At 59.3% G+C, this 115,343-nt stretch carries 93 protein-coding genes, 5 tRNA genes and 1 pseudogene (2 of these 99 cut by a window edge); 47 read left to right on the top strand and 52 right to left on the bottom strand.

The features are described 5' to 3' along the window. On the bottom strand, window positions 1–914 hold the 5' portion of the coding sequence (locus tag PQR62_RS16680) for an MFS transporter (protein WP_408159113.1). Its footprint begins 346 nt before the window's first position; the window shows 914 of its 1,260 coding nt (coding positions 1–914); the start codon lies at window positions 912–914; its stop codon lies beyond the left edge, outside the window. 422 nt (window positions 915–1,336) lie between these two features. Between PQR62_RS16680 and PQR62_RS16675 the strand changes: the two genes are divergently transcribed. Beyond that, the gene (locus PQR62_RS16675) at window positions 1,337–2,386 is read left to right on the top strand and encodes an NADP(H)-dependent aldo-keto reductase (protein WP_408159112.1); all 1,050 of its coding nucleotides are present in this window, start codon (window positions 1,337–1,339) and stop codon (window positions 2,384–2,386) included. 66 nt (window positions 2,387–2,452) lie between these two features. Here the strand turns inward: PQR62_RS16675 and PQR62_RS16670 are convergent, their stop codons facing one another. From PQR62_RS16670 to PQR62_RS16640, 7 genes are all read right to left on the bottom strand, one after another. Continuing rightward, window positions 2,453–3,454 carry a bile acid:sodium symporter family protein gene (locus tag PQR62_RS16670; protein WP_408159111.1) on the bottom strand — a complete coding sequence of 334 codons (1,002 nt, stop codon included), beginning with the start codon at window positions 3,452–3,454 and terminating at the stop codon, window positions 2,453–2,455. A gap of 411 nt (window positions 3,455–3,865) precedes the next feature. Next, window positions 3,866–5,203 (bottom strand): 4Fe-4S binding protein, encoded by a 1,338-nt coding sequence (locus tag PQR62_RS16665; protein WP_408159371.1) that lies wholly within the window; start codon window positions 5,201–5,203, stop codon window positions 3,866–3,868. A 68-nt stretch (window positions 5,204–5,271) separates the two neighbouring features. Next, window positions 5,272–6,129, bottom strand: coding sequence for an FTR1 family iron permease (locus tag PQR62_RS16660; protein ID WP_408159110.1), 858 nt, complete (start codon window positions 6,127–6,129; stop codon window positions 5,272–5,274). Window positions 6,130–6,180: 51 nt separating this feature from the next. Further along, window positions 6,181–6,522 (bottom strand): cupredoxin domain-containing protein, encoded by a 342-nt coding sequence (locus tag PQR62_RS16655; RefSeq protein ID WP_408159109.1) that lies wholly within the window; start codon window positions 6,520–6,522, stop codon window positions 6,181–6,183. A gap of 108 nt (window positions 6,523–6,630) precedes the next feature. Next, on the bottom strand, window positions 6,631–7,176 hold the full coding sequence (locus PQR62_RS16650; protein WP_408159108.1) for an iron transporter: 546 nt from the start codon (window positions 7,174–7,176) through the stop codon (window positions 6,631–6,633). A gap of 369 nt (window positions 7,177–7,545) precedes the next feature. Beyond that, window positions 7,546–9,222 carry a methyl-accepting chemotaxis protein gene (locus tag PQR62_RS16645; RefSeq protein WP_408159107.1) on the bottom strand — a complete coding sequence of 559 codons (1,677 nt, stop codon included), beginning with the start codon at window positions 9,220–9,222 and terminating at the stop codon, window positions 7,546–7,548. Window positions 9,223–9,452: 230 nt separating this feature from the next. Beyond that, complete coding sequence (locus PQR62_RS16640; RefSeq protein WP_408159105.1) at window positions 9,453–10,565, bottom strand: patatin-like phospholipase family protein; 1,113 nt, start codon at window positions 10,563–10,565, stop codon at window positions 9,453–9,455. Window positions 10,566–11,226: 661 nt separating this feature from the next. On the opposite strand from PQR62_RS16640, the gene PQR62_RS16635 reads away from it, so the two are divergent. Next, complete coding sequence (locus PQR62_RS16635) at window positions 11,227–12,963, top strand: methyl-accepting chemotaxis protein (protein WP_408159104.1); 1,737 nt, start codon at window positions 11,227–11,229, stop codon at window positions 12,961–12,963. Window positions 12,964–13,364: 401 nt separating this feature from the next. Here PQR62_RS16635 and PQR62_RS16630 read toward each other — a convergent pair. Then, window positions 13,365–13,441, bottom strand: a tRNA-Arg gene (locus tag PQR62_RS16630). Between the two features lie 193 nt (window positions 13,442–13,634). Here PQR62_RS16630 and PQR62_RS16625 point away from each other — a divergent pair. The 3 genes from PQR62_RS16625 (at window position 13,635) to PQR62_RS16615 (ending at window position 16,948) form a co-directional block, all read left to right on the top strand. After that, window positions 13,635–14,381 carry a sensor histidine kinase gene (locus PQR62_RS16625; RefSeq protein WP_408159103.1) on the top strand — a complete coding sequence of 249 codons (747 nt, stop codon included), beginning with the start codon at window positions 13,635–13,637 and terminating at the stop codon, window positions 14,379–14,381. A 33-nt stretch (window positions 14,382–14,414) separates the two neighbouring features. Then, window positions 14,415–15,068, top strand: coding sequence for a response regulator (locus PQR62_RS16620; RefSeq protein ID WP_408159101.1), 654 nt, complete (start codon window positions 14,415–14,417; stop codon window positions 15,066–15,068). Window positions 15,069–15,361: 293 nt separating this feature from the next. Further along, the gene (locus PQR62_RS16615; RefSeq protein WP_408159100.1) at window positions 15,362–16,948 is read left to right on the top strand and encodes a GGDEF domain-containing protein; all 1,587 of its coding nucleotides are present in this window, start codon (window positions 15,362–15,364) and stop codon (window positions 16,946–16,948) included. A gap of 95 nt (window positions 16,949–17,043) precedes the next feature. On the opposite strand, the gene pnuC is transcribed toward PQR62_RS16615, so the two are convergent. Further along, window positions 17,044–17,652: a nicotinamide riboside transporter PnuC gene (gene pnuC / locus PQR62_RS16610; protein ID WP_408159099.1), complete on the bottom strand. Its 609-nt coding sequence runs from the start codon at window positions 17,650–17,652 to the stop codon at window positions 17,044–17,046. On the opposite strand from pnuC, the gene PQR62_RS16605 reads away from it, so the two are divergent. Further along, on the top strand, window positions 17,651–17,797 hold the full coding sequence (locus PQR62_RS16605; RefSeq protein ID WP_408159098.1) for a hypothetical protein: 147 nt from the start codon (window positions 17,651–17,653) through the stop codon (window positions 17,795–17,797). The two genes, pnuC and PQR62_RS16605, sit on opposite strands and share 2 nt — an antisense overlap. Here the strand turns inward: PQR62_RS16605 and ftsB are convergent. From ftsB to PQR62_RS16550, 11 genes are all read right to left on the bottom strand, one after another. Continuing rightward, window positions 17,794–18,195, bottom strand: coding sequence for a cell division protein FtsB (ftsB, locus tag PQR62_RS16600; protein ID WP_408159097.1), 402 nt, complete (start codon window positions 18,193–18,195; stop codon window positions 17,794–17,796). The genes PQR62_RS16605 and ftsB overlap by 4 nt on opposite strands. A 56-nt stretch (window positions 18,196–18,251) precedes the next feature. Next, entirely contained in the window at window positions 18,252–19,535 is a 1,284-nt protein-coding gene (gene eno / locus PQR62_RS16595) for a phosphopyruvate hydratase (RefSeq protein ID WP_408159095.1), read from the bottom strand. A gap of 176 nt (window positions 19,536–19,711) precedes the next feature. Continuing rightward, window positions 19,712–20,566 (bottom strand): 3-deoxy-8-phosphooctulonate synthase, encoded by an 855-nt coding sequence (gene kdsA, locus PQR62_RS16590; protein WP_408159094.1) that lies wholly within the window; start codon window positions 20,564–20,566, stop codon window positions 19,712–19,714. Further along, complete coding sequence (pyrG, locus tag PQR62_RS16585) at window positions 20,563–22,218, bottom strand: CTP synthase (RefSeq protein ID WP_408159093.1); 1,656 nt, start codon at window positions 22,216–22,218, stop codon at window positions 20,563–20,565. The genes kdsA and pyrG overlap by 4 nt, the downstream gene beginning before the upstream one ends. A gap of 161 nt (window positions 22,219–22,379) precedes the next feature. Further along, complete coding sequence (locus tag PQR62_RS16580) at window positions 22,380–23,183, bottom strand: alpha/beta fold hydrolase (protein ID WP_408159092.1); 804 nt, start codon at window positions 23,181–23,183, stop codon at window positions 22,380–22,382. A gap of 206 nt (window positions 23,184–23,389) precedes the next feature. Then, on the bottom strand, window positions 23,390–25,879 hold the full coding sequence (locus PQR62_RS16575; protein WP_408159091.1) for a DNA internalization-related competence protein ComEC/Rec2: 2,490 nt from the start codon (window positions 25,877–25,879) through the stop codon (window positions 23,390–23,392). A 3-nt stretch (window positions 25,880–25,882) separates the two neighbouring features. Further along, window positions 25,883–26,689 (bottom strand): TatD family hydrolase, encoded by an 807-nt coding sequence (locus tag PQR62_RS16570; protein ID WP_408159090.1) that lies wholly within the window; start codon window positions 26,687–26,689, stop codon window positions 25,883–25,885. 359 nt (window positions 26,690–27,048) lie between these two features. Continuing rightward, entirely contained in the window at window positions 27,049–28,221 is a 1,173-nt protein-coding gene (gene argE / locus PQR62_RS16565; protein WP_408159370.1) for an acetylornithine deacetylase, read from the bottom strand. 90 nt (window positions 28,222–28,311) lie between these two features. Continuing rightward, complete coding sequence (locus tag PQR62_RS16560) at window positions 28,312–28,950, bottom strand: hypothetical protein (protein WP_408159089.1); 639 nt, start codon at window positions 28,948–28,950, stop codon at window positions 28,312–28,314. A gap of 10 nt (window positions 28,951–28,960) precedes the next feature. Continuing rightward, window positions 28,961–29,671, bottom strand: a complete 711-nt coding sequence (gene lolD, locus PQR62_RS16555; RefSeq protein WP_408159369.1) for a lipoprotein-releasing ABC transporter ATP-binding protein LolD — start codon at window positions 29,669–29,671, stop codon at window positions 28,961–28,963. A 25-nt stretch (window positions 29,672–29,696) separates the two neighbouring features. After that, window positions 29,697–30,962: a lipoprotein-releasing ABC transporter permease subunit gene (locus PQR62_RS16550; RefSeq protein ID WP_408159088.1), complete on the bottom strand. Its 1,266-nt coding sequence runs from the start codon at window positions 30,960–30,962 to the stop codon at window positions 29,697–29,699. Window positions 30,963–31,460: 498 nt separating this feature from the next. On the opposite strand from PQR62_RS16550, the gene PQR62_RS16545 reads away from it, so the two are divergent. The 5 genes from PQR62_RS16545 (at window position 31,461) to PQR62_RS16525 (ending at window position 39,493) form a co-directional block, all read left to right on the top strand. Continuing rightward, a complete protein-coding gene (locus tag PQR62_RS16545) occupies window positions 31,461–33,629 on the top strand; it encodes an ATP-dependent helicase (protein WP_408159087.1) in 2,169 nt (722 codons plus the stop codon). 178 nt (window positions 33,630–33,807) lie between these two features. After that, the gene (locus PQR62_RS16540) at window positions 33,808–34,878 is read left to right on the top strand and encodes a hypothetical protein (protein ID WP_408159086.1); all 1,071 of its coding nucleotides are present in this window, start codon (window positions 33,808–33,810) and stop codon (window positions 34,876–34,878) included. Then, window positions 34,875–36,569, top strand: coding sequence for a single-stranded-DNA-specific exonuclease RecJ (gene recJ / locus PQR62_RS16535; protein WP_408159085.1), 1,695 nt, complete (start codon window positions 34,875–34,877; stop codon window positions 36,567–36,569). Before PQR62_RS16540 ends, recJ begins: the two co-directional genes overlap by 4 nt. 167 nt (window positions 36,570–36,736) lie before the next feature. Continuing rightward, window positions 36,737–38,473 carry a bifunctional diguanylate cyclase/phosphodiesterase gene (locus tag PQR62_RS16530; protein ID WP_408159084.1) on the top strand — a complete coding sequence of 579 codons (1,737 nt, stop codon included), beginning with the start codon at window positions 36,737–36,739 and terminating at the stop codon, window positions 38,471–38,473. A gap of 372 nt (window positions 38,474–38,845) precedes the next feature. Next, the gene (locus PQR62_RS16525) at window positions 38,846–39,493 is read left to right on the top strand and encodes a DUF1120 domain-containing protein (RefSeq protein WP_408159083.1); all 648 of its coding nucleotides are present in this window, start codon (window positions 38,846–38,848) and stop codon (window positions 39,491–39,493) included. A gap of 161 nt (window positions 39,494–39,654) precedes the next feature. Here the strand turns inward: PQR62_RS16525 and PQR62_RS16520 are convergent, their stop codons facing one another. Then, window positions 39,655–40,308, bottom strand: a complete 654-nt coding sequence (locus PQR62_RS16520) for a hypothetical protein (protein ID WP_408159082.1) — start codon at window positions 40,306–40,308, stop codon at window positions 39,655–39,657. Between the two features lie 353 nt (window positions 40,309–40,661). Then, the gene (locus PQR62_RS16515; RefSeq protein WP_408159081.1) at window positions 40,662–42,623 is read right to left on the bottom strand and encodes a PhoX family protein; all 1,962 of its coding nucleotides are present in this window, start codon (window positions 42,621–42,623) and stop codon (window positions 40,662–40,664) included. A 189-nt stretch (window positions 42,624–42,812) separates the two neighbouring features. Between PQR62_RS16515 and prfB the strand changes: the two genes are divergently transcribed. Both prfB and lysS read left to right on the top strand, forming a co-directional pair. Continuing rightward, a protein-coding gene (gene prfB, locus PQR62_RS16510; protein ID WP_408159080.1) for a peptide chain release factor 2 occupies window positions 42,813–43,917 on the top strand; the annotation gives its coding sequence in 2 pieces (ribosomal slippage) (window positions 42,813–42,893 and window positions 42,895–43,917; 1,104 coding nt in all). Between the two features lie 188 nt (window positions 43,918–44,105). Further along, window positions 44,106–45,659, top strand: coding sequence for a lysine--tRNA ligase (gene lysS / locus PQR62_RS16505; protein ID WP_408159079.1), 1,554 nt, complete (start codon window positions 44,106–44,108; stop codon window positions 45,657–45,659). Between the two features lie 115 nt (window positions 45,660–45,774). Here lysS and PQR62_RS16500 read toward each other — a convergent pair. From PQR62_RS16500 to PQR62_RS16485, 4 genes and pseudogenes are all read right to left on the bottom strand, one after another. Further along, window positions 45,775–46,163 (bottom strand): annotated as a pseudogene (locus tag PQR62_RS16500) (NADPH-dependent FMN reductase family protein). 31 nt (window positions 46,164–46,194) lie between these two features. Beyond that, the gene (arsC, locus tag PQR62_RS16495) at window positions 46,195–46,626 is read right to left on the bottom strand and encodes an arsenate reductase (glutaredoxin) (RefSeq protein WP_408159078.1); all 432 of its coding nucleotides are present in this window, start codon (window positions 46,624–46,626) and stop codon (window positions 46,195–46,197) included. A 19-nt stretch (window positions 46,627–46,645) separates the two neighbouring features. Continuing rightward, window positions 46,646–47,740 carry an ACR3 family arsenite efflux transporter gene (gene arsB, locus PQR62_RS16490; protein ID WP_408159077.1) on the bottom strand — a complete coding sequence of 365 codons (1,095 nt, stop codon included), beginning with the start codon at window positions 47,738–47,740 and terminating at the stop codon, window positions 46,646–46,648. Window positions 47,741–47,742: 2 nt separating this feature from the next. Beyond that, window positions 47,743–48,099, bottom strand: a complete 357-nt coding sequence (locus PQR62_RS16485) for an ArsR/SmtB family transcription factor (protein WP_408159076.1) — start codon at window positions 48,097–48,099, stop codon at window positions 47,743–47,745. A gap of 387 nt (window positions 48,100–48,486) precedes the next feature. Here PQR62_RS16485 and PQR62_RS16480 point away from each other — a divergent pair, with 387 nt between their 5' ends. The 5 genes from PQR62_RS16480 (at window position 48,487) to PQR62_RS16460 (ending at window position 54,372) form a co-directional block, all read left to right on the top strand. Further along, a complete protein-coding gene (locus tag PQR62_RS16480) occupies window positions 48,487–49,194 on the top strand; it encodes a GntR family transcriptional regulator (protein ID WP_408159075.1) in 708 nt (235 codons plus the stop codon). Window positions 49,195–49,353: 159 nt separating this feature from the next. After that, window positions 49,354–50,151, top strand: coding sequence for a phytanoyl-CoA dioxygenase family protein (locus PQR62_RS16475; protein ID WP_408159074.1), 798 nt, complete (start codon window positions 49,354–49,356; stop codon window positions 50,149–50,151). Window positions 50,152–50,471: 320 nt separating this feature from the next. Then, window positions 50,472–51,503, top strand: coding sequence for a TRAP transporter substrate-binding protein (locus tag PQR62_RS16470; protein WP_408159073.1), 1,032 nt, complete (start codon window positions 50,472–50,474; stop codon window positions 51,501–51,503). 380 nt (window positions 51,504–51,883) lie between these two features. Next, window positions 51,884–52,486: a glycine zipper 2TM domain-containing protein gene (locus PQR62_RS16465; protein WP_408159072.1), complete on the top strand. Its 603-nt coding sequence runs from the start codon at window positions 51,884–51,886 to the stop codon at window positions 52,484–52,486. A 302-nt stretch (window positions 52,487–52,788) separates the two neighbouring features. Beyond that, a complete protein-coding gene (locus PQR62_RS16460) occupies window positions 52,789–54,372 on the top strand; it encodes a methyl-accepting chemotaxis protein (protein ID WP_408159071.1) in 1,584 nt (527 codons plus the stop codon). 138 nt (window positions 54,373–54,510) lie between these two features. Here the strand turns inward: PQR62_RS16460 and PQR62_RS16455 are convergent. Both PQR62_RS16455 and PQR62_RS16450 read right to left on the bottom strand, forming a co-directional pair. Continuing rightward, window positions 54,511–54,587, bottom strand: a tRNA-Pro gene (locus tag PQR62_RS16455). 291 nt (window positions 54,588–54,878) lie between these two features. After that, the gene (locus PQR62_RS16450) at window positions 54,879–56,135 is read right to left on the bottom strand and encodes an MFS transporter (RefSeq protein ID WP_408159070.1); all 1,257 of its coding nucleotides are present in this window, start codon (window positions 56,133–56,135) and stop codon (window positions 54,879–54,881) included. 586 nt (window positions 56,136–56,721) lie between these two features. Here PQR62_RS16450 and PQR62_RS16445 point away from each other — a divergent pair. Next, entirely contained in the window at window positions 56,722–57,873 is a 1,152-nt protein-coding gene (locus PQR62_RS16445) for an FAD-dependent oxidoreductase (protein WP_408159069.1), read from the top strand. A gap of 359 nt (window positions 57,874–58,232) precedes the next feature. Here PQR62_RS16445 and PQR62_RS16440 read toward each other — a convergent pair whose 3' ends face one another. Beyond that, a complete protein-coding gene (locus PQR62_RS16440) occupies window positions 58,233–58,970 on the bottom strand; it encodes a TetR/AcrR family transcriptional regulator (protein ID WP_408159068.1) in 738 nt (245 codons plus the stop codon). A 185-nt stretch (window positions 58,971–59,155) separates the two neighbouring features. On the opposite strand from PQR62_RS16440, the gene PQR62_RS16435 reads away from it, so the two are divergent. The 7 genes from PQR62_RS16435 to acuI all read left to right on the top strand — a co-directional run bounded on the left by PQR62_RS16435 (window position 59,156) and on the right by acuI (window position 66,572). Further along, on the top strand, window positions 59,156–60,223 hold the full coding sequence (locus tag PQR62_RS16435; RefSeq protein ID WP_408159067.1) for an ABC transporter ATP-binding protein: 1,068 nt from the start codon (window positions 59,156–59,158) through the stop codon (window positions 60,221–60,223). 119 nt (window positions 60,224–60,342) lie between these two features. Further along, the gene (locus PQR62_RS16430; protein WP_408159066.1) at window positions 60,343–61,347 is read left to right on the top strand and encodes an ABC transporter substrate-binding protein; all 1,005 of its coding nucleotides are present in this window, start codon (window positions 60,343–60,345) and stop codon (window positions 61,345–61,347) included. A 168-nt stretch (window positions 61,348–61,515) separates the two neighbouring features. After that, entirely contained in the window at window positions 61,516–62,262 is a 747-nt protein-coding gene (locus PQR62_RS16425) for an ABC transporter permease (protein WP_408159065.1), read from the top strand. A gap of 104 nt (window positions 62,263–62,366) precedes the next feature. After that, window positions 62,367–63,071: an ABC transporter permease gene (locus PQR62_RS16420; protein WP_408159064.1), complete on the top strand. Its 705-nt coding sequence runs from the start codon at window positions 62,367–62,369 to the stop codon at window positions 63,069–63,071. Between the two features lie 22 nt (window positions 63,072–63,093). Continuing rightward, the gene (locus tag PQR62_RS16415; protein ID WP_408159063.1) at window positions 63,094–64,722 is read left to right on the top strand and encodes a class I adenylate-forming enzyme family protein; all 1,629 of its coding nucleotides are present in this window, start codon (window positions 63,094–63,096) and stop codon (window positions 64,720–64,722) included. 55 nt (window positions 64,723–64,777) lie between these two features. Then, a complete protein-coding gene (locus PQR62_RS16410) occupies window positions 64,778–65,545 on the top strand; it encodes an enoyl-CoA hydratase/isomerase family protein (protein ID WP_408159062.1) in 768 nt (255 codons plus the stop codon). A 28-nt stretch (window positions 65,546–65,573) separates the two neighbouring features. Continuing rightward, window positions 65,574–66,572 carry an acrylyl-CoA reductase (NADPH) gene (gene acuI / locus PQR62_RS16405; RefSeq protein WP_408159061.1) on the top strand — a complete coding sequence of 333 codons (999 nt, stop codon included), beginning with the start codon at window positions 65,574–65,576 and terminating at the stop codon, window positions 66,570–66,572. Window positions 66,573–66,837: 265 nt separating this feature from the next. Here the strand turns inward: acuI and PQR62_RS16400 are convergent. Together PQR62_RS16400 and PQR62_RS16395 are read right to left on the bottom strand one after the other, a co-directional pair. Then, window positions 66,838–66,914: transfer RNA gene (locus PQR62_RS16400), tRNA-Arg, on the bottom strand. Window positions 66,915–66,999: 85 nt separating this feature from the next. Continuing rightward, window positions 67,000–67,076, bottom strand: a tRNA-Pro gene (locus PQR62_RS16395). 345 nt (window positions 67,077–67,421) lie between these two features. Here PQR62_RS16395 and PQR62_RS16390 point away from each other — a divergent pair. Together PQR62_RS16390 and PQR62_RS16385 are read left to right on the top strand one after the other, a co-directional pair. Next, window positions 67,422–68,978 (top strand): DUF3300 domain-containing protein, encoded by a 1,557-nt coding sequence (locus PQR62_RS16390; protein WP_408159060.1) that lies wholly within the window; start codon window positions 67,422–67,424, stop codon window positions 68,976–68,978. Window positions 68,979–69,214: 236 nt separating this feature from the next. Continuing rightward, complete coding sequence (locus tag PQR62_RS16385) at window positions 69,215–70,879, top strand: peptide chain release factor 3 (protein ID WP_408159059.1); 1,665 nt, start codon at window positions 69,215–69,217, stop codon at window positions 70,877–70,879. Window positions 70,880–71,016: 137 nt separating this feature from the next. On the opposite strand, the gene PQR62_RS16380 is transcribed toward PQR62_RS16385, so the two are convergent. Then, entirely contained in the window at window positions 71,017–72,474 is a 1,458-nt protein-coding gene (locus PQR62_RS16380; RefSeq protein ID WP_408159058.1) for a Ppx/GppA phosphatase family protein, read from the bottom strand. Window positions 72,475–72,871: 397 nt separating this feature from the next. On the opposite strand from PQR62_RS16380, the gene PQR62_RS16375 reads away from it, so the two are divergent. Next, window positions 72,872–73,642 carry an SAM-dependent methyltransferase gene (locus tag PQR62_RS16375; protein ID WP_408159057.1) on the top strand — a complete coding sequence of 257 codons (771 nt, stop codon included), beginning with the start codon at window positions 72,872–72,874 and terminating at the stop codon, window positions 73,640–73,642. 170 nt (window positions 73,643–73,812) lie between these two features. Here the strand turns inward: PQR62_RS16375 and PQR62_RS16370 are convergent, their stop codons facing one another. The 4 genes from PQR62_RS16370 to PQR62_RS16355 form a co-directional block, all read right to left on the bottom strand. Continuing rightward, window positions 73,813–74,862 carry a S49 family peptidase gene (locus PQR62_RS16370; RefSeq protein WP_408159056.1) on the bottom strand — a complete coding sequence of 350 codons (1,050 nt, stop codon included), beginning with the start codon at window positions 74,860–74,862 and terminating at the stop codon, window positions 73,813–73,815. Window positions 74,863–74,948: 86 nt separating this feature from the next. Continuing rightward, window positions 74,949–75,320, bottom strand: coding sequence for a Rieske (2Fe-2S) protein (locus tag PQR62_RS16365; protein ID WP_408159055.1), 372 nt, complete (start codon window positions 75,318–75,320; stop codon window positions 74,949–74,951). Between the two features lie 204 nt (window positions 75,321–75,524). Further along, window positions 75,525–76,184, bottom strand: coding sequence for an HAD-IA family hydrolase (locus tag PQR62_RS16360; protein ID WP_408159054.1), 660 nt, complete (start codon window positions 76,182–76,184; stop codon window positions 75,525–75,527). A gap of 138 nt (window positions 76,185–76,322) precedes the next feature. Beyond that, a complete protein-coding gene (locus PQR62_RS16355) occupies window positions 76,323–77,363 on the bottom strand; it encodes an RluA family pseudouridine synthase (RefSeq protein ID WP_408159053.1) in 1,041 nt (346 codons plus the stop codon). 699 nt (window positions 77,364–78,062) lie between these two features. Between PQR62_RS16355 and PQR62_RS16350 the strand changes: the two genes are divergently transcribed. The 4 genes from PQR62_RS16350 (at window position 78,063) to moeA (ending at window position 84,976) form a co-directional block, all read left to right on the top strand. Continuing rightward, on the top strand, window positions 78,063–81,209 hold the full coding sequence (locus tag PQR62_RS16350) for an Rne/Rng family ribonuclease (RefSeq protein WP_408159052.1): 3,147 nt from the start codon (window positions 78,063–78,065) through the stop codon (window positions 81,207–81,209). 539 nt (window positions 81,210–81,748) lie between these two features. After that, the gene (moaA, locus tag PQR62_RS16345; RefSeq protein ID WP_408159051.1) at window positions 81,749–82,867 is read left to right on the top strand and encodes a GTP 3',8-cyclase MoaA; all 1,119 of its coding nucleotides are present in this window, start codon (window positions 81,749–81,751) and stop codon (window positions 82,865–82,867) included. A gap of 153 nt (window positions 82,868–83,020) precedes the next feature. Beyond that, on the top strand, window positions 83,021–83,632 hold the full coding sequence (mobA, locus tag PQR62_RS16340; protein WP_408159050.1) for a molybdenum cofactor guanylyltransferase MobA: 612 nt from the start codon (window positions 83,021–83,023) through the stop codon (window positions 83,630–83,632). 57 nt (window positions 83,633–83,689) lie between these two features. Further along, complete coding sequence (gene moeA, locus PQR62_RS16335; protein ID WP_408159049.1) at window positions 83,690–84,976, top strand: molybdopterin molybdotransferase MoeA; 1,287 nt, start codon at window positions 83,690–83,692, stop codon at window positions 84,974–84,976. A gap of 76 nt (window positions 84,977–85,052) precedes the next feature. Here moeA and PQR62_RS16330 read toward each other — a convergent pair whose 3' ends face one another. The 6 genes from PQR62_RS16330 to PQR62_RS16305 form a co-directional block, all read right to left on the bottom strand. Further along, entirely contained in the window at window positions 85,053–85,688 is a 636-nt protein-coding gene (locus PQR62_RS16330; RefSeq protein WP_408159048.1) for a DUF1120 domain-containing protein, read from the bottom strand. Window positions 85,689–85,842: 154 nt separating this feature from the next. After that, window positions 85,843–87,330: a DNA recombination protein RmuC gene (locus tag PQR62_RS16325; RefSeq protein ID WP_408159047.1), complete on the bottom strand. Its 1,488-nt coding sequence runs from the start codon at window positions 87,328–87,330 to the stop codon at window positions 85,843–85,845. 124 nt (window positions 87,331–87,454) lie between these two features. Next, complete coding sequence (locus tag PQR62_RS16320; RefSeq protein WP_459251862.1) at window positions 87,455–87,817, bottom strand: group II truncated hemoglobin; 363 nt, start codon at window positions 87,815–87,817, stop codon at window positions 87,455–87,457. A 202-nt stretch (window positions 87,818–88,019) separates the two neighbouring features. Then, window positions 88,020–90,536, bottom strand: coding sequence for an ABC transporter permease (locus PQR62_RS16315; protein WP_408159045.1), 2,517 nt, complete (start codon window positions 90,534–90,536; stop codon window positions 88,020–88,022). A 144-nt stretch (window positions 90,537–90,680) separates the two neighbouring features. Further along, window positions 90,681–91,733 carry an NAD(P)-dependent alcohol dehydrogenase gene (locus PQR62_RS16310; protein WP_408159044.1) on the bottom strand — a complete coding sequence of 351 codons (1,053 nt, stop codon included), beginning with the start codon at window positions 91,731–91,733 and terminating at the stop codon, window positions 90,681–90,683. Window positions 91,734–92,036: 303 nt separating this feature from the next. Continuing rightward, window positions 92,037–92,387: a hypothetical protein gene (locus PQR62_RS16305; RefSeq protein WP_408159043.1), complete on the bottom strand. Its 351-nt coding sequence runs from the start codon at window positions 92,385–92,387 to the stop codon at window positions 92,037–92,039. A 292-nt stretch (window positions 92,388–92,679) separates the two neighbouring features. Here PQR62_RS16305 and PQR62_RS16300 point away from each other — a divergent pair, with 292 nt between their 5' ends. Together PQR62_RS16300 and PQR62_RS16295 are read left to right on the top strand one after the other, a co-directional pair. After that, entirely contained in the window at window positions 92,680–93,081 is a 402-nt protein-coding gene (locus tag PQR62_RS16300; protein WP_408159042.1) for a lysozyme inhibitor LprI family protein, read from the top strand. 158 nt (window positions 93,082–93,239) lie between these two features. Continuing rightward, window positions 93,240–93,533 (top strand): PsiF family protein, encoded by a 294-nt coding sequence (locus PQR62_RS16295; protein WP_408159041.1) that lies wholly within the window; start codon window positions 93,240–93,242, stop codon window positions 93,531–93,533. A 126-nt stretch (window positions 93,534–93,659) separates the two neighbouring features. Here PQR62_RS16295 and PQR62_RS16290 read toward each other — a convergent pair whose 3' ends face one another. Further along, window positions 93,660–94,319: a LysE family transporter gene (locus PQR62_RS16290; protein WP_408159040.1), complete on the bottom strand. Its 660-nt coding sequence runs from the start codon at window positions 94,317–94,319 to the stop codon at window positions 93,660–93,662. 268 nt (window positions 94,320–94,587) lie between these two features. Here PQR62_RS16290 and PQR62_RS16285 point away from each other — a divergent pair, with 268 nt between their 5' ends. From PQR62_RS16285 to PQR62_RS16275, 3 genes are all read left to right on the top strand, one after another. Continuing rightward, on the top strand, window positions 94,588–94,722 hold the full coding sequence (locus PQR62_RS16285) for a DUF3096 domain-containing protein (protein ID WP_408159039.1): 135 nt from the start codon (window positions 94,588–94,590) through the stop codon (window positions 94,720–94,722). A 110-nt stretch (window positions 94,723–94,832) separates the two neighbouring features. Beyond that, window positions 94,833–94,994, top strand: a complete 162-nt coding sequence (locus PQR62_RS16280; RefSeq protein WP_408159037.1) for a DUF3096 domain-containing protein — start codon at window positions 94,833–94,835, stop codon at window positions 94,992–94,994. Window positions 94,995–95,179: 185 nt separating this feature from the next. Continuing rightward, window positions 95,180–95,443, top strand: coding sequence for a hypothetical protein (locus tag PQR62_RS16275; protein WP_408159036.1), 264 nt, complete (start codon window positions 95,180–95,182; stop codon window positions 95,441–95,443). A gap of 222 nt (window positions 95,444–95,665) precedes the next feature. Here the strand turns inward: PQR62_RS16275 and tilS are convergent, their stop codons facing one another. From tilS to cysS, 4 genes are all read right to left on the bottom strand, one after another. Then, the gene (gene tilS / locus PQR62_RS16270; protein ID WP_408159035.1) at window positions 95,666–97,150 is read right to left on the bottom strand and encodes a tRNA lysidine(34) synthetase TilS; all 1,485 of its coding nucleotides are present in this window, start codon (window positions 97,148–97,150) and stop codon (window positions 95,666–95,668) included. Between the two features lie 90 nt (window positions 97,151–97,240). After that, window positions 97,241–98,221, bottom strand: a complete 981-nt coding sequence (locus tag PQR62_RS16265; RefSeq protein WP_408159034.1) for an acetyl-CoA carboxylase carboxyltransferase subunit alpha — start codon at window positions 98,219–98,221, stop codon at window positions 97,241–97,243. 141 nt (window positions 98,222–98,362) lie between these two features. Next, entirely contained in the window at window positions 98,363–99,013 is a 651-nt protein-coding gene (locus PQR62_RS16260; protein ID WP_408159033.1) for a DNA-3-methyladenine glycosylase family protein, read from the bottom strand. Window positions 99,014–99,018: 5 nt separating this feature from the next. Next, a complete protein-coding gene (gene cysS / locus PQR62_RS16255) occupies window positions 99,019–100,449 on the bottom strand; it encodes a cysteine--tRNA ligase (protein WP_408159032.1) in 1,431 nt (476 codons plus the stop codon). Window positions 100,450–100,696: 247 nt separating this feature from the next. Here cysS and PQR62_RS16250 point away from each other — a divergent pair, with 247 nt between their 5' ends. The 5 genes from PQR62_RS16250 (at window position 100,697) to PQR62_RS16230 (ending at window position 105,385) form a co-directional block, all read left to right on the top strand. Then, on the top strand, window positions 100,697–102,160 hold the full coding sequence (locus PQR62_RS16250; RefSeq protein ID WP_408159031.1) for a nuclear transport factor 2 family protein: 1,464 nt from the start codon (window positions 100,697–100,699) through the stop codon (window positions 102,158–102,160). Continuing rightward, window positions 102,160–103,404 carry a L,D-transpeptidase family protein gene (locus PQR62_RS16245; protein WP_408159030.1) on the top strand — a complete coding sequence of 415 codons (1,245 nt, stop codon included), beginning with the start codon at window positions 102,160–102,162 and terminating at the stop codon, window positions 103,402–103,404. Before PQR62_RS16250 ends, PQR62_RS16245 begins: the two co-directional genes overlap by 1 nt. After that, window positions 103,401–103,979, top strand: a complete 579-nt coding sequence (locus PQR62_RS16240; protein ID WP_408159368.1) for a peptidylprolyl isomerase — start codon at window positions 103,401–103,403, stop codon at window positions 103,977–103,979. The genes PQR62_RS16245 and PQR62_RS16240 overlap by 4 nt, the downstream gene beginning before the upstream one ends. 78 nt (window positions 103,980–104,057) lie before the next feature. Continuing rightward, on the top strand, window positions 104,058–104,546 hold the full coding sequence (locus tag PQR62_RS16235) for a peptidylprolyl isomerase (protein WP_408159029.1): 489 nt from the start codon (window positions 104,058–104,060) through the stop codon (window positions 104,544–104,546). Between the two features lie 41 nt (window positions 104,547–104,587). Continuing rightward, window positions 104,588–105,385, top strand: a complete 798-nt coding sequence (locus tag PQR62_RS16230; RefSeq protein WP_408159028.1) for a UDP-2,3-diacylglucosamine diphosphatase — start codon at window positions 104,588–104,590, stop codon at window positions 105,383–105,385. Window positions 105,386–105,548: 163 nt separating this feature from the next. Here PQR62_RS16230 and cysE read toward each other — a convergent pair whose 3' ends face one another. The 3 genes from cysE to rnr form a co-directional block, all read right to left on the bottom strand. Then, entirely contained in the window at window positions 105,549–106,301 is a 753-nt protein-coding gene (cysE, locus tag PQR62_RS16225; RefSeq protein ID WP_408159027.1) for a serine O-acetyltransferase, read from the bottom strand. A gap of 214 nt (window positions 106,302–106,515) precedes the next feature. Beyond that, the gene (rlmB, locus tag PQR62_RS16220; protein ID WP_408159026.1) at window positions 106,516–107,253 is read right to left on the bottom strand and encodes a 23S rRNA (guanosine(2251)-2'-O)-methyltransferase RlmB; all 738 of its coding nucleotides are present in this window, start codon (window positions 107,251–107,253) and stop codon (window positions 106,516–106,518) included. Window positions 107,254–107,265: 12 nt separating this feature from the next. Then, window positions 107,266–109,770, bottom strand: a complete 2,505-nt coding sequence (gene rnr / locus PQR62_RS16215) for a ribonuclease R (RefSeq protein ID WP_408159025.1) — start codon at window positions 109,768–109,770, stop codon at window positions 107,266–107,268. A 355-nt stretch (window positions 109,771–110,125) separates the two neighbouring features. On the opposite strand from rnr, the gene PQR62_RS16210 reads away from it, so the two are divergent. Continuing rightward, window positions 110,126–110,210, top strand: a tRNA-Leu gene (locus PQR62_RS16210). A gap of 324 nt (window positions 110,211–110,534) precedes the next feature. Here PQR62_RS16210 and PQR62_RS16205 read toward each other — a convergent pair. Beyond that, complete coding sequence (locus tag PQR62_RS16205) at window positions 110,535–112,076, bottom strand: methyl-accepting chemotaxis protein (RefSeq protein WP_408159024.1); 1,542 nt, start codon at window positions 112,074–112,076, stop codon at window positions 110,535–110,537. Between the two features lie 485 nt (window positions 112,077–112,561). On the opposite strand from PQR62_RS16205, the gene PQR62_RS16200 reads away from it, so the two are divergent. From PQR62_RS16200 to PQR62_RS16190, 3 genes are all read left to right on the top strand, one after another. Next, window positions 112,562–113,914: an NAD(P)/FAD-dependent oxidoreductase gene (locus PQR62_RS16200; protein ID WP_408159023.1), complete on the top strand. Its 1,353-nt coding sequence runs from the start codon at window positions 112,562–112,564 to the stop codon at window positions 113,912–113,914. Between the two features lie 102 nt (window positions 113,915–114,016). Next, window positions 114,017–114,817, top strand: a complete 801-nt coding sequence (locus PQR62_RS16195; protein WP_408159367.1) for a DUF1365 domain-containing protein — start codon at window positions 114,017–114,019, stop codon at window positions 114,815–114,817. 86 nt (window positions 114,818–114,903) lie between these two features. After that, on the top strand, window positions 114,904–115,343 hold the beginning of the coding sequence (locus PQR62_RS16190; protein ID WP_408159366.1) for a class I SAM-dependent methyltransferase. Its footprint extends 784 nt past the window's final position; only the first 440 of its 1,224 coding nucleotides appear in the window; its start codon is at window positions 114,904–114,906; its stop codon lies beyond the right edge, outside the window.

The following is a 115,343-nucleotide window of genomic DNA, read 5'->3' as shown; positions in this document are numbered from 1 at the left end:
CCGAAGATGCCGACTGCGATGAACATGGTGCGGCCCACGCGGCCGCGCAACGGATGCCGCGCCAGAAACAGTGCCACCGCCAGCGCGCCGACTGCGGGCGCAGAACGCAGCAGGCCGAGGCCGACCGAATCGGTCTGCAGAATATCGTGCGCATACACCGGCAACAGGGCGGTGGCGCCGCCCAGCAAGACCGCGAACATGTCGAGCGAGATCGCGCCGAAAATGGCCGGCTTGCTGCGGATGAAGGCAAGCCCGGCGAACACCGAAGACAGGCTGGCGCCGTTGACCTTGCCGCGCAGGGCGGCAGCCGGCGGCAGCTTGATCAGCGACAGCAACAGACTGCACAGACCGAACAGCACGCAACTGCTGATGTACACGGTCTGCGGTCCGAGCACGTAAAGAAAGCCGCCGATCGCCGGGCCTATGATGATGGCGACTTGCGTGGCGGACGCCGAGCCGGCCACTGCGCGCGGCAATAACGAAGGCGGCATCAGACCCGGCAGCATGGCTTGCATGGTCGGCTTGCTGAAGGCGCGGCCGGCGCCGATGATGAACACGATGGCAAAAATCATTTCCCGATTGAGCCAGCCACCGAGGCTGCCGATCGCCAGCAGCGCCGAGGCCAGCGCCTCCACCAGGGCACTGAAGCGCGCCACATTGCGCCGGTCGTAACGATCGGCGACATGGCCGACCACAAACACCAGGACCAGCGAGGGAATGAATTGCACCAGCCCGACGATGCCGAGATCGAAGGCGCTGTGCGTCAGTTGATAGACCTGCCAGCCGACTGCGACAATCTGCATCTGCAGAGCAATGGTGGAAGCGACGCTGGCGAGCCAGAACAGAAGGAAGGCCGGATGATGGCGCAGGAGTTGCCCGGCGCTCTCGGCGGCGGACGGAGATGTGGATGACATGAAACCCGATGCTCGGTGACTAGGTTGATCAGATGCTGCAGTGTGTGGCGTAGCGTCGGCTGCTGCTGCTGCTGCTGCTGCTGCTGCTGCTGCTGCTGCTGCTGCTGCTGCTGCTGCTGCTGCTGCTGCGCCGACTGTAATTGTCCGGCCTTGTTTGCCCGACGTTTATTTTTTCTTGCGTGATGCTGGTGGTGCTTCGATTGCGCTGCCGTGCCGACGAGAATTCTTCTGCACTGCAAACGACGTACCGCGCGTCAAGCTTCAGGCGTGAACCTTGAACTTCAGCTTAGTATCAGCCGCGTCGCCTGCAGCCGCCGGCATGGGCAGATATACTACTGCATCTCGCGCAAGTCGGCTGCTCATCCAGCTCCGGATCCATATCCAAGCGTTCTTGCGCTGCCAAACCAATAAAGGAGAACCGCATGCAATACCGTCCACTCGGCCGCACTGATCTCAAGGTCAGCCTGATCACGCTCGGCACCATGACCTGGGGTCAGCAGAACACCGAGGCCGAAGCCCATTCGCAACTTGATCTGGCAGTCGAGCGCGGCATCAATCTGATCGACGTCGCTGAAATGTATCCGGTGCCACCCAAAGCGGAAACGCAGGGGCTGAGCGAACGCTACCTCGGCACCTGGCTGAAGAAGTCGGGTATGCGTGAACGTCTGCTGATCGCCACCAAATGCACAGGCCCGGCACGCAAGCCGCACAACCCGCGTCACATTCGCGGCGGCATCAACGATCTGGATCGCAAGGGTCTGACCGATGCGCTGCACGGCAGTCTGGAACGGCTGCAACTGGATCACGTCGATCTGTATCAGTTGCATTGGCCGGATCGCAGCGTGAACAGTTTCGGGCAACTGAGCTATCAGCACGTCGCAGATGAAATCACCGTGCCGATTGAAGAGACGCTGAAGGTGCTGTCGGAATTCGTCAAGGCCGGCAAGATCCGTCACATCGGCTTGTCGAACGAAACTTCGTGGGGCGTGGCGCAGTTCCTGCGCGCGGCCGTGCAGCATGGTCTGGAACGCGTGGTGACCATACAGAATCCCTACAACCTGCTGAACCGCAGCTTTGAAATCAATCTGGCTGAATTCGCACATCGTGAGCAGGTCGGCCTGCTGGCCTATTCGCCGCTGGCTTTCGGCATGCTGTCGGGCAAATACCTGAACGGCGCGCGCCCCGCCGATGGCCGTCTGACTTTGTTTGAACGCTTCGTTCGCTATACCAATCCGCAGGCTGAACGCGCCACCGCCGCCTACGTCGGACTGGCGCGCCAGCATGGCCTGGATCCTGCGCAGATGGCGCTGGCCTACGTCAACAGCCGCCCTTTCCTGAGTTCCAACATCATCGGCGCCACCACGCTGGATCAGTTGCGCAGCAATCTCGACAGCCTCGCGCTGACGCTGAGCGATGAAGTCATTGCCGGCATCGATGCCATTCACAAGGATCAGCCCAATCCGGCGCCTTGATGGTGGCGGAGCACGCATAAAAAAGCGTCCTTCAAGGACGCTTTTTTTGGGCACACCGTTATGCCATCAGGAACCGGCGCCAATCTCGGCCTTGACTGAGGCCTCCTGCATGCGTTTGGCGTAGCGCTGCGCCATCACCGCGCACACCATCAGCTGAATCTGGTGGAACAGCATCAGCGGCAGCATGATCATGCCGATGGAGCCGCTGGCAAACAAGACCTTGGCCATGGGCACGCCGCTGGCCATGCTCTTCTTCGATCCGCAAAAGACGATGGTGATTTCGTCTTCCTTGGAAAACCCCATACGCCGGCTGCCGAACACGGTAAGGCACATGATCACGGCTAGCAGCAAGGCATTGATCACAATCACGCTGAGCAGCATGCTGGGCGGCACCTGATGCCACAGGCCTTGATTCACCGCTTCGCTGAAGGCGACGTAGACCACCAGCAGCACCGAACTCTGATCGACGAAACGCAGCCAGGATTTGTTGCGGTCGATCCAGGCGCCGATCCACGGCCGCACGATCTGGCCGGCGACGAACGGCAGCAGGAGTTGGTAGACGATCTTGAGAATGGAGTCCAGCGAAGAATGGCCCGCGCTGTGCGCCACCACGATCAGTCCGACCAATACCGGCGTGAGGAAAATGCCGATCAGATTAGAGGCCGAAGCCGCGCAGATCGCCGCCGGCACGTTGCCGCGCGCCACCGAAGTGAAGGCAATCGAGGATTGGACGGTAGACGGCAGCACACACAGAAACAGTATGCCCAGATACAGCTCCGGCGTGATGAACATGGTCAGCAGCGGCTTGAGCGCCAGACCGATCAGCGGAAAGATGGCGAAGGTGCACAGCAGTATCGTCAGATGCAGGCGCCAGTGCGTCATGCCGGCCACCACTGCCTCGCGCGACAATTTGGCGCCGTGCATGAAGAACAGCAGGCCTATCATCAGCGTGGTCAGCCAGTCGAAGGCCACTGCAGTCTGCCCGGTACAGGGCAGCACGGTCGCCGTCGCCACCACGGCGATCAGCATCAGGGTCATGTTATCGGGTAAGAAACGAGGGCGCGCCATATCTGATTTTCCGCCCGGCACCTTGAGAGGCAGCCGGCCTGTTTGCAAAAGGCGTCATTTTACGCGAGTCGGTGGAATTGCCGGGCAAGGGAATGTGGAGTTGCGATAGCGGTGCCGAATTCGGCGGAGCCGGTCGGTGTTTGCGGATACGCGGAGTTTCCTCAAACTTCATTCTGAGGATCAGCGGCGACCGACATGCCTGATTGCGGGAGGCTGTGCAATGGCTGTTAAGCCTGATCGAGGCTACTATTGAAAAAGCCATTCGTTGCCGGGCAATCAGCATCAAATGGCTTCATCAATACAAAGAAATCTCGTGAGGCAAAGCTGCCTGCTCAGTTGCCCCGGGCTGACTTCATCGTTCCGCGCCCCAGGTGCAAGGCGCAAGTAATCAAGCCACCGGTACGGAAGAAATCACCACAACCAGAACATCAGCAGCCAGGCATAGTTGACCAGCGCCAGCCCGGCCAGCAGCGGCAGCATGACCGCAATCCTGTGCAGCAGCGAACCGGCATAGCGATTCACCACACGCCAGGCCAGCAACACGCTCCACAGCGTCATGATCGACAGCAGCGCGCCGCGCACGTCATTGGCCCAATCCACCGGCCAGTGCTCGCCACGCAACAGCGTGATGGTAGTCGCCGACAGGCCGACGAACACGCCGCAGCCTGCCAGCGGAATCAGCGCTTGCACCAGATGGTTGAAGCGGCTCCACTCCCACTTGCCCAGCATGCGATTGCCGATGGCGAAGGCGAGGCTGACGCCGGTGCCGAGCACCAGCGCGGTGGCCATGATGTAGCCGACCACCAGCGCGCCATCCAGCCAGGTGAAGACATCGCTCTGTTGCGGGTAATTGGTCAGCAACCACCATGGCGCCTGGGTGCCGAACGGCCACATGATGTCGCGGTCGATCAGCCAGGTCGCGATGGCTTGCTTGATCTGGATGAACCAGGGGCTGGCGCTCCAGTGAAAGGCGCCGATGGCAATACCCAGCAGGCCGTACAGCACCAGCGAGCTTTCCCACAGGCTGTTATTGGTCTTGCCGAAGGTGACGATTTCCTGAGTAGGTGGACGCCAGGTCAGTTCGATGGCATCACGGTGACCGCTGCAGCGACCGCACATGTGGCAATCCGAGGCGCCCTTCATGTTGCGCAGCGGCACCAGCGGCGCGCAGTTGACGGGGATGATCTTGTGCTCGGAATGATATGAAGAACGCCATGCGTCTTCATTGACCTTGTAGTGGAATGGCGCCAGCTTGGAGAGCAAACCGAACACGCCGTTGACCGGACACAGATAGCGGCACCAGACACGCTTTTCGCGACCGTAGAGATAACCCACGATCATGGCGCCGACAGTCGAACCGCCGAGCACCAGCAACACCGCCTTGGGATATTGATAAACGCTGACCATCTGGCCGTAGACGGTGGTCAGCGCGAAAGCCACGAAAGGCCAGCCGCCCCAGCGCATCCACTTGGGAATCGCACGACCGATGCCGTGCTTGCTGACGTATTCGGTCAAGGCCCCTTCCGGGCACAGCACGCCGCACCACACCCGCCCCATCAAGACCATGCTGACCAGCACGAAAGGCCACCAGATACCCCAGAAGGCAAACTGGGCAATCAGCGTCATGTTCGACCAGATATGAGCGGTCTCATCGGGGAGCGGCAAAAACACCGGCACCAGAATCAGCACCGCGTAGACCACCACGATGAACCATTGCAAACCGCGGATCAACGCGCCGTTGCGGCGCATCCAGTCACCTGTACGCGCCAGCAGAGACGGGGATTGCGTGTGCGTGCAGGAGGAGGTACTCATATCCACTAAGTAGTTTGCTTCTTCGGTTTCTTGTAAAGCGTGAAGAATATCACGAGCCAATACACCACGTAGATCACCAGACTCATGAGCGAAGGATGCGCACGATAGCCTGTCAGGGTGGAAACCAGATTGCCGAAAGTTGCCGAATCATCAAGCAGCCACGAGGTGTCCCACACCGGCGCAGTTGCGGTCATGGTCCAGGCGGCAGAAGCCAGCGCGTCCGAACTTTCGAGCAGTACGTCAAACAGTTTTTCGAGCCCGGTCAACAGCAAACCACCAGCCAGCAGCAGCAGAATGACTTCGGTCACCTGGAAGAAACGACGCCAGGAGAAAATCTTGCCGCCCAGTTGCAGGATGTAAAAAGTCAGGAACGCCAGCGCAAAACCGATGACACCCGCGAAGACCAGCGAGGAGGTGCTCGCATCTTGCTGACCGAGACCGATGCCATACAGAAACACGGCGGTTTCGCTGCCTTCACGCGCAATCGCGAGGGCGACCAGGATCAGCACGCCCCACCAGTTACCGCTTTCGTAATTGGATTGCAGCGAGCTTTCCATATCCTTCTTGAGCGTGCGTCCGTGCCTGCGCATCCAGAACACCATCTGCACGATCAGCACCGCAGCCACCAGCACCATGCCGATCTGGAAATAGGTCTGCGCATCGCCCGACAGCAATTCGCTGAAACCCAGCAGCGCGCCGCCCAGAGCGACCGCCAGCAAGATGCCGAGCGCCACGCCGCCCCACAGATAAGGCAAACCTCGGCGCGCGGCCGCATCGCCATTTTTCAGCCACGCATACAAAATGCCGACCACCAATAAAGCCTCGACGCTTTCGCGCCACACCACAAACATGACCTGACCCATTGCTACCCTTCCCTAACCGTGCCTGCTGAACTGTTCAGCTTACTTTGCCGCTTATTTTGCGACGATCACGCCTTGCGGCATGTTCAAGTGAAAGTCGTCGAAAAACTTGTATTCGCCGGGCCGCAAAGGCGCAATCACGACAAACGACTGAGCGCCCGGCGCCAGTACTTTTTCCTTGCGCAATTCCACGCTTTCGAATTCAGCGGCAGTCTTGCCGATGTTGTGAATTTCAATCTTGATACGCTGCCCGGTCGGGACTTCAATGCGCGGCGGGATCAGCTTGCCATCCTGCATTTCCAGTTTGAAGGTCGGCAACTCGGAGGCCAGCACCAGAGGTGCGGCGATCAACAAGCTGACGCCGGCAAGCAGCGATCGGAATTTAGCTAAAAACATTCTTGACTCCAGAACTCAATAACGAATCGCGGCCGCTGGACGACTTTGCAGTCATGCGGCGGCCGGCTTTTGAATCTGATCGCCGGCGAGATGCCGGCTCAGGACAGATTAATATCCGCCCTTTTTACCGATACCGGCGAATGGAAAGTCATAGTTCAGTTCAAAAGTCTTGAACCATGGACCGACGCCGGTTTCCTTGTCGACGTGGCGACCGAAGTGCGCATGCTCATTGGCGCTCGGTGCGGAGATGGTCAGCTTCAGCTTGTACTTGCCGGGTCCATCCAGCTTGACGTTGTCGCCATAGTGCGGACCGTCGTTGGCCACCATAGGCATCATGTCGCCCTTGATCGACTTGCTGGAACCGACTTTGCTCAGTTCATACTTGATCACCAGGTAAGGCATCCAGTCGCCTTCAGCGAAGCCGTTAGGATTCTTTGCCACTGCGCGGATGTCAGCTTCCAGGTGGATGTCGGATTCTTCTGCCTTGCGCATCATGCCGTCCGGTTCCATCTTCACCGGCTGCAGATAGACGGCGTTGACTTCCATGCCGTTCAGAATTTGCGGCTTGCCGATCGGATATTCGGCCGCCATGGCGATGCCGGCTGTTCCTGCCAGCAAAGCAGTTGCAATCACGAGTTTTTTGATACCCATCATCTTGGTTTTCTCCTGGTCAATCAAATGATAATGATTAGCATTAATTGTAACATCTTCAGAGGGCGCTTGCAGAAACCTGCCTGAATGCAATTGTGAGAAATCGGTAGGCCGATTCAGACTGTCTTCCCCATACCCGCAGTCGGCCGCCAATGCGGGATGTACCCGGCGGGCATCTGCGTCAAACGGGGAAAAGCGCGAAAGAAACAAAAAGGGCTTGCCGATGACAAGCCCTTTTCCATTCTTGCAAAATCCACATGCGCGCGGATGAACGCTATCGAATGCTGAATCGCCGCCGCGGCCCGGCTTATAAAACAGTCAGATAGTCGCGCTCAAGGCTGCCTGACTTGGCCGCTGGCCGATGCTCCGAACTCAGAACTCCTCCATCTCATGCTCGAGCTGCTTGCGTTTGACGGGGGGCTGATTGCCGATGCGCCCGCCGGACGGCGTGATGTCAATGGTCGCACGTTGCGATGGCGCGATGGCCGAGCTGTGACCGATGCGGGTGTTGTCCAGCTTGAACACGCTGACCACCTGCGCCAGCGTTTCGGCTTGCTGCTGCAAGGCGGCAGCTGCGGCAGCGGCCTCTTCAACCAGCGCCGCATTTTGCTGGGTGGTCTCATCCATCTGCGACACCGCCTGATTCACCTGCGAAATTCCGCCGCTTTGCTCTTCGCTGGCAGCAGCGATTTCGCCGACGATTTGCGTTACCCGTTGCACACTGTCGACGATGTCGCTCATGGTGGTACCGGCTTGCTCAACCAGCTTGCTGCCGGTGCCGACCTTTTCCACGGAGTCATCGATCAGGCCCTTGATTTCCTTGGCAGCAGCCGCCGACCGTTGTGCCAGATTGCGCACCTCGGAAGCCACCACCGCGAAACCGCGGCCTTGCTCACCGGCGCGTGCCGCTTCCACTGCCGCATTCAGCGCCAGGATATTGGTCTGGAAGGCGATGCCGTCGATCACCGCAATGATGTCGACAATCTTCCGTGAGGATTCATTGATGGAGCTCATGGTGGTGACCACCTGGCGCACCACGTCACCGCCTTGCGATGCGATATCCGAAGCCGACAGCGCCAGTTGATTGGCCTGACGCGCATTTTCCGTGTTCTGCTTCACCGCCGAAGTCAGTTGTTCCAGACTGGAGGCGCTTTCTTCCAGCGCAGCCGCCTGCTGTTCCGTGCGCGACGAAAGATCGGCATTGCCTGCCGCGATCTGACGCGCCGCCACACTGACCGAATCGGTCGACACGCGCGCGGTCGAGACCACGTCGACGATACGTGCCAGCAGCTTGTTGAAAGCGGTTGCGGTACGGCCAATTTCATCCATGCGTTCGACCGGGATAGGCTTAGACAAATCCAGCGTCTGGCTGACCTGTTCGAACGTCGTCTGAATCTTGCTCAGCGAGCGGCTGATGGTGCGATACAACTGCCATGCCAGCACACTGGTCAGCAGCAAAGCCACCACGATCACTGCCAGCATGCTCTTGAATGCAAAGTCGTAGGCCGCGTCGCTCTCGGCACGCACGTTCTGGATCAGCTTGCCGTTATAGGCGATATGTTCATCGATGCCCTTCTTCACGCCGGCAGCGCCCAGCGCCAGCGGAGTTCCGGCCAGCAGTGTGGCGCGCACACCATCCATGTCGCCGCTGCGCGCCGCATCGAAGAACGGCACCAGCGCCTTGCGATAGACCTCCATGTTGGCGCGATCAGCTTCCAGCATCTTGCGATCGGTCGCGTCGTAAATGCGCTCGCGTTCGTACTTGGCAACTTCATCATCGAAGGCCTTGTTGGCGGCGACCACGGCCTTCTCCAGATCGGCCTTGTCGCTCAGGTTGGAAAAGACTGAAAAGCGATAACCGGCCAGACGCGTATCCGCCAGAAAGCCCTTGGCTGCATTCAAGCCTTCGATGCTCGGAATGATGCGATTTTGAATGGTGTCCAGTCGCTGCTGAGCACGCTGCAGTTGAATCAGTCCGTCAACACCAACGAACAGTAGAGCCAGCAGCGCGGTCGACAAGGTAAAAATAAGGCGCTTGGTGATCGTCATAATGTGTTTGCATCCATAAAAGTTTGGGGCGAAATCCGGAACCCGTTCCGGCCCTTTTTCACGTCAGAGTTTTGTTTTTATTTGCTGCAGAGGTGTTGCGATTTTATTTGCGACAAAGAGGACGATTACTACAAATCAATACACTGAAAACCGAAAGAAAAGCGATAAGTCCAGGCTCGTTGCGATCGTTTTTTCGATAACGTTTTCGTCGTGCTCTGCGATACATGCACTCAGGCTGCCAGTGGCGATATCTCTTCGGCCTCTGCCAACTGCTCACGGTGTTGCCGACAGAAATCCAGTCCGGCCTTGTAGCCGACATCGAACAGCAACTGCATGTTGGAAGAAGACCAGTCCAGCACTTGCGGCCAATGTTCGTCGGGCACCCCGCCCATCAGATCGACCTTGAGAATGTCGCGGCGCCGCTTGCCGGTGGCCGGGTCGATGTTGTGCTCGAGTTCAAACAGACGCATCTCGTTTTTGGAAATCTTGACCAGCGGCGTGATCATCGAACGTACCCAGGCATCGTACAGATTGCGTGGTTTGCGGATCAGTCTGTCCTCGCCGAGGATGTCCAGCACGATCAGCGTTTCGATTTCATCGTGCAACGGCTTTTCGCCATCCGGACCCGGCATGAAAGGCGTCAGATTCAATGTTTCAAGTGCGGCGCCTTCGATGAAATCCTCGCCGCCGATTTCGGTCGGCGCATAGAGAAAAGGAAACGACAGCGCGGCACGCACGTGTTGCGGCTCAATCTCGTTCTTGCCCCAGATCTGCATGCGGTGCTGATTGACGTTGTAGGCGTTCAGATAGAACTCCGGGCGCATGCGCGGCACAGCCTCGAAGTCTATCGATTGCTCGAGGAAAGGCAGATGTGCGCACAGCCCCAGACTTTTGGAAGACAAGTCAGACGGCGACAAGGCCGACACCATCAGATGCATCCAGTCGTTCCATGCGCCCGAAGCATCGGCAAATTGTTTGGTGAAAATATCCACAAAAGGATTCCCGCCCATCTGCGGCATGGCCGGCATCGGCGCCAGCGCGCCGCGATAGGTCTCGGCATCGCGCCCCGGTTTTTTGAAGACCTTGTAGTTCACCGGAAAGAGTTTGTAGATGCTGTCGGCCACGCCCACCTCGGCCCAGCGCATCAGCGCTTCACGCGGCGAACAATCGCGCGGCGCGGTGTAAAGCAAGCCCATCAGCACACCTGCTCCCGATGCTGAAATCACATCGAACTCTATGCCCTCCTCAAGGAAAGCCGCCAGTGCGCCGGCGATCAGAGTTGAATTCGGCGCCCCACCGCCGATGACCAATGCTTTCTTGCCCGTGCGCTGCTTCATGCTCATAAGAGCCCCCCATTGCACTAGTTTTTGGCGAAGCCCGTTCGTTGATTTCGACTTGGTCTCGAACGTAACTTTTGCTTACCTGCGCAATATAGCCTCAAAGCAATTTAGTAAATCAGGCCGCTGTAATATTATTAACGCATATCAGCCATTCAAGAAATTGATATGGGCGTGAGCATGCAGGTTTGCGCCAATTCTGTCGCAACGCTTCCTGAAAGAATCATTTTTGTAATCACCCCGTAAGAAATCTCTTTTAGCAGCTCTACGCCACTCCCCCCGGTCACGAAGCGCTCCTGGCAGGACCTTTCCATAAGGCCACAAGGAAAATCCCGATATCGCCCGCATTCGCTTGAGCTTATTCTGAAGACAACATCTCTAGTCGTTCGTCTCAATGCAATTTCTATGCTTCGTTTTTTCGAGGGAGAAGAAAGAGATCCGTCAGATGATCGGGGCCCTTGCCGATATGTCCTGCTGGCAAGCCCGTTTGATGAGAAATCCGGCATTGACGCTGCATGTGAGCGCGGCAGGAAACAGCGGAAAACATAGAAAGAAACTCGAATTTAATTAACTTTTTTGCAATATAATTTGATTGCATTTATTGCAATGATTTAAGGCAGCGCCTCCACTCAAGGCCACCAAGACTCAACCACGAAGGGGAATAAAAATGAAATGGTTCTACGATCTGAAAATTTCCAGGAAGCTGATTTCCAGCTTTATGGTGGTGGCCCTCATGGTGCTCGGGCTCGGCGTCTTTTCGATCCGCCAGCTGGACAAGGTCAACTCGGCCTCGACTGATATCTCAACCAACTGGCTGCCGAGTATTCGAACGCTGTCGCGAATTGAGTTGACGCTGGCGCGCATCCGCAGCTTTCAGATGCAGCACATCCTGGCGACAGATGCCAAGGAAAGAGGAGAAATCGAGCAAAGTCTGAACAAGCAAATCGCAACGCTTCAGCAACATCAAGCTGATTACGTCACGCAGATTTCAGAACCGGAAGAAAAGGCCTTGTATCCGGAAATCGCCAAGTCGATTGATATTTTCCTCTCGGAAAACAAGAAAGTATTGGCGTTGTCCGCAGCGGAGAAAGATCAGGAAGCGCGCACCACACAGCGTGGCGAATCGACTCGACTTTACCGGCAGGTGCTGGCGCAGCTTGATCAGCTGATTCATGTCAACGACAAGGGCGCTGAAGTCTCCAATCGCAGCGCAGATGAAATCTTCAGCAGCGCCCGCCTGTGGATTTCCATCACCGTGGCCTCCTGTATCGCTGCGGCGATGCTGCTGGCGGTGTGGATCTCGCGCGTGATTTCGCGCCCGCTGAACGACGCGGTTTCGGTGGCGCAACGCGTCGCCGACGGCGACCTGACGGCAGATATTCAAGCCTCCAGCAAAGACGAAGCAGGCCAATTGCTGATGGCGCTCAAGAGCATGAACGACAGCCTCTTGCGCATCGTCCGGGAAGTGCGCGTCGGCACTGACACGATTGCCACCGCCTCAACCGAAATCGCTACCGGCAATCTGGATCTGTCCTCACGCACCGAGCAACAGGCCGGCTCACTCGAGGAAACCGCGTCCGCCATGGAAGAACTGACATCGACCGTGAAGCAGAATGCCGACAATGCGCGCCAGGCCAATCAGCTTGCGGTCTCGGCCTCGCAAGTAGCGATCGAGGGTGGCGATGTAGTCAGCAAAGTGGTCAACACCATGGGCTCGATCAACGACTCTTCGCGCAAGATCGTCGACATCATCGCAGTGATCGACGGCATCGCCTTCCAGACCAATATCCTTGCGCTGAACGCCGCTGTGGAAGCAGCACGCGCCGGTGAACAAGGACGCGGTTTTGCGGTAGTGGCCTCGGAAGTGCGTTCGCTGGCGCAGCGCTCGGCGGCGGCGGCCAAGGAAATCAAGGGCTTGATCGAAAGCTCGGTGGCACAGGTTGACGTCGGCAGCAAGCTGGTGGAACAGGCCGGCACCACCATGAGCGAAGTGGTGGCAAGCGTGAGGCGCGTGACAGATATCGTCGGCGAGATCAGTGCCGCCAGCCAGGAGCAAAGCTCGGGCATCGAACAGATCAATCAGGCGATCACGCAGATGGACGAGGTGACGCAGCAGAATGCGGCGCTGGTGGAAGAAGCGGCAGCTGCCGCACAATCCTTGCAGGATCAGGCCGGCCGACTTTCTGAAACCGTGGGCATCTTCAAGCTCAGCAGCAGCTCGCTGACTACTGCAGCACCGGCCATGGCGGCACGCGCCACAAGCATCAAGCACACCATTGATGTCACACCGCGCCCGTCCGCCCTGCCGCAGAAGAAAGCCAGCCAGCCTGCAACGGCCGCCAAACCGGCTGTCGCAAAAAAAATGCCGGATGCCGATGACGCCGGTTCGTGGGAGCAATTCTGATCCTTGCACCATGCAGATGAAAAGTCTGTAATCCGGTAAGCCGATAGCAACCGAGCTATCGGCGATATCGACAACAAGGATTGAATGAAACGAGCTTTGCCAGATTGCCGTGCGAAGCTCGTTTTCTGTTTGGCGCGAGGTGGATGCCTGGTTTGCACTGGCGGGCGGTCACAATGATTCGCAGCGAACGAGGGATGCGTGAATCGAGGCCTGTGCGGCGAGAAACCGATCGCCGGTAACGGCAGCAGATACAGCTTGAAGCACCGACCGACAACCGACAGATAGTGTGAAGCGCCATGCACAAACCGAATTTGATCAAGGCCAAGGATGGCTATAAATCATCAGGCATTTTCGCCGCACAAAAGAAAAAAGGGCCCATCTTGCGATGGACCCTTTATATCTGGTGCGGCTGGCAGGAATCGAACCCACGACCCCTTGGTTCGTAGCCAAGTACTCTATCCAGCTGAGCTACAGCCGCGAAAAACAAGATTATAGCACCGGTTTTATGGATAATGGAAGAGCCGATTTAAAATTTCTCCCATATTTTTTCCTTGCCCTATTGTTGCGCGCACCGACGCCACAATTTGCAATACCGGCAGCTGCAATGAAGGAATTTTTCTGCACTGACAAGTATCTGCATCAGTAACGTTCAAGCCTTTTCTGAAACAACCATGAAGAATCAGAGCGCAATACAGCATGCCCCCTCCCCTCAACTGCAGTCGGTGTCGCCGCTACAAGCGCCGCTGAGTTGCGTGAACGAACGCTTGCGAGAGCAAGTGAAAGAATCCGAGCGCGCCCGCATTGCGCGCGATCTGCACGACGAACTCGGCGCCCATCTGACCGCCATCCGCATGGCAGTCGCCGGGCTCGACGAAAAGATCAAGGCCGGCGCCACCAATGCCAGCCTGCGGCGACAGGCGGAGTATGCGACTTCGCTGGTTGACGACGCCGGCAGCACCATGCATCGCATCATTGATGATCTGCATCCGCCCATTCTGGAATACGGCATTGCCGACGCCCTGGAGTGGCTGGCAAAAAGTCATGCCAAACAAACCGGATTGCCCTGCGCCTGCGAGTGCGACGAAGCAAGCCGGAGTACCAGCAGCATCGACGACTTTCAGGCCATTTCGCTGTACCGGGTGGCGCGCGAGGCGCTCAACAATATCGCCCGCCACGCGCAGGCCACTTCAGCATCGATACGTCTGCAGCAGATCGATCAGCAAATGATATTGAGCATCGCCGACGATGGTCGCGGCTTCGATGCCAGCGAGCCGCAGGCGGCGGGACATGGCATGCGCAACATGCGTGAAAGAGTACGAGGCCTGGCAGGTCAACTTGAACTCGACAGCACGCCCGAGGGCGGCACACTGCTGCGTATTTCGATTCCTGTTACGGCAGCGCGTATCACTATAGAATGACGGCTTGCCGATTCAGATCCAGTTGAACAATCCATGACAAAAAAAGCAAACGCGGCCATCAAAGTTCTGATTGCGGATGACCACGCAATCGTACGCGAAGGCCTCAAACAGATTTGCGCCGGAACCAAGGACGTGGTGGTGGTCGGCAATGCCGCCAACGGCGTGGAAGCGATCAAGCTGTGCCGGGTCGGCAACGGTGATGTGATGCTGCTCGACATCGTGCTGCCGGACCGCAACGGCATCGACATCCTCAAGCAGATCCGCAAGGAACAGCCCAAGCTGCCGGTGCTGATCCTGTCCATTCATCGTGAAGATCAATATGCGATTCGCGCATTGAAGGCCGGTGCGGCCGGATTTCTCAACAAGCAAGTGTCGCCGTCGGAAATTCTCAGCGCCATTCGTCAGGTGGCCGCCGGTCGCAAATACATCAGCCCCTCGCTGGCGCAGGAACTGGCCAACCAGATCGGCTTCGACCATGAGGCGCCGCTGCACGAAACTCTGTCCGATCGCGAATACCAGACCATGGTCATGATTGCGTCAGGTAAAACGGTGAGCGACATCGCCGCCGAACTGGTGTTGTCGGTCAAGACCATCAGCATGTATCGCTCCCGGGTGCTGGTGAAGATGAAGCTGCGCCACAATGCAGAACTGACCCATTACGCGCTAAAAAACAATCTGGTGGAATAAAAAAAGAGTGTCGACATACATGCCGCCCGGCAAGATACCGGCGGTAAGCCGAAACAAAGCCTAAATCCCCTCCTTCTCGCGCCCTCAGCGGGAAAAGCCTGGCGTAAAATCAATCAAGTTTTTCGACGCAGGCAGAGACCGCGACGCACAGCTCACACGGGTTTCCAGGGGGGAATCATCGGACTGTCCGGCGCCCGCCGCGAAGAAAAACATGCACTCCGGCGCAAGACCAGATACGGGCTATCTCAATATCAAACAGTCAATAAGCTGTCCAATCAAATCGTCCACTCGGCATGTCAAAAAAACCGTCCACGCAATCCCCTGTCGATATCGCGCGCGAGGCGTTCCAACGCCTGGGCACACGCCGCATCGCGCCTACACCTGAAGCTTATCGCGTCGCGTATGAAGAAATTCAGGGCGGCGACATCGAATTCAGACCCGAAACCGTCCTCGCCAATCTTGCCTCCAATCTTGCCATGCAGCCCGGCGAAGCCGGCAAACTGGGACAACGCCTGACGGTGTCGATTGAAGTCGGCGACTGGGAAGCGTATGGGCAGGAACTGAACGAATTTGCCGAACAGAATATGTATGTGCGCAGCGTCGTGCCGCACGGCGAACTGGTGCCGGTCGATCTCGAGCGCGAATTCATCCGCGATAGCAAGAAGGAAAAAGTCTTGCGCGAGGTCTTGGCGCGGGTACTGATTTTCAACCTGCCCTCGCTGCTGCCGAGCGCGCCTGAAATGGCGAATGAATCAAAGTCGGCGGGCCAGGATCTGAAAATGGCGTTCTCCGAGCCGACCATGAATGAAGTCGTCACGCGCATCAAGCAACTGAGCTTCCAGATCGAACTCAAGACCGGCGACATGGCGCAGCAGCAGGAATTGCTGATGCGCCTGTTCCAGCTGCTGCTGGACAATATTCACGGCTTGCTGGAGCAAGGCTCATGGCTGAGCGGACAGATCACGGCGGTGCAGGATCTGATCACCGGGCCGATCAGCCAGACCTCGCTGGCCGACGCCACCAAGAGCCTGAAGGAAGTGATCTACAAACAAGGCTTGCTGAAGAACACGCTGTCGGAAGAAAAGGTCGTGGTCAAGAACATGATGCTGACCTTCGTCGACCGCCTCAGCGCCATGGTCTCCACGACCAACGAATATCACCAGACCATCACCGGTTTCTCGCAGCAGATCAGCCAGGCCGGCAACATTAGCGATCTGAATTCGGTGCTGACCGACATCATGCGTGAAACCCAGAATGCGCAGGATCAGGCCATGCGTTCGCGCGATGATATGGAAACGGCACGACAGGAAGTGCAAAAGGCGGAAGCACGCATCCAGGCGCTGGAAACTCAACTGGTGCAGATGGGCGAACTGGTGCGCGAAGATCAGTTGACCGGCAGTCTGAATCGACGCGGCATGGACGAATCGCTGGATCGCGAGATCACCAATGCCGTTCGGCGCGATACGCCGCTTTGCATCGCCCTGCTCGACCTCGACGACTTCAAGCGCATCAACGATACCCACGGCCATGCCACCGGCGATGAAGTGCTGGTGCACCTGGTACAGGTCGTCAAGGACACGCTGCGCAAGCTGGATGTGATCGCACGTTTCGGCGGCGAGGAATTCCTCGTGCTGATGCCGGAAACCGGCCCGCTGGACGCAATGCAGATCATTACCCGCGTGCAGCGCGAGCTGACCAAACGCATCTTCATGCATGACACGCAGCGCCTGCTGATTACCTTCAGTGCCGGCGTGGCACAACACACCAAGGGCGAAGATCAGACCGAGCTGATCAAGCGCGCGGATGCGGCCTTGTACAAAGCCAAGAACGCCGGCAAGAATCGCATCGTGTTCGCCGATGCGACACCTCCGGCGAAATGAAGAGATAGCAACACTATCAGACGAAGCAAGAAAAGCGGGCATCATCACCGGCGCCCGCTTTTTTGTTGCCTGAGATTTCAAGCGCCAGGCTTTTGCTATGCAGGAAGCGACGCGGCTGCAGACTTGCGCCATTGCCGCCAGCCCTGCATCGCCATCAATACGAACAGCGCGTACAGCAGCGCCGTCAGATGCAGTTGCTTGTAGATATACAGGCCGACATACAGCACATCCACGGCAATCCAGACCAGCCAGTTTTCCAGCTTCTTGCGCGACAACAGAAATTGGCCAACCAGACTACCGGCGGTCAGAAAACCGTCCATGTGCGGCACATCGGTATCGGTGAAGCGCCGCAGGAAATACGACAGCAGCAGAAAACCCAGCACCCAGCACAACAGCATCACTTGCCAGCCGCGCCGGCTCAATACCGACACTTGCAGCGGCTGATGCGCATCACCGCCGCGCAGCCACTGATACCAGCCCCACAAGGACACGGCGACAAACACGAACTGCAGACCGGCGTCGCCGTACAGACGTGAATCGGCAAACACCGCAGCATATAAAACAGAAGAGACGATCGAAAACAGCCAGGCCCAGTGATTCTGGCGGATGTTGAGCCACACTGTCAGCATCGCCAGCACAAAGGAAATCAGTTCCAGCGGCGTGGTGCTCAGGCCCAACAGCGACAAGGGAGTATCGATAGCCATGCAAAACCTGAAGATGCCGAAAAGGCGGCAAGAGAAACGGTGGAAAATCGGAGCAGAAAAGAAAACAGGAACCGGCTTGCATGGTTCCTGCGTGAATCTGTTTGAGCAGCTTGAATCTCTGGCTGACGCTTACGCCGGCAACTAAGGCTTGGATCTGCCGGCTTGTGAACTCACAGGCGGAGCATTCGCGGGAATGGAAACGCTGTTCGGCTCGCCCGATCCCGGCATGAAAGGATTGACTGCATTGGCCGGCGGCAAGGGCTTGCCGGTCGACGGATCAAGAATCTGCACGAACACTTCGTTCTGCTTGATCATGCCCAGCTCGTAACGCGCACGCTCTTCCACCGCGCCCTTGCTTTCCTTGAGATCTTCGACTTCGGATTGCAGCTTGGCGTTGCGCGCCTTGAGCTCGTCGTTCTTCTGACGCGCCTGCTGCACCTGTTTGTCCAGATCGCCGACTTTCAGCCAGCCGCCCTTGCCCAGCCAAAGCGGATACTGGATCAGCACCAGCAGGACCGACAGGCAAAGAATGATGAGGCGCATTGACGCGAGGAGTCAGAGGCTGGCGCTGCAAGCCTGAGCATGCAGCGCCGCCGTTCTTATTTGAGATTGTAGAAAGCCGAACGACCCGGATAGCTGGCGATATCGCCCAGATCTTCCTCGATGCGCAGCAGCTGATTGTACTTGGCCATGCGATCCGAACGCGACATCGAGCCGGTCTTGATCTGCAGCGCGTTCATGCCGACGGCGATGTCGGCAATGGTCGAATCTTCGGTCTCGCCGGAACGGTGCGAGATCACGGCGGTATAACCTGCGCGCTTGGCCATTTCGATGGCGGCGAATGTTTCAGTGAGCGTACCGATCTGGTTGATCTTGATCAGGATCGAATTGGCGATGCCCTTGTCGATGCCTTCTTTCAGGATCTTGGTGTTGGTGACAAACAGGTCGTCGCCGACCAGTTGCACCTTCTTGCCCAGCGTTTCGGTCAACAGTTGCCAGCCGGCCCAGTCGTTTTCGGCCATGCCGTCTTCGATGCTGATGATTGGGTACTTGTCGCACCACGATGCCAGCAGACCGGTCTTCTGTGCCGGTGTCAGCACCATGTTTTCGCCGGCCAGATGATAGTTGCCGTCCTTGAAGTATTCGCTGGCGGCGCAATCCAGGCCCAGAGCGATTTGTGTGCCCGGCTCGTAGCCGGCCTTCTCGATCGCTTCGATGATCAGCTTGATCGCTTCTTCGTGGCTGGAGACGTTGGGAGCAAAGCCGCCTTCGTCGCCGACGGAAGTGGCCAGACCGCGGTCGTGCAGAATCTTCTTCAGGGTGTGGAACACTTCGGCGCCGTAACGGATCGCTTCGCGGAAGCTTGGCGCGCCGATCGGGATGATCATGAATTCCTGGATGTCCAGGTTGTTGTCGGCGTGCGCGCCGCCGTTGATGACGTTCATCATCGGCACCGGCATCTGCATCGAACCGCTGCCGCCGAAATAGCGATACAAGGGCAGGCCGGATTCTTCAGCCGCAGCCTTGGCAACTGCCATCGACACCGCCAGCATGGCGTTGGCGCCCAGGCGGCTCTTGTTTTCGGTGCCGTCGAGATCGATCAGAGTGCGATCCAGGAAAGCTTGCTCATTGGCGTCCAGGCCCATGATCGCTTCCGAGATTTCGGTATTGATATTTTCGCAGGCTTGCAGCACGCCCTTGCCGAAATAACGGCTCTTGTCGCCGTCGCGCAGCTCAATGGCTTCGCGCGAACCGGTGGAGGCACCGGAAGGAACGGCAGCACGGCCCAGTACGCCGGACTCCAGCAGCACGTCGCATTCGACGGTTGGATTACCACGGGAATCGATCACTTCGCGGCCGATAATATCAACGATTGCACTCATTCAACATCTCCATCAATCAAGGTTTTTAAAAACGTGACGGCTGCGCTGCGACGCCTTCCGACCGGCTGAATCCGGCGAATTCATCGTTGATGAATTCGGTACCGTTCAGCAAATTTTCAGCAAGGCGGAAAGGCATGAAGACGAAGCATCAGCTCCGGCTTCCGCTATGACCGCAGTCAGGAAAAATTGTTTTCCAGGAAACCTGCTTTTTTAACCACGCGGTCCAGTTCGACCATGGTGCTCAGCAATTCTTTCATGCGCGCCAGCGGCACCGCATTGGGGCCGTCGGACATGGCTTCGGCCGGGTTCGGATGGGTTTCCATGAACACGCCCGAAATACCGGTGGCGATGGCGGCACGCGCCAGCACCGGCACGAACTCGCGCTGGCCACCCGAGGAAGTACCCTGGCCGCCCGGCAACTGTACCGAGTGCGTGGCATCGAATACCACCGGCGCGCCGGTCTCGCGCATGATCGCGAGGCTGCGCATGTCGGACACCAGATTGTTATAGCCGAAAGACACGCCGCGTTCGCAGGTCATGAAATTATCAACAGGCAGACCGGCTTCCTTGGCTGCCGCGCGCGCTTTGTCGATCACGTTGATCATGTCGTGCGGCGCCAGAAACTGGCCCTTCTTGATGTTGACCGGCTTGCCCGACTGCGCGCAAGCGCGGATGAAGTCGGTCTGGCGGCACAGAAAAGCCGGCGTCTGCAAGACGTCGACCACTTCCGAGACCGGCTTGATCTCGTCGATCTCATGGATGTCGGTCAGCACCGGCACGCCGATCTGCTTCTTCACCTTGGCCAGAATCTCCAGGCCCTTTTCCATACCCAGCCCACGGAAAGAGGTACCCGATGAACGGTTGGCCTTGTCGAACGAAGACTTGTAGATGAAAGGAATGCCCAGCTCGGCGGTGATTTCCTTCAGATAGCCGGCGGTGTCCAGCGCCATCTGTTCGGATTCGATCACACAGGTGCCGGCAATCAGGAAGAAAGGCCGGTCCAGACCGATCTCAAAGTCGCACAGTTTCATGCTTGTCCTTTCGCAGTGGCATCGTGATGCGCCAGCGCAGCCCGGATGAAGGAAATGAACAGCGGATGACCATCGCGCGGCGTCGACTTGAACTCAGGGTGATACTGCACGCCCAGATACCAGGGATGCGCGTTATCGCCGGTGCGTGGCAATTCCATGATTTCGCACAGGTCTTCGCTAGGGGTACGCGCCGATACCACCATGCCAGCCTCTTCCACACGGGTGAGGTAAAAATTGTTGGCTTCGTAACGGTGACGGTGACGTTCGGTCACCTTGTCGCCGTAGATTTCTGACGCCAGCGTACCGGGCTTGATGTCACAGGTCTGCGCGCCCAGACGCATGGTGCCGCCCAGATCCGAATTGGCATCGCGACGTTCGACCTTGCCGTCGTGGTTTTGCCATTCGTCGATCAGCGCGACGACCGGCTGTTCCGTCTCAGGATCGAACTCGGTCGAATTCGCCTTGGGCAGACCCGCCTTGTTGCGCGCATATTCCAGCAGCGCCACTTGCATGCCGAGGCAGATGCCCAGATACGGCACCTGATTTTCACGCGCGAAACGCGCGGCGGCGATCTTGCCTTCCACGCCGCGCTTGCCGAAACCGCCCGGCACCAGAATCGCATCGTACTTGGCCAGATTGGCGGTACCGCTGGATTCGATTTCTTCAGAATCCAGATATTCGATATTCACGCGGCTGCCGGTATGGATACCGGCGTGGCGCAGCGCTTCAGTCAGCGACTTGTACGATTCGGTCAGATCGACATACTTGCCGACCATGCCGATGGTCACTTCGTGCGAAGGATTGTTCTGCGCATCGATCAGCTTGTCCCATACGCTCAGATCGGCGTCGTTGGGCGACAGGCCCAGCTTCTCGCAGATAATGGTATCCAGACCCTGGTCGTGCAGCATCTGCGGAATCTTATAGATGCTATCGGCATCCCACACCGAAATCACGGCGTCGGTAGGGACGTTGGAAAACAGCGAAATCTTGTCGCGTTCGTCGTCAGGGATACGGCGGTCGGCGCGGCACAGCAGCGCGTCCGGCAAGATACCGATTTCACGCAGCTTCTGCACGCTGTGCTGAGTTGGCTTGGTTTTCAGTTCGCCAGCCGAAGCCAGGTAAGGTACCAGCGTCAGATGCACGAAGGCGGCGGCGTTGCGACCGGAGCGCAGGCTCAGCTGACGTGCAGCTTCGAGGAAAGGCAGCGACTCGATATCGCCGACGGTGCCGCCGATTTCCACCAGCGCAACTTCATAGCCTTCAGCGCCGCGATGGATGAATTCCTGAATTTCGTTGGTGATGTGCGGGATGACCTGCACGGTCTTGCCCAGATATTCGCCGCGACGTTCCTTGCGGATCACCGATTCGTAGACCTGGCCGGTGGTGAAGTTATTGACCTTCTTCATCTTGGCAGAGATGAAGCGCTCGTAGTGGCCCAGGTCGAGATCGGTCTCGGCGCCGTCATCGGTGACGAACACTTCGCCGTGTTGCAGCGGGCTCATCGTGCCGGGATCGACGTTGATGTAGGGATCGAGCTTAAGGAGGGTGACTTTCAGGCCGCGCGATTCGAGGATCGCAGCGAGAGACGCGGCGGCAATCCCTTTACCCAGGGAAGACACGACGCCGCCAGTGACAAATACAAACTTGGTCATTACAGATGAGTGCCGAACGGCACGTGCGGGAAATTCAAATTATACCCCAAAGCGCTCGCTTTTTTAATCCCCTTTTACGTGCATCGACGTGCAAATCTGTCTCTGCGCCCGAAAAATATCTGTAATGCAATATGCCGCCGCAACGGCAGCGGCCACTTTCTTTAAGTACCGGCCAGCAGGCTTTGAATCATTTCATGGGTGGCCTGCGCCGCAGGCAACGGCGCCTCCATCGGGAACAGATGGCCGCCTGCGATCTGGCGAAAATGTTGACCGACCAGCCGTCTGGTGGCATCCAGCCCGGCCATCCGGCATTCCGCCGAATCCGCGCCGCCGACGAATCCGATCGGCACCGGATACGGACGCCGCGTCAAGCCGCCCAGATGGTGAGGAATCGTGCGGTAGACCGCCGTTTCCGCCTCGCGCGTGAATTTCAACCTGACCTGGCCGGAATCGTGCGGCTCGATACCGTGCTCTACATAGTCGCGCAGCACCTGCTGCGGCCAGGCCGCGAACATCGCCTTGGCGGCGTAATGTTGATAAGCCGACTCCATGTCCGGCCAGACATTGCGGCGCCGGACCGAGGCCACGGCCGGCGAACGCTTGCTTTCCACTTTGAGCAATTTGGCCATACGCAAGGCCGAGGCGCGCCAGCCTGCCACGATGGGCGAATCCAGCAAGACCACACATCGCGCCAGATCGGGCCGCTTGCGTGCAGCCATCAGCGACAGGATGCCGCCCATGGAATGCCCGACCAGAATCACCGGCGCGGTATAACTGCTTTCCAGCACCTCGACCAACTCTTTGCTCAGCTTGCGCCAGCCGTCATCCACCGGATACTTGGGATTGTGTGCATGCAGCGGCAAGGCGCGCACATCGTAATGCATGCGCAATTGCTGAAAGAACATGCCATAGGTGCCGGAGGGATAGCTGTTGGCATGGGCGAAATGGAGGATGGGCAAACTCATGTTGCGGGCATTCTGGCGATAGCTTCTGAGGGCTTGACATCAAGCTGCGGAATTCAGGCCGCGGCGAGGCGCGAAGAGCAAGCCGCGTACAAGCGGCGTGCAAGCGGCAGACCTGAAAAATGTCAGCATATCAAAACGCCGGCGAACCTGAGCGTGCTTTTTTCCGGCACGAACAATCTGCGACTGAAGCCAGCAATCGCGAGCGGCTAACGCCCGTACCAGTAACGCTGATGTTCGCGCCTGTATTCGCTGGTTTCCAGTTGATCGCCGAAGCTGAAGGTCACCGCGCCCGACTCATCGGTGCGCAGACGGCGTATGCCCAGTTGCCGGTAGCGTTCGACCACCTCCGCCTTGGGATGATTGAAGCGATTGCGATAGCCGACCTGGAACAGCGCGATCTCCGGCCGCACCGCGCGCAGGAACGGCAGTGTCGACGAGGTGCCGCTCCCATGATGCGGCGCCAGCAATACCGTCGATTGCAATTGCTCGGCCAGCGGGCCGTTCACCAATTCATCTTCCTGTATTGCCTCGATATCGCCGGCCAGCAAAATCGACTGCCGGCCGATCTGCACTTTCAATACACAACTGCGCGCATTCGGTCGCCATTTTTCGCTGTCGTAACTGGCGGCGGTCGGATGCAGCATGCTGAAGCCTATGCCATCCCAGTTCCACGACTGTCCCGCCACGCAACGCTGATGGCGCGGCGCCGCTTTGACAATCGGGCTGCTGGCCGACAAGGAGGAATACACGCTGTCGACCGCGATGCCCTTGAAGATCGACAAGGCGCCGCCCGAATGATCGTTGTCATTATGCGAGACCACCACCCGGTCCAGATGGTCGATGCCGCGCGCACGCAGGTAAGGCAGGATCGCGCGGTTGCCGGCATCCGACTGCGGCGTGTAATACGGACCGGTGTCGTACAGCAAGCGATGCCCCGGCGTTTCGATCAGCAAGGCCATGCCCTGCCCGACATCCAGTGCAGTCACGCGCATGCTGCCGTCTTCCGGCGACAGCGGTGCATTCAGCACCAGCGGCAGCCAGCCGAACAGACCCAGCCAGCGTGCCGGCCAGCCGCGCGGCGCCAGCAACAGCACGGTGCCGATCAAGGCCAGCAAGAACATCCACCAGCTCGGCAGGGGCGTTTCCCAGACCGCGAACGGCAGGCTGTCCAGCCATTGCAGGAACATCGCCAGCCACTCCAGTAGTTGGTGCGGCACCAGCAGCACCCACTGCGCCAGCATGCCCGGCAACACGCTGCCCAACAGCGCCAGCGGCGTCACCAGCAAGGTCACCAGCGGAATCGCAATGGCGTTGGCCAGCGGGCTGACCAGCGAATACTGGCCGAACAGCAGCAGCGTCAGCGGCACCAGGCCGAGCGTCACCACGTATTGTGCGTGCGCACCGCTGCGGATGGCGCGCCAGCTCTTGTGCCACCAGCGCGTACGACGCGCAGCACGCATACTCTGCTCGGCCGTCATGCGGCCGACCGAGGCATACAGAATCAAGGCCACGGCGCCGAACGACAGCCAGAAACCGGGCCACAGCACGGCCCAGGGATCGAACAGCAAGACCGCGCCGAGTGCCAGACAGAGAATGGTCGAGACCCGCGTCAGGCGGCCGAACCAGAATGCCAGCCCAACCACGATCAGCATGTATAAAGTGCGCTGCGCCGGCACGCCGAAACCGGCCAGAAACACATAGACCATCGCCGCCAGCAAACCGGCGACGATGCCGACCTTTTGCGCCGGCACCCGCAACGGCAATTGCGCACGCGTGAAGAAGGAACGGCGCCACAGCCAGCTCGCCAGTCCGGCGAACATGCCGGCCAGCAAAGTAATATGGAGCCCGGAAATCGCCATCAGATGGCCGATGCCGGTGCGATTGAAGATGCTCCAGTCGGATTGGCTGATGGCGCGCTGATCGCCGATCACCAGCGCTACCAGCACACCGGCATAGGGCTGATTGGGCAAGGCCGAGAGTATGTGGTCACGCAGCCAGCCGCGACCGTATTCGACGACGTTGGACGGACTCCAGACAAAGGCTTCAAGGCGACGATTGACGCCGACCGCCTGCGCATCGTTGCGCACGTAACCGGTGGCGCGCACATCGTCCTGCAGCAGGAAAACCTCATAATCAAAACCTTCCGGATTGGCATTGCCATGCGGACGTTTCAGGCGCACCTTGAGACGCCAGCGCGAGCCGGGCTGGATTTCATTGATATGCGCCAGACTGCCTGCCGCCAGGCCGGCGCCGCCGGTCTGCTCGCCGTCTTCCACCGGCTGCGCGCGATCGCGGTCGGCATACCAGGCCAGCGACAGACGCGGCGGCACCACCGGCAACTGGCCGTCCTGCACCACCACCTGATCGACATCGAAACGGAAGCGCACGCCGCGATCGACACGATCCGGCAGCCCCGCCACGGTGCCCATGACCACCACGTCGCGCCCTTCCCATGCGGGCGGCAGTTCTTGTTCCAGGTAGTAATGCGCGAAAGCCGCCGCCCACAGAAAGCCGATCCATGCGCCGCAGGTCAGCAATAGCGGAATCCGCAAAAACGGTTGCCAGAATTTCCAGGCGCTCAGACCCAGCAGAACCGCCAGCGTCAGGCCGACCGCATACCACTCCAGCGCGGGCAATTGCGCCTGCATCTGCAACAGAGCCACACCAATGGAGAATCCGAGTATCAGGCTGCGCATGGCTCAGTTCAGCAAGCCGGATGACGCCAGCCGCGGCAGCGCGGCAAGAGCATTGGCGGAAGTCAGTTGCGCCGCTTGCGAAGCAGACATACCGCGCAACTCGGCCAGCACTTCGCCGATGCGCGGAATCTGATCCGGCGTGTTGACGCCCGGCTGTATCCAGGCCGGGGCGATATCGGGAGCGTCGGTTTCCAGCACGATGGCCGAGGCCGGCATCTCCGCCGCCAGTCGGCGTATCTGAAGTGAACGCGGAAAGGTCATGGCGCCGCCGAAGCCCAGTTTGAAATTCAGGGAAATGAAAGTCTCGGCCTGCTGATGACTGCCGTTGAAGGCATGTGCAATGCCGCCCGGCACCTTGATGCGGCGCAAGTGCTTGAGGATAAGATCCTGCGAACGTCGCACGTGCAGCAGCACCGGCAGCGCAAAGTCGCGCGCCAGCTTGAGTTGCTCGGCGTAGAAATGCTCCTGCTTTTCCTGCATCTCGGGCGTTTTCAGCTCGGGCACGAACAGATCCAGACCAATTTCACCGATGGCCACAAACAGCTTGTCGCCCAGTGCCTGCTCGACCTTCACGCGCAGCGCCAGCAGATCGCTCTCATCGGCGCGCGGCACATACAGCGGATGAATACCGAGCGCATACACGCAGTTGCCTGCCTGCGCCGCCAGTTGCGCTACTGCCGCAAAATTGGCGCGTTCGACCGCCGGAATGACAATCGCCGACACGCACTGCTCCCCCGCGCGCGCGGCAACCGCGGCGTTTTCACCGGAAAATTCGCCGGCATCCAGATGGCAATGCGTATCGACCCACATGGCAGTCATTCAGTAAAAAAGATAAACCCTGGCTAAAACCCAGACCGCGCAGCAACATGCACACCACAAGACAAGGCAGACAAACGGTAACAACTGACAAGCAAAAAACATGCTGAATCTGCCGCTGTCGCCGTCGTCATTCTGATGGCAGGCGTAAGGTTACAGAAAATCCGGCAATGCCACCGTCTTAACAAACGTAAAGAATGGCAACCTCAGGTGAATATGTGTGATCGCTGGCGGAAAAACGCGACGCCAAAAACAATGCGGGCGCATATCGGACGCGCCCGCATGTGAATATCGTTCAAGCCTGAGCAGCCTGAAAGCCGCTCAGCCCCGCAGACGATACGCCCCGTTCAGACTCAGGCCGTTTGCAGCGAACGTCCCAGCTTGCGCAGGAAATCTTCGCAGCGTTCCAGTTGGGCGATCGGTACATATTCATTCGGTTTGTGTGCATTGCCGATGTCGCCGGGACCGCAGACGATGGTCGGAATACCGATCTGCTGGAACAGGCCGGCTTCGGTCGCGTAGGCCACCTTGCGCTGTTCGCGGTCGCCGGTCAGGGCACGCACCAGTGCGGTGATGGCTTCCTGCTCGGCGGTTTCCAGCGCCGGGCTGCCGGCGATGGTGGAGATGTCGATGCGCGCATCCGGGTATTCCTTCTGCATCTTCGGCAGCAGTTCTTCGCGCGCATAGCGCTCGACCTGGGCCTGAATTTCCTTGGCCGACATGCCCGGCAGATTGCGGAATTCATAGGTGAATTCGCACAGATCGGGAATCGTGTTGATCGCAATGCCGCCGCGAATCTGATTGGTGGTCATGGTGGTGAACGGCACGTCGTACAGCTGATCGTAGGGGCCCTTGGCCTTGTACGCATCGGCAAAGTCGCGGATCGCACAGATCAGGCGCGCCGAGTGCTCAATCGCGTTACAGCCCTGGGGCGTCAGCGAGGAGTGGGCGGAACGGCCATGCACCTTGCAATTGAAGACATTGATGCCCTTGTGCGCCACCACCACCTGCATGCTGGTCGGTTCGCCAACCACGCAGCCGTCAACCTTGATACCGCGCTTCTGGATCTCTTCCAGCATGGCCGGCGCGCCCACGCAGCCGATTTCCTCGTCGTAGGAAAACGCCAGATGGATGGGACGCAGACGCGGCATCTGCAGAAACTCCGGCGTCAGCGCCAGCGAAGCGGCGATGAAGCCCTTCATGTCGCAGCTGCCGCGGCCGTACAGCGAACCGTCTTTTTCGGTCAGCTTGAACGGGTCTGTCGCCCAGTCCTGGCCATCCACCGGCACCACGTCGGTATGCCCGGACAACACGATGCCGCCCTGAGTATTGCCGGCTTCCGGGCCGGCAGTCGCCGGCAGCGTGGCGAACAAGTTGGCCTTGGTGCGTTCCTTGTTGTGCGCAAACCAGGGCGTGATGCCCTGTTTTTCCAGACTGTCACGCACGGTGGTGATCAGCTCCAGATTCGAATTGCGGCTGGTGGTATCGAAGGCGACCAGCGCCTCCAGCCATTCACGTGTATTCATCATGATGTCGCTACTCAGTTAAATGAATTGAATAAATAAATAAATAAATAAATGACAAAGGCCTGCACTGTCTTTGCCAGCATGCTGCGATTATGGCTCAGGCTGTTCGTTGGTCTGATCCATGACTTGCATTTGTTCTGACGGCTGCGTCGGCTGAGCCGCCGGCTCGGGCAAGGCTTGCACCGAAACGCCGGCAGCCGCAGGGACAGCCGCTGCCGGCGCTGGCGCGGCCGCACCGTCAACCCTGACCATCCAGGCCGCAAACTGACGGCCCAGCGATTCAGCGACGATTTCAAGAATCGAGCAGGTGCCACGCATACCGCCCAATAAGCCACCACGCGAATGCTCACGGCGGACCGCCGTCTGTATGACCAGCCCGTCCAGCAGCAGGTCGGCACGCACCGTCATCGCTTTGGACCCGCTCCAGCCACCACCGCCGTAACCCTGCACGCTCAGAATCGTCAGCTTCAGTGCCCGCCCCTTGTCAAGCCGGGCCATATCCTTCGACTGCAAGGTATCGGGAAACTTCTCCGCCACCTTCTGGAACACATGATTGCCCAGGATAGTATCCAGCGCGCATTCTTCTCTGATACGCGGCTCGACCGGCGCACGCTCGTCAAACGCGGCCGGCACCTGCACCAGCAATGTTTCTTTCGCTTGCACACTCGTGCTCGCACCGACCATCAACACCCCCGCCAGTACGATTCCCCATCTATTTTTCTTGTTCAAGCCTGTTCCCCTACACGGATGGTTCCAAACCCTTTTCAGACAGCTTCAGCACACGGCCGCAGCGCACGGCGAGGTCATTGTCATGCGTCACGATGACGAAGGCAGTGCCCAGCGTCTGCGACAGTTCTATCATTAATTCGAAAGTCTTGTCGGCGGTGGCCCGATCCAGGTTGCCGGTCGGCTCATCGGCCAGCACGCAGGCCGGTTGCGTCACCAGCGCGCGCGCCAGCGCCACGCGCTGCCGTTCGCCGCCGGATAATTCGCCCGGCACGTGCGTCACGCGCGACTCCAGCCCGACCCGCACCAGCATTTCGCGCGCCTGACGCTGTGCTTCGTCGCGCTTGACGCGACGGATCATCAGCGGCATCGCCACGTTGTCGAGCGCAGAAAATTCCGGCAGCAGATGGTGGAACTGATAGACGAAACCCAAGGTGCGATTGCGCAGATCGCCGCGTACCGATTCACTCAGGCTGGCGAAATCCTTGCCCTGCAAGCTCACATTGCCTGAGCTTGGCGTATCCAGTCCGCCCAGCAGATGCAGCAGCGTCGACTTGCCGGACCCGGAAGCGCCGACGATCGCGACTTGCTCGCCCGCGTACACATCGATATCAATGCCGCCCAGCACCTTCACCGAATAACGGCCCTGGGTAAAAGTCTTGCCCAGGCCGCGGCAGCTCAGCACCACGCTATCGCTCTGTTTTTGCGTCAAGACACTCTTCATTTCATTATTCACGTCGCTCTTCACTTCACTCATAGCGCAATGCCTCCGCCGGTTTGACGCGCGCTGCCGACCAGCTCGGATACAGCGTCGCCAGGAAGGCCAGCACCACGGCTACGCCACCAATCGTATAAACGTCGGACCAGATCAAGTCGGACGGCAACTCAGAAATCACATAGATACTCTTGGGCAAGAACTGCACATGAAACATGCGTTCGATGAACGGCACCACGACGTCGATATTGAGCGCCACCACGATGCCCAGCAACACGCCGATACCGGTGCCGATCAGGCCCACCAGCGCGCCCTGGATCATGAAGATCTTCATGATCGATCCGGGCGAAGCGCCCAGCGTACGCAGGATGGCGATGTCGGGCTGCTTGTCCGTCACGGTCATCACCAGCGTCGATACCAGATTGAAGGCCGCCACCGCGATGATCAGCGTCAGGATGATGAACATCATGCGTTTTTCAGTCTTCACCGCCGCGAACCAGTTGCTGTTCTGCTGCGACCAGTCGCGCAGATACAGATTGCCGGTCAGCGTACTGGCCAGTTGCTGGGTCACCTGCGGCGCCTGCAGCATGTCCTTGATGCGCAGACGCAAGCCGGTCGGCGCGTCAAGCCGGAACAAGGTTTCCGCATCTTGCAGATGGATGAAGGCCAGCGAGGAATCGAACTCGTAATGCCCGGCCTCGAAGATACCGCCCACCGTGAATTGCTTGAGACGCGGCAACACGCCGGCCGGCGTCACCTGGCCCTGCGGCGCAATCAGCGTGACCTTGTCGCCCAGCCCCACGCGCAAGCCGCGCGCCAGTTCGCCGCCCAGCACGATATTGAATTCGCCCGGTTTAAGCGAATCGAAGCTGCCCTGCTTGATCTGCTTGACCACATCGGAGACCTTGGGCTCTTCGGCCGGCTCCACGCCGCGCACCATCACGCCGCGCACGTTGTCGTCGCGCGTCATCATGGCCTGCGCCGAGACGTAGGGCGCAGCGCCCATCACTTCTTTATTGTTGAACGTCTGCTTGGCAACTTCAGCCCAGTTCGGCATGGCGCCGGAGGCATCGAATACTTCGATGTGCGGCAGCACCGACAGCATGCGGTCGCGCACCTCTTTCTGAAAGCCGTTCATCACCGACAGCACTACGATCAGCGCGGCCACGCCGAGCGCAATGCCGGCCATTGAAATCAGGGAAATGAAGGAAATGAAACTGTTGCGGCCGCTGCGTTTGCCGGCGCGGGTGTAGCGAATGCCGACCAACCATTCGAACGGCAGATTTTTTATCAAACTCAAACTATCGCTCCCTGTCAGGGCTGTAAAAATTATATAAAAAGAATTCCAGGCAAAGCTCAACACCAGGCATTCAGAGCCCGTTTCAGGATGGCCATCATCAGCACCGATGGCGATCGCAGGCCATTGCATCCGGCGGCATACATTGCCCAAAAGAAATTATCGGCAAGCCCAAATTAAGCCCATCGACAATCCGGATAAACCGCGCAGTTTGCCACAGAATGGCAATCACAGACGCGACGACAACAGCCATGCATAGATCAGCGGCGAGGAAGGAGGTTCTCGGCCCGCGCAGATATCGGCAGCCCGAGCTGCAGCGCTTGCTTGCGGGCAAATCCGCTGAAACAAAAAATATGGCGCAAACCATTGCAGGAACAACTGGTTAAATATACAGTGCCGAACACAGCTCCAAGCTGCCCGGCGAACCACAAAAATAATATGAACCAGGCAACCATTTAATAAAGATTGATGCGCCATCCGGCGCTGACCTGCTCCCAGATCATGGATTCAACGCTCGCCGCCGATATCATCACTAGCGTCACTCCCGTCACTACCGCCGCCGGCGCCACGGCCGGCGATGCCAGTACCGCACAGGAAAAATCCGGCGATCCGTTCGCCGCGCTCAATCCAGAGCAGCGACAGGCGGTCGATCACGATATCGGCAAGGCCTTGTCGCAACAGCAGCCGCTCCTGATCGTGGCCGGCGCCGGTTCCGGCAAGACCAATACCCTGGCACACCGGGTCGCCAATCTGATTCTGAACGGCGCCGATCCGCAACGCATCCTGCTGCTGACCTTTTCCCGCCGCGCCGCCTCCGACATGGGGCGCCGCGTCGGCCAGGTGATGCAGCGCGTGCTCAAGCTGGGCGCGACCGCCGCGCCGCCCGGCCTGCCCTGGTCAGGCACCTTTCACAGTATCGGTGCGCGGCTGCTGCGCGATTACGCGGTACAGATCGGACTGGAAGAAAACTTCACCATCAATGACCGTGGCGACTCGGAAGACTTGCTTGGCCTGCTGCGGCATGAGATGGCGCTCTCCTCCACCGAAAAACGCTTTCCGCTGAAAGGCACTTGCCTGGCGATCTATTCGCGCGTGGTGAACAGCCGCGACGATCTCTCCACGGTGCTGAACAAACAGTTTCCCTGGTGCCGCGAATGGGAAAAGGAATTGGGCGAACTGTTCGAGCGCTATGTCGATGCCAAGCAAGAACAGCATGTGGTGGACTATGACGACCTGCTGCTGTTCTGGGCCGAGATGCTGAGCGACGCCGAACTGGCGCAATTGCTCGGCGCGCGTTTCGATTACGTGCTGGTAGACGAGTATCAGGATACCAATCGCCTGCAGGCCGACATCCTGCGCCGCCTGAAACCGGACGGCGCCGGCGTTACGGCTGTCGGCGATGACGCGCAGTCGATCTACTCTTTCCGCGGCGCCACGGTGCGCAACATTCTCGACTTCCCGCAGCAGTTTTCACGTCCTGCCCGGCTGGTCACGCTGGAGCGCAATTACCGCTCGACCCAGCCGATTCTGGCGGCCTCCAATGCGGTGATCGAGCAAGCCATGGAACGCCACACCAAGACGCTGTGGAGCGACAAGGTCTCCTCGCAGAAGCCGCAACTGATTCTGATCCCGGACGAGGTCGAGCAGGCGCGCTGGGTTGCCAATCGCGTACTGGAACATCGCGAAGCCGGCATGACGCTGAAGTCGCAGGCGGTACTGTTTCGCACTTCCAGTCACAGCGCTGCGCTGGAACTGGAACTGATCCGGCGCAATATTCCCTTCGTCAAATTCGGTGGCCTGAAATTTCTGGAAAGCACGCACATCAAGGATCTGCTGGCGCTGCTGCGGCTGGCGCACAATCCCAACGGCCGCATGGCTGGATTCCGCGTGCTGCAACTGATTCCCGGCGTCGGCCCCGCCACCGCCAGGAAGGTACTGGATCAGATGGCGATCGCCGGCGATCCGGTCGACGCCTTGCAGAACTTCACACCGCCGGCCAACATCGCGCTGGAATGGCAGGCCTTCGCCGACACCTACGACCTGATGCGACGCGCCGGCAGGCAATGGCCGACCGACCTCAATGCGGCACGCGACTGGTATCTGCCGCAACTGGAGCACAAATACGAAGACCCGGTGGCGCGCAGCGCCGACATCGAACAGTTGACGCAACTGGCGGCCGGCTACGCCTCGCGCGAAAAATTCCTGACCGAAATCACGCTTGATCCGCCGGAAGCCAGCAGCGATTTCGCCGCCCCGCCGTATCGCGATGAAGACTATCTGACGCTCTCCACCATCCATTCCGCCAAGGGCCAGGAATGGCGCTCGGTGCATCTGTTGAACGCGGTGGACGGCTGCCTGCCGTCCGACCTGGCCAGCGGCAACGAAGCCGAACTGGCCGAAGAACGCAGGCTGCTGTACGTCGCCATGACGCGCGCCAAGGAACATCTGCACATCATCACGCCGCAGCGCTTCTACGTCACCCAGCAGACGCCGCAGGGCGACCGCTACATGACGGCGATCCGCACCCGCTTCATCACGCCGCGCATGCTGCCGCATTTCGAACACAGCACCTGGGTCTCGGCGGAACAGAACGGCTCCGGCACGCCGGTGCCGGACAGCGTCAAGATGCTGGTGCGGCAGCGTGCGAAGAATGCCTGGAAGAAAAATTGATCAGGCTGGCGGCGTGAAAACGCTGCCGTTTTTGATGTTCAGGCTGGCCGCATGCAATTCCGCAAGCGCATTTGCATCGTCTGGCGTAGATCGCCCGGTCCCAGCCCGCTAGCTGCCGCAATCACCCGGCCGCGCTGCCGTCCCGCCAAGCTGCGCCGCATGCCCTACAATGTCGGCCATGAATCAACTCGACATTCTTTTACCTTTTTCTCTGCCGCCGGCGCCTATGGCGCGCGATCTGCTGCGTCAATGCAAGGCGCCGGCGCTGGCGATGCTGCTGGCACGCGGCACGGCCGCCGCCGCGCCGCGTGCTTTCGATCCTTTTTCGCGTGCCCTGCCGCATGAGCATTGGCTCAGCGAGCGCTTTGGCCTGCCGCGTCTCGCGCAGGACAGCAGCCCGGCCGCCGCCGCTGCGCTGATGCGCGCACTTGGCCATGCACCGGCCGCCGGTCTGTGGTTCGTGCTGCATCCGGCGCATATTCACGTGGCGCGCGATCATCTGGTGCTGACCGACATCGGCCAGCTGCAACTCGACCACGCACAGTCGCAACGCCTGTTCGCCGCCGCCCAGCCCTTGTTCACCGAAATAGGACACGAGCTGGTGTATGGCGACGCCAGCACCTGGTTCTTTCGTGCCGATGACTGGGTAGGCCTGCGCACCTCCACGCCGAGCGCCGCCAGCGGCCGCAATGTCGATATCTGGATGCCGGAAGGCCCGGGCGAGCTGGCCTGGCGCAAATTGCAAAACGAAGTGCAGATGCAATGGTTTGCCGATGCCATGAACGAAGAACGCGAGATGCAGGGCATGAAGGCCGTCAACTCGCTGTGGATCTGGGGCGGCGCCGATGCCGCGCAAGCTGCGTTCAAAACGCCCTATGCCGCCAGCCTCGGCATGCGCGGCTGGATGCAAGCCTTTGCCGCTCAGACCGATGCGGCAGATCAGGCTGCCGCTACTGCCTTGCCGGCAGGTCAGCTGGCTGAACTGCTCAGCCTCAAAGGTGAACGTCTGCTGCTGCTGGATCAATTGATCGAAGCGGCATTGGCCGAGGAATGGGGTCTGTGGCTGCAAAGCATGGAAACCCTGGATCGCGAATGGCTGGCGCCGCTGCTGCAGGCACTGCGCGACGGCCAGCTCGACGCCATCGGCCTGGTATTGACCGGCTCCGAACAATTGCTGCATCTGCAGACCACCCGCGGCAGCTTGCGCAAATTCTGGCTTAAACCCTCGTTGTCGACACTCTCCGCATGATCCGTATCGCTACCCGAGCTTATGCTCCACATGACGCCGACCGTCTGATCGCCGACGGCGTCCACCCCGTGCTGGCGCGTGTCTACGCCGCGCGCGGCCTGCTGCATGCCAAGGAACTGCAGAGCGAACTGAACTCGCTGATCGCGCCGTCCGGTCTGCTGCATATCGATGCCGCCGCCAGCTATCTGGCGGACGCCATCGCAGCCCAAAAGAAAATGGTGATCGTGGCCGACTATGACTGCGACGGCGCCACCGCCTGCGCGGTCGGCCTGCGCGGCTTGCGCAGCCTGGGCGCGCACGTCGATTACATCGTGCCCAACCGTTTTGAATACGGCTACGGCCTGACGCCGGAAATCGTCGAGCTCACCATCCGCGAAAAAGCGCCCGACATCATCGTCACTGTCGACAACGGCATCGCCAGCATCGACGGCGTTGCGGCGGCCAAGGCGCGCGGCATCGACGTCGTGGTCACCGATCACCACTTGCCCGGCGATGCGCTGCCGGACGCGCGCGTGATCGTCAATCCGAACCAGCCGCAATGCGGCTTCCCCAGCAAGAATCTGGCCGGCGTCGGCGTGATGTTTTACGTACTGCTGGCGCTGCGTGCAGAAATGCGCAAGCGCGGCGTCTTCGATGCGCAAACCCAGCCACGTCTTGATGCGCTGCTGGATCTGGTGGCGCTCGGCACGGTCGCCGACGTCGTCAAGCTGGACGCCAACAATCGCATTCTGGTGGCGCAGGGCCTCAAGCGCATGCGCAGCGGCCGCATGCACGCAGGCATCGCTGCGCTGTTCCGCGCCGCCGGCCGTGAAGCGCGACGCGCCACGCCTTTCGATCTGGGCTTTGCAGTCGGCCCGCGCCTGAACGCCGCCGGCCGGCTGGCCGACATGTCGCTCGGCATAGAATGCCTGACCACCGACGACGAAGGCCGCGCCTGGGCCATCGCCCAGCAACTGGACGGCATCAATCGCGAGCGGCGCGACATCGAAGCCGGCATGCAGGACACCGCGCTCAATCTGCTGGACGATTTCAATCCGGCCGACCGCCGCACCATCGCCGTCTTCGATCCATCCTGGCATCAGGGCGTGATCGGCATCGTGGCCTCGCGCCTGAAGGACAAGTTCTATCGCCCTACCATTACCTTCGCGCCCGGCGATGAAGGCTTCATCAAGGGCTCCGGCCGCTCGATCCCCGGGTTTCATCTGCGCGATGCGCTGGATCTGGTCTCCAAGCATGCGCCTTCGGTGATCACCAAATTCGGCGGCCACGCCATGGCGGCCGGACTGACGATTCACGCGCATGCGCTGGAGGCGTTTTCTGAAGCCTTCGAAGCCGTGGGCCGCGACTGGCTCACACAGAATCAGCTGGAGCGCGTGATCGAAACCGATGGCGTGCTGGAAGACGCGTATTACTCGGTGCAATTCATCGGTGTCATGGACGATCAGGTCTGGGGCCAGGGCTTTGCGCCGCCGGTCTTCTGCGACCGTTTCCGCGTGCTGAATCAGCGCATCCTGAAAGAGAAGCATCTGAAGCTGCTGCTGGAAAAGGATGGCCAGAAATACGACGCGATCTGGTTTGGCCATGCCGACGCTCTGCCTGACTATGCCCGCGTGGCGTTCCGCCTCGACGCCAATGAATACAACGGCGTGACCAAGGTGCAATTGATGGTGGAGCACGCCGAGCCGGCTTGATGCCGTGCGGCAAGAGCATTGTTGTTGCGGTACAAAAACAATTCCTGCCGACAAAACTCGCGCCGGGTGGCACAATGACGATGCCGTCGGCGCGCGCCCGACAAGGGGAACATCGCGCAGACGGTTGGACATTTTGACCGGCAAGACAACAATACCAACCGCCATCGATGAAAATCCGCCGCTTCGGCAACAGCCTGTTTACCCGCCTTGTGCTGTTCGGCATCGGCATCGTCATTTCCACTGCGATCCTGCGCTTCTACTTTCTGCGTGACTTTCTCGAAACCGAGCAAAGCGCAGTAGTCGCCCGGCAACAAAGCATCATTGCCAGTTATCTGGCCCAGGACATCGGCTATCGCACCGAGGAGCGGCGTCATTTCCTCGAACGTCTTGCAACACAGGTGCCGCCCGGATTATTGAACGATCCCGCAGCGCTGCGCGAATGGTTGCGCGAGCATCAGGAGCTACAACCGCTGTTTGCGCAAGGTCTGTTCTTCGCCAATACCGACGGTGTAATCGTGGTGGACTATCCCACCATGAACGGCCGCCGTGCGATTTCACTCACCTCCTATCCTGACTACACACGTGTGCTCGACGGCGCAACCGTCATCGGCGATCCTTTGCTGAGCCCGGCCTCGGCGCGCCCCATCCTGCCGATGATGGCGCCGGTACGCAACGCCGAAGGCAGAATCAGCGGCATTCTGGGCGGCACCACCGAACTCAACGCGACAGGTTTTCTCGACCATCTGCAACGAGCTCAACTCGGCCCTTCCGGCGGCTTCATGCTGATATCGCCGTCACGGCGCCTGATCATTGCCTCCAGCAATCCGGCATCGGTCTTCAATTCGCTGCCGCCGACCGGCACGGATCTCTTGCTGGATCGCGCATTGACGGGTTTCCGCGGCAACGGCGTTGGCCGCGATCAACATGGGGTTGATGAGATCAAGGCCTTTGCTTCAGTGCCCGGCACCGATTGGATAGTAGTTGCCTGCTTGCCGCTGGCAGCCGCCGTGCCGACAGCAGCTCATATGCGCGAACTGATCACGCGCGGCGCAATGATGCAAGGCGGTGTGATTTTTGTGATCATCGTGCTGGCCTATCTCTGGTTCTTCCGCCGCTTGCGGCGCGCCGCCGATCTGGCCGACAAGATGACGCGCGGCGAAATCCCGCTGTCGCCGCTGCCGGTGGTAAGGCGCGATGAAGTCGGGCATCTGACCATGGCCTTCAATGGCTTGCTGGCGCGGCTGAAGATGCATCAATCCGAGCTGCAGCATCAGGCCCACCACGACGTGCTGACCGGCCTGCCCAACCGCATCATGCTGGCCGAACGCATGCAGCAGGCACTGGCGCGGGCCGGCCGCGAAAATACCGGCATTGCCCTGCTCTACCTCGATCTGGATGGTTTCAAGCCGATCAACGACACACTGGGGCATCAGGCCGGCGATCTGGTGCTCAAGGAAATCGCTCAGCGCCTGCGCCAGGTAGCGCGCCACAGCGATACGCTGGCGCGGGTGGGCGGCGACGAATTCGTGCTGCTGGCGACCGACCTCGGTCAGCCGCTGGAAAACGGTACGCGCGCCTTGGCCGAGAAATGCATCAAGGCGGTTTCAGAACCCTTGCGACTGGCACACGGCGATCGACAGTTGGGCGTCTCGATCGGCATCGCGGTCTGCGACGGCCGCTGCGACGCCGATGCCTTGCTGCAAGCGGCAGACAAAGCCATGTACCACGCCAAAGCGCAAGGCCGGGGCCGCTATGTAATCGCCGCCAACGGCATCGGCTGCGGGCATTCCAGCATCGTCGCCGGTGCAACTACCGAAGCGGCGCCGCAGCCGCACCATCCGCTCCCCGGCTCACCTCTGCCCGGCGGAACCTCACCCGGCTCGGGCCTCTCGCCGGGGCACTGATCCGGCACCAGGCCGGCTCGCCAGACACCTCCGGCATCATCCCTGACGTTCCGCCCGCAGCCTGCGATGCCAGCTGCTCGGGTGCGGGCGCGTCGCCCCGCGATCGCGCATTGCTCTCTAATTCCCCTCTTCTCGCGCGGAAAACGCGTATCCAGATACGGTTGCCTGCCTTTCCAAACGAATTGAATTGGGCGCTTTTCTATCGGCAGGCCAATTAAAAACAAGGTGTGAGCAGCTGTTTTTTGAGACTTTTCTCATATAGCACCGAGGCCAAAAAAAGCACAATGAGCTCACTGCATCAGACAAACCACTCGGATCAGCGGGCCTTGCGATGCAACAACTTCAAACAACTTCTTATCCTGAGAAAACATCATGAAAAAAGTCATCGCCCTGTCTGCCCTGCTCGCCACTGCCTTGTTCTCTCACCTTGCTCACGCCGCCGATACCGCGGAGCTGCAGGTCAAGGGCGTGATCAAGCCGGCCGCCTGCAAACCCACATTCACGGGCGGCGGCGTGGTCGACTACGGCGTGATTCCGGCTTCGCGCCTGACTGCCGGCGCCTATACCCGGCTGGAAAAGAAAGACGTGACCCTCAATGTTTCCTGCGATGCTGCGGCCAAGATCGCATTGGTCACCACCGATAACCGTGCCGCCTCCAAAGTCGCCGGCATCACGGAAAGCATACGCGGCGGCGCCGAATACAACTATGGTCTGGGCACCGTGGCCGGCAAAAACGTAGGCGGCTACACGCTGTCTATCGCGCCGGAAACCACTGCGGATTCCAAGCCGGTGACCAATCTCTACGCCAAAGGCAATGCCTGGGCCGATGACACTACCTATATCGAAAACACCGGCACCCTGTTCTCGTTTGCCGCGCCCGGCACCAAAACACCGCTGGCGATCAAGCAACTGTCGGCACGTATCACCGTGGAAACGATTCTGAACAAGCCTGAGAACCTGCCGCTGACACAAGAAGTGCCGTTCGACGGCTCCACCACTATCGAAATCAAATATCTGTAAGCTGCGTCGCCCGCTTAAGCCACGCAAGCCGGAGTCTTGGAGGCTGCCGTTTCAAAGGAAGTGTGCGTAACGCCGGAATTTTTGTTGTTAGTCCGGCAGTCCCTGAGCGTTGGCCCGGTTCTCGGAACCGGGCTTTTTTTTGTGTGCTCGGCGCAGAAAAATCAGCGTACCGGCAGGAACTGCAGGAAAGAGCCGCCCAGCAGATTCTGCACATAGCTGATGCCGGCGCGACGATATTTTTCTGTGATGAATTGCGCCATGAGGTCGAGACGGCCGACGATCTTGCCGAATTCGCGCTCGAAGCTGAGATTGCGCCCGCCGGGGCCGCTTTCGTCGGCCAGCAGCAAGGGCTGGCCAGCCGCATTGCGACGGCTGGACAAGATCCAGGCGGCGATCTCCACATTGCGTGCGGCGTTATAAAGATGCTGGGCATCCAGTCCGTCGATCAGGAAAAATTCGATCTTGCCCTCATGCGCCACGATGATCATGTCGGCCGTGGCATAGATGAAGGCGGCCACGCGGTCGCCCTTGAAATCGGGACTGAGCGCCAGCGCCATGGCGGCGATGTCGCGCTTGCCTTGCAACTCGGGCCAGAGCTGGCGCAACTCCACCGCCTCGCGCACACGCTTGACGACCTCATCGCGATCGGCGCCGCTCTTTTTCCACTCGCCGGGATTGCGGCGATAGAGCTTGTCCATCAGGAGATAAAGGCTGTCGAGATTGGCGCGCATGGCGAGCGTGGCGACGCGATTGGTGTCGGACTGCGCCATCTCGCGCGAGCTGGTCTGCGCACCTTTGACTTCGCCGTGATTCACCGGCGCGCTGCTGCAGGCCGATAACAATGCCGCAACTGACACAAAAAACAGTGCTGAGAATGCCTGCGCAGAACGCGCGGAAGAGCAAGGCGTCGGAAACGGCGGCGGGGGCACTAGCGGCTTTGTTGTACTTGTTGTCATCGGCAGGCGGTCGGAAAGCAAGCTGATGAGACTGATGCTAACAGATTGCGTTCCGTGTTCCGTGCGCCGGCGCGCCCCCGCTCTGCATGTCGCTGCCTGCAGCGTCCGCCGGCGCGATCACATGGCGCGATGCTCAGCGTATCGCGCATAGAAAAACCGGGGCAGGCGCCCCGGTTTTCTCCCTCCTCCACTTACCGGCACTGATCCCCCGATCAGGCCTTCGAACCCAATTGCAGGCCGGTCAGATAACCGACCGTCGCGCCGAAGCGATCCTTGTAGTTGGCGCGCACCAGCGGATCGAGCTGATCCTTGACCTTGTCGTGCAAGCCCTTTTCCCAGTCACCCGCATGCTGGAAGTTGCTCATGATGTAGGTCCAGCCGTTGATCTCGTCCACCGCGTGCAGACCGGTCGATTCGGCGCCGGCCGGGCACGACAGAATGCGCGTGAGCTGTTGCGTGTCGACGTTGTAGGCCCACAGGAAATTGTTGACGTGCATGCCGCTGTCTTCGCCGATGAACAAGGTGCGCAGCTTTTCCGAGAACTTGATGTTGTCCGGATTGGCGATGCGATCCTGATGCGCCAGGTTGCCGAGCACATCGGGCGTCTTCAGATCCTGCCCGACCAGCGCCGCCGGCGGCGCCATGTCGACCGGCACCCATTCGCTGACAATCGCCGCACCGGCGATATCGCGCTGCCCGCCGCGCAGATTCAGCGCATACACCGCGCCTGCCTTCGGGCCCTGCACCTTGATGTGGCCGGAACCGTCCAGCATCGACGTCTGGATGTAGGACATGGCCGAATACGCGACCTTGTCCCTGGCGTTGACGGTGGTGCCTTCCATCTTGGTGAAGCCGAGGCTGCCGCCGACCAGCGCCGCATAGCGGTGTGTCTCGAGGAAGGCGGCGGCCTTCTGCATGCCCGGCTTGATGCGTACCCAGTTGGCTTTGCCGTTGAACGGAATCTTGCTGTAAGACGCGTCTTCCGGATCGCTGGTCTTGATGTCCATGATGTCGCCGGCCTTGAGGCGATTGGCCAGCAGTTCGATTTCATCGCTGCTGGCGCTGCCCAGCTTGACCCAGCTCAGCTTGCCGGCGCCCGGGCCGACGTCCGACGTCTGGCTCCAGCGCGCCACATACAAGCTGCCGGCAGACAAGTCCGCCGCGCGATCGGCGATGAACATGAACAAGCCGCCGTTGGTGGCATCGTCGCCCATCAGCACGGTGCGCTGATCCGGCATGACCTGCACCAGTTCATGCGAAATGCGGCCGAGACAATAATGCTTCTTCACGCTGCCGCTGCCGTCGGGATTGACGGTAATTTCCGGCAGATGGCCGTAGTGATAAGGATTGGCGCGCTGAGCGTCGCCATACAGATTCTTGCTGAAGGCCTGGAACTGCACGTTGCCGGCGATGGCCGCGGCATCCGGCTCGTACTCTTCGCTCGACAAGTGGGTATTCCACGGTGACAGGCTGGCGCCGCAGGTGATCCACAGACCGTGTACGGCCGAGGTATCGACATTGTGATACTGGACCAGCGACAGATGGCCGCTGCTGGGGTCCTGATCCAGCGTCAGCACCGCGATCGGAGACGGCAACTGGCCATACATGGCGGCCAGCTTCTGGTCGCGCGTGGTGTATTCGAACTGCACCACCGCGAACACGGTATTGCCCTTGACGCCGGCCACGCGCGCATTTTTCATGCTCAGCAGCGAGGAACCGTCCGGGCAGTCGGAATAAAACTGACGCTCCTTGCCGGGCACCGAGCGGTCGATGATGGGCTGATTATTGATATCCAGATAACCACCGGCCAGAATCTGGCCGCCCTTGCCGTCCGGCACCATATCGCCGGTCATGAAGAAGGGGCGATAGGCCAGTTGGTAATCCTGGCGGCTGCCGTCATCGAACAGCACTTGCAGCGACGACGCCACGGTGGTGCGCGCCATGGCGGCCGGATCGGCCAGCGTCGGCGCCGGCATGCCGCTGAAGGCGGCGGACACGAAACCCTTGCCTTGCGGCCCGGCCGTGGCGCAGCCATTGAGCAACAGGGCGGCCGAACCGCCCAGCGTCAGCGGCAACAGCGGCGCGGCGCTGAGCGCCTTGAGCAGGCTGCGGCGGCCGGCTTGCGGCAGCTCCTCGGAAAAGGACTGGATGGCGTGTGGCTGGGGCTGTCTCATCAATATTTCTCCATATCAACTGGAACGACAGCGCTGCGCAATCGATTATCGGCAGGCCGTCAGCGGAATGTCAGGCGTACAAAGCGCTGCGATGGTAACGACCGAAAATGACGGGCTTGTGACAGCGACCAGGGCAAAAGCGTCCCCGCGTCTTGTATAATTCCCGGTTTGATCGCAAAAGAAATCATCATGGAAGCAGAACGCCTCAATTCCCTCCAATCGCTGCTCGACGACCTGACGGCGCGCGCAGCAGAACTTCGGAGGTATCTTTGACTTCGATGTGAAGTCAGAGAAACTCGAACAAGTCAACGCCGAACTGGAAGACCCGAACGTCTGGAACGATCAGAAACGGGCGCAGGATCTCGGCAAGGAAAAGAAATCGCTGGAAGCGATTGTCCACACGCTGATCAAGATCGACAGCGAACTCGGCGACGCGCGCGACCTGTTCGCGATGGCGCGTGAGGAAAAGGACGAAGACACCGTCGTCGCCATCGAAGCCGATACCGAAGGCCTGAAGAAGCTGGTGGAGGAAATGGAATTCCGCCGCATGTTCAGCAATCCTATGGATGCCAACAACTGCTTCATCGATATCCAGGCCGGCGCCGGCGGCACCGAGGCGCAGGACTGGGCGTCGATGCTGCTGCGTCAGTATCTGCGCTATTGCGAACGCAAGGGCTTCAAGGTCGAGATCATGGAGCAGTCGGACGGTGAAGTGGCCGGCATCAAGACTGCCACGCTCAAGGTCGAAGGCGAATACGCCTACGGTTTCCTGCGCACCGAAACCGGCGTGCACCGTCTGGTGCGCAAGTCGCCGTTCGACTCGGCCAACGGTCGCCACACTTCTTTCTCCAGCCTGTTCGTGTATCCGGAAGTGGATGAGTCCTTCGACATCGACATCAACCCGGCCGACGTACGCGTAGATACCTATCGCGCCTCCGGCGCCGGTGGTCAGCACATCAATAAAACCGACTCTGCAGTGCGTCTGACGCACGGCCCGAGCGGGATTGTGGTGCAATGCCAGAACGACCGCAGCCAGCACCGCAACCGCGCGGAAGCATGGGAAATGCTGAAGGCCAAACTGTTCGAACTGGAACTGCGCAAACGCATGAGCGAGCAGCAGAAACTGGAAGACTCCAAGACCGACGTCGGCTGGGGCCACCAGATCCGCTCTTACGTGCTGGATCAGTCGCGCATCAAGGATTTGCGCACCAACCACGAAACCGGCAACACCAAGGCAGTGCTCGATGGCGACATCGACGATTTCATCGCTGCCTCGCTGAAACAGGGCGTCTAAGCGAGCGATTGCCGGCATTGCGGATCACAACAATCCGCAGCGCCGGCAAGGCTCAGCCGCAACATCGTATCCGCCGCATCGCTCCACGCCCTCGCCTGCTTCAGTCCACCGCAGCACGCACAGCATCCGGCACGAACATTTGCACACTTGCCCCTTGCACATCTGTCGCACCTTAACGATTTCATATCATGACCACACAAAACGACAACGCCGCGCAGCCGGCGCAGCAGCCGCCCGTAGATGAAAACGCGATCATCGCCGAACGCCGCAATAAGCTCGCCGCGATCCGTGAACAAGGCGTCGCCTTCCCCAACGATTTCCGTCCTGAGCACAAGGCTGCGGATCTGCACGCGCAATACGACGCGCTCGACAACGAAGCGCTGGAAGCCAATCCGGTTCAGGTCTCGATCGCCGGCCGCATGATGCTGAAGCGCGTGATGGGCAAGGCATCGTTCGCGACCCTGCAAGACGCCTCCGGCCTGCGCGCCGACGGCCGCATGCAGCTCTACATCACCAATGACGTGACCGGCCCGGAATTGCACGGCGCCTTCAAGCATTACGATCTGGGCGACATCCTCGGTGCCGAAGGCACGTTGTTCAAGACCAAGACCGGCGAGCTGTCGGTCAAGGTGACCGGCCTGCGCCTGATCACCAAGTCGCTGCGTCCGCTGCCGGACAAGTTCCATGGTCTGTCGGATCAGGAAACCAAGTATCGTCAGCGTTACGTCGATCTGATCATGAGCGAAGAAACGCGCCGCACCTTCAAGGCGCGTACCGCCGCGATGTCGTCGATCCGCCGCTTCATGGAAAAGAACGACTTCATGGAAGTCGAAACGCCGATGCTGCATACCATTCCGGGCGGCGCAGCAGCCAAGCCATTCATCACCCATCACAACGCGCTGGACATGCAGATGTTCCTGCGTATCGCGCCTGAGCTGTATCTGAAGCGTCTGGTGGTCGGCGGCTTCAACCGCGTGTTCGAAGTCAACCGCAACTTCCGCAACGAAGGCGTGTCGCCGCGCCACAATCCCGAATTCACGATGATGGAATTCTATGCGGCCTACGTCGATTACCAATGGCTGATGACCTTCACCGAACAGGTGATCCGCCAGGCCGCCATCGATGCCCACGGCACCGCCACCCTGACCTATCAGGGCCGCGAACTGGATCTGGCCAAGCCCTTCCAGCGCCTGACCATCACCGGCGCGATCAAGAAGTACGCGCCGGAATATACCGATGAGCAATTGGCCGACATCGACTTCCTGCGCACTGCGCTCAAGAAGTTCGGCGTCAAGACCGACCAGGCGCCACTGGCCAAGGCCGGCATCGGCGCGCTGCAACTGGCGTTGTTCGAAGAAACCGCCGAATCGCAATTGTGGGAACCGACTTACATCATCGATTATCCGGTCGAAGTGTCGCCGCTGGCGCGCGCCTCCGACACCGTGGCCGGCATCACCGAGCGCTTCGAACTGTTCATCACCGGTCGTGAAATCGCCAACGGCTTCTCCGAACTGAACGACGCCGAAGACCAGGCGGCACGCTTCCAGGCACAAGTCGCTGCAAAGGATGCCGGCGACGAAGAAGCCATGTATTACGACGCCGACTACATCCGCGCGCTGGAATACGGCATGCCGCCGGCCGGCGGTTGCGGTATCGGCATCGACCGCCTGATGATGCTGATCACCGATTCGCCGAACATCCGCGACGTGATCCTGTTTCCTCACCTGCGCCGCGAAGACTGATCGCAAGGATCCGGCGCCAGCCGGATGTTTTACCGCAAATGAAAAAGCCCCGTTCGACGGGGCTTTTTCATTAATGGCACGGTGTTGCGGCATTCCGTCGCGACGAATGGAGAGTTCAGATCGACGGCTGGTTCACGCGCTTGCTGAGTGCCTCGGCACTCTCGCGCCGTTCGCTGTACCGATCCGTCAGATACGAGGATGCATCGCGCGTCAGCAAGGTGAATTTGTAGAGCTCCTCCATGACGTCAACCACCCGCTCATAGTAAGCCGACGGCTTCATGCGACCGGCGTCGTCGAACTCCATGAAGGCCTTGGCCACCGAAGACTGGTTGGGGATGGTGATCATGCGCATCCAGCGACCGAGAATGCGCATCTGAACAGCCGCGCCGCTTCCAGGCTCAGCAAGCGGCTGTAGGATCGCTCGCGCAGCGAGCCATAGAGCAGCAAGAAACGCGGTGCATGGGACGATCGCGCGATGCCGTCGAAACCGGTCGCATGCGGCATCCTGAAAGCACCGGCATCGATCAGCGGAAGATCAGCGAGCGGCGGCAACACGGCGCCCCTCCTCGTCCACTACCCGCTCACCGTCCTCCTTGCTGAACGCGGTCTGCTGCGGACGCGGCAGAATATCCAGCACCAGTTCAGACGGGCGGCACAAACGGGTGCCCATCGAGGTCACCACGAATGGACGATTGATCAGAACCGGGTGCATCAGCATGGCATCCAGCAACAGCGCATCGCTCAGTTGTGGATTATCCAGGCCCAGCTCGATGCAGGGCGTGCCCTTGACGCGCATCGCCTCGCGCACGCTGAGGCCGGCGTCTGCGATCATCCTGATCAGTGTTGCCCTGGTCGGAACTTGCGAAAGATACTCGATGATCACGGGTTCGTCGCCGCTGTTGCGTATCATGGCCAGCGTATTGCGCGAGGTGCCGCAGTCAGGATTGTGATAAATGATGATGCTCATTGAAATGACTCCTCAAAAGTTAAATCCCGGCTTCGTACCAGCTGCGACTGCGATTCACGACCGAAACGACCAGCAGCATGAGCGGCACTTCAATCAGCACGCCGACCACGGTCGCCAGCGCTGCGCCGGATTCAAAGCCAAACAGACTGATCGCCGACGCCACCGCCAATTCAAAAAAATTGGACGCCCCGATCAACGCCGACGGGCAGGCCACCGCATGCTTTTCGCCCGCCACGCGGTTGAGCCAGTAAGCCAGCGCCGAGTTGAACAAGACCTGAATCAGAATCGGCACCGCCAGCAAGGCCAGCACCAGCGGCTGGGCCAGGATGGCGTCGCCCTGAAATGCAAACAACAGCACCAGCATCAACAGCAAGGCAGCCGTTGAAACTGGCTGGATGCGCGCCATCACGCGGTCAAACACGAACTGCCCGCGACGCAGCAGCAAGCGCCGGCACACCTGGGCAATGAATACCGGCGCCACGATGTACAACAGCACCGAAGCCGACAGCGTGTCCCACGGCACCGCGATGCTGGATACGCCGAGCAACAGACCCACCAGCGGTGCAAATGCAAAAATCATGATCAGATCGTTGAGCGCCACCTGCGACAAGGTGAAATAAGGATCGCCGCCGCTCAGACGGCTCCAGACAAATACCATGGCGGTGCAAGGCGCAGCCGCCAGCAACACCAAACCGCCGATATAGGAATCCAGTTGCTCCGGCGGCAGATAAGGCGCGAACCAATGCCGGATGAACAGCCATCCCAGAAACGCCATGGAAAACGGCTTGACGGCCCAATTGATGAAAAGCGTCACGCCGATGCCGCGCCAGTGGCCCTTGACCTGATTCCAGACCGAAAAGTCTATTTTCAACAGCATCGGAATGATCATGATCCAGATCAGCACGCCTACCGGCAAATTGACGCGGGCAATCTCCAGAGCGCCGATGACCTTGACGCTGCCGGGAAACGCCTGTCCCAGCAGCACGCCGATCACGATGCATAGGCCCACCCAGAACGTGAGATAACGCTCGAATGTGCTGATGGATGGCACCGCGCCGCTGCTCGCGGCAGCCTTCGGGACGTGCGCTTGGAGCGATTTAGCATTTTTCGCCATGATCACTCCGGAGACGTATCTGTCTGCGCCTCTGAGGCCACAGTCGGGCAGCAAACAGCAACAGGAGCACCGGCTTGACCGCCACAGCAATTCTCGGTGAGGAAGGCGATCAGCTCGTTCATCCTTGCAAAATTGGCCGAATAGATCACAAAGCGCCCTTCGCTGCGCGAGCTCACCAGTTTTGCGTGCGCCAGCTCCTTCATGTGAAATGACAGCGCCGAGGGCGAGACGTCGAGCTGCTCGGCGATTTTGCTGGCGGCCATGCCTTCCGGCCCGACCTGCACCAGCAAGCGAAACACGGCCAGCCGCGAGTCCTGAGCAAGCGCGGCCAGCGCCGCAATCGTGTCTTTGGTTTCCATCAGAGCCTTGTTCCGGAGATATTATTCAATATTTCAATTATCATTGAAATATAAAATCATTTCAATCATTGTTGAAGTGATCCCTTAGTCATATCGCAGTTTCACGGCGGCAGATGCATCTCAAGCGACGCAAACTGGACAGCCTCACAACAGCGTTTGCGAATGAGGCGGAAGCGCGCAAACTCATAGCGCCCATTCGCTGACGCCTTGCTTTTCTGCGTGCCCCCGTTTAATGCATCCGCATCCGGACCGATGCCCTCAGCGCACTGACCCCGACCGCCCGCTGCTTCTGCAGCGCACAAGCGAAACCTGCGATTTGTATTTGACATCCGACTCCGCACCAAGCATTCTGTATACAGAACACGGACTTCAGAACGCAGGTACGCGATGCTCAAACTCAGCGCTCCCACGCAACTCCTTGATACGGTCTACGAGGCTATCCTCGATGCCATTTGCAATGGCACGCTGGCGCCAGAGGTCCGCATCACACAAGAAGGTCTGGCCGAAACGCTGGGCGTGTCGCGCCAGCCGATTCTGCAAGCCATTCATCTGCTCAAGCGCCAGGGCTTCATCGCCGACGCCGGACGCAAGGGCGTGATGGTGACGCCGCTCGATCCCAAGAAGCTGATCGACCTCTACCAGATCCGCGCCGCGCTGGATGCCCTGGCAGCGCGTCAGGCCGCGAATCGTTTCCAGCACACGCCCGATGCAATCGAAGCGGCGGCCGGCCACGCACTGATCGCAACCGGTCGCCAGGCCATTCTGGGCCAATCCATGGATGACCTGATTCTGGCCGACATGAACTTTCATCAGTTCATCTACAGCGCCTCGGGCAACGGCATGATCACCGAAACCACCACCCTGCACTGGCAGCATATCCGGCGCGCCATGGGCGCGATTCTGAGCAACAACATCCGCCCGCGCGAGCGGGTCTGGGATGAGCATGAAGCCATCCTCGACGCCATCCTGCTCGGCAATGCCGGCCTCGCCGAAACACTGGCGCGCAGCCACGCCGAGACCGCCGCAGAGCGACTCGCCGCCGTGCTCACCAGCGCCGAATACGCCGCCATGCGGCAGCTGGCGCAGACCGCATGAGCCCCGGAAATATCGCACCCCACGATAAATGCCCGACAGCACAACCCGAACAACAAGAGACAACAAGCAACAACAAGAAACATCACGGAGCACATCAGCACGCAGAACACCGAAGCAACAACCTAAGGCCAATCAAGCCGCAACCACAAGGAGACAAAGATGAAACTCACTGCACAACAATTGAAGGACTTCGACGAACTGGGCTATCTGTTCATGCCCGAATGTTTCAACCCGGAAGAAGTCGCTCTGCTGAAACAGGAAGCCGGCGATGTGCTGAGTCAGCAACGTCCTGAAATCTGGCGCGAAAAGAATGGCGCGCCACGCACCGCCTTCGCCGCACACACCTATAACGAAGCCTGCGGCATCCTGGCCTCGCACAAGCGTCTGGTGGAACCGCTGCAGCAACTGTTCGGCGAAGACGTCTACGTGCATCAATTCAAGATCAACGCCAAGGCCGCCTTCACCGGCGAAGTCTGGCAATGGCATCAGGATTTCCCGACCTGGCAGGCCGACGACGGCATGCCGGATGCGCGCGCCATGAACATCGCGGTGTTTCTGGATGATGTGATGCCGATCAACGGGCCGCTGATGCTGGTGCCGCGCAGCCACAAATCGGGCGCGCTGAAATCAGAGCATGATCTGGAAACCACGTCCTATCCGCTGTGGACGCTGGATAACCAGACCGTCACCGACCTGGTCGAAAAGAACGGCATCGTCACTCCCACCGGCAAGGCAGGCGGCGTATTGATGTTCCACGCGAATCTGGTGCACGGCTCATCCGGCAACATCACACCGTATCCGCGCCGCATCGTGTATCTGACGCTGAACGCGGTGTCGAATGCGATTCAGAAACCGACCCGCCCGGAATTCATCGCCCATCGCGATTTCACGCCGGTGCATGCCGGCTCGGATGAAGCGCTGACCGATTACGTCAAGCAACAGCGCAAGGCGGCCTGAGCGGTTCTCGCTCCCGGCCTTCCCCCCTTTCCCCACAATAAGAAACGCAACTCCGTCCGGTGCAGAACATCGCACCGGACGGCAGGACGAGGCGCGCACGATGTGCGGGCGTCGCAGTTGCGCGCACCTCGTCGCATGCGTCTTGTCAGTCAGTGTGACGATGCACAAACGATGTGAAGCGCTCAAGGCCGGGAATTGCGGCCAACGATCGAGCAGCAAGCAGCAAAGCAGGCAGTGAACCAAGTGAGCAAGCGCAACACCTCAACCAATAAAAAGCCGCAAGACGGTCAATCAAAACGATCCAATACCGGAGAGAGACAATGACTTATCACACCACCCGCCGCGGTTTTCTGAAGACCGTATCGGCCGCTTCGCTCGCCACCGCCGGCGGCCTGCACTTCACGCAGGCGCAAGCGGCACCCGCCGAATTCGTCATGAAGTACGCCAACAATCTGGCGATGACGCATCCCATGAACATCCGCGCCGCCGAGATGGCCAAGGCGATCAGCGAGCAGACCAAGGGGCGCGTCGAGATCCAGGTCTATCCGAACAATCAGTTGGGCGGCGATACCGACATGCTGGCGCAGGTGCGCTCGGGCGCCATCGATTTCTTCACGCTGTCTTCGCTCACGCTCGGCACCCTGGTGCCGGCCACACAGATCAGCGGCATGGGCTTCGCTTTCAAGAGTTACGACCAGGTCTGGGCCGCGCTGGACGGCGATCTGGGCGCCTACATGCGACAGCAGGTGGTCGCCGGCAGCACCTTGTTTGCGTTTGAAAAGATCTGGGACAACGGCTATCGCCAGATCACCAATAACACGCGCCCGATCAAGACCCCGGACGATCTCAAAGGCATGAAGCTGCGCGTGCCGCCCAGCCCTTTATGGACCTCGATGTTCAAGGCGCTCGGGGTCTCGCCCACCAGCATCAACTTCGCCGAAGTGTATTCGGCGCTGCAGACCAGCATCGTGCAGGGGCAGGAAAACCCGCTGGCCATCATCTACACCAGCAAGCTGTATGAAGTGCAGAAGTACTGTTCGATGACCAATCATATGTGGGACGGCTTCTGGTTCCTCGGCAACAAGAAATCATTTGAACGCTTGCCCAAGGATCTGCAGGATATCGTCACCGCCAACGTCAACGCGGCAGGCATGAAACAGCGCGACGATGTGCGCAAACTCAACGAGTCGCTGATCGGCGATCTGAAGGCCAAGGGGATTCAGGTCAACGAAGCGGATCACGAGGCCTTTCACGTAAAACTGCAGCAGGCGCGCTTCTACGATGAGTGGCACAAGAAATTCGGCGATCAGGCCTGGAATATCCTGGAGAAATACAGCGGCAAGCTGGCCTGATCTCTGGCCCGCTGTCGCGGACGACAAAATCGCCGCATTGCTCCATGCAGCCATCCGGCATCGCGCCGGATGGCATTATTGTTTTGTCGTGGCTGGATTTTCTGCGGGCTTTATCGCAAGGTCTATTGATAAAGATGCCGGCGGGCAGCGATATAGACACAGTTGAAACATTCAAGCCGGTTACGCGACTCGGAAGATGCTGTAGGAGGCCTCCTACACGCCCGATATTTTTTACAAAAACAGGCCGCAAACCAGCACGGTTAAGCCATTGTTGCGCATTACAACTTCTTACAACTGCAACACGAACGCGCTTTTTTCCAGCCTTGGTGTGGGCCATAATTCGCTCATCCACAAACATCACAAAAACCGGAGAGGCTCTCATGGAAAACGCTATCAAGACATCCAATCGCATTCACCCATTGGTCGCTGCAGCTGCAGTTGCACTGATTCTCGTCAGCCTGGTCGGCGTCGCCGCCATCACGGGTCTGCTGCCGACATCGAACAGCACCAATTCGCCGCAACAACAAATGGCGATGAATCAGCAGGCACAAGCCGGACAGATGCAACAGGCACAGCCGCAACAACTGGCCTCTTCGGCACCGATCAGCAATCAGGCGGCGCAACGTAATGAACCGGCTCCCGCGCAAGTCTGCAATAGCTGCGGCGAAGTGGCCGGCGTCCGTACAGTGACCAGCCATCCTAAAACCAGCGGCGTCGGCATCGTCGGCGGCGCAGTGGTCGGCGGCTTGCTCGGCAATCAGGTCGGCGGCGGCACAGGCCGTACACTGGCAACCGTAGCCGGTGCAGTCGGCGGTGGTTATGCCGGCAACAAGATCGAAGAAAACACGCGCACCACTACCTCCTACGTTGTCGAAGTCCGCATGGACAACGGCAAGATTCGCAGCTTCCCGCAAACCGCCGACAACTGGCGCGCCGGCGACAAGGTTCGCGTAGTGAATGGTCGACTGGAGTCGCGCGGTTGATTCACGGTTACGTAATAAATAAAAAAAGCCCCGGTCCTGCCGGGGCTTTTTTATTGCCGCAACACAAGCTTCTTCCTCCCGTCCTCGGCAAAAAATGCAGCGATGGCGATTCACTGCAACCAGAACAACACCTGCCGACATGTTTGCAGGCCGTTTGCCGAATGCGCTTGTGGCGCCTGTCTTTTATGCTAATAATGAATTCGGAGTTGAAGGTCTCAGATCAACAATAGCGATGTCCACGCGACGACTTCAGCTCCTCAGACTTTGGCAAGTCCGTAAATCGACTCCATGGGGGGGCTTATATGCGTATCACTGATGTGAAAATTAGTGTAAGGCTTGGTCTTTGCTTTTTGGCACTGGTTGTTTTGATGGTGCTTATCACTGCATTGGGAATCAGAAGTCTGCAGACTGTGACGAGCAGCACCCGAGAGATCGTGCATGACCGCTACGTCAAGGTTTCTCTGGCCGCCCAGATGACCACAGAACTCAACACCAGTGCGCGCAATATCCGCAATGCCCTGCTCTCGCGTGACGATGAGGAGGTTAAGCGCTACATAGAACTCCTGCGCAAAGGAAATCTGGCGACTGCCGAGCTGCAGCAAAAACTGGGCAGCCTCATCAGCAGCAGTCAAGGCATGACACTGCTCCAGAATCTGAAGAACACGGGCGTCGAATACGACAAGCGGCGTGAAGTACTGCTGACCATGATTCAGCAACAGAAAAAGGCAGAGGCCGTTGAGTACCTGTTCACCGAGGTCAGAGCTCAGCAGCAACGCTACTTCGATGCCCTGAAGGAGTTGTCGCAGTTTCAGGAATCACTGATGCAGCAAAGCAGCCTTGAGAACGAGGATGAGGCCAGTACGGCAATCAGATCCATGATCATTCTGTCGGCCGCCGCTGTCGTGTTCTCCTTCATCGCGGCGCTCCTGATCACGCGTTCCATCACGCGCCCGCTGAATCAAGCGGTGACTGCCGCCACCGCGGTCGCCTCGGGCGATCTGACGATGGACATCAACTCTTCGTCAAAAGACGAAACCGGCATCTTGCTGCGCGCCTTGAGATCGATGAACGGCAATTTGCAGGATATCGTTGGCGAGGTCCGGCGCAGCACACAGACCATCACACAGGCGTCCGGCGAGATAGCCAGAGGCAATATGGATCTGTCTTCACGCACCGAGCAACAGGCCGGCGCGCTGGAAGAAACCGCATCGTCCATGGAAGAACTGGCCTCAACCGTAAAACAAAATGCGGAGAACGCTCGGCAAGCCGATACGCTGGCCGGCTCAGCATCGGCCGTTGCTCTTAAGGGTGGCGAGACGGTCGATCAGGTGGTCGCTACGATGAGCCGGATCAATGCGTCCTCACACAAGATCGTCGATATCATCAGCGTAATAGACGGAATCGCTTTCCAGACCAATATCCTGGCGCTCAATGCTGCGGTGGAAGCGGCGCGTGCAGGTGAACAAGGGCGCGGCTTTGCGGTGGTGGCCAGCGAAGTACGCAGTCTTGCTCAACGCAGCGCGGCCGCCGCCAAAGAAATCAAGGCGCTCATCAGCAGCTCGGTTGAAACCGTGGATAACGGCAGCAAACTGGTCGCGGAAGCAGGCAGCACCATGAGCGAGGTAGTCAACAGCGTAAAGAGGGTCAGTGATGTGGTGGCCGAAATCAGTTCGGCCAGCCATGAACAAAGCGACGGCATCGAACAAATCAATCTGGCGATCATTCAAATGGATGAGGTCACCCAGCAGAATGCCGCGCTGGTCGAACAGGCGGCGGCCGCCTCGCAATCCTTGCTCGATCAGGCCGAGCGCCTGGAAAAAACCGTGGGTGTATTCAAACTCGGCGTGATGCCGGTGCGGACCTTGCAAGTCCTGGAGCAAGGCTGAAATCAAGGCTCAAATCTGCCTCAAACCCAAACTGCCGCCACCCCGCTCAAGCGCTTGAAACAGCGGCCGGTGAAGCGACGTGAAATCGTGTTCGACAATAAAAAACGGGGCCATCTTTCGATGGCCCCGCTTCATATATGGTCGGAGTACAAGGATTCGAACCTTGGACCCCCTGGTCCCAAACCAGGTGCGCTACCGGGCTGCGCTACACTCCGAAAAACTTTTTCAAACCTGAATGCTTACGCTATTGGCCATTCATTTCAATGGCCTGCGCTAAAGGCATCGAGTCTTAAGCAATGACCCGAGAGGCAATTACGCTACAGGCCGGATCGTATGCGAGAGGCGGCATTGTACTCGAATAAATAAATTTTGGGGTATTTTTTGGAGCACTGATTTTTAAGAGACTGCAATAGGGGCGAGTCGCCTCTCGGCAAACTGCCAGCAGGCCAGGAAAATCATTCATGACGGTGCGCGCATGGTGTGCCGAGTCCGCAAATAAATCAGTGTTACCCGGCCGCGGCCGCTCGTGCCCGAATGCCACGGTCGAGCTGCCAAATCAGTAACAGCGAAACCAATGAGGTCCCGACCACGACGTAGCCGACCAGGTCGAAGTTCAGCAGGCGGCCGTTCGTGCCGAGTGCGACGATATGGCCGGCAATCACTGAGGCCACGCCGCCGGACAATTGCTGAACTGAAGCATTGATGGCATTGAAAGCTCCTCTCTGGTTCGCGACCGGCACCGATGAGATCAGCGCCTGAAAAGGAATCATGCGCGAGAAAATTCCCAGAAACAAAGCCACGTTGACCACTACCACCAACGGCAGCGTGATACGGCCGAGGTGGGTATAGATCAGCACCATGATGATCGACAGTGCAGTACCAAACAAAAATACGCGGAACTTGCCGAATTTGTCGGCGGCCCTGCCAATCAGGGGGCCGCTGAAGATGGTGCCCAATCCGGTGATCAGGTAGACGGTCGGCAAGTGGTACAAGTCTATCCCCAGATTCGCCACCAGATACGCACTGCTGAACGGCATCAGCATGAAGCCGCCGGTAGTCAGCAAGCCGGTCGTGGCGAAGGCGATCAGATAGCGCGGTTCACGCAAGGTATGCAGCAGGTGAATCCAGGCGCTGTGTTCAAGCGGAGCATTCAGGTGGTCGGTGACGGGCTGCATTTTCCACGTCACGATCAGTCCGCCGAGCAAGCCCAGCGCCGCCATGGCCAGGAACGGCAGATGCCAGTTCCAGCGATTCGACAAGTACAGGCCGATCGGAATGCCCAGCACCTGACTGGCGGCGAAGGCGGTCTGAATGATGCCCATGACGCGGCCGCGCATGGAGAGCGGAAACAGGTCGGACGAAATGGCAAGCACGATGGAGCCGATCACGCCGCCGAACAAGCCCGTGACAATGCGCGCAATCAACAGGCTTTCGAAGCTTTGCGCCATGCCGCACCACAAGGTACCGAGGATGAAGCCGGCATAAAAGAACAACAACAGTTTCTTGCGATCGAAACGATCGGCAAAACCCGCCGTGAGCAAACCCGACAAGCCGGCGCTGAATGCATAGGCAGAGACCACCAGGCCGAATTGCGAAGGCGCGATGTTCATGGTGGGCATGATTACGGCGCCGAGCGGCGACATCAGCATGAAGTCGAGGATGACGGCGAACTGCAGGAAGGCAAGCATGCCGACCAGCCGTTTCTGGTAAGGCGAAAATTGTGTGGGTACGGCAGCAGGAGCAGGAGTCGCCGGGGCGTTCATAGGTGCTTTCTTGTTGTGGAGCGTCTGATATCGCTTGAATCGGGTGCAAGTGAGCCCTGCACATCTTTTGATTTTCCGTCTCTTATCAATATGGAGGAAGACGGATCTGAGCCGAAAATGTTGTATCCGCCCAAAAATTTCCTGGCGGCTAAAACTTAGGCATCGCATCCCGTCCCCTGATCCCGCAGATCAGGATTCGCGATGGTCTGCTGAAAACCGGCGAAATTCTCTGCGGCCCATGCATCAATGCGCCTGCGCAGATCTGGCGCATGCTGGCTAAACCGGCCCTACTTGTACCCATCACGCTTTTGCCTTTCTCATTCTGCGCGCAGCTCGGTGTTCCGCGCTGCAGGCTATCGAGCCCGGTAACCGGCAGCGGAGAGATCAACACATCAAGCTCTCGCACTTTGCATCCGCAGAGCTGCGAGTTTGCTGATCTGGATGGATAGCCGGAGCGAATTGCCTGCAAAGGCAGATTTTCATGAATGTGCATGCAGGACTGCGGGTTCAGCTCGAAAGGAATTGACATTGGATAGGTGACTATGTTTTTATATAGGCGCCTATTCTAATTGATTAAAAACAAATCATGAACAGAAATTTACGTATCGCCATCATCGGCGGCGGCCCTGGCGGCTTGACGCTGGCGCGCATTCTCGCTTGCCATGGCATTCGGACAACAGTCTTCGAGCGCGAGACGCATCCGCTGGAACGCCCGCAGGGCGGCACGCTCGATCTGCATGAAGACTCCGGCCAGGAGGCTTTGCGGCAAGCCGGACTCATGGAAGAATTCACTGGCATCGCCCGTTACGAGGATCAAGGCACGCGTCTGCTCGACATGGCCGGAAATGTTTTGTTTGAAGATGCCGGCGTTGACGGTGACCGGCCGGAAGTCGACCGCACCGCTCTGCGCGCCATGTTGCTGGCGTCCCTGCCCGAGGATTGCGTTCGCTGGGGTTACACCTTGCGCGCAGTCGAAACACGTGACGACGGACGCCACGATCTGATCTTCGATCAAAGCCCGGCAAGTGAGGGGCCGTTCGACCTGGTGGTCGGTGCCGATGGCACATGGTCCGCCATCCGCCCGCTGCTCTCCCCGTATCAACCGCAATACAGCGGCCTGACGTTTCTGGAGTTCGGCATTGATGACGCCGACCACCGCCACCCGGCTGTGTCCGCTTTGGTTGGACGAGGAAAAATGTGCGTCGAAGGCGATGGAAAAGCCATCATTGCATTGCGCAATGGTAATGCTCACATCCGTGGCTATGCCATTTTTCGCGTGCCGGCCGACTGGGCTGCACAGCGTTTCGACCTGACCGATCCGGCGTCGGTGCACGCCCGGTTGTTGCGCGAATTCGCCGGATACGCACCCGATATCATCGACCTGTTTCATGCCAGCAACGCGTGCTACGCCATTCGCTCGATCTACAGCTTGCCGCCCGGGCACTGCTGGACGCATCGCCGCGGACTGACGCTGATCGGCGACTCGGCCCACGTCATGTCGCCGTTCGGCGGCGATGGCGTCAACAATGCCATGTTCGATGCTGCTGAACTTGCACGGCACCTGATCGCAGCGCTTGCGGACGGCGCCGACTGGAATGCCGCAGTGGCCGGCTATGAGGCCGCCATGCCGGCCCGTGTGGCCGAATCCGCTGAAGGTGCGGCAGAAGCAGCCGCGACTCTGCTGTCGCATGATGGCCAGGCATTAACGCTGGAACGATATCGCAGCCATGCGCGCTGAGTTTCGTTCACGCTCCGGAATGGAGCTCTCAAAAGCCTCAGGCAAACGCTTGACTCTAGACTTTGGCGCGGCCTTCATTTTGCTCGGGCCTGTCTCATCGAGGGTCTGTGCGAGCAAGCATGGGATCGCCGTGCGGGCCGCTTCGTCGAATGGCATTCAAAGCACATCTGCCGGGCAATCCGCAATAGCGCGGTGAGACTTGCTGCGCCCCACCGTTCAACTCCGGCATGCAAGCATGCGCCTGCTGCTGCAGTCCGGTACGACTTCGCTTGTGGAAAAGCGCCTCAACGCACCTCTCAACGTAGCTTTTAGCAGCCTGCTCCCGGCGACCGTTTAGGCCGGGCGGCCTGAACCGACTGTTAGCTTTTGATGTGCCGCTGTATCGTTTCCTGCCATATTTCCGTCAGGCCGACAGCCATCGCCGTCGCATCAGGAAATGAATTGGACAGTAAGGCATCAAGATGGATGTAGCGCTCCCGCAGCGCCTCGATCGACATTGCCACCATCAGGCGCAATGCGCCCTGGAATGCTTTTCTCTCCGCTGCTGAAAACGCATGCCCGCGCTTTTTCACGGTCGCGCTGATGACCCGTTCAACCCAGCTTGCATTCATTTCTTCGCGCATGCGCAGCAAGGTCGGCGTATAGGCAGCGACTCGGGTGAACGCCGCGAAAAGGCCGGCGTTGGTCTCATAGGATTGGCAGTACCAGAGATTCGCGTCATACAGCGGATCGTAATTTTCCTGCGTCGACTTTGCCGTATCGGCCTTGGGGCGATGCGCCCACAGCGCCTCGAAGAATGCGCTCAGCACGGTCTCGATGGCGCCGTCCATGTCGGTAAAGTTATTGTAAAAAGTGCCTCGCGACAGGCCGGTTTCGTCCAGCACAGCCTCAATCGATGGATTCTTTGCCGGCTCGTCCAGAAGCTGGCGCGCGACACATGCCATCACCTGAAAACGAGTGCGGTCCCGTTTTCCGAAGTTGCGGTCACGACTTTTTTCGTCGAGCAGGACGTCGAAGCGCACGCCCTCTTCAATGACCAGTTCCACTTTCACGCCATCTGCCTCATCCAGATCGCTGGTACGCGCCGCTATGGCCATGTTTGAACCCTCAAGTCTTTAAAAAAATCAGACAGAAACATCCATTGACAATCCGTAAAATTGTACATACCATCTAATTATGACACTGTATCCAATTTTGTGCATCGTGTCAAATATTGGTGCGCCCCACTTTTGGGCATATGCCGAAGCCTGATGTCCCCGATTAATCTTTTCCAGTCCCGACGATGAAAAACGGAGCAACGATAGAGTTTCGCAATGTACGCAAAAATTATGGCGAGGTAGTGGCTCTCCATGATTTTTCATTGTCAGTCGCAGCGGGGGAATTTCTGACCATCCTCGGCTCCAGCGGCTCGGGCAAAAGCACGGTGTTGAACGCCCTGGCCGGCTTTGCCCCGGCAAGCGCCGGTGAAATCCTGGTCGGTGGTCAGGCGATCACCGACCGGCCTCCGGAAAAACGGAATCTGGGTATGGTATTTCAAAATTACTCCCTGTTTCCTCACATGTCGGTTGCGCAGAATATCGGCTTTCCCCTGCGCATGCGTGGCGCCGACAAACGAGAAATCGGCAGCAAGGTCAAGCGCGCGCTGGAAACCGTCCGCCTTGAGCAATACGCAAATCGCATGCCCAAGGAATTGTCCGGCGGCCAGCAGCAACGTGTGGCGTTTGCCCGCGCCATTGTATTTGAACCGCCGGTGCTGCTGATGGACGAGCCGCTGGGCGCATTGGACCTGAAGCTGCGGGAAGCCTTGCAGTTCGAGATCAAGGAGATCCAGCACCAGCTCGGCTGTACGGTTGTCTATGTCACGCACGACCAGCGCGAAGCCCTTGCCATGTCGGATCGGATCGTCGTGTTGCGCGACGGCCGCATCGAACAGATCGGCAGCCCGATGGAAATGTATGACCGCCCCAGCTCCCGTTTCGTCGCGCAGTTCATCGGACAGACCAATCTCCTCAAGATGGATCTGGGCAAACCGGGAAAGATCTCTCTGCCGCAAGTCGGCATCGAGTGGGATCAGGCACACGACGCCGGCGGCACCGGGGATCATTTCCTGAGCATCCGCCCGGAAAAACTGGAACGCCGCCTGCGCAAAGCCGGCGACGTGGTGATGGAGGTCACGCTGAGCGAGGCCGTGTTCCTCGGCGATGTCATCGAATACAGTGCCCAGCACAGCAGCGGAACCACCATCCATTTCAGAGAGCCGCGCGCCAATCAGGCCAATGTTGCGCGCCGCGGAGAAACCATATTTCTTACTTTCCACCCCGAAGACGCAGTAATGGTGTCCGATCGCTGATCCTGTTCTGATCGCTGGCCTGATCGTCGTCTGTCCTTGCTTGAATTCTTGTCGCTAAACCTGGAGTTTCAAAAATGAAAAAAGCCTACCTCGCAGCAGTCTTGGCATCCGCATTTTCAATGACAGCATTCTCCGCGCATGCAGAGTCGCTGGTGCTCGCCAATTATGGCGGCGCCTGGGCCGCGACGCTCAAGCGCGTGTGTACCGATCCGTATGCCAAGCAGACCGGCATTACCGTGACCCAGGCATCGACCGGCGATTCGCTGGCCCAGATCCGCGTGCAGCAGACGACCGGCAACATTCTGTGGGATATCTCGCCGACCGAGGGCGCGTCGCTTCCCGTTTCGCAGCGCGCCGGATGGCTGCAGCCGATCGACTGGAAGCGCGTCGATCCCGACAACAAGATGACTGCGCTGGCCAAGCATCCTTATGCGGTGGGCGCGATTGCCTATTCGACCACCATCGGCTACCGCACTGACAAGATCCCGGCCGGAAAACCTTTCACCGGCTGGAAAGACTTTTGGGATACCAAGGGCTTCCCCGGGCCGCGAACATTGCGCGACTCGCCCATCGAGAATCTTGAGTTCGCGCTGATTGCCGATGGCGTGCCGGTCGACAAAGTCTATGACACCCTGAAGGCGCCGGGCGGCGTCGACCGCGCCTTCAAGAAGCTTGATGAAATCAAGCCGGCCATCACGGTCTGGTGGACCACCGGCCAGCAGCCGGTTCAGTTGCTGGCGTCGGGCGATGTCTTCTATGCCAGCGCATTCAATGGCCGCATTACGCAATTGCAGAAAGACAAGGTGCCGGTCACGATGATCTGGAACGGCGGGTCTTTGAACGTCAGCTATTACTCGATTCAAAAGGGGGCGAAGAATGCAAATGCCGCCATGGATTTCATGAAATATTGCTGGAACGATCCGCAGCGTCTGGCGGAAATCGCACGTGACATGCCCTACGCCGGCTTCAATCCCGACATGTACAAAATCCTGAGCGCGGATGAAGCAAAAATATTACCGACGGCTCCCGCCAATCTGGCGCTTCAGTTCACGTTCAATCCCGACTACTGGGCCGATAACCAGAAGGAAATTCTGGCGCGCTGGCAAGCCTGGCGTCTGAAGTAATCCACTCCCTCAAGGCTACCTTGACTTCTGAATGAGAGCGCAATCATGAGCATCGCTGTCACGAAGCGAGCATCCCTCAGCCGCTGGCCGTACTGGCCGCTGCTGCCGGCATCGCTTCTTTTTCTCCTGTTATTTGTCATACCGGTTGGCGAGGTAGCCGTATGGAGCGTGCGTGATGAATCGGGATGGACGCTATCCTTCTTCCGCAGTGCATTGGCGGATGGTCCGTACCGGACCATCCTCTTCAATACGATCAAGTTGTCGTTGACGGTGAGTGCGGCCTGCGTGCTGTTCGGTTATCCGGTGGCTTACTTTCTGGCGGGCCGCTCGCCCCGCCAGCAACGTGTGCTGCTGCTGTTCATCATGACGCCCCTGTGGGTCAGTGTCTTGATCCGGACCTACAGCTGGATTGTCTTGCTCGGTCGCGATGGCCTGATCAACTCTCTGGCGCAGGCGCTGGGCATCACCTCTACGCCCATGCATCTGCTCTACACCAGAGGGGCGGTGTATGCCGCCATGATTCAGGTGCTGCTGCCGATTGCGATTCTGACCATGTTCTCCTCGATGTCCGCGATCAATCGCTCATTGATCAGCGCGGCCAGAATTCTGGGCGCCAATCCGCTGCGCGCCTTCATTTCCGTCTTTCTGCCCCTGAGTTCGGGAGGCGCTGTTTCCGCGGCCATCCTGACCTTTGTTCTGGCATTGGGTTTCTTCATTACCCCTGCACTGGTCGGCGGCCCGAAAGACATGATGATTTCAAATGTCATCGCCCAACAGGTCAGCGAAACCCTGGACTGGAGTCTGGCGTCCGCCCTTGGCATGAGCTTGCTGGTGGCCGGACTGTTGATCGTCGGCGCCGCCAGCATCATGTTGCGGCGCTTTACCCAGCTCAGCTCGGAAGGAGGTACGCGATGATTCGCCACGGACTTCACCGATTGGCACCGAGCCGATGGCTGCTGTCTGGCTACGTTGTGCTGGTGCTCATATTTCTGTTGATGCCGGTCATTCTGGTCGCGCCCATGTCATTCAGCGAAACGACGTATCTGAAATTTCCGCCGACCGGCTTTACCGTCAAGTGGTATGCAGAGTTTTTTGACAACGAAGCCTGGATCGCCGCCACCATGCGCAGTCTGATCATCGCCTTCAGCTCTGCATTGCTGGCCACCGTGCTCGGCACGTTCGCGGCCATCGGCCTGCGCAAAAATACACAGGTCGATCAGCTGCTGCGTGGCGCATTTCTGGGCCCGCAGGTGGTGCCGGTCATCATTCTGGCGCTCGGCACCCTGCTCATCTTCAGCCGCTTCCATCTGTACGGCTCGATACCCGGAATCATCATGGCGCACGGCCTGCTGGCATTGCCGTTCGTGATCAGCAATGTCGCCGGCGCCCTGCGCCAGCGCGGCGATACCTTGTCGCTGGCGGCCAGAGTCATGGGCGCCAGCCCTTTGCAGGCGCTGTGGTTCGTTACCCTGCCCTCGCTGCGGCCGGCGCTGATTTCATCTTACATATTTGCGTTTTTCGTATCGTTTGATGAACTGGTGGTCGCGCTGTTCGTCATGGGAAGAAACGAGACGCTGCCCATGCGTATCTGGTCCAACGTAAGAGACGACCTGACCCCCGTGGTCGCCGCTGTGGCCACGCTCCTGATTGTCGCGACGATTGTTGCGCTTCTGATCTCCGAAATCTTTTCGCGTCCGCGACAGGCCGCGAAAGATCCGGCATGACCTCTCCAAGCATAGAAGGGAAATGATGTTCAACGCATTCAGCACCGAAGACCCCGATGCACTTCGTCGTCGTATTGAAGCCATCGATTTACCGGAATCGATCTATGACCTGCTCACGCACACGGCCGCAACTCACGGCGAATCGCTGGCATGGGAATTCATCGATCAGAATGTGCGGCGTAACTGGCGCGAAGTGCTGGAAGGCGTCGATCAGGCGGCCGCCGCATTCGCTCATGCCGGCATAGGAAAGAATATTCATGTCGCCGTCATGGCCTGGAACTGCGAGGAATTCGCGCTGGCCTGGCTGGCGCTGTCCAAACTGCAGGCGGTCATGGTGCCGGTCAATGCCGCCTATACGGCGCGCGAGATCCAGTACGTGCTGGATACCTCGGATGCCACCTTCCTGATCGTGGAACAGGAGTTCCTGCCGCGCGTGGCCGAACTGGGCGAGACGCCGATGCCTGCCGGGCGCCTGATCGTCATCGGCGAAACCGCGCCGGCCGGCGCGCGCACCTGGCATGCATTGATGGAAGAAGGCCGGGATACCTTTATCCCCGCGATACGCCGCAATCGCGAGAACGTGCTCAATCTGCAATACACCTCCGGCACCACCGGCTTCTCCAAGGCCTGCATGCTCAGCAATGATTACTGGCTGGTGCTGGCCTACAGTTCAGGCGCATTTTTTGCCACGGAGCTGCGCCGCTTCTACATGGGCTCCAGCCTCTTTTACATGGTGGGGCAACGGATTCTGCTCAATGCGATGGTGTGCGGCGGCGCGGTGTTCATTCCGCGCAAGGCCGGCGCCAAGCGCTTCATGCAGGACGTCGCGAAATACGGATGCGATTACTGCGCGCTGTTCGAGATGGTCTACAAGCAAGCGCCCTTGCCCAGCGATTCGCAGAACGTGTTGAAGATCGCCACCATTTTTGCATTTGCGCCCGATCATCACCGCGACTTCGAAGCCCGCTTCAATGTGCGCGGCCAGGAGTTTTATGGCATGACGGAAATAGGCGGCGCCGCCTACGTGCCGGCACGCGAACTGGCCAACATGAGCGGATCAGGGAGTTGCGGCATTGCCGCGCCCTTCCGCGAACTCAGGATAGTCGATGAGCAAGGCCGCGAACTGGCGGCCGGCGAGCCGGGTGAACTGATCGTGCGTGGCCGCGGTTTGCTCAAGGGTTATTACAAGAATCCGGAAGCGACGGCCGAAGCATTTCACGATGACTGGTTTCACACAGGCGATATCGCAAAGATCGATGACAAGGGCTATCTGTTCATCCTCGGCAGAATGAAAGACATGGTGCGGCGAAGCGGCGAGAACATCGCCGCGCGCGAAGTCGAAAGCGTGATCCGCGGCATGCCGGAGGTTCAGGATGTCGCCGTGATTGCGGTTCCGGATGCCTATCGCGAGGAAGAGGTGAAAGCCTACATCCAGCTCGCGCCGGGATGCGATGCCGATGTCGTCACGCCGGCGGTGATCCTTGCTTACTGCGCGCCGCTTCTGGCCAGCTACAAATTGCCGCGCTATCTCGAATACCGCAGTGCGCTGCCATTGACCGATTCTCAACGCGTGCAGAAGAAAGTGCTGAGACAGGAAAAGCCGGATCTGCGCATCGGCGCCTATGACGCTCAGGACAAAGTCTGGCGTTGATCGCCCCTTATTTCCCTTCGTATTGCTTACTGCTTACTGCTGACCAGGAAAAATCATGCCAGAAATAAAATCAGAGACGGTGGGTCATGTCCGCATTCTCACGATCTCGAACGAACCCAAGCGCAATGCGATGGAGGGCAGCATGTCGGCCGACATCCTGGCGCATTTCAATGCATGCGAGGCCGACCAGAACATACGTGTCGTGGTGGTGACCGGAGCCGGCGATGTGGCGTTTTCCAGCGGTCACAATCTGAAGGATATTTCCTCCGGCGCTCATGCCGCGAGCGGTTTGGGGGAAACCCCCATGCTGCGCCCGCTCACCATGAAGAAGCCGGTCATCGCCGCCGTCAATGGCCATTGTTATGCCGCCGCATTGATTCTGGCGATGTCATGCGACTTCCGTGTTGCCAGCAGCAACGCCGCCTTCGGTTCGCCCGGCGTGCGTCTTGGCATGCTGCCCGAGGGGGGGCAGATCGGCCGCCTGCCGCTGCTGATGTCGCGCTCGGCGGCGCTGGACCTGATGCTGACGGGCAAGCCCTTGTCGGCATCCGACGCCTATCGCGCCGGCTTCGTGAGCGTACTGACCGAGCCGGGACAGGCGTTGGCCGCTGCGATGGAACTGGCCGCCGTGATCGCCGCCAACGCGCCATCGGTTGTCAGCGCGGTGAAGCGCGGCGTATTGCTGGGCGAAGATCGCGGCGTTGCCGCTGCCGAACAATTCGAACAGTTGACGGCACGTCAGCTCGAAGTCCTTCCCGATGCAATTGAAGGCGTCAACGCCTTCTTTGAAAAACGGGCGCCGGTCTTCACCGGCGTCGCATGAAACGCCAATAATTTAAGCGAGGTTCGCCATGTCATTCAGAGCAATGTACTTACAGAAAACGGAATCAAATTTCAATGCGGCGCTGACGCTGCTGGAACGGAACACGCTGGACGACAACAAGCTGGCCGAAGGTGAGGTGCTGGTGAGAATTCATCACTCGACAATCAACTATAAAGACGCGCTCGCCATCACCAATCGTGGCCCGGTGGTGCGGTCCTGGCCCATGGTTGCCGGCATTGACGGCGCCGGTGAGGTGCTGGAATCAGCCGATCCCCGATGGAAACCGAGTGCTCGGGTGCTCGTGAATGGCTGGGGCCTCGGCGAAACCCATTGGGGATGTCTGGCACAAATGGCGCGTCTGCGCAGCGACTGGCTGATTGCCATTCCTGAAGCGTTCTCCGCTGCCGACAGCATGGCGATCGGCACGGCCGGCTACACCGCGATGCTGTCTTGTCTCGCCATTCAAAAGGCGGGCGTCAGGCCGGACGCCGGTGAGATTCTGGTCACCGGCGCCACCGGCGGCGTCGGCAGTATTGCAGTTTCCATTCTCAGCAGCTGGGGGTATCAGGTCATAGGCTCAACCGGAAAACCGGAACAGGAAGTGTTTTTGCGCGGGCTGGGTGCCGCCGGCGTCATTGACCGGAATACGTTATCCGCAGCGGGTAAACCATTGCAGCGCGAACGCTGGGCCGCTGTGGTCGATTCAGTCGGTTCGCACACGCTGGCCAATGCTTGCGCGCAAACGAAATATGGAGGCGTCGTTACTGCATGCGGACTCGCACAGGGAATGGATCTGCCGGGCTCGGTTGCGCCTTTCATCCTGCGCGGCGTGAGCCTTCTTGGCATCGATTCGGTCATGTGCCCGATCGCGCTGCGCCAGGAAGCATGGGCGCGCCTGGCCTCGGATATTGATCGTTCAAAACTGGAGCGGATCACGACCACGCTGAGTCTGGATGAGGTAGCGCAGGCTGCTGCAAATCTATTGGATGGCAAATCCTCCGGTCGCATGGTGGTCAATCTCGATTGAAGCTTGATCCGGTCTCGCGCAGATTCAGGTGAACCGTGGCTGAGGCTGCAACCGCCGTGACTGTTCTGACGCGAGCCCGCCCATGAGGAAGGAAGCGGAAAACGCCGGGCCTGCAATTTTTTCTTTTGGGGGGGAACGCAGTCTGAAGCAGTGGAAATGTAAAGCGGGGGCGCGGCCCGGATAAAGACATCCCGCTGACTGACTCAGCAAGAATCTGAACTGCGAGGGAATTTGCTGGACTTCCGCCCCGGATCATCCATTTAAATGGCCTGCCCTAAGGGAATCGAACCCCTAACCTATGGCTTAGAAGGCCATTGCTCTATCCGGTTGAGCTAAGGGCAGATCTGACAATCAAACACAAATGAGGCTGCGTGAAATCGTCTTCGGAATTGAAAACGGGCTGTCTTTCGACAGCCCGTTTTTTGTATGGTCGGAGTACAAGGATTCGAACCTTGGACCCCCTGGTCCCAAACCAGGTGCGCTACCGGGCTGCGCTACACTCCGAGAAGCGAGATAATATCTCCACCCGGCTAAGTGGTCAACTACTTCATCAGCATTTTCTATATTTTATTGAAAATAAATTTTCCGGGCGCAATTTTCCGACGTGTAAAAGAGACCTTTTGAGAGACTCTTGATTTCTGTGGAAAACGCGATGGCGCCTGAACTTGCGCCAAATTTCTGACGCGATTTTCACCCCTGCCTGTGCGACTTGTTACGCCGAATTCATTTTCAGCATTCGAGCTGAAACATTGCTTGCAGTTTCGTTACACCTGCCGCAGGCGCACTGACGGATCATCTCCTCACAATGACTGCGAGTCAGTTTCACACTTGCGCGATAAGGAGAGAAACGTGAAAAAGAATAATCTTGCGTGGGCCGCTTGCCTGGTGTTTTCACTGGTATCGGGAATGCCGCTGGCACATGCACAGGAGTTCGCCCCGCCACCGCAAGCGCCCGTCTATAGCCAGCAGGATCTGGATCAGATGGTGGCACCGATTGCTTTGTATCCTGATGAGCTGCTGGCGCAGGTGTTGATGGCAGCAACTTACCCGCTGGAAGTAGTGCAAGCCGCGCGCTTCGTCGAGAGCCGCCCCGGTTTGCAAGGTGATGGTCTGGCGCGCGCAGTGGCGCCGATGCCTTGGGATCCCAGCGTGAAGTCGCTGGTGCAGTTTCCATCGGTGCTGGCAATGATGAACGACAAGCTGGACTGGATGCAACGACTCGGCCAGGCTTTTCTGTCGCAACAGCCGGCAGTGATGGATACCGTACAGAATCTGCGCGTGCGCGCGCAAATGGCGGGCACGCTGCAGTCGACCAATCAGCAGCGCGTGCTGGCGCAGGATCAGATCATCGTGATCGAGCCGGTCAATCCGCAAGTGGTCTACGTGCCCTATTACAATCCGACCGTGGTCTACGGTAGCTGGTGGTGGCCGTCGGCGCCGCCAGTGTATTGGGCGCCGCCGCCACGCTATCGTCCACCGAGCTACGGCACCACGATCAGCGCCAGCATTTTCTTCGGTAGCGGCACCGGCATCGTGCGCTCGGTGTTCAGCGATGCGCGGCCCGACTGGCGTCAGCGTCAGGTGTATGTGAACAACGTGCACATCAATAACCGGATCTCCAATAATGTCACCAATAACGTGACGGTGAACCGCAATGTGACCGTCAATCGCCAGCCGATGGTGTGGCGCCACGATCCGGCGCGCGGCTTCCCGCATGACAGAGCTCGCCCGGAAGCAGGCAATGGAAATGGCAATAATCGCGCCGGCAACGATGGCCGTCCGCAGCCACAGAATCAGAATCCGCCGCAGGCAAATCAGCATCAGCCACCGCAGCCGCCGCAACCAAACGGCGGCCGTCCGCAAGCTTTGATGGGCCAGCCGGGCCAGCCGAATCAAGCGCCGCAATCGCATATGACGCCCCCGGCTCCGTCCGCACCTGCAGCGCGGCCTGCACCCGCTGCACCAGTGCAGGCGCAGCCCGAACCACGTGACCCGCGCCAGAACCATCAGAATCAGAATCGTCCCGAGCCGCCACAGCATCAGGCGCAGCAGATTCAGCGTGAAGATGCGGCCCGCACCGAGCAGGCAGTACGACAACAGCAGCAACGCCAGCAGGCTCAGCAAGCGCAGCAGTCCCAACGAGTGCAGGAGCAGCGACAGGAACAGGCGCAGCGTCAGGAGCAAGCTCAACGGCAGCAGCAGCAGCAGCAGCAGCAGGAGCAGCAACGGGCGCAACATCAGCAAGCTCAGCGCCAGCAGCCGGAGGCGCACCGTGAAGCGCCGCGGCCGCCAGTGCAAGCTCAGCCTCAGGCGCCGCAGCGTGCCGAGCAGCATCAGCCTGCGCGGCCAGACAATAACCGGAGCGCTCAGGAACGACGCGAACACGACAAACCGCGTGATCAGTAAGATCCTTGTGGACAGCGCATAAAAGCGCGGCGGCGCGGCCGGGTGCATGGCGGATAGGCTATAATCCCGGCTTTCCCGATTTTCCCGAACACGCAGTCCGCGCCCCGCTGCTCACAGCTTGCCGGATCTCCCAGGGTTGGATTTTCCAGCCCTTTTTCGTTGGCTGCGTGCCGGCGTCCGATCGTCGTCTCTCGTTTTGCCGGGGCGCGTCGGCCTTTCCCGCAGAACGATTCATCATGCAAGAGCCTAGCAACGATTCCGCGATCGACGTTTCCGCCTCCGCCGGCGGCGAACAGGTATCGACCGAACTGATCAAAAGCGAAGTGGCGCGTCGCCGCACCTTCGGCATCATCTCCCACCCCGACGCCGGCAAGACCACGCTGACTGAAAAACTGCTGCTGTTTTCAGGCGCGATTCAATTGGCGGGCACCGTCAAGGCCCGCAAGAGCGGCCGCCACGCAACGTCCGACTGGATGGAGATTGAAAAGCAGCGCGGCATCTCGGTGGCCAGCTCGGTGATGCAGTTCGAATACCGCGACCACGTGGTCAATCTGCTCGACACCCCGGGTCACCAGGATTTCTCGGAAGATACCTATCGCGTGCTGACCGCGGTCGACTCGGCACTGATGGTGATCGATGCCGCCAAGGGCGTGGAAGAACAGACCATCAAGCTGCTCAACGTCTGCCGCATGCGCAATACGCCGATCATCACCTTCATGAACAAGATGGACCGCGAAACCCGCGATCCGCTGGAGTTGCTCGATGAGCTGGAATCGGTGCTCAAGATTCAATGCGCGCCGGTGACCTGGCCGATCGGCATGGGCAAGAGTTTCCGCGGCGTGTATCACCTGCTGCGCGATGAAATCATGCTGTTCAAGGCCGGTGAAGAACGCGCCGACGGCAACGTGGAAATCATCAAGGGCATCGACAATCCCAAGCTGGTCGAGATGTTCCCCCTGGAAATCGAACAACTCAAGATGGAAGTCGAACTGGTGCACGGCGCCTCGCATCCCTTCAATCTGGATGAGTTCCTGGCCGGCATCCAGACGCCGGTATTCTTCGGCTCCGCGATCAACAACTTCGGCGTGCGGGAAATCCTCAACGCCCTGCTCGACTGGGCCCCGGCGCCTGGCGGACGCGATGCCACCGTGCGCAGCGTCGAACCGGTGGAAGCGCCGTTCTCGGGCTTCGTGTTCAAGATTCAGGCCAACATGGATCCGGCGCACCGCGACCGCATCGCCTTCCTGCGCGTGTGTTCGGGCCGCTTCGAACGCGGCATGAAACTCAAGCATCTGCGCCTGGGCCGCGACATCAAGGTGTCGTCGGTGGTGACCTTCATGGCCTCCAGCCGCGAGCAGGTTGAAGAAGCCTATGCCGGCGACATCATCGGCCTGCCGAATCACGGCAACATGCAGATCGGCGACAGTTTTTCCGAAGGCGAGATGCTGCAGTTCACCGGCATCCCCTACTTTGCGCCGGACTTCTTCCGCGTCGCGCGCATCCGCAATCCGCTCAAGATCAAGCAATTGCACAAGGGCTTGCAACAACTGGGCGAAGAAGGTGCGGTGCAGGTCTTCAAACCGACCGTCAGCAGCGATCTGATTCTCGGCGCGGTCGGCGTGCTGCAGTTTGAAGTCGTGGCCAGCCGTCTGCTGAATGAATACGGCGTGGATGCCGTGTTCGAAGGCACCAGCATCAGCAGCGCGCGCTGGGTGAGTTGCGACGACAAGAAGATGCTGGCCGACTTTGAACGCTCATCGGCCGGCGTCAATCTGGCGCATGACGCCGCCGGCAATCTGGCCTACCTGGCTTCGTCGGGCGTGAACCTGCGTCTGACCCAGGAGCGCTGGCCGGGCGTGACCTTCCACGCGACGCGCGAACACGCTGCCAAGCTGGATTAATCCCAACGAGCAGTCATCCGCAACACGTGCAGGACAGTCGTAAAAAAAAGCTTCCGTATTGAGTACGGAAGCTTTTTCATTTCAGCGCTGCGATCCCTCAGACCTGACGCCGACATCTCATCGGCATCTTGCACCGTTCAGCCGCTCACCTTCACTGCGAACTCGACACCGATGCCGGCCCACCACTCCTGCTCCTTCTGAAACCAGAAGGAAATACTGGGATGCTCCTGCACGCAATCGCGCCGGATATCGATATCGATGCGACTCCTCATCTTGACCTTGACCTGATCTTCCACCAGAGTGATGTGCGAATGCATGAACATCACGGCGAGTCGCAAAGCCAACACCGATTTGGCGAAATCGACATCAGCCAGCATCTCGCTGATCTTGCGCAGATTGCCCTTTTGCCCAAGGATCAGATTGCTCATCAGACGCTGCTCACGCGTGGTGAAGCCTGGCATGTCGCCATGCGCAATCATGTAGGCCGAATGCTTGTGATAGCCGCTATGCGAAACGATCAGTCCGATCTCGTGCAGTTGCGCACTCCAGAGCAAATACTTCCCATAAGCCTCGTTGCCAGGCTTGAGCAACTGGAAAAAGCCGAGTGCAGTGGACGCCACGTTTTTGGCGCGCACCACGTCCACCTGAAAACGCCGACAGAAATCATCGACCGACAGTTCACGCCGATCACGCTGTGTCGCGCGCAGCTGCAGATCCCACATCACCCCCATGCGCAAACCGGCTTCCACTGGCGTGATGCGATCTATGCCGAACTCTTTCATGAAGCCGATCAGCACCGCCAGCCCGCCCATGATGACGGAAGCGCGATCCGGCTTCATGCCCGACAGCTCGATGCGGCTAACGTGGCCGAAATCGATCAGACGCTGTTTGAGCTCATCCACACTTTGCGGTGTGACGGTGCCGTCGCCCATGTTGTTGCGCGCGATGGTGTCGGCAATCGCGCGCATGGTGCCGGATGAACCGTAGACCTTGATCGTGCGATCGAAGCTGAACAGCGAGACCGCGTCTTCCACATGCGAGCGCGCCGAGAGGACAGCGCGGCGGAATGCGTCCTCGCTGATGATGCCGTCCGAGAAGAACGCCAGACTCTGATTGACGGTGCCGATGCCGAAGGATTCGACATGGCGGATGTCGCCGCCGCGACCGCGAATGACTTCGGTCGATCCGCCGCCGATGTCGATCACCATGCGCTCTTCGTCGGGCTGGGCCAGCACACCGGCCACGCCCATGTATATCAGACGCCCCTCCTCTTCGCCGGAAATGATTTCCACCGGATAACCGATGGCTTGTTCCAGCTCGGGTAAAAAAGCTTGAGCATTCTTGGCGACGCGCAAAGTATTGGTAGCGACCACGCGCACCGAATCCAGCGAGTACTCCTGCAGGATGGCGCGAAAACGTGTCAGCGACTCCAGCGCAACTTTCTGCGCCTGCTCGGTGAGATTGCCGTTCTTGTCCAGCCCCGCCGCCAGCCGAATCGGATCACGCGCACTTTTAATGACGCGAATGACGTCGTTCTCATGTTTGCCTATGTGCAAACGAAAACTGTTGGAGCCAAGATCTACTGCAGCAAACATTCATTCCCTTCCGGTAACGGATACTAAAAAAACTGTTTATAACTGAGGACCGCAAGATCGTTGCCAGCCCCGGCGCGCTCCGGACATGCAAATCATTTCCCAGCGCCGACCCGGCGACCAAATACAATGCAATTCCGATGGATGGACAAGATAGTTGTCTTGCATGACAGTTTCATGACAGACACATCTATTTCGCATGATTCTTTCGCAGCATACTCCGGCATGCATGAGCAAGCATTCCAGGTGCCGGCCGAATCGCATGCCTGCAGTGCGCCGGCAGCGGAGCAACCGCGCCTTGGCGCGCTGCAATCTGTAGAATACCGCCATGCCCGCATGTTGACAGACAAATGCAGCGGCGCAAGGCTTTTATTTTATACAATTATTTATATAGTTTCCGATGGCAGGCATTCTTTATCTCGTTCCCAACACCCTGGGCACCCCGGACGCAAGCAACTCAGGCAGAGCGGCAGCCGGGCATCCGCTCGACGCCATCATTCCACGCGAGGTGCAGGCGCTGACCGCGCGGCTCGATCATTTCATCGCAGAGAACGCCAAGACCACGCGCGCCTTTCTCAAGTTGCTGGGCAGCGCGCAGCCGCTGAAAAAACCGATACAGGAAATCAGCATCGCCGAACTGAACGTGAATACGCCGCCGGCCGGCTTGCCGGCCTTGCTCACGCCGCTGCTGGCGGGACACGATGTCGGCCTGATCTCGGAAGCCGGTGTGCCGGCGGTGGCGGACCCAGGCGCCAATCTTGTACGCCTGGCGCATCAGCACGGCATTACCGTGAAGCCGCTGGTTGGCCCTTCCTCCCTGCTGCTGTCTGTAATGGCCAGCGGCCTGAACGGACAGAGCTTTGCCTTCAACGGCTATCTGCCGACCGACGTTACGGCGCGCGCCAAACGCATCCGCCAACTGGAAGAACGCTCGCGCCATGAAAAACAGACGCAATTGCTGATCGAAACACCTTATCGCAACGCCGCCATGCTGGAGGCACTGGCAGCCACCTGCCAGCCGGCCACGCTGATCAGCGTGGCGACCGATCTGAGTCTGCCGCAGGAATCAGTCAGAACCCAGACGGCAGCGCAATGGAAAACGGCGCTGACCGCGGGTAAAGGCCCGGATTTCCACAAGAAGCCGACTGTGTTTTTGTTACTGGCGGATTGATTGATATTGCCAAGGAAGAGCCAATCTCTTCAGCATGCGCAGACTTAAAAAATTCTCGATAAAGAAGCCGCGATCGAGATAAAACCGAAGGTGCAAAAGCATAAAAAAACGGGACCACTGGTCCCGTTTTTTATTTGCAGCGATGAATGCATCGCCCACTGCAACAGTGCTCAGCGCAATTGCAGCTGCTGATTGCCACCTGTCATGAAGCGCGCAATGCCGCTGCCAACCGCAACGCCGAATTTCTTGAGCACACGTTCCGACAGGTTTTCAGACTGCGTATAGTCGACTACGTCTTCCGCCTTGATGACGTCGCGCGCCACGCTATCGACCGTGCCGTAGCCATCGGCCAGGCCTGCTTCAATCGCCTTGGAACCGGTCCAGATCAGGCCTGAGAAAGTTTCCGGCGTTTCCTTCAGGCGCGCGCCGCGGCCCTGGCGCACCACTTCGATGAACTGCTGGTGAATTTCATTGAGCATGGCCTGCGCGTACTCCTTTTGCCTGGCGCTTTGCGGGCTGAACGGATCGAGGAAGCTCTTGTTCTCGCCGGCGGTCAGCAAACGGCGCTCTACGCCCAGCTTGTCCATCAGACCGGTGAAACCGAAACCGTCCATCAGCACGCCGACCGAGCCGATCAGGCTGGCCTTGTCGACATAAATCTTGTCGGCCGCAGCGGCGATGTAATAACCGCCGGATGCGCAGATTTCCTCAACCACCACGTAGATCGGCTTCTTGGGATAGGCCTTGCGCAGACGCGTGATTTCGTCGTTGATCATGCCGGCCTGCACAGGACTGCCGCCGGGGCTGTTGATCTTGAGGATCACGCCGACCGAATCCTGGGCCGCGAATGCCTTGTCCAGCGCAGGAATCACGACGCCGGCCGACCCCTGGCCCTCGGACTCGATGGTGCCCTTGATTTCAACGAGGGCGGTATGCGTGCCGAGCGGCTGGGTTTCGGTCTTGCCGTAATTGAAGATCGCCCAGACGCCAAATACCAGGACGAACAGGCCGACAATCCTGAAAAAGATACTCCAGCGACGACGTGCGCGTTGTTCCTTGACGGCAAACAGCGCCAGCTTTTCCAGCACGTCGCGTTCCCAGCCCGGTTTCTTCTCTTCCTTCGCAGCACCTCTGGTTTGCACCGGAGCGGCCGCAGATTCCGGCTTGGCCGCTTGAGAATTCGGCAGCGATTCAGGCGGTTCAAATTCGTTATTGCTCATAGGCTCACTTAAAGCGAAGCGCCGGCTTGATCCGGCGCTTCCGGTTTTCGGGACGGCTGGGCACCGTTTCAAAATGAAGCGATATCTTATGCCTGGCCCGGCTTGACGTAGTCGTCTGGCGTCCAGAATATCTGGCCGTCTTTCTCAGTTGTCATGATCTTATGCAAGTGCGCGCCGGTACAAGGGCCGCCCTCACATTTTCCGGTATCGGGGGCATAAACCGCGCCATGTGTTGCGCACATGAGATACAAACCGCTGGATTCAAAGAATTCGCCTTCGGCCCAGTCCAGCTCAATCGGGACATGCGCGCAGCGATTCAGATAACCGTAAATCTGCCCACCGTAGCGCACCACGAAGCCGGAAGTATCGTCCCCGCGCACCTTCACCGGAAAACGCTTGCCCTTGCCGCCCTCTTCGATTTCGGCGGAGTCACAGATAAAGATGTCGTTCTGGCTCATGGATCTCTTATCTTGCTTATTCTGCTTAGTCTGCGCTGTCTTCGTTATATTGCTTATCCGAGTGCAGCCCGCGGCAACTCCGCCATGGAGGCCATGGTGTTCGCTGGCTCTGAAAGCATCTGCGAATAGCCGGTGATATCAGGCGCAGCCGCGCCATATGACTCTGCATCAGGGCGTGCCGGCCTTGCCTTCTGCCTCCGACGCTCAGGCGTTGTCAGTCAGCCATTGATGCAGCTCAGGAATCGACTTGGCCGAAAACAGCGGATTGAGCGCTTGCAACTGCGCCACCGGATGCGCGCCGAATTCTACCGCAACACCGCCGGCACCGGCGTTGATCGCCATTTGCAGATCGTGCGTGGTGTCGCCGATCATCAAGGTGCGATGCATGTCCTGTCCGAGTTCTCGGGTCAGCTCCTGCAGCATGGCCGGATGCGGCTTGGAGAAAGTCTCATCGGCGCAGCGCGTGGCGTCGAACACCGACAGTAGGCCGGTGCTGTTCATTGCGCGGTTCAGTCCAACCCGGCTCTTGCCGGTCGCCACTGCCAAGAAATAGCCCTGCTGCGACAGATCGGCCAGCATGTCGGTCACGCCGTCGAACAGCATCAGGTCCTTGTCTTGCCCCAGATAATGGTGGCGATAACGTTCGACGATGCGCGGATAGTATTTGGGATCGACATCGGGAATCGCCGCCTGCATCGCGTCCTGCAGGCCGAGGCCGATGACGTAGGATGCCGCGCTCTTGTCGGGAATCGGCAAGCCGAGATCGCGCGCCGCCGCCTGAATACATTTGACGATGGTGGACGTGCTGTCCATCAAGGTGCCATCCCAATCGAAAACGATCAGATCAAATTGCTTTCTTGCCATGTTTGTCTTTTCAAATCGTGTTGCTGTTGCAAGAACGTCATTGTATTAGCGTTTATGCAGCGGCTGAATATTGTTTGGCGGAAAGTTTAAAGACGGAGCTCGAAATATCATCAGGCCAGCGCTATCGCGCTGCCTGAATCATTGATATTGCATGTCGGAATCCCCAGTCTCGCCAGTCTCCAGGCTCTTCAGAAATTTCTCGCACTCGGGCGGCAGCTTTGCTTTCAGCGTAATCTGCTTGCCGGTTTCGGGATGGATGAAGCTGATCTGATACGCATGCAGAAACATGCGCTTGAATGCGATGCGCTTGCCATCGGCCTTCTGCAATTCCTTGTTCAGTGGAAAGTCTCCGTATTTGTCGTCACCGACAATGGGAAATCCGCTGGCCGACAAATGCACGCGAATCTGATGGGTGCGGCCGGTCTTCAGTTCAGCTTCCAGCAAGGAAAATTCGCCGTAGGTCTTGCGCAGCGAAAAGATCGTATGCGAAGCCTGGCCATCGTCCTGTACACGTACACGGCGCTCGCCGTCGGCCGTCGTATATTTGTGCAGCGACAACTTGACGTGCTGGCGCGCGTTCTTCCATTCGCCGTGCACCAGCGTCAGATAACGCTTGTCGGTATCGCCATCGCGCATCTGCTCATGCAGATTGGTCAAGGCTGAACGTTTCTTGGCCAGCAACAAGATACCCGAGGTATCGCGGTCCAGCCTGTGCACCAGCTCCAGGAATTTGGCATCCGGGCGTGACGCGCGCAATTGCTCGATCACGCCATAGCTGACGCCGGAGCCGCCATGCACGGCCACCCCCGCCGGTTTATCGATCACCAGCAGATGATTGTCTTCCAGCAAGATCTTGAATTCGGCGCCGGGTGCAGTTGGTTCTGCTCGCTCAGCGACTCGTATTGGCGGCACGCGCACCACATCGCCGTCGACCAGCTTGTAGGTCTGATCGATGCGCCCCTTGTTGACTCGCACCTCGCCCGAGCGCAGCACGCGGTAGATATGACTTTTTGGAACGCCTTTGCACACGCGCAGCAGGAAATTGTCTATACGCTGGCCGGCTTCTTCTTCAGAAATCGTAAGCATCTGGACTTGCGGTGAAGCTGTTGTTGATTGAGAAAGCGCGGTGCTTTTGGCAGTTTCAGGCGCCTTCCCAGAAAATCTCGCTAAGTCCTTCATTTTGAATATATAATCGTTCGACGCTGGACCTAAAATCCACGTCAGTAGAATAAAAAAGTCCATTCTACACAGAGGCGTCTTCGTCAGCCTCGCTAATTTGCAAATTTGACGAGGGGGATCCCTAAAATGATGACGCGCAGCGCGCGCAGCGGCTTCAAAACCCTGCTCCGGCTAGATCAGACCGATCAAAGCCGCCGATAACGAGGCGGCGCGGCAGATTAAAAGATCCCGAAAAAACGTGTACGCAACTCCCCTGAGCGAGTCCAGTTTGCACCGTAGTTGCAATCGGATAACGCACTTGGAAGATGAACAGAATTGTTTGGATTATCAGGATAAAAGTCTGGCAAGACTCGCATATGCAATTAAGCATGTCGTGAAGCTCGCCGGTTGATGCAGTTAAACCCGATTGCCGTCGCCAACCATCAGAAAATGTTTAGTTTGGCTCAACAGACCAGCTTACCGTCCGCCGACCGCGTGCCCGCTTATTGCGGAACGACCGGCGCGGATACGGCGCTGCCCGGCTTTCCGGTCTACCGCATCCGCGCCCCGTTGTGTTTGAGTGCACTGCACTCCACGCAGTAAGGCAATTCCCTCCCCCAATCACTTCGTTCTCGCGTACATCCCTGTACTTTTGGCATAGCTGCTCCATTTGAAAGCGGCAATGCCATTAAAGGCCTTTTGGGGCCCGGAGTGAAAAACATGAAACGTATGTTGTTCAATGCTACGCAGCAGGAAGAATTGCGCGTAGCCATCGTTGACGGTCAAAAACTGATCGACATCGATATCGAAGCGACCGGACGCGAACAGCGCAAGTCAAACATCTACAAGGGTGTCATCACCCGTATCGAACCCTCCCTTGAAGCCTGCTTCGTCAACTACGGCGAAGAACGTCACGGCTTCCTTCCTTTCAAGGAAGTTGCCCGCACTTACTTCAAAGAAGGTATCGATGTCCGCAACGCCTCCATCAAGGAAGCGCTGCGCGAAGGCCAGGAAATCATCGTTCAGGTCGAGAAGGAAGAACGCGGCAACAAGGGCGCGGCCCTGACCTCGTTCATCTCTCTGGCCGGTCGTTATCTGGTTCTGATGCCGAACAATCCGCGCGGTGGCGGCGTTTCGCGCCGGGTCGAAGGCGAAGATCGCCAGGAACTGCGCGAAACCATGGATAAACTGGACCTGCCGACCGGCATGTCCGTGATTGCCCGCACCGCCGGCATCGGCCGCAACGTCGATGAACTGCAGTGGGATCTGAACTATCTGATGCAACTCTGGCGCGCCATCGAAGGCGCCGGCCAGTCCGGCTCAGGCGCCTTCCTGATTTATCAGGAATCCTCGCTGGTGATCCGCGCCATCCGCGATTACTTCCAGCCCGATATCGGCGAAATCCTGATCGACACCGACGACATCCACGAACAAGCCCAGCAGTTCATGGCGCACGTGATGCCGGACATGGTTCACCGCGTCAAGCGCTACCACGACGACGTGCCGCTGTTCTCGCGCTTCCAGATCGAACACCAGATCGAAACCGCCTACTCGCGCACCGTGCCGCTGCCATCCGGCGGCGCCATCGTGATCGACCACACCGAAGCGCTGGTCTCCGTCGACGTCAACTCGGCGCGCGCCACCCGCGGCAGCGACATCGAAACCACCGCGTTCTACACCAATCTTGAAGCCGCCGACGAAGTGGCCCGCCAGTTGCGCTTGCGCGATCTGGGCGGCCTGATCGTGATCGACTTCATCGACATGGAAAACGCCAAGAATCAGCGTGAAGTCGAATCGCGCCTGAAAGATGCACTGCACCACGACCGCGCTCGCGTTCAGATGGGCAAGATCTCGCGCTTCGGCCTGATGGAACTGTCGCGCCAGCGTCTGCGTCCTTCGCTGTCCGAAGGCAGCCACGTGACCTGCCCGCGCTGCAACGGCACCGGCCACATTCGCGATACCGAATCCTCGGCGCTGCAAGTCCTGCGCATCATCCAGGAAGAGGCGATGAAGGAAAATTCGGCCGCCATTCACGTACAGGCGCCGGTCGACGTCGCCGCTTTCCTGCTGAACGAAAAGCGCGGCGAAATCCTGAAGATCGAAACTCGCCACCGCGTGACGATCATCATGATCCCGAACAAGCATCTGGAAACCCCGCATTACAAGCTGGAGCGCATCAAGCACGACGATCCGCGTCTGGACGATACCCAGGCCAGCTACGCCATGGCGGAACAGGCCGAGACCGACATCGGTTACAGCAAGCGTCAGAAAGAAGACGTCAAACCGCGTCAGGAAGCTGTGGTCAAGGGCATTACCCCTGATCAGCCGGCGCCTATCGTCGAGCGCAAGCCAGCGCCTGAACCGATTCCGGCACCGACACTGGCGCCAGAATCCGGTCTGCTGGGCAAGATTTTCAGCTTCTTCCGCAAGAAAACCATCGAAGTTGCGCCGGTAGCAACACCGACCGAAACCAAGACACCGGCCAAGCGTGACGGTGATCGCAGCAGCAACAGTCGCAATCGCAATGGCCGCGGCCGCAATGAGCGTGGCGGCGAACGCAACGCCGAGCGCGGTGAACGTCCGCAACGCAACCGCGACGCACAAGCACCGGCGCTGGATCCCAAGCAGCCTCCGGAAGCGGCAGAAGCCAAGCAGGCGCGTCCACCGCGTCCGCCACGCGAACCCAAGGAAGGCCGTGAAGTGCGCGAGCCACGCGAAGCGCGTGAACCGCGTGAGCCACGTACCGAAAACCCGAGTCAGGCGCGTGAAGGCCAGGAAACTCGCGAAGCCAAGGACGGTCAGCGCCGCAATGAAGCGCGTCCGCCACGGGAGCCGCGTCCACCACGCGGCGAGCGCAAGGAAGCCAAGCCGGAAGAAGCATTGCCGCTGGAAGCCGCATTGGCTGCCGGCGCCGCGACCACAGCCGCAGTTGTGGCCGGTGGCGCAGCACTGAGCATTGAAAACGAGGCAGCACAAGCGCAGGTCGAAGGCCAGCCGGGCGAGCAAGCCGGCGAAGAAGGCGGAGAACCACGTCGTCGTCGTCGTCGTGGCGGTCGTAACCGTCATCGCCGCGATCGTGACGAAAACGCAGTGGGTGAAGATGGCGTCGAAGGCGTCGATGGCGCCAATGCAGCGGATTCGTCCGATGCCAACGCCGCCGATGAAGCGCCAGCCGTGATCACCGCTGACAACGCTGCCCCGGTCGAAGTCGCGGTTGCAGCCGTGGCGCAAGCCAGCTTCGCTCAGCCGGTTGCGCCGGCAGCAGAAGTGGCAGCTCCAAGCCAGGCTGAAACCCGCAATGTCGAAGCCGGCGTCAACAGCGTGGAAGCCATCGCGGCTGCCGCTGCTGAAACAGCGCCTGCAGCAACGGATGCTCCAGCCAAGACCGAGCCAAGCATCGACGCCAGCTTCGCGCCGGCTCCGGTGATCGCGGAAGCCATCGCTGCAGCGCCGACTCAAGCACCTGCGCCGGTCGCAGTTGAACCAGCGCCGGTTGTTGCCGCTCCTCAGCAAATCAGCGTGTCGGCCGACGTGCAAGAAGCAGTGACAACAGCGCCGGCAAGCCCGGCAGCAGTCGAAGTTTCTGCTGCTCCGGCAGTTGCACCAGCACCTGTTGAAGCACCGGTCAGCGGCGGCTCCTACGGCAGCATCAGCGCCCCGGTCGCCAGCAATGCCGACCAGTGGCCTGCACTGAACCAGATGTTGTCGAACGCCGGCCTGACACTGGCAACGACTGATCCGGTCAAGCTGCAAGCCGCTCAGGCCGCTGCTGCGCAAGTCGCCCCGCCGCAGCATGCGCCGCGTGAACGCAAACCGCTGCCGCCGCAATCGAACGAACCGCTGGTTCAGGTCGAAACCCGGCATTGATATCGGCAGCATCGACATGCATCCTGAGCTTCTCTAAGGAAAACATGTCGTAGAAAAAAGGGAGCGCAAGCTCCCTTTTTTCATTTTGGCGTCATCTTTGCCGCACTATCCAGGGGGCCGTTCCGACTGCCATCTGCGCACATTCGCCGCCATACTCAATTCACATCAGCCAAGCGCGATCTCGGATCAGGCGCACTTTATATCGGACGGCCTGCCCGTATCTTGCAGGCAGGAGCCGGAAGATGCAGCCCAGCCATCAATTGAACAGCCTGGATCAGGCCATAAGGCACAGTTCATGCGCGCGAACAAAGGCACAGCACCATGGCCCGCACTGTCCGATTCCGGAGAAACCCGCATAATGCACTGCGAGCCGGTCTGGCGGCCGCCGGGCAGCGTTCATATGCGCCCGGGCAATAGGCAATATGCACAATTCTGCAACAATGGCGCATGGCGTCCCGTGCTATCGTAGCGTGCTACCAGTTTGTAAATTGGCATTTTTTCTATCAGTATTTGTACCGTACCGGATTCAGCCAGCCCGCATGAACAAGCGCATCATCGCTATCCTCGATCACCGGCAAGCCACTTCGCCCGCCCTCGTGCCGGTGGATATGCGTGCGCCGATCGGCATGCTGCGCGATACGCTGGCGCGTCCGCTGCATGATCTGCGCATCTCGGTGACCGACCGCTGCAACTTCCGCTGCGTGTACTGCATGCCCAAAGACGTGTTCGACAAGGACTATCAGTTCATGCCGCACGCCTCGCTGCTTTCCTTTGAAGAAATCACCCGGCTGGCCAGACAGTTCGTCGCCCATGGGGTCGAGAAAATCCGCCTTACCGGCGGCGAGCCGCTGCTGCGCAAACACATTGAACGCCTGATCGAAATGTTGAGCCGCCTGCGCACGCCCGACGGCCGCGACGTCGATCTGACACTGACCACCAACGGCACGCTGCTGCCGCAAAAGGCGCAGTCGCTCAAGGATGCCGGGCTCAAGCGCGTGACCGTTTCGCTGGATGCCCTGGACGATGCCAATTTCAAGCGCATGAACGATGTCGATTTCCCGGTCGAGCGCGTGCTCGAGGGCCTGGATGCCGCCCATGCGGCTGGCCTCGGCCCGATCAAGATCAACATGGTGGTCAAGAAAGGCATGAACGAGCACGAAATCCTGCCGATGGCGCGTCACTTCAAAAATTCGCCGTTCATCCTGCGCTTCATCGAATACATGGATGTGGGCAGCTCCAATGGGTGGCGCATGGATGAAGTGGTGCCGTCGAGCGAAGTGGTACACCGTATCAGTACCGAAATGCCGCTGCAAGCCATCGATGCCAACTACAGCGGAGAAACCGCACAGCGCTGGCGCTATCGCGACGGCGGCGGTGAAATCGGCGTGATCTCCAGCGTGACGCAAGCGTTTTGCCAGGACTGCTCGCGCGCGCGACTCTCGACCGAAGGCAAGGTCTACACCTGCCTGTTCGCCACGCGCGGCCACGATCTGCGCGAACTGCTGCGCAGCGGCCGCAGCGATGCCGAAATTGCCGGCGCCATCGCCGGTATCTGGCAAGCGCGCGGCGACCGCTACTCGGAACTGCGTAGCGAAATGGCGGCAGATTCTGCCAACGCGACACGCCCCAAAGTCGAAATGTCGTACATCGGCGGCTGAGCCCGGCACAGTCTTTATTTCGTTTGCCAACCACGAGAATGCGCCGCGCGCAGCGCGCAGCGCCCTGCTCCGCATCCATCCCGATAGCTTCCACATCACTCCTCACGCTCAGAAATCTGCAATGCAAGCCGTCCAACCAAATCACACATCGCCATGAACACACTCTCCCGGGATCAGATTGACGGCATGATTCTGTCCGGTGGACGCGGTACGCGCATGGGCCATGTCGACAAAGGTTTGCAATTGCTGAACGATCAACCGCTGATCGTGCATGCGCTGCGCTGTCTGCAACCCCAGGTCGCGACAGTCGCCATCAATGCCAATCGCCATCAGGAGCAATACCGGCAATTCGCCGACGCAGTATGGGAAGACCTCACGCCCGACTTCGGCGGGCCGCTGGCGGGCTTGCAAAGCGGTCTCAGCCGGTGCGGGCAAGACTATCTGGCCGTGATCCCCTGCGATGCGCCCCTGCTGCCGGCTGATCTTGTCGCACGTCTGGCGCAGGCCTTGTGCGCGGCCGATGCCGATGCGGCGATTGCCGTCACGGGCGCCGGCGATGGCATCGAAAATGCGCGGCAACGGCATCCGGTCTGCTGCCTGCTGGCAAAGAAACTGCTGCCATCGCTGCAGACCTTTCTGGACAGCGGCCAGCGCAAGTTCGATCACTGGCTGGCGAGCGTGCATTGCGTTGAAGTGCACTTTGCCGATGAGCGGGCTTTCAGCAACATCAATACTCTGCAACAATTACGCGCACTTGAGGCCTAGCTTCGCGTCAGGCAGCCGGACAGCACAGATCGGCGCCCTCTCAGGAATCTCAGAACCATGACTCAAGCATCACTCCAGGACATCATCAGCTGCGTTTCCGGCTACGATCCCAACGCCATGACAGTCGATCAGGCACAAGCCATCATTCTCGACTTCGTGGAACCGATTCACGCACAGGAGAAAGTGGCGATCCGCAGCGCGCTGGGTCGCACGCTGGCGCAAGATATCGTCTCGCGCATCGACGTGCCGGCCCACGACAATTCGGCCATGGACGGCTATGCGCTGCGCGGCAGCGACCTCGATCCGCAGGCGTCGATCCGGCTCAGCATCGTCGGCAATGTGCATGCCGGCCAGCGCTATCAAGGCGAAGTGCAGAAAGGCCAGTGCGTGCGCATCATGACCGGCGCCCCCATGCCGGACGACTGCGATACCGTAATCCCGCAAGAGCTGACGCTGGACGCCGATGCGCAAGGCGTCAGTATTCCGGCTGGACGCGTACGCCAGGGCGACAATCGGCGTCTGCGCGGTGAGGATCTGACTCAGGGCGAAATCGCTCTAGCCCGTGGGAAAATCCTGCGCCCGGCCGACATCGGCCTGCTGGCTTCGCTGGGCATTCCCGAAGTGCCGGTGCAGCGCAAACTGCGCGTGGCCTTTTTTTCGACCGGCGATGAATTGCGCTCGGTCGGCGAGCGGCTTGATCCCGGTTGCGTCTACGACTCCAACCGCTACACCCTGCATGGCATGCTGACCCGACTCGGTTGCGACGTCATTGACATGGGTGTGATCGGCGACGATCCGTTGGCGCTGGAAGAAGCCTTCCGCAGCGCCTGCGAGCAGGCCGACGCCGTCATCACTTCGGGCGGCGTGTCGGTCGGCACTGCCGATTACACCAAGCAGATCATGGCCCGGCTCGGTGAAATGCTGTTCTGGAAAATCGGCATGCGCCCCGGCCGCCCGCTGGCCTTCGGTCGCATTGCTTCACAGGGGCGCGATGCCTACCTGTTCGGCCTGCCCGGTAATCCGGTGGCGGTCACCATCAGTTTTTATTTCTTCGTGCGCGATGCCTTGCTGCGCTTGATGGGTGCGCAGGCGCAGCCTCTGCCGCGCCTGAACGTCACCGCCGCATCAGCAATTCGCAAGAAACCGGGGCGCACCGAATATCAGCGCGGCATCCTCAGCGCCGACGAATCCGGCAACTGGAACGTGCGCCTGACCGGCACACAAGGCTCAGGCATCCTGCGTTCGATGTCGGATGCCAATTGCGTGATCGTGCTCAATCACGAGCGCGGCGATGTCGCTGCCGGCGAACAGGTGCAGGTGGTGATGTTTGACGGACTGATCTGACGGGATTGTTGCTCTGAGCGAAGAGCACATGCGGACTCGACGATCGCCTGATCTCAAGGATCAGGCGAGGCCGAATTCAGAGATAGACCACTTCCAGCGTGGCAGAGCCATCCAAAGGAATTTCCTGGGTCAGCGGAAGATTTTCGGGCTTGTTGATGAAGGCGGTGACCGTGATTTTTCCCGCGACTTTCCTGACCATGTCCGGCAGATAACTGCCTGAGCGCGCCCAGGCCAGCGTCCGGTTCTTGCCGATGGTGCCGCCGCTGCCGGTCGGCAGCCAGCTTTGCTGATCGAAGGAATACAGCTGTCTGGGCTCAAGCCCATCGACGCGTGCATCGGCCTGATTGAACACCATGGCGTAACCACCGACCTTGGCGCCGGCCACGATGCCCAGACCAAAATTCGCCTCCTCTGCCAGCACCTCCTGCAGTACTGAAGCGCGCCGGTTGTCATGTGCACGCAAGCCCAGCTTGGCGGGCCCGCCATTGCATTGAATCACCAGATCGACCGAGCGTGACTCCAGCCAGGTGTAATCGCCACGCTTGAGACGGCTTTGCGGAATCAGACCGTAATCGATGATGCCGGCATTGCTGAGCTGCGGCGCGCATGCTCCCGGCCGGATCAGGCCTGTCACCCTGACATCCGCAGAATGAGCAGCATCGGCGGCGATGGCTGCGGGCGAGCTGCTTAGCAGCGCCAAGATAGGGAGCATCAGTATTCTCTTCATCGCGCGATCCTTTATTCTTCGCCGCCATCAGGGCAGCGACGTGGCTGGAATACGCATGATTGCGAATAAGACAAGCCTTTAGAACAAGAAAACTCTCAAAATGATGTGGGTCGAATCCAAGAGACTTCTTTATCTCTGACTAGACAGTTTCCTGTTCGTCGCCCAGATCCAGCTCACCGGTGCCCAGCAATTTCTGCGCAGTCTCGCTGGGCAGCGCCTCCACCGACTTCAGTTTGCGCGACATCTGACGGGTGCGCGTCTCGGCCTGCTCAATGTTCTTGGCGGCACGTTCCAGTGCGTTTTTGGTCGCGGTCAGCACATCGCCGAATTTGCCGAACTCAGTCTTCACCGCCCCCAGCACCTGCCACACTTCCGATGAGCGCTTTTCCAAAGCCAGGGTACGGAAGCCCATCTGCAGGCTGTTGAGCAGCGCCGACAAGGTCGACGGACCGGCAATGCTGACACGGTAGGTGCGCTGCAACTCGTCAGACAAACCGGGGCGCCGCATCACTTCGGCATACAAACCCTCGGTCGGCAAGAACAGGATCGCGAAATCGGTGGTCAGCGGCGGCGATAGATATTTGTCGGCGATGGTCTTGGCTTCGTTGCGCACGGCACGTTCCAGCTCCTTGCCGAACACGGCGACGCCATCGGCATCGGCGCGATCGGCGGCATCCACCAGACGCTCGTATTGCTCCTTCGGGAATTTGGCGTCGATCGGCATCCACACCGGGCGGCCGGAATCCTCGGCGCCCGGCAGCTTGATCGCAAACTCCACACGCTCGCCGCTGTTGGGCACGGTTTCCACATTCTTGGCGTACTGCTCGGGCGTGAGCACTTGCTCCAGCAGCATTTCCAGCTGCACTTCACCCCAGGTGCCGCGCGTCTTGACGTTGGTCAGCACGCGCTTGAGATCGCCCACGCCGATCGCCAGTTGCTGCATCTCGCCCAAGCCCTGGTGCACCTTGTCCAGACGATCCGATACCAGCTTGAAGGATTCGCCCAGACGCTGCTCCAGCGTGGCATGCAGCTTCTCGTCGACGGTCTTGCGCATCTCTTCCAGCTTGAGTGCATTGTCCTGCTGCAGATCCTTGATCTTGGCTTCCAGCGTGGCGCGCACTTCTGCCATACGCTGCGCATTCGATTCGGTCAGCGCGGTCAGCGTCTGGTTCAGGGTATCGCCGAAACGCTGCAACGACAGCGCCTGCTCTTCGCGATTCACCTGGCCCTGCAGGTTCAGCGCCTGACGCATGCTTTCCAGTTGCTGGGCATTGGTTTCATTGAGCTTGACCAGTTGCTGAGCGAAGCTGTCGATCTGATTGTTTTGCAAGGTCGCCACGCTCGCCATCTGGGTGGCCAGAGTCTGCTGCAGCTGAGCGAAATTGCCGCCCAACTCTTGCCGCGTGCTTTGCGCGGTAGCCTGCAATTGCGTGCGCAATTCGCGCTCGGTGCGCTCGCCGGTTTCTTGCTGGTGCTTTTGCAGGTCGTTCTTCAACTGCTGCAGCGCGGCTTCAGTGCGCGCGGCATCGTCGTTCTGATTGCGCTGCCCGCTGCGCATCAGTACCAGAATTTGCAGCACGATGCCGATGGCGATCAACCCGGCTAGGATCATTTCAGTCTGGCTCATGGAGTGTGGGATTTTTAATCTGGTGTTGATGCTGCCGATGTGCGGAAAGTGCGGAAGTGCACTACGAGCTTGTTATGCAGATCTTAATCAGGCCGGCGAGCGCGCTGCTGCGCTTGGCCTTGCCTCAATCCGGCTTGTTGCGCATCCAGTCCGCAGTCTGGAAAAACGATTCCATCAGACGTACGCGCAGCGACTCTTCCAGCCCGGCATCTTCCATGGCCCAGGCCATGCAGCGCAGCCACTGATCGCGCTCCGAAATGCCGATGGCGAATGGCAGATGGCGCGCGCGCAAGCGCGGGTGACCAAATTGTTCGATGTACAGATTGGGGCCGCCGCTCCAGCCCGACAAGAACCAGAAAGTCTTGTCGCGCGAACCGTCCAGCGACGGCGGGTGCAGTGCGCGGATACCGGCGAACTCGGCTTCCAGATCCATCAGGTCATAGAAGCGGTCAACCATTTCCCGCAATTTGTCGGCGCCGCCTATCATGTCGTAGACGGTAGGCTGATTTGGATCTTCGATTTGCATAGACCGTCATGATAGCGCAGCCGCCCGCCCCGCGTCAGCCGGCAGCCGCGTTTTCCGAGGAGGAAATCATTGCTGCCGGATCAATCTTTTTTGGGGAGACGATGCTGGTGAGACGGCCTGCCGCGCTTCACCACGGCAGGCCGAAATTTCACTCGTTCCAGCATCAAGCCTCGCGCAAGGTCTGCAGCGGCGGTCGCGCCAGCACGTGACGCAAACCGGCCCAGCCGCCGATGGCGGCACAAGCGGCGCCGATCAGCATGCCCGCCAGCCAGACCCAGGGGCTGAGCGCCCAGTCGAAATTGAATACGTAATGCGCCAGCGCCCAACCGATGGCAGCGGCCCCCGTTGCCGCCAGCAAACCGGCCACCGCGCCCACCAGCAAGACCTCGATGCGTTGCGCACCGGCAAGCTGCTGCCGTGTGGCGCCCAGCGCGCGCAGCAAGCCGGCTTCGCGCACGCGCTCATCCTGCGATCCGGCCAGCGCTGCATACAGCACCAGCACCCCGGAACTCAAGGTGAACAGGAACAGAAACTCCACCGCAGAGATCACCTGCCCCACCACGTCCTGAATCTGCTTCAGGACGCTGCCGATATCGACCACCGTCAGATTCGGAAATTCACGCGTCAATACATTGCCCAGACCGGCCTGCTCCGGCTTCAGGTGAAAGGCGGTGATGAAGCTCTGCGGCGTGTCCCGCATGGCCGCCGGATTGATGATCACGAAGAAATTGACGCGCAGCGAACCCCACTCCAGCTTGCGCAGACTGGTGACCGGCACGCTCACCAGCTGGCCGGCAATGTCGAACTGCAACTGGTCGCCGAGCTTGATGTTGAGGGTCTTGGCCAGACCTTCTTCCACCGACGCTTCCGGCTTGCTGTCGTCGTACCAGCGGCCGGCGACGATGCTGTTTTGTGGCGGCATGTCGCGCATGGTGGAGAGATTGAATTCTCGGTCCACCAGCCGCTTGGCGCGATCTTCCGGGTAATCGGCGGCGCTCACCGGCTTGCCGTTGAGCTGCACCAGACGCCCGCGGATCATCGGGAACAATTGCGGCTGCTGTACGCCGCCTTTCACCAGTTGCTGCGCCACCGGATCTTTCTGATCCGGCTGGATGTTGATCACGAAGCGATTCGGCGCATCGGGTGGCGTCGATTGCCGCCAGGCGCCGACCAGATCGCCGCGTATCACCGTCAGCAGCAACAAGGCCATCAAGCCCAGGCCGAGCGCCACAATCTGCATGATGGCCGCAGCCGGACGCCGTTGCAGGCCGGTGATCGCAAACCGCCAGCTCGGGTTATCGAACAAGCCCCGCATATGCCGCAGCAGGCGCAGCGCCATCCAGGCCACCAGTGCAAATACCGCGAAGCCGCCGAAGAAACCGGCGACCGTCAGCATGCCCAGTTTCAGATCGCGCGACTGCCACAGCAACAGGCCGACGAATACCAGCGCGCCCAGCACGTAAGCTGCCAGCGTGAGACTTTGCGGCGCACTTTGCTCGCGCCGCATCACGCGGTTGTGCGGCACATTGCGCAATTGCAGCAGCGGCGGCAAGGCGAAACCGATCAGCAGCAGCAAGCCCGTCGCCACACCCTGCAAGGCAGGCTGCCAGCTGGCCGGCGGCAATTGCGTCGGCATGAACTGACCCAGCCATTGCAGCAGGACGAAATGCGCGGCATAACCCAATGCCACGCCCAGCACGCTGCCGGCCAGCCCCACCACCACGAATTCGATCAGATACAGCCAGGTGACCTGATTTTGCGTCATGCCCAGACAGCGCAGCATGGCACAGGCGTCCAGATGGCGTTCCATGAAACGGCGCGCCGCCATGGCCACGGCGAGTGCGGCCAGCATCGCCGACAACAGTCCGACCAGCGATAAAAATTGCTCGGCGCGATCCAGCGTCGCGCGCATTTCGGGACGGCCGCTTTCCAGCGACTCGATGCGTACGCCGCGAATTTTCTCCCGCTCGATCTGTGCTTCGACCGAGGTCTGGAAATTCTGAATCGCCTTGGGTTCGCCTGCCAGCAACAGGCGATAAGTCACACGCGAACCGAGCTGCACCAGATGCGTTGCCGGCAGATCACTCTCGTTGAGCATCACCCTCGGCGCAAAATTGACGAAGGCGCTGCCGCGATCCGGCTCCACCGTAATTACGCTGGCGATGCGGAACACCTTGTCGCCCAGCGTCAGGGGATCGCCGACGCGCAGTTCCAGCGACGACAGGATATTCGGATCCACCCACACCGTGCCGGGCTGCGGAATACCTTGCGCCGGGCGGTCGGAGCCTTCCGCATTGGCTGCCTGTGCACTATCGGCAAGGCGCACTTTGCCGCGCAAAGGATAGGCCGCGCTCACGGCCTTGATCGATGACAGCACCGAACGCGCCTTGTCGCCCTCGCCCGCCAGCGCCATGCTCGGAAACACCACCGTCTGCGCGGTGGAAAATCCCTGCGTCCTGGCCTGTTGCAGCCATTGCGGCGGCAAGCTCTGATCGGCGCCGATCAGCATGTCTGCCCCCAGCAACTGATGGGCATCGCGCACCAGGCCGGCGCGCATGCGATCGACAAAAAATCCGACCGAAGCCAGCGCGGCGACGGCGACGATCAAGGCGATCAGCAGAAAGCGCAGTTCGCCGACGCGCCAGTCGCGTCGCGTCATTCTCAGGGATTGGATCAGCATGCGCGGTGTCAGCCCGAAGTAAAAAAAGAAAGAGGAATAGAAGAAACAGAAACACGAAAAACGATGCGCCGGACAAAACATCAGCGGTGCAGCCGTTGGCGCTGCACCGCTGAAGGGCTACTGCCGATCTGGCTCAGTATCGAATCAAGCCGCCAGCGAAGCCATGTCGATCACGAAGCGATATTTGACATCGCTCTTCAACATGCGCTCGTAGGCGGTGTTGATGTCTTGAATCTTGATGATTTCGATGTCGGAGGTAATACCGTGTTCGGCGCAGAAATCCAGCATTTCCTGGGTTTCCTGAATCCCGCCGATCAGCGAACCGGCCAGATGACGACGCTTGAAGATGAGGTTGGCCACCGACGGCGATGGATGCGAATGCTCAGGAATGCCGACCAGGGTCATCGTGCCTTCGCGCTTGAGCAGGACCATGAAGGCATCCAGATTGTGCTGGGCCGCCACTGTGTTGAGAATGAAATCGAAGCTGTTGGCATGCTGCGCCATCTGCGCGGCATCTTTCGACACCACGACTTCATCAGCGCCCAGACGCAGGGCATCTTCCTTTTTGTCCGGCGAGGTGGTGAACAGCACCACGTGCGCGCCCATGGCGTGCGCCAGTTTCACCCCCATGTGGCCGAGACCGCCCAGGCCGACAATGCCGACCTTCTGGCCCTTGCCCACTTTCCAGTGGCGCAGCGGCGACCAGGTGGTGATCCCGGCGCACAGCAAGGGCGCGGCGCCGGCCGGGTCCAGCTTGTCGGACACATGCAGCACGAACTTTTCATTGACCACGATATTGTTGGAGTAACCGCCGTAAGTCATGCCGCCGGTTTCTTTTTCGGGCGAGCTATAAGTGCCGGTAAAACCGGTTTCGCAGTACTGCTCCAGACCTTCGTCGCAGCTCGCGCAGCTCTGGCAGGAATCGACCATACAGCCGACGCCGGCGATCTGGCCAACCTTGAATTTGCTGACATGGGCGCCGACCTCGGTGACGCGGCCAACGATTTCATGACCGGGCACCACTGGAAATGTCGTGCCCTTCCATTCGTTGCGCGCCATATGCAGGTCGGAGTGACACACGCCGCAATACAGAATTTCGATCTGAACGTCGTGAGGACCGGTTATCCGGCGCTCGAAATTGAACGGCGCCAATGGCGACTGGGCGGATTGAGCGGCATAACCGAGAGATTTCAGCATGGCGTTTCCTTTCGGGAATTGAAATGAAGGAGGAACGGAAAAGAAATATCGCGGTGACACCGCGACATGAAAATACCGGGAAAAATAAGTGACGGACAGCATCAGTTGAAGCACTTCTTGAAGCCGACTGCATCAACGGTGTCAGGCGCAGCGATGGTCAAGTGGACATCGGCTCCATGCCGCACCGCAATGCAGCGGGTATCTTAATACGACTGAGAGGACTCTGCTGGGACATGGCGATTCTGAAGCGCATGATTGAATAGGATGGAACCGCTCCTGCAGTCTGATCAGAACAACGCGCACTCAGCGCAGCCACAAGGCAACGACGCCACAAGCCAGCAACACGCAAAATACCGACAGCAGCCGGGTGCGCTTGCGTACGCCATCCAGCGCGGCCACCAGTTGCGCATTCTGTTCCGCCAGAGTATTGATCAGATTGCTGGCTTCGATCTGTTCGTTCTCCAGCTGAGCGATGCGCACGGCCAGTTGAGCCGGATCGCTGTCGACTGGCGCACCGGCCACCGATGCATCTTGCACGGCACTCTTGGACTTGCGGGTGCGCGACCACAGATCGCGCGCGCCGCGGACGATGCCCGGGGTTGCCTGAACAACATCGACCCAGGGGATTAATTTCAGTGCGGTTAACCAACCCATATTGAATTGCTCCTGTATCAGTACTGCCTGCATGCGGAGAATGCGTTTCAGCGAACCTGAATTCGTCCTGCCGCATGTAAATTGCGCACAGGATCACGCTTTAAATGAACCTGAGGACGGATTGTATTTCTAAGACACGCGAATTCAGATTTTATCCCGCAGGCGCGTGATTTATTCGCAAACGTAGCGGCATCATGCCATCAGACGCAGCGCGTTTCATTTCAGCGACCGCCGCTTTCAAGGACATGTCCGTCTGCGTATCATGTGCGCCTGCGCATTCCGGAGAAGATGCATGAAGCAAGTGAAGCAACTGGTGCGCTACAGTTTGCTGCTGGCATTATCGGCGTTCAGCGCCGGCGCCTATGCAGTGGACTGCAACAAGCCGAACACCCAGGCCGACATGAATCAATGCGCGGCCGAGGACCTCAACAAGGCCGACGGTGAACTGAACCAACTCTATATCGCCCTGCGCTCGCAACTCAATGTCCCGCAACAAAACCAGATTCGCGACGTGCAACTGGCCTGGATCAAGTATCGCGACCTGTCATGCCGCTTCGAAAGCGCACACAGCGCCGGCGGCTCGGCGCAAGGCATGGTGCTGCAATACTGCCTCACCGAAAAAACCAAGGCGCGCGCCAAGGAACTGAAGAGCCAGCTGTCATGCGGCGAAGGCGATATTTCCTGCGTCAAATGAAGGGGCACCGGCGTTTCCGGCCCCTTTCCGGAGATCAATAGACGGTGGTGCGCGGAAGATTGGCAGACTGGCACTTTCATGCTGTAATGCGCCAGTCTGCCTGATTGAGAAATGCTGATGCGGACGTCTCGAATCCACCCTGAATACTGGAGAGCCACATGAAAAAAATGCTGATCGCCTTATCCCTCATCGCTCCTGTTTTGCTGGCTCCTGCGGCCATGGCCGAAACCGCGCAGCAATCCAAGATGACCTCCTGTAACAAGGACGCCACCGGCAAGAAAGGCGATGAACGCAAAGCCTTCATGAAGGAATGCCTGTCCAACAAGCCGGCCGAACCCGCCGCGCCGATGACGCAGCAAGACAAGATGAAGAAGTGCAATGCGGATGCCACCGGCAAGAAAGGCGACGAGCGCAAGGCCTTCATGTCGCAATGCCTGAAGAAAGACAAGTAATCTTTCAGCCCTGCAGTTTCTGCAGGGCGCAGAAAAAAACCCGTATTGCTGCGGCTCGCCGGCCGTCGATACGGGTTTTTTATTACTGCGAGCTTATTCGGCTTGCAGCAGGCACTGCCGTTGATATCAGTGCTGCGCGCGCTTGAAGAAGAACAGGCCGGCGCCGACCAGCATCAGCACACCGCCGAAGAAACGATTCTGGATCTTCATCGCATGCTGGTTGCGGAAAAAGCGCTGCATGCGGCTGGCAGCGAAGGCATAACCGTGCATCACGATCAGATCCACAGTCACCATGGTGATCGCCATCAGCAACAACTGCAACCACAGCGGCTGATCGTGATCGATGAATTGCGGCAGCACCGCCACCATGAACACGATGCCCTTGGGATTGGTGGCATTGGTCAGGAAACCGGTCATGCAGCGTTGCCACCAGGCCTGGCCGCGCGGCGCCGGCACGGCAGCCACAGCATCGGCCGCATTGGATCCGGAAGAAGTGGGCGCCACCGGCGCGCGCCATTGACTCCAGCCCAAATAAATCAGATAGGCCGCACCCAGAATCTTGATGGTATTGAAGGCGGCCTCAGACGCTACCAGCAAGGAGCCCACACCTGCGCCGGCAATCACCAGAATCAGCACCAGGGCGATTTCCAGCCCGAGAATGGTGGCGCTGGTGCGGCGAACCCCGTAATTCAATCCGTGGCTCATGGACAGCACTGCGCCGGAGCCGGGCGAGATGGCGATGAGGCAAGCGGCGAGAAAGAATGCAAACCAGGTCTGATAGGCCATGTTGATTTCATGCAGAGAAGCTGAACAGTCCGCCATTATAAATTGTCCGCACGGAAAAACTCGGCCCTCACGCTGATCAGCCATACTTTTGACGCATGCGGAATCGTCCTACAGCAAAAGAAAAGAATGTCCGAGGCCGGAATGCGCGCTATCGCCGAACTTAGGCGCTGAGCGCCAATCTCATCCATGGCAGCGATATCTTGCGTGCAGCAGCGCATGACCGCCTTCTGCAGCTCCGCTATCCATCCATCACAAAAGGAGTTCATCCATGGACCTTCACCTCTCTTTCGGCCCGCTGGCCGCGCTGATCGCCGGCATCCTGATTCTGGTCATGCCGCGCCTGCTCAATTACATCGTGGCCCTGTATCTGATCGTGATCGGCATCGTCGGTATTTTTGGCTGAGCACGACTGCATAGGAATCGATTTGCATGACGGACTGCAGCGGGCGTCATCGCGCGCCTGAGAGAACCGGCGCAGTCTTACACCAACAACAACAGTCAGGAGCATCCACCATGAATCTTCATCTCACCATCGGCCCGCTGGTCGCCCTGCTCGCCGGCATACTGATCCTGATCGCGCCGCGTCTGCTCAATGTGATCGTCGCGCTGTATCTGATCTTAGTGGGCCTGATCGGGGTATTCGGTTTGAGCGGACACGGCCTTTCATTTATCTGAAACGCACATCCGAAACCCGAAAATACCTGGCGATGACGGCCAGGACAATTGCTTACAAATATGACATGTTTTGAAACACTTTGATGTCGTCGGCGCAATGGCTGGCTCGTTAATGGAGTAAGGCGGCGCGATACACAAACGTACCCGACGCTGATTCAACATCATCCATTTTTAAGGACATTGCCATGAACTCGAAATCCGTCATCGTTGCTTCCCTGCTGACCGCTCTGGCACTGCCAGTCTTCGCACAAACCGGCGCCGCCGCAGCACCTGCCGCGCCTGCCGCAGCGACCGCACCTGCCGCCGCTACCGCAGCACCGAAGGCAAAGAGCGAACACGCGACCAAGCACAAGAAGGTCGCCAAGAAGAAAGAAGCTGCCGGCAAGGACAAGGCGGCAGCACCTGAAGCCAAGCCGGCCGCAGATACCACTGCTGCCAAGACCAAGTAAGCCGAAGCAAGTCAAACTAAGTCGCCGAAAGAGCGTGTAGCAGGCTCGCAGTGTTATCGCGCTGCGCGTCGCTTCACCTCCATGTTAGGGATAACGCAAAAGCCCGTCATGACCTGATGTCATGACGGGCTTTTTGTATTGCGCGATCCTGCTCCGGCAGGCATTCCGATTGTCCTGAGCGATGGCGAGCAGACTGATGCAGTCGTCAGCGCTGGCAGAAAATCATTCGCTCTGCCATCGCAAGCTGATCCGCTCCGCAGACGCTGCCGGCGCAGAGCAATCCATGCCGATGCCGGCCGCGTACAGCAATTCTTCGCCGACGAATACCATCGGCAGAAAGGGCCGCTCCCACGCCGGAATATCGAGCGACTGATAATGATATTTGAGACTCTTGGCCGGACGATTGAAAGCCAGCCGCACACGCTCGCCGCCGCTGCGCACGCGCACCGAAAGATCCTTGCCGCGCAGCCACTGCGCGTCGACGCCGGCGCCTGCTTGTGCATCCACTTCTGCAGCGCAGCGGTCGAAATGCAGGGTGCCGCCGAATGCGGGGAAGCGCAGGCAGTCTTCTCCGCTCCAGACGAAATGCAGATCGGCCTGCGCTTCATCCGGCGGGGTGCGTCGGGGCGTCAGAAATACGCGCCCGCGATAGCGATGGATTTCGCCATCGGGATGCGAGACGCACAGTTGCGCCTCGTCCTTGGCCTGCAAGAGTTGCGCACGCAACTCCAATAGCCAGGCCGAAGACGGCATGCGCATGCCGCGCAAACCGAACCAGTAACGCAGCAGATTGTAAAAGCGCTCTTCGCTCAGTTCGCGCATGGGCGCCATCAGCAGATAATCATGTTCGCAACAGGCGGAAAAATCTTGCTGGCCCAGCTCGATCAGCAACTTCTGTGCGCTTGCGGCATGCTGCGCAGTACGCGCGAAGCGTTCCTGAAAACCGGGGAAAGACGCGGCCAGGGCAGGCATCACACGATGTCGCAGATTGTTGCGCGCGTAGCGCGTATCGGCGTTCGACTCGTCTTCGATATGCGGCAAAGCATGATGCTGCGCGTAGCTTTCCAATTGCGCGCGGCTGAACGACAGCAAGGGCCGCGCAATCGTCAGCGCCTCCGACCCGAGCAAGCCCGGCGCGGTATTGAATGCATCCATGCCCGACAAGCCGGCCACGCCCGAGCCGCGCAAGAGTTGCAGCAGCACTGTTTCAGCCTGATCGTCCTGATGATGTGCGCTCAGCAGAATATCTACCTCGTGGCGCAGGCTCAGGCGCCCCAATGCAGCATAGCGCGCCAGCCGCGCCGCCTCTTCCACCCCGCTCTTGTCGCGCGCCTGCAGCGCGACCTGCTCACTGTCGAACGCGATCCCAGCGAGCTGGCAACGCTGGCGGCAATGCGCCAGCCATTGATCGGCATGGATGCTCAGACCATGATGAATGTGGAACGCAAACAGTTTGAGATGATGCTGGCGCGCGTAGGCGGCGGCGACGTCCAGCAGCACGCTGGAATCGAGTCCGCCGCTGTAGGCCACCGCCAGCACGCGCCCATTGCCTGCTGAGTCTTCGCCGCTCACGGCAATCGACGACAAAGTATCCGCCAGCGCCTGCGCATACACGCTGTCGCTCAGTGCGGGCGACAGCCGCCGCTGACTTGCGGAATAGCCGCTGGCGGAATCAGAAGCTGAAAATGAATCGTCGATCGATGACATGGCGTGTGAGTAAAAATGCGCGCTGCAAAAAAAATGGCGTGCGCCTTTGAATGACGCACGCCCTTTCGGCCGGGGACTTGCTGAGACGGCTTAGTCCGTCGAATTCAATTCCTTGAACTTGCCGTAGGCCATCAGTTTTTCATGACGTGCCGCCAGCAGCTCCTTGGTCTTCACGCCCTGGAACTGGCGCAGCGTATCGCTCAGTGCGCGCTTGAGCAAGGACGCCATCTGCTTCGGATCGCGATGCGCGCCGCCCAGCGGTTCGCTGACGATCTTGTCGATCAGGCCGATGGCCTTCAGACGATGTGCAGTGAGGCCCAGCGCTTCGGCAGCGTCGGCTGCGCGATCGGCGGTCTTCCACAGAATCGAAGCGCAGCCTTCCGGCGAGATCACCGAGTAAGTCGCATATTGCAGCATCAGCACCGAATCGCCGACTGCAATCGCCAGCGCGCCGCCGGAGCCGCCTTCGCCGATGATGGTCGCGATCAGCGGCACTTTCAGTTCCGCCATCACATACAGATTGTGGCCGATCGCTTCCGACTGGCCGCGCTCTTCCGCATCGATGCCGGGGAATGCGCCCGGCGTATCGACGAAGGTAAAAATCGGTAAATTGAATTTTTCGGCGACTTTCATCAGGCGCATGGCCTTGCGATAGCCTTCCGGTTTCGGCATGCCGAAGTTGCGCATTGCACGTTCTTTGGTATCGCGGCCTTTCTGATGCCCGATCACCATGCAAGCCTGACCGTTGAAACGGGCCAGACCGCCGACGATGGACTGGTCATCCGAGAAAGTGCGGTCGCCGTGCAGCTCGTGGAAGTCGGTGAAGATTTCGCGCACATAGTCCATGGTGTAAGGACGTTGCGGATGGCGCGCGATCTGCGAGACTTGCCATGGCGTCAGCTTGGCGTAGATGTCTTTGGTCAGTTGCTGACTTTTCTTGACCAGGCGCTCGATCTCTTCCGAGATGTCGACGGCCGAGTCGTCTTGCACAAAACGTAACTCTTCGATCTTGGCGTCGAGCTCGGCGATGGCCTGTTCAAACCCCAGAAAAGTCGTTGTCGATTTACTCATCGTATTCCTTTATTAACAAGACCGATGTCCGCCACTTGCTGCATTCCCCGGCAGCAATTCCATGGCAAGACATGCAACTTGCAATCCTTGCGAGGACGCGAGTATACACCACGCCCTTCAATTCGCCAGCCGTGGCCGGGATCACTCTTCCGACGGCAGCGGATCCAGGCTACGCCACAGATACCAGGTGGCGACGGTGCGCCACGGCTCCCAGTTGGCAGCCACTTCGCGCGCATCGCTGCGCGACACCGGCTCGCCTGAAAAATAGTTGACGCTGATGCCCTTGAGCAAGCCCAGGTCGTCCAGCGGCAGCACGTTAGGGCGCAGCAGATTAAATATCAAAAACATCTCGGCTGTCCAGCGACCGATGCCTCGGATCTGCAGCATCTCGGCGATCACGTCTTCGTCGTCCATCTCCGCCCATTTGTCGGGATGCACGGTTTTTGCCTTGAAGTGATTCGCGAGATCGAGAATGTATTCCGCCTTGCGCTTGGACAGGCCGCAGCCGGCCAGACTTTCGGCACCGGCGCGCGTCACCTGCAGCGGGGTACATTTGGGACAGACTTCCAGAAAACGTTGCCACATGGCACTCGCTGCCTTGGTGGAAATCTGCTGCCCGATAATGGAGCGCGCCAGCGTGGTGAAGGCGTCGCCGCGCGCGGTCAGTTGCAGATCGCCGAATTGCGGGATCAGCTTGCGCATGATGCGGTCGCGCTTCATCAGCTCCGACTTGGCCTCCTCCCAATAGGAAGGAATCATCAGTCGCGGATCCTCCGGACTTATTGTTCTCATGGTCATCAACCTCTGCGCCATTCTGTCAGGCCGCCCGGTTTGTCCTCCAGAACGATGCCGGCCTCCGTCAATTCAGTACGAATGCGGTCAGCCTCGGCAAAGTTTCTGGCTTGCTTGGCAGCTACGCGATCGGCAATTTTGCGTGCGATGTCGGTTTCCGTCAATGCGTCGCCGGCCTGCTCTTGAGCGGCGCCCGGCGGCAATTTACGGCCCTTCAGATAGCCATCCGGATCCTGCTGCAGCAGACCGAGAATCGCCGCCATCGCCTTCAGTTGTGCCGCCGCCTGCGGCGATTGTGATTTATTCACTTCGCCGGCCAGTTCGTACAGCACGGAAATTGCCAGCGGCGTATTGAAGTCGTCATTCATGGCTTCGATGAAACGCTGGGAGTGCTCGCTATTGCGATCCAGCGCCGCGGCTTCGGGCGGCACATTCTTGAGCGTGTTGTACAGACGAGCCAGCGTCTGACGGGCGTCGTCCAAGTGCGCGTCGGAGTAATTCAGCGGACTGCGGTAATGCGCGCGCAGCATGAAAAAACGCACGTCTTCGCCATCGTAAGGACGGCCTCCTTCATTTTTCAGCACGTCGCGAATGGTGAAGAAGTTGCCCAGCGACTTCGACATCTTTTCATTGTCGATGCGCACGAAGCCGTTGTGCATCCAGTAGTTGACGAAGGAGTGCTGGTGCGCGCCTTCGGACTGCGCGATTTCATTCTCATGATGCGGGAACTGCAGATCCTGACCGCCGCCGTGGATGTCGAAATGATCACCCAGCTCTTCGTTCGACATGGCCGAGCATTCGATATGCCAGCCGGGACGGCCCTGGCCCCATTGCGAATCCCACTTGGCCTCATCGGGCTCGCTGGCCTTGGCCGATTTCCACAGTACGAAATCAAGCGGATCGCGCTTGCCGGTATTGACGTCCACCCGCTCGCCGGCGCGCAGATCATCCAGCGATTTGCCGGACAGCTTGCCGTAGCCGGGAAAGTCGCGCACCGAATAATTGACGTCGCCGTTTTCAGCCTGATAGGCCAGGCCATTGGCCTGCAGCTTCGCGATCATGTCCAGCATCTGCGGCACGAACTGCGTCGCGCGCGGCTCGTGGTCGGGACGTTGCACACCAAGCGCTGCCGCATCTTCATGCATGGCGTCGATGAAACGCTGGGTCAGCTGACCGATGGACTCGCGGTTTTCGATAGCGCGATTGATGATCTTGTCATCGATATCGGTGATGTTGCACACGTAGTTGACGTCGTAACCGATATCGCGCAGCCAGCGCTGCACCATGTCGAAGACCACCATCACACGGGCGTGGCCGAGGTGGCAATAGTCGTACACAGTCATGCCGCAGACGTAAAGTCCGACCTTGCCTGCGTGGATTGGAGAAAAAACCTGCTTATCACGCGCCAGCGTGTTGTAAATTTTGAGCTTGCTCATGGATGGGATTTCTTGCCTGGATCAGACTGTATTGCGGATGCGTTCATATGGGCGGCGCTTCGGATATGCCTTTGATTCGGCACGTTTCTTTTCCGAAGACGTCCCGGGATGGTGCCGGACTCGCCCCTTGGATCGGACTGTAATCAGCGTCTACAACATGAACGCAACACGATAGTCAAAACCCTATTTGTAGTACTTCTTTGATATAAAATGCCTGTTTTCATTCGAGTATAGCATTGATGAAACCATGCGCCCTGAATCACAAGAACACACTACTCGCCATGGTTTGCGCGGCATGCTGAATAAGACTGCACTACTTTCCGGCCTGATTGCGGCACTGTTTTCGACCGCGCTGCACGCCAGCGAAACCTCGGATATCAACAAGCTGATGCGTGCCGGCCAATACGCCGAAGCGCTGGCCAAGACCGATGCGATACTCGCCAAACATCCGCGCGACGCGCAACTGCGTTTCACGAAGGGCCTGATCTTAGCAGAACAAAACCGTTCTGCCGAGGCCATCGCAGTGTTCAGCAAACTGACCGAAGATTTCCCCGATCTGCCTGAGCCCTACAACAATCTGGCGGTGCTGTACGCCGCCAACGGCCAGTACGACAAGGCGCGTGCGACGCTCGATATGGCGATGCGCACCAACCCTACTTACGCCACCGCGCTCGACAATCTCGGCGACGTCTACGCCAAGCTGGCCAGCCAGGCCTATGACAAGGCGCTGCAACTGGATCCGGCCGCCAATGTGCCGCAACCCAAGCTGACGCTGGTGCGCTCGCTCAACGGCAATGTCTCGGGCGGCACCGTGCCGAAGCTGGCCAGTGCCTCGCAATCCAAACCCGCGGCGCCGGCAGCGCCGTCGGCCCCTGTTGCGCCGGCGACGCCGCCGACCTCGGTCGAGCCGGTGCGCGATCCCAAGATCGATGCCCTGGCCGCCAAGGCTGCCGCCGATGCTGCGGTGCAAGAGCAGGAGCGCGCCAAGGCCAGGGCCGCAGAGGCCGCCGCTCAGAAGGCGGCTGAAAAAGCGGCTGCCAAAGCCGCCGCAGACAAGGCTGCTGCCGACAAGGCCGCAGCGGAGCGCATCGCTGCGGAAAAGGCCGCCGCCGACAAGGCCGCGGCTGCCGAGAAGTTAGCGGCAGCAAAACGCGAGAAAGAAAAAGAGAAGGAAAAGGAAAAAGCCGCCCAGGCACAGGCGGCGCAAGCTGCTGCCCAGGCTGCCGCACAAGCGGCACAGGCTGACAAGGCACAGAAGCTGGCCAAGGCCGAACAAGAGAAAAACGAAAAGGCCGAGAAGGCCAAGGCAGAGAAGGAAAAGGCCGACAAAGCCAAGGCTGCCGACAAGGCCAACAGCAACAATCTCGAACAGGATCGCACCGCCCTGCTGACGGCACTCAATACCTGGGCCAGAGACTGGAGCGAGAAGGACGTCAAGGGCTACCTGAACCATTACGCCAGCGATTTCGACACGCCCAAGGGCGCATCGCGCAAGGAATGGGCGGAAGAACGGCGTGCGCGCATCGAAGACAAGGGACGCATCAGCGTCAAGGTCAGTTCGCCGCAGGTCAGTATCAAGGGCAATACCGCCACGGTCCGTTTCCGTCAGATATATAATTCGAACCGGCTTACGGTCGACAGCCACAAGACTCTGATCTTCACCAAACAGGGCAATCGCTGGCTCATCAAACAGGAACGCTCGGGAGGGTAATGTCTGCAATCGCTTCATATAAGCATCCGCTGCGCGCGCTCGGATGCCTGCTAAGCTTGTGTCTGGCTGCTGCGCCGGTAGCCGGCAGTCTGGCCTCCTCCTCTTCGATTCCCCCGCAAAGCGCGACGCCGGAAATCCGCAAGGCCGATCCTGAAGCGCTGCTGATCGAAGTCTATAAAGACCTGGGCAACAATCGCCTGCGTGAAGCGCAAGCCAAGGCCGATGCGCTGGTCGAAGCCTATCCGACCTTCCGCCTCGGCCATCTGGTGCGCGGCGATCTGCTGTTGATGCACGCGCGCCCGGTGCGCAATTTCGGCGCAATGGCCGATGCGCCTTCGGAAAAATTGCAAGAGCTGCGCGCTGAAGCGATGGTGCGCATCAAGTCCTTGCAAGAGCGCCCCGATCCCAACCGGATTCCGCAGGCGGTGCTGCAGATCGGCGAAGATCAAAAGAATCTGCTGGTGGTCGACACTTCGCGCTCGCGCCTGTATGTATATGAAAATCAGGGCGGCGAGCTGAAGTTTCAGAGCGACTATTACATTTCACAAGGCCGCTTCGGCGCCAACAAGACCAAGCAAGGCGACCAGCGCACGCCGATCGGCGTGTACTACGTCAACGGCCGCATTCCCGGCCCCAAGCTGCCCGATTTTTACGGCACCGGCGCGCTGCCGCTGAGCTATCCGAATGAATGGGACAAGCGCAATGGCCGCAGCGGTTACGGCATCTGGCTGCACGGCACGCCGGCCGACAATTTCAGCCGGCCGCCGCTGTCCTCAGACGGCTGCGTGGTGCTGGCCAATCCCGATCTGCAAAGTCTGTATGCGACCGCAGAAGTCGGCAAGACGGTGGTGGTGATCAGCCAGGATGTGAAGTTCATTCCGCGCAGCGACTGGGACAGGCAACGCGATTCGGCCGGTAAGATGCTGGAGCAATGGCAGCAGTCGCTGGAGGAAAATGACGGCGACAAAACTCTGTCCTATTACTCGCGCGACTTCCGCTCCAATCTGGGAGAAAGCCTCTCCACCTGGTTTGCCCGCCAGCAAAAAAGTATGAACGGGGCGCGTCTGACCAATGTCAAATTGCGCGATGTCAGCCTGATCCGCTACCCCGGCCCGGAAGACATGATCGTCAGCACTTTCACTCAGGAAAGTGCCGTCGGCAAAAGCAAGAATTCGATCCGCAAACGCCAATACTGGGTGAAGGAAGGATCGCAATGGAAAATTATTTACGAAGGTAACGCCTGATGATTTCTCGTCGCACACTGCTCGCCGGCATCGCCGCCCTCTCCCTCTCCAGCGCCGCCCTGACGGCGCACGCGGCCGATGCGCCGCACGTGCTGCTGAAAACCAGCATGGGCGACATCGTGCTGGAACTGAATCAGGAAAAAGCGCCGGGCTCGGTCGAGAATTTCCTCAAGTACGTGAAAAAGGGCCAGTACAACGGCACCATCTTCCATCGCGTGATCAATGGCTTCATGATCCAGGGCGGCGGCTTCGACAAGAACATGAAAGAAAAGGCGACCGATGCGCCGATCAAGAACGAAGCCAAGAACGGTTTGAAGAACGAGGTTTATACTATCGCCATGGCCAGAACCAGCGATCCGCATTCGGCGACCGCGCAATTCTTCATCAACGTTGCCGATAACCGGGCGCTGGATTATCCCAGCCGCGACGGTTGGGGCTACGCCGTATTCGGCAAAGTGATCCAGGGCGCCAATGTCGTGGATCAGATCAAGCAGGTACGCACCACCAGCAGCGGCATGTACAGCGATGTACCGATGACGCCGGTGGTGATCGAATCGGCGACGCTGGTCAAGTAATTTCAGGCAGCTATCTGGTTTTCCGGCTTTAGCGCAAACCAATTTCTTTCAAGCAACTCATCAAGTAAAGGATTTACCATGGCAGTTCTCTTCACCACCAATCACGGTAGCTTCAAGGTCGAGCTGGACGCAGAAAAAGCGCCGAAGACCGTGGAAAACTTCCTGGCGTACGTCAAATCCGGCCACTACGCCGGCACCATTTTCCATCGCGTGATCGATGGTTTCATGGTTCAGGGCGGCGGTTTCGAACCTGGCATGAAGCAAAAGCCGACCAACGATCCGGTCGAAAACGAAGCCAAGAACGGCCTGAAGAATGAGCCATACACCCTGGCGATGGCACGTACTTCGGCGCCCCATTCGGCATCGGCCCAGTTCTTCATCAACGTCAAGAACAACAGCTTCCTCGACTATCCTGGTCAGGATGGCTTTGGTTATTGCGTGTTCGGCAAAGTGACCGAAGGCACCGACGTGGTCGACAAGATCAAGGCTGTGAAGACCACCCGCACCGGCATGTTCGCCGACGTGCCGGCTGAAGACGTGATCATCGAAAAAGCCGAAGTGGTCTGAGTCGGTTCCGACTGATTACTGATTCAGCGACAAAGCTATCAATGACGACTTCTCAGTCCTCGCAAAAAGCGCAACCGACGGTTGCGCTTTTTATTTCCGACCTGCATTTGCAGGCCAGCCTGCCGCGCACCACGGCCGCTTTCCACACCTTCCTGGCGGAGCAGGCGACGCAAACGCAGCATCTGTTTCTGCTCGGCGATATCTTTGAATACTGGGCCGGCGACGACGACCTCGCCACGCCTTACAACGAGGAAATCGCCAGCGCCCTGCGCAAGCTGAGCGACACCGGTGTGAAGCTCTACTGGATAGGCGGCAACCGTGATTTTCTCGTCGGCCAGGTCTTTGCCGATGCCGCCGGTCTGACGCTGCTGCCCGATCCGCACGTGATCGAACTGGCCGGGCGCAAGATTGCACTGGCGCATGGCGACGCCCAATGCACCGACGATCAGGCCTACATGGCCTTCCGCGCGCAGGTGCGGCAAACGGCGTGGCAACAGCAGTTTCTGGCAATGCCGCTGGCGCAGCGCAAAGCCATCATCGAAGGCCTGCGCAAGAACAGCCAGGACGCCAATCAGAACAAGTCCATGGAGATCATGGACGTCAATCCCGATGCGATACGCGGCCTGTTCGACAGCACCGCGACGGATACGCTGATCCATGGCCACACGCATCGTCCCGCGCTACATGTGACACTGGCCGAAGGAGATCAGCCGCAACGCCTGCGCTACGTCTTGCCGGACTGGGAATACGATGTGGAACCGCCGCGCGGCGGCTGGATGAGTCTGACCGCAGATGGCGTGCTGCATCGTTTCGACGGCGCCGGCACAGAGCTCGCATGACGCTGCCGAGGCGTTGAAGCAACGCCTGCGCTAATGTACAAAAGCCTTGCTGCCGTATCAACGGCAGCAAGGCTTTTTCTTCACACCTGCAATTTCAGACTGTAGCCGGCGCACCTGATCAATCAAGACTCCTCAGGCCTTCATAGCTCGCCGCAGCCCATCCTCAATCAACCAGCTTGTTGAGTTTTTCCGGGTCGAATTTTTCCAGTTCTTCAAGACGCTGGCAACCGATGCCGGCATTCCTCAGCGCAGCCAGCATTGCTTCGATCTGATGTTCCTGCGCCGTCACCTGACTGATGAGGCCGTGCAAGGCCTTGGACAAAGGATCATCGCCGTTGGGCATGACGCCATAGGCCGCGAACATGCGCGCCGCAGCTTGCTCGCGCGGATCAAGTGCCTCCTTGCGCAACACCACGCGGGCCGGATTGCCGACCGCCGTGGCACCGGCCGGCACCTCCTTCACCACCACCGCATTGGAGCCGACCTTGGCGCCGTCACCCACGATGAAGCCGCCCAGGACCTGCGCGCCGGCGCCGATGATCACGCCGCGTCCCAGCGTGGGGTGGCGTTTGGCGCCCTTGCTGAGCGAGGTGCCGCCCAGCGTCACCCCCTGATAAATGGTGCAGTCGTCGCCGATGATGGCGGTCTCGCCGATCACCACACCGAAGCCGTGATCGATGAATACGCGCCGCCCTATCGTGGCGCCGGGATGGATTTCAATGCCGGTCAGACCACGCCCCAGATGCGAAACGAAACGCCCCAGCCACTTGAAGCCGGCACGCCAGCAGGCATTCGCCCAGCGGTGAACCACCACCGCATGCAGACCGGGGTAACAGGTCAGCACCTCCCATGCATTGCGCGCTGCGGGGTCGCGTTCGATGATGCTGGAGATGTCTTCACGAAGTCGGCTGAACATAGAGGCTGATGAGTACGGAAATGAACAAGCAAATACCAAAAACAAGGAAGTGCCATCTTAATCGCTTTTAATCTCGGAGGAGGAGAGCATGCGATGGCACTGCCGCGCAACGAGGTTTTCCTGGCACCCGCCGGATAGCGGCCGCCGCAAAGAAAACGGGCCGGGATCCTTTCAGATCCGGCCCGTCACTGGTACGGAAAATTGGATCGTCGGCTTACCTGGGAATACGTTGACGTCTCGCTTCGTACAGACAGACGCCGGAAGCCACGGACACATTCAGGCTTTCGACCGAACCGAACATCGGGATGCTGACCAGCACGTCGCAGGTTTCACGCGTCAGCCGGCGCATGCCCTCGCCTTCCGAGCCCATGACCAGCGCGGTGGGACCGGAGAAGTCGCCTTCATACAGATCCTTGTCGGCATCGTCGGTGGTGCCGATCAGCCAGACACCGCGCTCCTTCAGATCGCGCATGGTGCGCGCCAGATTGGTCACGGTGATGTAAGGCACGGTTTCGGCGGCGCCGCTGGCCACCTTGGCGGCAGTGGCGTTGAGGCCGACTGCGCGATCCTTGGGGGCGATCACGGCATGTGCGCCGGCGCCATCGGCCACCCGCAGACAGGCGCCCAGATTGTGCGGATCGGTGATGCCGTCCAGAATCAGCAGCAGCGGCGGTCCTTCGACCGCATCCAGCAGTTCGTCCAGCGTACGGGCCAGCGACAGCGCGGCGGCCTTGGCGACCACACCCTGATGCCGACGTGTACCAACCATGTTGGACAGGCGCTGATCATCCGCCATGATGATGCGCACGCCAGCCTCTTTCGCAGCATGCAGCAAATCCAGCATACGGCGATCCTTGCGATCGGAGTCGACATAAATTTCATCCACCGACGAAGCTTCGTGGCGGATACGTGAGGTCACGGCGTGAAAGCCGAAAATCATTTTGCTCTTCATATTCCTGCTTGTTTAACGTTTCTTCTTACCTGGTTTGGCATAAGCCTTGGTTGCCCGCTTGCGGTCGGCTTCACCCGGTTTGGCGTGGGCTGCAGGTTTCGCTGCCGCCTTGCCCTTACCGGCCTTGGCCGCCGCCGGCGCTGCCTTGGCGACAGCTGTCTTGCCGGCTGCGCCCTTGCCCGCTGCACCGCCGCGACCACCGCCGCCGGCGGCACCGGCTGATGCGCCCTTGCCGCCCTTGGCTGCGTGTTCGGCGCGGCGCGCTTCGTTCTTGATCAGCGTACGGATGCCAGGCTCGGTCACCAGTCGCAGATCGATCTTGCGTGCGTCCAGATCGACGCGGCTGACCTGCACCGTCACGCGGTCGGTCAGCTGATAGCGGATACCGGTACGTTCGCCGCGCAGCTCATGGCGCGACTCGTCGTACTGGAAATAATCGGCGCCCAGCTCGGTCACGTGCACCAGGCCTTCGATATACAGCGCATCAAGCTGCACGAAAATGCCGAAGGTGGTGACGCCGGAAATGGTGCCGGTGAACTCTTCGCCCAGCTTGTCGCGAATGAAGTAGCACTTCAGCCATGCCTCGACATCGCGTGAAGCCTCATCGGCGCGGCGTTCATTGGCCGAGCAGTGGATGCCCAGCGCTTCCCAGATCGCCAGCGCGCCTTCGGCCTTTTTCTTGCCGTTGGCCTTGTCCTGCGCCTGCATCTTGCGCGCAGCAGGCGACAGCATGGTGTTGAGCTCTGCGGTTTCGATGCCCTTGGGATCGTAGCGCTTGCCTTGCAGAATCGCCTTGATGGCGCGGTGTGTCAGCAGATCCGGATAGCGCCGGATCGGGCTGGTGAAGTGGGCATAGGATTCATACGAGAGACCGAAGTGGCCGATGTTTTCCGGGCTGTAGACCGCCTGCTGCATGGAGCGCAACAGCATGGTCTGGATCAGCAAGGCATCCGGCCGGCTCTTGATCTTGGGCATCAGCTCGGCGTAGTCGGAAGCACTCGGCGAATCGCCGCCGGCCAGACTCAGGCCTATCTGCTTGAGGAAAGTGCGCAGCTGATTCAGTTTTTCCTTGGTCGGTCCGGCGTGGATACGGAACAGACCTGGATGCTTGTGACGCTGCAGCAGATCGGCGGCGCAGACGTTGGCCGCCAGCATGCACTCCTCGATCACCTTGTGCGCGTCGTTGCGGGTGCGCGGCAGGATCTTCTCGATCTTGCCGGCGGCATTGCAGACGATATAGGTTTCGGTGGTTTCGAAATCGATGGCGCCGCGTGCGTGGCGCGCCTGCAAGAGCGCCTGGAACACTTCATACAGATGCAGCAGATGCGGCACCAGGCCGATGCGCTTGGACGCTTCCGGCCCCTTGGTATTGGCCAGCACGGCCGCGACTTCGGTATAGGTCAGACGCGCGGCGGAGTGAATCACCGCCGGATAGAACTGGTAGGCCTTGATCTCGCCCTTGGCAGTGATCACGGCATCGCACACCAGCGTCAGGCGATCGACATCCGGGTTCAGCGAGCACAGCCCGTTCGACAGTTTTTCCGGCAGCATCGGAATCACGCGGCGCGGGAAATACACCGAGGTGCTGCGCTCCAGCGCATCCACATCCAGCGCGTCGTTCGGCTTGACGTAATGGCTGACGTCGGCAATCGCGACGATCAGACGGTAAGCCTTGGTGCGACCGATCTTGACCGGTTCGCAGTAGACCGCATCGTCGAAGTCGCGTGCGTCTTCGCCGTCAATCGTGACCAGCGGCACATCGCGCAGATCGACGCGATCCTTCAGATCGGCCGCCTTGACTTCGCCCGGCAACTTGGACGACAGCTTCTTGGCGGCTTCCGAGAATTCATGCGGCACGCCGTATTTGCGCACCGCAATTTCGATTTCCATGCCCGGGTCGTCGATGTCGCCCAGAATCTCGGCGATCTTGCCGACCGGCTGGGTGTAACGCGACGGCTGCTCCGTCAATTCGACGCTGACCACCTGGCCGGCCTTGGCCTTGCCCGGCGAGCCGGCGAGGATCACGTCCTGGCCGATGCGCTTGTCTTCCGGCGCCACCACCCATACACCGTTTTCATTCAGCAGACGACCGATGACGTGCGTATTGGCGCGCGTCACCACTTCGACGATGGTACCTTCCGGACGGCCGCGGCGGTCGGTACCGATGATGCGCGCCTGCACGCGATCGCCGTTCAAGACCTTCTGCATTTCCTTTTCCGGCAGGAAAATATCGCCGCTGCCGTCGTCCGGCAACAGGAAACCGAAACCGTCGCGGTGACTGCTCACGCGGCCTTCGATGAAACTCGGCGAATGCGTCAGCTTGTAATTGCCGGAACGGTCGGGGGTGATCTGGCCGTCGCGCTCCATGGCGTTCAGGCGGCGCGTCAGACCATCCATTTCTTCAGGCTTGACGCCAAGTGCGGCTGCCAGATTTACGGCGCTCAGGGCCGACGACGAGGTGCGCAGGATGCCGAGAATCTCTTCACGGCTGGGAATGGAATATGGAAATTGGCTCAAAAGTGTTATTCGCTCAATTGTTATTCATGAGAGCAGCGACCGGATGCAGCATGGTGTTTGCGCGCTCTTCGGATTGCAAATACCCGGCCGGCATGTGTGGATGCCGGGCAAGCGGGTTCTAGTGTAACGGAGTTACCGCCGTTTACCTAACCGGAGGCCGACAGCATGCAGACCGAGGGCGGTGCCGGCCGGTTCCGCTGCCGGCATCGGCAAGCGTACCAAATGAACCGGCCTGCGTGCTGCCTCTCCTATCCGCATCGCCCTGCTTGCCGCTCTGCAAACAAATCAAGCGAGGCCTGCCGAAGATATTGACAAGCATTTTTCATCGTATATAATCTCGTTCTTTCGCGTTATTGCCCACGTGGCGGAATTGGTAGACGCGCATGGTTCAGGTCCATGTGCCGCGAGGTGTGGGGGTTCGAGTCCCTCCGTGGGCACCAAAACATAAAAGGTCGATTAACGAAAGTTAATCGGCCTTTTGCGTTTTCAGGGCACACGAGCAAAGCGCCTGCGCGCTTTGCGGGAGGGGCTCGAAAGCCCGGCCTTGCAAGGCCGGGCGGGGTCGAGATACGTGACCGAGTCCCTCCGTGGGCACCAAAACATAAAAGGTCGATTAACGAAAGTTAATCGGCCTTTTTTGCGTTTTCGGGGCACACGAGCAAAGCGCCTGCGCGCTTTGCGGGAGGGGCTCGAAAGCCCGGCCTTGCAAGGCCGGGCGGGGTCGAGATACGTGACCGAGTCCCTCCGAGACCTTGCCTGCCGATTCAGGCATTGAGCCGAAATACACTGACCGTTTCCGTCAACGTCGCCGCCTGATCCTGCAAGGCCTTGGCCGCGGCGGCGGCCTGCTCCACTAGTGCCGCGTTTTGCTGAGTAGCTTCGTCCATCAGCGTAATGGCCTGATTCACCTGTTCGATGCCGTCGCTCTGCTCCTGGCTGGCCGAAGAAATTTCCGCCACCACATCGGTCACGCGCCGCACGCTGCTCACCACTTCATCCATCGTCACGCCGGCCTGCGCCACCAGCTTGCTGCCGGCATCCACCTTTTCCACCGAATCGTCGATCAGGCCCTTGATCTCCTTGGCGGCCGCCGCAGAGCGCTGCGCCAGGCTACGCACCTCGGACGCCACCACCGCAAAGCCGCGTCCCTGCTCGCCGGCGCGTGCCGCTTCCACCGCCGCATTCAGCGCCAGGATATTGGTCTGGAATGCGATGCCGTCGATCACGCCGATGATGTCGACAATCTTGCGCGAAGACTCATTGATAGACGCCATGGTGTTGACCACCTGACCGACCACGCTGCCGCCCTGCACTGCCACTTCCGATGCCGACACCGCCAGCTGATTGGCCTGACGCGCGTTGTCGGCGTTCTGCTTCACCGTGGAAGTCAGCTCCTCCATCGCCGAGGCAGTCTCTTCCAGCGAGCTGGCCTGCTGCTCGGTGCGATTCGACAGATCCAGATTGCCGTTGGCGATCTCGCTGGATGCCGTGGCGATGGTGTCGGTGCCCATGCGCACCTTGCTGACGATGCCGGTCAGGTTGTCGTTCATTTCCTTGAGCGCCATCATCAGTTGCCCGGTTTCATCGGACGACTTCACCTCGATCCGGTTACCCAGCTGGCCCTGCGCCACCCGCCCGGCCACATCCACCGCTTCGATCAGCGGCCGCGTGATCGAACGCGTAATGACGAAGGCCAGCACCACGCCGGCCGCCAGTGCGAAAGCGCCCAACGCCATCATCATCATGCGCGCGGCACGGAATACCCCATCCACTTCGGCTGTCAGCGCCTTGATGCGATCCGCCTGCTGCACTGCCAGCTTTTCGATGCTACTCAGATAAAGCCGGCTGTTCGGCAATAGTTGCTCCTCCACCAACTTCCTGGCGGCGTCTTCGTTACCCGCGTCCTTTTCCTTGAACACTGCGTTATTGGCGGCGATCACCACCTTGCGATGCTCATTGATTTCATTGAGGGCCGCCTTGCCCTGATCGTCGGTGATCAGCTCTTCCATGCGCTTCACATAGCCGTTGTTCCTGGCGATGGTGGCGACGATCTGATCCTTGTAATACTTCTGCTGTACCGGATCGGCATTCTTGGCGCCGGCCACAATGCGGCCGACGTTGAGCTCGATCGACTTGTAGAACTCGTTGACCAGCCTTTCCTTCACCAGCGCGTCGTTGACCATCAAGTCGTTGAGTTTGCCGACCGATTGCAGCCGCCAGACGCCGATACCGGTAATCAGCCCCATCAGAATCAGAATGGCCGCAAAGCCGAGTCCCAGGCGTGTACCGATTTTCATGTTTTTCATAGTGCTCCCGCTCCCTGTGCATCGTGTCGATCTCTTAGGATGACAACGACCGGCAGACCTGAACCGAGCTTCTGCAGATCGATGCCTTATGTGCCGCTGTTATGTTTTTTGGCAGTTGCCCCTGTATAACGGATCGCCGCGAGCACGGCTTGAGCGTTTGAGCCTTGCGCCGCACAAATTTCTGCGGCCGGTATCGCAGTCTGCATGCCCCCCCCCATTCGTGCCGGTTAGAATTGCAATTTTTAATAGACAGTATTGCAATCATCATTTGCTGCCAGACAATGAAATTGCCGGCCTTTTGTGCAAGGCCATTACTCGCTGACAATTATTTTGCGATTTGTTGCATCCGATACTGCATCCGCCACGTATATAGCTGTGAGCGTGAGCGAAGAGACCTGAATGGCGCCCGTTTTTATCGTCCGTTTTGTCGCCCGCTTTGTTGTTCACTTGCCATTTTGATCACCAATACCAAGAACAAGTCCATCATGAAAATTGCAGTCATCGGATCCGGCATTGCAGGCCTTTCCTGCGCCTACAAACTGGCGCAGTCTGGTCTGGCAGTCACGCTGTTTGAGGCCAACGATTACTTCGGCGGCCATACCCATACGGTGGACGTCACGCTGGAAGGCAAGACCCACGGCGTCGACACCGGTTTTCTGGTGTTCAATCACAAGACGTATCCGAATCTGGTTCGCCTGTTCGAGGATCTCGATATTGCAACGGTCGGCACCGATATGTCGTTCTCGGTCAAGATGCCGCGCCGCGGCCCCGGGCTGTTCGGTTCGACCATGCTGGAGTGGGCCGGCGCCAATCTGAACACCGTCTTCGCACAACGCAGCAACCTGCTGCGCCCGAGCTTCTGGCGCATGCTGCGCGACGTCATGCGTTTCAACCGCCAGGCCACTGCACTGGCTGAAGCCAACGACGATATCGCCATGGCGCAGCCGCTGCGCAGCTTCCTCGATGCCAACCGCTACAGTGCCGAATTCCGTAACTGGTATCTGCTGCCCATGGCCGGCTGCATCTGGTCCTGCCCTACGCATCAGATGCTGGAATTCCCGGTCGGCACCTTCATCCGTTTCTGCCACAACCATGGTCTGCTGCAGGTCAACGACCGGCCGCAATGGTTCACGGTCAAGGGCGGCGCGCGTCAATATGTGGAAAAGATGCTGACGGCAATTCCCGACATCCGTCTGAACACACCGGTCAAGGCGGTCACCCGCACCCGTCTCGGCAAGACCCGCATCGTCGGTGTCGAAACCAGCGACAAAACCGAAATCTTCGATCACGTGGTGATGGCCTGCCACAGCGATCAGACCCGTTTGCTCCTGCTGGATCTGGATGACAGCGAGTCGCGCATTCTGAGCGCGATCCGCTATCATCCGAATCGCGCCGTGCTGCACACCGACGCCAGCCTGCTGCCGGAAAACAAGGCCGCCTGGTCGGCCTGGAATTATCAGGCGGTGCAGGCGCGCGAGCCGCAGGTTTGCGTGCACTACCTGATCAACATGCTGCAACCGCTGCCGTTCGAGACCCCGGTCATCGTTTCGCTTAACCCGGTGCAGGAACCGGCAGCAGACAAAGTCATCGCCAGTTACGATTACGCGCATCCGGTATTCGACGGCGCCGCCGTCGAGGCGCAAAAACAACTGGCGCTGCTGCAAGGCGAACGCAACACCTGGTTCGCCGGCGCCTGGACCGGCTACGGCTTCCACGAAGACGGCCTGAAATCGGGTCTGGCCGTGGCGCAGGAAATTCGCAGTCTGGCATTTCACGCCGTACCGAAAGCGCATCAATTGCCCAATACGCCCAATAACCCTAGCAATATCAACCGCTGAATCGAAGAGAGCAAAGGACACCTCGTGCCAGCCAAGCTGCAAGCTCCGTTCCGATCCGCTCAAGCGGATCCGGCCGCGCCCCCGGACGCAAGCGCCGCCGCGGTGACGCGCGCGCCGCAACTGTGCCTGGGCCAGGTGCGTCATACGCGACTGCGGCCGGTGCAGCATGCCTTCGGCTATGGCGTCTATTTCATTCGTCTGCCGCTGCGCAGTCTGGCCGCGGCCGGCAAAACGGATTTCGGCTCGCGCCTGCTGTCGCGCAATCGCTTCAACCTGCTCTCGTTTCATGACCGCGATCACGGCGACCAGCAAGGCCAGCATCAGGGGGACCTGCTGGGCTGGATCGAAGCCCAGCTGCGCCAGCACGGCGTGCACGATGCCGATGGCGAAATCTGGCTGCAATGCTTCCCGCGCGTACTCGGCTATGTGTTCAATCCGGTGTCCTTCTGGTTTTGCCATCGCGCCGACGGCAGCCTGCGCGCGATCCTGTGCGAAGTACGCAATACCTTCGGCGAGCGCCATTGCTATCTGCTCGATCAGGGCCACGAACTGGAATGGGGCCAGGAGTTGCAGGCCAGCAAGATTTTTCACGTCTCGCCCTTCTGCGAAGTCCAGGGCCACTATCGCTTTCGCTTCATGCAACGCGAGGCCTCTGCTTGCGAACGCCAACGCCATCTGGCCTGCATCGACTATCACGACGGCGCCGACGGCGTGTTGCTGCAAACCAGCGTGTCGGGCGAAGCCCACGCACTGCAAGACGGCCGGCTGCTGCGCACCTTCTTCACATACCCGCTGCAAAGCTTTGGCGTCATGGCGCGCATACACTGGCAGGCGCTGCGCCTGTGGCTCAAGCGCGTCCCGTTTTTCAGCAAACCCGAACCACCCGCCAGCAAGGTATCCTGATGAATCCGGATCACTCGACCCACTCCAACAATAACGCGCACAGTGCGCCCGGCGCATCGGGCCATCTGTCTACTCCCTGCATGTCGATGGAATTCACCACATCAAACCGCCCTTCTTCACGTATTCCCTATCGTGCCCGCATCATCCTGCGCATGCTGGAGCAACTCCGCCACGGCAGCCTGCGCTTGTTTCTGCCCGACGGCCAGGTGCGCAACTTCGGCGTCGGCGACGAGCCGCACGCGCCGGCGGCGCCGATATCGCTCACGCTGAACAGCTGGACTCCGTTTTTGGCCGCGCTCAAATCGGGCGACATCGGCTTTGCCGAAAGCTTCATCGACAACCACTGGCACACCGACAATCTGCCCGGCCTGCTGGAACTGCTGGCACGCAATCGTCAGCAGATAGAAAGCGCGCTCTACGGCAGCTGGCTGGGACGCCTGGCCTATCGCATCAAGCATTGGCGCAATCGCAATACACGCGCCGGCAGCCGCAAGAACATCAGCGCCCATTACGACCTCGGCAATAA

Origin of the sequence: Herbaspirillum lusitanum, assembly GCF_046025995.1 — a bacterium.
Lineage (GTDB): Bacteria > Pseudomonadota > Gammaproteobacteria > Burkholderiales > Burkholderiaceae_D > Herbaspirillum > Herbaspirillum lusitanum_A.
The sequence above is the reverse complement of the archived record's forward strand: the minus strand, read 5'-3'. Positions and strand labels throughout refer to the sequence as shown.

What these genes read in the sequence shown, in the direction of transcription:
- PQR62_RS16675 (WP_408159112.1), top strand. Translation starts at nt 1,337, where the DNA reads ATGCAATACCGTCCACTCGGCCGCACTGATCTCAAGGTCAGCCTGATC.
- PQR62_RS16670 (WP_408159111.1), bottom strand. Translation starts at nt 3,454, where the DNA reads ATGGCGCGCCCTCGTTTCTTACCCGATAACATGACCCTGATGCTGATC.
- PQR62_RS16665 (WP_408159371.1), bottom strand. Translation starts at nt 5,203, where the DNA reads ATGCGCCGCAACGGCGCGTTGATCCGCGGTTTGCAATGGTTCATCGTG.
- PQR62_RS16660 (WP_408159110.1), bottom strand. Translation starts at nt 6,129, where the DNA reads ATGGGTCAGGTCATGTTTGTGGTGTGGCGCGAAAGCGTCGAGGCTTTA.
- PQR62_RS16655 (WP_408159109.1), bottom strand. Translation starts at nt 6,522, where the DNA reads ATGTTTTTAGCTAAATTCCGATCGCTGCTTGCCGGCGTCAGCTTGTTG.
- PQR62_RS16650 (WP_408159108.1), bottom strand. Translation starts at nt 7,176, where the DNA reads ATGATGGGTATCAAAAAACTCGTGATTGCAACTGCTTTGCTGGCAGGA.
- PQR62_RS16645 (WP_408159107.1), bottom strand. Translation starts at nt 9,222, where the DNA reads ATGACGATCACCAAGCGCCTTATTTTTACCTTGTCGACCGCGCTGCTG.
- PQR62_RS16640 (WP_408159105.1), bottom strand. Translation starts at nt 10,565, where the DNA reads ATGAGCATGAAGCAGCGCACGGGCAAGAAAGCATTGGTCATCGGCGGT.
- PQR62_RS16635 (WP_408159104.1), top strand. Translation starts at nt 11,227, where the DNA reads ATGAAATGGTTCTACGATCTGAAAATTTCCAGGAAGCTGATTTCCAGC.
- PQR62_RS16625 (WP_408159103.1), top strand. Translation starts at nt 13,635, where the DNA reads ATGAAGAATCAGAGCGCAATACAGCATGCCCCCTCCCCTCAACTGCAG.
- PQR62_RS16620 (WP_408159101.1), top strand. Translation starts at nt 14,415, where the DNA reads ATGACAAAAAAAGCAAACGCGGCCATCAAAGTTCTGATTGCGGATGAC.
- PQR62_RS16615 (WP_408159100.1), top strand. Translation starts at nt 15,362, where the DNA reads ATGTCAAAAAAACCGTCCACGCAATCCCCTGTCGATATCGCGCGCGAG.
- PQR62_RS16605 (WP_408159098.1), top strand. Translation starts at nt 17,651, where the DNA reads ATGCAAAACCTGAAGATGCCGAAAAGGCGGCAAGAGAAACGGTGGAAA.
- pnuC (WP_408159099.1), bottom strand. Translation starts at nt 17,652, where the DNA reads ATGGCTATCGATACTCCCTTGTCGCTGTTGGGCCTGAGCACCACGCCG.
- ftsB (WP_408159097.1), bottom strand. Translation starts at nt 18,195, where the DNA reads ATGCGCCTCATCATTCTTTGCCTGTCGGTCCTGCTGGTGCTGATCCAG.
- eno (WP_408159095.1), bottom strand. Translation starts at nt 19,535, where the DNA reads ATGAGTGCAATCGTTGATATTATCGGCCGCGAAGTGATCGATTCCCGT.
- kdsA (WP_408159094.1), bottom strand. Translation starts at nt 20,566, where the DNA reads ATGAAACTGTGCGACTTTGAGATCGGTCTGGACCGGCCTTTCTTCCTG.
- pyrG (WP_408159093.1), bottom strand. Translation starts at nt 22,218, where the DNA reads ATGACCAAGTTTGTATTTGTCACTGGCGGCGTCGTGTCTTCCCTGGGT.
- PQR62_RS16580 (WP_408159092.1), bottom strand. Translation starts at nt 23,183, where the DNA reads ATGAGTTTGCCCATCCTCCATTTCGCCCATGCCAACAGCTATCCCTCC.
- PQR62_RS16575 (WP_408159091.1), bottom strand. Translation starts at nt 25,879, where the DNA reads ATGCGCAGCCTGATACTCGGATTCTCCATTGGTGTGGCTCTGTTGCAG.
- PQR62_RS16570 (WP_408159090.1), bottom strand. Translation starts at nt 26,689, where the DNA reads ATGTGGGTCGATACGCATTGCCATCTGGATGCCGGCGAATTTTCCGGT.
- argE (WP_408159370.1), bottom strand. Translation starts at nt 28,221, where the DNA reads ATGAATACACGTGAATGGCTGGAGGCGCTGGTCGCCTTCGATACCACC.
- lolD (WP_408159369.1), bottom strand. Translation starts at nt 29,671, where the DNA reads ATGAAGAGTGTCTTGACGCAAAAACAGAGCGATAGCGTGGTGCTGAGC.
- PQR62_RS16545 (WP_408159087.1), top strand. Translation starts at nt 31,461, where the DNA reads ATGGATTCAACGCTCGCCGCCGATATCATCACTAGCGTCACTCCCGTC.
- PQR62_RS16540 (WP_408159086.1), top strand. Translation starts at nt 33,808, where the DNA reads ATGAATCAACTCGACATTCTTTTACCTTTTTCTCTGCCGCCGGCGCCT.
- recJ (WP_408159085.1), top strand. Translation starts at nt 34,875, where the DNA reads ATGATCCGTATCGCTACCCGAGCTTATGCTCCACATGACGCCGACCGT.
- PQR62_RS16530 (WP_408159084.1), top strand. Translation starts at nt 36,737, where the DNA reads ATGAAAATCCGCCGCTTCGGCAACAGCCTGTTTACCCGCCTTGTGCTG.
- PQR62_RS16525 (WP_408159083.1), top strand. Translation starts at nt 38,846, where the DNA reads ATGAAAAAAGTCATCGCCCTGTCTGCCCTGCTCGCCACTGCCTTGTTC.
- PQR62_RS16515 (WP_408159081.1), bottom strand. Translation starts at nt 42,623, where the DNA reads ATGAGACAGCCCCAGCCACACGCCATCCAGTCCTTTTCCGAGGAGCTG.
- lysS (WP_408159079.1), top strand. Translation starts at nt 44,106, where the DNA reads ATGACCACACAAAACGACAACGCCGCGCAGCCGGCGCAGCAGCCGCCC.
- arsC (WP_408159078.1), bottom strand. Translation starts at nt 46,626, where the DNA reads ATGAGCATCATCATTTATCACAATCCTGACTGCGGCACCTCGCGCAAT.
- arsB (WP_408159077.1), bottom strand. Translation starts at nt 47,740, where the DNA reads ATGGCGAAAAATGCTAAATCGCTCCAAGCGCACGTCCCGAAGGCTGCC.
- PQR62_RS16485 (WP_408159076.1), bottom strand. Translation starts at nt 48,099, where the DNA reads ATGGAAACCAAAGACACGATTGCGGCGCTGGCCGCGCTTGCTCAGGAC.
- PQR62_RS16480 (WP_408159075.1), top strand. Translation starts at nt 48,487, where the DNA reads ATGCTCAAACTCAGCGCTCCCACGCAACTCCTTGATACGGTCTACGAG.
- PQR62_RS16475 (WP_408159074.1), top strand. Translation starts at nt 49,354, where the DNA reads ATGAAACTCACTGCACAACAATTGAAGGACTTCGACGAACTGGGCTAT.
- PQR62_RS16470 (WP_408159073.1), top strand. Translation starts at nt 50,472, where the DNA reads ATGACTTATCACACCACCCGCCGCGGTTTTCTGAAGACCGTATCGGCC.
- PQR62_RS16465 (WP_408159072.1), top strand. Translation starts at nt 51,884, where the DNA reads ATGGAAAACGCTATCAAGACATCCAATCGCATTCACCCATTGGTCGCT.
- PQR62_RS16460 (WP_408159071.1), top strand. Translation starts at nt 52,789, where the DNA reads ATGCGTATCACTGATGTGAAAATTAGTGTAAGGCTTGGTCTTTGCTTT.
- PQR62_RS16450 (WP_408159070.1), bottom strand. Translation starts at nt 56,135, where the DNA reads ATGAACGCCCCGGCGACTCCTGCTCCTGCTGCCGTACCCACACAATTT.
- PQR62_RS16445 (WP_408159069.1), top strand. Translation starts at nt 56,722, where the DNA reads ATGAACAGAAATTTACGTATCGCCATCATCGGCGGCGGCCCTGGCGGC.
- PQR62_RS16440 (WP_408159068.1), bottom strand. Translation starts at nt 58,970, where the DNA reads ATGGCCATAGCGGCGCGTACCAGCGATCTGGATGAGGCAGATGGCGTG.
- PQR62_RS16435 (WP_408159067.1), top strand. Translation starts at nt 59,156, where the DNA reads ATGAAAAACGGAGCAACGATAGAGTTTCGCAATGTACGCAAAAATTAT.
- PQR62_RS16430 (WP_408159066.1), top strand. Translation starts at nt 60,343, where the DNA reads ATGACAGCATTCTCCGCGCATGCAGAGTCGCTGGTGCTCGCCAATTAT.
- PQR62_RS16420 (WP_408159064.1), top strand. Translation starts at nt 62,367, where the DNA reads ATGTCATTCAGCGAAACGACGTATCTGAAATTTCCGCCGACCGGCTTT.
- PQR62_RS16415 (WP_408159063.1), top strand. Translation starts at nt 63,094, where the DNA reads ATGATGTTCAACGCATTCAGCACCGAAGACCCCGATGCACTTCGTCGT.
- PQR62_RS16410 (WP_408159062.1), top strand. Translation starts at nt 64,778, where the DNA reads ATGCCAGAAATAAAATCAGAGACGGTGGGTCATGTCCGCATTCTCACG.
- acuI (WP_408159061.1), top strand. Translation starts at nt 65,574, where the DNA reads ATGTCATTCAGAGCAATGTACTTACAGAAAACGGAATCAAATTTCAAT.
- PQR62_RS16385 (WP_408159059.1), top strand. Translation starts at nt 69,215, where the DNA reads ATGCAAGAGCCTAGCAACGATTCCGCGATCGACGTTTCCGCCTCCGCC.
- PQR62_RS16380 (WP_408159058.1), bottom strand. Translation starts at nt 72,474, where the DNA reads ATGTTTGCTGCAGTAGATCTTGGCTCCAACAGTTTTCGTTTGCACATA.
- PQR62_RS16375 (WP_408159057.1), top strand. Translation starts at nt 72,872, where the DNA reads ATGGCAGGCATTCTTTATCTCGTTCCCAACACCCTGGGCACCCCGGAC.
- PQR62_RS16370 (WP_408159056.1), bottom strand. Translation starts at nt 74,862, where the DNA reads ATGAGCAATAACGAATTTGAACCGCCTGAATCGCTGCCGAATTCTCAA.
- PQR62_RS16365 (WP_408159055.1), bottom strand. Translation starts at nt 75,320, where the DNA reads ATGAGCCAGAACGACATCTTTATCTGTGACTCCGCCGAAATCGAAGAG.
- PQR62_RS16360 (WP_408159054.1), bottom strand. Translation starts at nt 76,184, where the DNA reads ATGGCAAGAAAGCAATTTGATCTGATCGTTTTCGATTGGGATGGCACC.
- PQR62_RS16355 (WP_408159053.1), bottom strand. Translation starts at nt 77,363, where the DNA reads ATGAAGGACTTAGCGAGATTTTCTGGGAAGGCGCCTGAAACTGCCAAA.
- PQR62_RS16350 (WP_408159052.1), top strand. Translation starts at nt 78,063, where the DNA reads ATGAAACGTATGTTGTTCAATGCTACGCAGCAGGAAGAATTGCGCGTA.
- moaA (WP_408159051.1), top strand. Translation starts at nt 81,749, where the DNA reads ATGAACAAGCGCATCATCGCTATCCTCGATCACCGGCAAGCCACTTCG.
- mobA (WP_408159050.1), top strand. Translation starts at nt 83,021, where the DNA reads ATGAACACACTCTCCCGGGATCAGATTGACGGCATGATTCTGTCCGGT.
- moeA (WP_408159049.1), top strand. Translation starts at nt 83,690, where the DNA reads ATGACTCAAGCATCACTCCAGGACATCATCAGCTGCGTTTCCGGCTAC.
- PQR62_RS16330 (WP_408159048.1), bottom strand. Translation starts at nt 85,688, where the DNA reads ATGCTCCCTATCTTGGCGCTGCTAAGCAGCTCGCCCGCAGCCATCGCC.
- PQR62_RS16325 (WP_408159047.1), bottom strand. Translation starts at nt 87,330, where the DNA reads ATGAGCCAGACTGAAATGATCCTAGCCGGGTTGATCGCCATCGGCATC.
- PQR62_RS16320 (WP_459251862.1), bottom strand. Translation starts at nt 87,817, where the DNA reads ATGATAGGCGGCGCCGACAAATTGCGGGAAATGGTTGACCGCTTCTAT.
- PQR62_RS16315 (WP_408159045.1), bottom strand. Translation starts at nt 90,536, where the DNA reads ATGCTGATCCAATCCCTGAGAATGACGCGACGCGACTGGCGCGTCGGC.
- PQR62_RS16310 (WP_408159044.1), bottom strand. Translation starts at nt 91,733, where the DNA reads ATGCTGAAATCTCTCGGTTATGCCGCTCAATCCGCCCAGTCGCCATTG.
- PQR62_RS16305 (WP_408159043.1), bottom strand. Translation starts at nt 92,387, where the DNA reads ATGGGTTGGTTAACCGCACTGAAATTAATCCCCTGGGTCGATGTTGTT.
- PQR62_RS16300 (WP_408159042.1), top strand. Translation starts at nt 92,680, where the DNA reads ATGAAGCAAGTGAAGCAACTGGTGCGCTACAGTTTGCTGCTGGCATTA.
- PQR62_RS16295 (WP_408159041.1), top strand. Translation starts at nt 93,240, where the DNA reads ATGAAAAAAATGCTGATCGCCTTATCCCTCATCGCTCCTGTTTTGCTG.
- PQR62_RS16290 (WP_408159040.1), bottom strand. Translation starts at nt 94,319, where the DNA reads ATGGCCTATCAGACCTGGTTTGCATTCTTTCTCGCCGCTTGCCTCATC.
- PQR62_RS16285 (WP_408159039.1), top strand. Translation starts at nt 94,588, where the DNA reads ATGGACCTTCACCTCTCTTTCGGCCCGCTGGCCGCGCTGATCGCCGGC.
- PQR62_RS16280 (WP_408159037.1), top strand. Translation starts at nt 94,833, where the DNA reads ATGAATCTTCATCTCACCATCGGCCCGCTGGTCGCCCTGCTCGCCGGC.
- PQR62_RS16275 (WP_408159036.1), top strand. Translation starts at nt 95,180, where the DNA reads ATGAACTCGAAATCCGTCATCGTTGCTTCCCTGCTGACCGCTCTGGCA.
- tilS (WP_408159035.1), bottom strand. Translation starts at nt 97,150, where the DNA reads ATGTCATCGATCGACGATTCATTTTCAGCTTCTGATTCCGCCAGCGGC.
- PQR62_RS16265 (WP_408159034.1), bottom strand. Translation starts at nt 98,221, where the DNA reads ATGAGTAAATCGACAACGACTTTTCTGGGGTTTGAACAGGCCATCGCC.
- PQR62_RS16260 (WP_408159033.1), bottom strand. Translation starts at nt 99,013, where the DNA reads ATGAGAACAATAAGTCCGGAGGATCCGCGACTGATGATTCCTTCCTAT.
- cysS (WP_408159032.1), bottom strand. Translation starts at nt 100,449, where the DNA reads ATGAGCAAGCTCAAAATTTACAACACGCTGGCGCGTGATAAGCAGGTT.
- PQR62_RS16250 (WP_408159031.1), top strand. Translation starts at nt 100,697, where the DNA reads ATGCGCCCTGAATCACAAGAACACACTACTCGCCATGGTTTGCGCGGC.
- PQR62_RS16245 (WP_408159030.1), top strand. Translation starts at nt 102,160, where the DNA reads ATGTCTGCAATCGCTTCATATAAGCATCCGCTGCGCGCGCTCGGATGC.
- PQR62_RS16235 (WP_408159029.1), top strand. Translation starts at nt 104,058, where the DNA reads ATGGCAGTTCTCTTCACCACCAATCACGGTAGCTTCAAGGTCGAGCTG.
- PQR62_RS16230 (WP_408159028.1), top strand. Translation starts at nt 104,588, where the DNA reads ATGACGACTTCTCAGTCCTCGCAAAAAGCGCAACCGACGGTTGCGCTT.
- cysE (WP_408159027.1), bottom strand. Translation starts at nt 106,301, where the DNA reads ATGTTCAGCCGACTTCGTGAAGACATCTCCAGCATCATCGAACGCGAC.
- rlmB (WP_408159026.1), bottom strand. Translation starts at nt 107,253, where the DNA reads ATGAAGAGCAAAATGATTTTCGGCTTTCACGCCGTGACCTCACGTATC.
- PQR62_RS16205 (WP_408159024.1), bottom strand. Translation starts at nt 112,076, where the DNA reads ATGAAAAACATGAAAATCGGTACACGCCTGGGACTCGGCTTTGCGGCC.
- PQR62_RS16200 (WP_408159023.1), top strand. Translation starts at nt 112,562, where the DNA reads ATGAAAATTGCAGTCATCGGATCCGGCATTGCAGGCCTTTCCTGCGCC.